The 115,343-nt window shown below is 50.5% G+C and carries 111 protein-coding genes (1 of these 111 running past the window's edge); 47 read left to right on the top strand and 64 right to left on the bottom strand.

Translation table 11 applies throughout. The annotated features are described in order from the left end of the window. The 4 genes from SPK40_RS14510 to SPK40_RS14495 all read left to right on the top strand — a co-directional run. Positions 1-189: the 3' portion of a hypothetical protein gene (locus SPK40_RS14510; RefSeq protein ID WP_330960921.1), read on the top strand. Its footprint begins 171 nt before the window's first position; the window shows 189 of its 360 coding nt (coding positions 172-360); the start codon falls outside the window, past its left edge; it ends in the stop codon at positions 187-189. Positions 190-308: 119 nt separating this feature from the next. Further along, a complete protein-coding gene (locus SPK40_RS14505) occupies positions 309-1,172 on the top strand; it encodes a PhzF family phenazine biosynthesis protein (protein ID WP_330960920.1) in 864 nt (287 codons plus the stop codon). 114 nt (positions 1,173-1,286) lie between these two features. Next, positions 1,287-1,844, top strand: coding sequence for a GNAT family N-acetyltransferase (locus SPK40_RS14500; RefSeq protein ID WP_330960919.1), 558 nt, complete (start codon positions 1,287-1,289; stop codon positions 1,842-1,844). A gap of 206 nt (positions 1,845-2,050) precedes the next feature. Continuing rightward, on the top strand, positions 2,051-2,446 hold the full coding sequence (locus SPK40_RS14495) for a lipocalin-like domain-containing protein (RefSeq protein WP_330960918.1): 396 nt from the start codon (positions 2,051-2,053) through the stop codon (positions 2,444-2,446). A 115-nt stretch (positions 2,447-2,561) separates the two neighbouring features. On the opposite strand, the gene SPK40_RS14490 is transcribed toward SPK40_RS14495, so the two are convergent. From SPK40_RS14490 to SPK40_RS14475, 4 genes are all read right to left on the bottom strand, one after another. After that, a complete protein-coding gene (locus tag SPK40_RS14490; RefSeq protein WP_330960917.1) occupies positions 2,562-2,948 on the bottom strand; it encodes a hypothetical protein in 387 nt (128 codons plus the stop codon). 108 nt (positions 2,949-3,056) lie between these two features. Next, positions 3,057-3,794 (bottom strand): SDR family NAD(P)-dependent oxidoreductase, encoded by a 738-nt coding sequence (locus SPK40_RS14485; RefSeq protein ID WP_330960916.1) that lies wholly within the window; start codon positions 3,792-3,794, stop codon positions 3,057-3,059. Between the two features lie 39 nt (positions 3,795-3,833). Beyond that, positions 3,834-4,556 (bottom strand): SIMPL domain-containing protein, encoded by a 723-nt coding sequence (locus SPK40_RS14480; RefSeq protein WP_248142943.1) that lies wholly within the window; start codon positions 4,554-4,556, stop codon positions 3,834-3,836. A gap of 155 nt (positions 4,557-4,711) precedes the next feature. Continuing rightward, a complete protein-coding gene (locus SPK40_RS14475) occupies positions 4,712-5,353 on the bottom strand; it encodes an NAD(P)-dependent oxidoreductase (protein ID WP_330960915.1) in 642 nt (213 codons plus the stop codon). 131 nt (positions 5,354-5,484) lie between these two features. Between SPK40_RS14475 and SPK40_RS14470 the strand changes: the two genes are divergently transcribed. Then, entirely contained in the window at positions 5,485-6,396 is a 912-nt protein-coding gene (locus tag SPK40_RS14470; RefSeq protein WP_330960914.1) for a LysR family transcriptional regulator, read from the top strand. A 59-nt stretch (positions 6,397-6,455) separates the two neighbouring features. Here the strand turns inward: SPK40_RS14470 and SPK40_RS14465 are convergent, their stop codons facing one another. From SPK40_RS14465 to SPK40_RS14455, 3 genes are read right to left on the bottom strand one after another with little or no spacing between them, the layout of a single operon-like run. Then, positions 6,456-7,031, bottom strand: a complete 576-nt coding sequence (locus SPK40_RS14465) for an NAD(P)H-dependent oxidoreductase (RefSeq protein ID WP_330960913.1) — start codon at positions 7,029-7,031, stop codon at positions 6,456-6,458. Between the two features lie 60 nt (positions 7,032-7,091). Further along, a complete protein-coding gene (locus tag SPK40_RS14460) occupies positions 7,092-7,457 on the bottom strand; it encodes a MerR family transcriptional regulator (RefSeq protein ID WP_330960912.1) in 366 nt (121 codons plus the stop codon). A gap of 49 nt (positions 7,458-7,506) precedes the next feature. After that, positions 7,507-9,369 (bottom strand): sigma-54-dependent Fis family transcriptional regulator, encoded by a 1,863-nt coding sequence (locus SPK40_RS14455; RefSeq protein WP_330960911.1) that lies wholly within the window; start codon positions 9,367-9,369, stop codon positions 7,507-7,509. A gap of 233 nt (positions 9,370-9,602) precedes the next feature. Between SPK40_RS14455 and SPK40_RS14450 the strand changes: the two genes are divergently transcribed. The 6 genes from SPK40_RS14450 to SPK40_RS14425 are packed head-to-tail and all read left to right on the top strand — an operon-like array spanning position 9,603 to position 15,575. Continuing rightward, the gene (locus tag SPK40_RS14450; RefSeq protein ID WP_330960910.1) at positions 9,603-10,694 is read left to right on the top strand and encodes an ABC transporter ATP-binding protein; all 1,092 of its coding nucleotides are present in this window, start codon (positions 9,603-9,605) and stop codon (positions 10,692-10,694) included. Beyond that, the gene (locus tag SPK40_RS14445; RefSeq protein ID WP_330960909.1) at positions 10,694-11,830 is read left to right on the top strand and encodes an ABC transporter ATP-binding protein; all 1,137 of its coding nucleotides are present in this window, start codon (positions 10,694-10,696) and stop codon (positions 11,828-11,830) included. The genes SPK40_RS14450 and SPK40_RS14445 overlap by 1 nt, the downstream gene beginning before the upstream one ends. Beyond that, entirely contained in the window at positions 11,820-12,689 is an 870-nt protein-coding gene (locus tag SPK40_RS14440; RefSeq protein ID WP_330960908.1) for a carbohydrate ABC transporter permease, read from the top strand. The genes SPK40_RS14445 and SPK40_RS14440 overlap by 11 nt, the downstream gene beginning before the upstream one ends. A gap of 39 nt (positions 12,690-12,728) precedes the next feature. After that, complete coding sequence (locus SPK40_RS14435) at positions 12,729-13,529, top strand: carbohydrate ABC transporter permease (RefSeq protein ID WP_248142952.1); 801 nt, start codon at positions 12,729-12,731, stop codon at positions 13,527-13,529. A 23-nt stretch (positions 13,530-13,552) separates the two neighbouring features. Beyond that, a complete protein-coding gene (locus tag SPK40_RS14430) occupies positions 13,553-13,825 on the top strand; it encodes a DUF2160 domain-containing protein (protein ID WP_248142953.1) in 273 nt (90 codons plus the stop codon). 22 nt (positions 13,826-13,847) lie between these two features. Then, positions 13,848-15,575, top strand: a complete 1,728-nt coding sequence (locus SPK40_RS14425; RefSeq protein WP_248142954.1) for an ABC transporter substrate-binding protein — start codon at positions 13,848-13,850, stop codon at positions 15,573-15,575. 77 nt (positions 15,576-15,652) lie between these two features. On the opposite strand, the gene SPK40_RS14420 is transcribed toward SPK40_RS14425, so the two are convergent. The 5 genes from SPK40_RS14420 to rimJ form a co-directional block, all read right to left on the bottom strand. Then, positions 15,653-16,423: a hypothetical protein gene (locus SPK40_RS14420; protein ID WP_330960907.1), complete on the bottom strand. Its 771-nt coding sequence runs from the start codon at positions 16,421-16,423 to the stop codon at positions 15,653-15,655. A gap of 138 nt (positions 16,424-16,561) precedes the next feature. Further along, entirely contained in the window at positions 16,562-17,194 is a 633-nt protein-coding gene (locus tag SPK40_RS14415; RefSeq protein WP_330960906.1) for a hypothetical protein, read from the bottom strand. 368 nt (positions 17,195-17,562) lie between these two features. Continuing rightward, entirely contained in the window at positions 17,563-18,129 is a 567-nt protein-coding gene (locus SPK40_RS14410) for a hypothetical protein (protein WP_330960905.1), read from the bottom strand. A 70-nt stretch (positions 18,130-18,199) separates the two neighbouring features. Beyond that, entirely contained in the window at positions 18,200-18,637 is a 438-nt protein-coding gene (locus SPK40_RS14405) for a GNAT family N-acetyltransferase (RefSeq protein WP_330960904.1), read from the bottom strand. Between the two features lie 56 nt (positions 18,638-18,693). After that, positions 18,694-19,233 carry a ribosomal protein S5-alanine N-acetyltransferase gene (gene rimJ / locus SPK40_RS14400; protein ID WP_330960903.1) on the bottom strand — a complete coding sequence of 180 codons (540 nt, stop codon included), beginning with the start codon at positions 19,231-19,233 and terminating at the stop codon, positions 18,694-18,696. A gap of 193 nt (positions 19,234-19,426) precedes the next feature. On the opposite strand from rimJ, the gene SPK40_RS14395 reads away from it, so the two are divergent. Next, positions 19,427-19,900 carry a peroxiredoxin gene (locus tag SPK40_RS14395; protein ID WP_330960902.1) on the top strand — a complete coding sequence of 158 codons (474 nt, stop codon included), beginning with the start codon at positions 19,427-19,429 and terminating at the stop codon, positions 19,898-19,900. A 77-nt stretch (positions 19,901-19,977) separates the two neighbouring features. Here SPK40_RS14395 and SPK40_RS14390 read toward each other — a convergent pair whose 3' ends face one another. The 8 genes from SPK40_RS14390 to SPK40_RS14355 form a co-directional block, all read right to left on the bottom strand. Then, a complete protein-coding gene (locus tag SPK40_RS14390; protein ID WP_330960901.1) occupies positions 19,978-20,424 on the bottom strand; it encodes a GNAT family N-acetyltransferase in 447 nt (148 codons plus the stop codon). A gap of 10 nt (positions 20,425-20,434) precedes the next feature. Continuing rightward, entirely contained in the window at positions 20,435-20,944 is a 510-nt protein-coding gene (locus tag SPK40_RS14385) for a DUF2867 domain-containing protein (protein WP_248142962.1), read from the bottom strand. Positions 20,945-21,007: 63 nt separating this feature from the next. Continuing rightward, positions 21,008-21,463, bottom strand: a complete 456-nt coding sequence (locus tag SPK40_RS14380) for a GNAT family N-acetyltransferase (RefSeq protein ID WP_330960900.1) — start codon at positions 21,461-21,463, stop codon at positions 21,008-21,010. Positions 21,464-21,484: 21 nt separating this feature from the next. Beyond that, entirely contained in the window at positions 21,485-22,402 is a 918-nt protein-coding gene (locus SPK40_RS14375; RefSeq protein WP_330960899.1) for an alpha/beta hydrolase family protein, read from the bottom strand. Between the two features lie 11 nt (positions 22,403-22,413). Then, on the bottom strand, positions 22,414-22,788 hold the full coding sequence (locus SPK40_RS14370; RefSeq protein WP_248142965.1) for a nuclear transport factor 2 family protein: 375 nt from the start codon (positions 22,786-22,788) through the stop codon (positions 22,414-22,416). A 54-nt stretch (positions 22,789-22,842) separates the two neighbouring features. Beyond that, complete coding sequence (locus tag SPK40_RS14365; RefSeq protein WP_248142966.1) at positions 22,843-23,298, bottom strand: GNAT family N-acetyltransferase; 456 nt, start codon at positions 23,296-23,298, stop codon at positions 22,843-22,845. Positions 23,299-23,307: 9 nt separating this feature from the next. Further along, positions 23,308-24,000 carry an HD domain-containing protein gene (locus SPK40_RS14360; RefSeq protein WP_330960898.1) on the bottom strand — a complete coding sequence of 231 codons (693 nt, stop codon included), beginning with the start codon at positions 23,998-24,000 and terminating at the stop codon, positions 23,308-23,310. Further along, positions 23,990-24,376, bottom strand: coding sequence for a GFA family protein (locus tag SPK40_RS14355; RefSeq protein ID WP_330961054.1), 387 nt, complete (start codon positions 24,374-24,376; stop codon positions 23,990-23,992). The genes SPK40_RS14360 and SPK40_RS14355 overlap by 11 nt, the downstream gene beginning before the upstream one ends. A gap of 462 nt (positions 24,377-24,838) precedes the next feature. On the opposite strand from SPK40_RS14355, the gene SPK40_RS14350 reads away from it, so the two are divergent. Continuing rightward, complete coding sequence (locus tag SPK40_RS14350; RefSeq protein ID WP_248142968.1) at positions 24,839-25,744, top strand: LysR substrate-binding domain-containing protein; 906 nt, start codon at positions 24,839-24,841, stop codon at positions 25,742-25,744. Positions 25,745-25,876: 132 nt separating this feature from the next. Here SPK40_RS14350 and aspA read toward each other — a convergent pair whose 3' ends face one another. The 5 genes from aspA to SPK40_RS14325 form a co-directional block, all read right to left on the bottom strand. Further along, positions 25,877-27,307 carry an aspartate ammonia-lyase gene (gene aspA / locus SPK40_RS14345; protein WP_248142969.1) on the bottom strand — a complete coding sequence of 477 codons (1,431 nt, stop codon included), beginning with the start codon at positions 27,305-27,307 and terminating at the stop codon, positions 25,877-25,879. Between the two features lie 440 nt (positions 27,308-27,747). Then, positions 27,748-29,037 (bottom strand): dicarboxylate/amino acid:cation symporter, encoded by a 1,290-nt coding sequence (locus SPK40_RS14340; protein ID WP_330960897.1) that lies wholly within the window; start codon positions 29,035-29,037, stop codon positions 27,748-27,750. 317 nt (positions 29,038-29,354) lie between these two features. Next, positions 29,355-30,773 (bottom strand): sigma-54-dependent transcriptional regulator, encoded by a 1,419-nt coding sequence (locus SPK40_RS14335; RefSeq protein ID WP_330960896.1) that lies wholly within the window; start codon positions 30,771-30,773, stop codon positions 29,355-29,357. Next, positions 30,770-32,482 carry a transporter substrate-binding domain-containing protein gene (locus SPK40_RS14330; protein WP_330960895.1) on the bottom strand — a complete coding sequence of 571 codons (1,713 nt, stop codon included), beginning with the start codon at positions 32,480-32,482 and terminating at the stop codon, positions 30,770-30,772. Before SPK40_RS14330 ends, SPK40_RS14335 begins: the two co-directional genes overlap by 4 nt. A gap of 206 nt (positions 32,483-32,688) precedes the next feature. After that, positions 32,689-33,126, bottom strand: a complete 438-nt coding sequence (locus tag SPK40_RS14325) for a DUF2000 domain-containing protein (RefSeq protein WP_248142973.1) — start codon at positions 33,124-33,126, stop codon at positions 32,689-32,691. Positions 33,127-33,413: 287 nt separating this feature from the next. Here SPK40_RS14325 and SPK40_RS14320 point away from each other — a divergent pair, with 287 nt between their 5' ends. Next, the gene (locus SPK40_RS14320; protein ID WP_330960894.1) at positions 33,414-34,688 is read left to right on the top strand and encodes a sulfite oxidase; all 1,275 of its coding nucleotides are present in this window, start codon (positions 33,414-33,416) and stop codon (positions 34,686-34,688) included. A 124-nt stretch (positions 34,689-34,812) separates the two neighbouring features. Then, positions 34,813-35,487, top strand: a complete 675-nt coding sequence (locus SPK40_RS14315) for a c-type cytochrome (RefSeq protein ID WP_330960893.1) — start codon at positions 34,813-34,815, stop codon at positions 35,485-35,487. 49 nt (positions 35,488-35,536) lie between these two features. Here the strand turns inward: SPK40_RS14315 and SPK40_RS14310 are convergent, their stop codons facing one another. The 3 genes from SPK40_RS14310 to SPK40_RS14300 form a co-directional block, all read right to left on the bottom strand. Next, complete coding sequence (locus SPK40_RS14310) at positions 35,537-36,001, bottom strand: GNAT family N-acetyltransferase (protein ID WP_330960892.1); 465 nt, start codon at positions 35,999-36,001, stop codon at positions 35,537-35,539. Next, the gene (locus tag SPK40_RS14305) at positions 35,998-36,468 is read right to left on the bottom strand and encodes a GNAT family N-acetyltransferase (RefSeq protein ID WP_330960891.1); all 471 of its coding nucleotides are present in this window, start codon (positions 36,466-36,468) and stop codon (positions 35,998-36,000) included. The genes SPK40_RS14310 and SPK40_RS14305 overlap by 4 nt, the downstream gene beginning before the upstream one ends. Before the next feature lie 127 nt (positions 36,469-36,595). Next, entirely contained in the window at positions 36,596-36,781 is a 186-nt protein-coding gene (locus tag SPK40_RS14300; RefSeq protein ID WP_248142978.1) for a hypothetical protein, read from the bottom strand. A gap of 96 nt (positions 36,782-36,877) precedes the next feature. Between SPK40_RS14300 and SPK40_RS14295 the strand changes: the two genes are divergently transcribed. The 3 genes from SPK40_RS14295 (at position 36,878) to SPK40_RS14285 (ending at position 39,530) form a co-directional block, all read left to right on the top strand. After that, positions 36,878-37,798, top strand: a complete 921-nt coding sequence (locus SPK40_RS14295; RefSeq protein ID WP_330960890.1) for a LysR substrate-binding domain-containing protein — start codon at positions 36,878-36,880, stop codon at positions 37,796-37,798. Between the two features lie 268 nt (positions 37,799-38,066). Next, on the top strand, positions 38,067-38,702 hold the full coding sequence (locus tag SPK40_RS14290) for a recombinase family protein (protein ID WP_330960889.1): 636 nt from the start codon (positions 38,067-38,069) through the stop codon (positions 38,700-38,702). 27 nt (positions 38,703-38,729) lie between these two features. Continuing rightward, complete coding sequence (locus SPK40_RS14285) at positions 38,730-39,530, top strand: siderophore-interacting protein (RefSeq protein WP_330960888.1); 801 nt, start codon at positions 38,730-38,732, stop codon at positions 39,528-39,530. 123 nt (positions 39,531-39,653) lie between these two features. On the opposite strand, the gene SPK40_RS14280 is transcribed toward SPK40_RS14285, so the two are convergent. The 9 genes from SPK40_RS14280 to SPK40_RS14240 all read right to left on the bottom strand — a co-directional run bounded on the left by SPK40_RS14280 (position 39,654) and on the right by SPK40_RS14240 (position 50,024). Then, positions 39,654-40,373, bottom strand: coding sequence for a glutamine amidotransferase-related protein (locus SPK40_RS14280; protein WP_330960887.1), 720 nt, complete (start codon positions 40,371-40,373; stop codon positions 39,654-39,656). Positions 40,374-40,394: 21 nt separating this feature from the next. Continuing rightward, positions 40,395-41,558 (bottom strand): iron-containing alcohol dehydrogenase, encoded by a 1,164-nt coding sequence (locus SPK40_RS14275; protein ID WP_248142983.1) that lies wholly within the window; start codon positions 41,556-41,558, stop codon positions 40,395-40,397. Positions 41,559-41,623: 65 nt separating this feature from the next. Next, complete coding sequence (locus tag SPK40_RS14270) at positions 41,624-43,015, bottom strand: aldehyde dehydrogenase family protein (protein ID WP_330960886.1); 1,392 nt, start codon at positions 43,013-43,015, stop codon at positions 41,624-41,626. Between the two features lie 26 nt (positions 43,016-43,041). Beyond that, complete coding sequence (locus tag SPK40_RS14265) at positions 43,042-44,409, bottom strand: glutamine synthetase family protein (protein WP_248142985.1); 1,368 nt, start codon at positions 44,407-44,409, stop codon at positions 43,042-43,044. A 108-nt stretch (positions 44,410-44,517) separates the two neighbouring features. Next, a complete protein-coding gene (gene eat, locus SPK40_RS14260) occupies positions 44,518-45,951 on the bottom strand; it encodes an ethanolamine permease (RefSeq protein WP_330960885.1) in 1,434 nt (477 codons plus the stop codon). Between the two features lie 282 nt (positions 45,952-46,233). Then, positions 46,234-47,253 carry a LysR family transcriptional regulator gene (locus tag SPK40_RS14255; RefSeq protein WP_330960884.1) on the bottom strand — a complete coding sequence of 340 codons (1,020 nt, stop codon included), beginning with the start codon at positions 47,251-47,253 and terminating at the stop codon, positions 46,234-46,236. Positions 47,254-47,460: 207 nt separating this feature from the next. Beyond that, positions 47,461-48,627 carry a serine hydrolase domain-containing protein gene (locus SPK40_RS14250; protein WP_330960883.1) on the bottom strand — a complete coding sequence of 389 codons (1,167 nt, stop codon included), beginning with the start codon at positions 48,625-48,627 and terminating at the stop codon, positions 47,461-47,463. Positions 48,628-49,091: 464 nt separating this feature from the next. Next, positions 49,092-49,445 carry a RidA family protein gene (locus SPK40_RS14245; protein ID WP_330961053.1) on the bottom strand — a complete coding sequence of 118 codons (354 nt, stop codon included), beginning with the start codon at positions 49,443-49,445 and terminating at the stop codon, positions 49,092-49,094. Positions 49,446-49,478: 33 nt separating this feature from the next. After that, entirely contained in the window at positions 49,479-50,024 is a 546-nt protein-coding gene (locus SPK40_RS14240) for a 3'-5' exonuclease (RefSeq protein ID WP_248142991.1), read from the bottom strand. A gap of 187 nt (positions 50,025-50,211) precedes the next feature. Here SPK40_RS14240 and SPK40_RS14235 point away from each other — a divergent pair, with 187 nt between their 5' ends. Then, positions 50,212-50,997 carry an AraC family transcriptional regulator gene (locus SPK40_RS14235; protein ID WP_248142993.1) on the top strand — a complete coding sequence of 262 codons (786 nt, stop codon included), beginning with the start codon at positions 50,212-50,214 and terminating at the stop codon, positions 50,995-50,997. 5 nt (positions 50,998-51,002) lie between these two features. On the opposite strand, the gene SPK40_RS14230 is transcribed toward SPK40_RS14235, so the two are convergent. The 16 genes from SPK40_RS14230 to SPK40_RS14160 form a co-directional block, all read right to left on the bottom strand. After that, complete coding sequence (locus SPK40_RS14230) at positions 51,003-52,601, bottom strand: putative bifunctional diguanylate cyclase/phosphodiesterase (protein ID WP_248142995.1); 1,599 nt, start codon at positions 52,599-52,601, stop codon at positions 51,003-51,005. A 286-nt stretch (positions 52,602-52,887) separates the two neighbouring features. Then, positions 52,888-53,658 carry a PEP-CTERM sorting domain-containing protein gene (locus SPK40_RS14225; protein WP_330960882.1) on the bottom strand — a complete coding sequence of 257 codons (771 nt, stop codon included), beginning with the start codon at positions 53,656-53,658 and terminating at the stop codon, positions 52,888-52,890. A gap of 242 nt (positions 53,659-53,900) precedes the next feature. After that, positions 53,901-54,422, bottom strand: a complete 522-nt coding sequence (locus tag SPK40_RS14220; protein WP_330960881.1) for a copper resistance protein NlpE — start codon at positions 54,420-54,422, stop codon at positions 53,901-53,903. Between the two features lie 378 nt (positions 54,423-54,800). Then, a complete protein-coding gene (locus tag SPK40_RS14215; RefSeq protein ID WP_330960880.1) occupies positions 54,801-56,600 on the bottom strand; it encodes a pilus assembly protein TadG-related protein in 1,800 nt (599 codons plus the stop codon). 63 nt (positions 56,601-56,663) lie between these two features. Next, positions 56,664-57,023, bottom strand: coding sequence for a DUF3613 domain-containing protein (locus SPK40_RS14210; RefSeq protein ID WP_330960879.1), 360 nt, complete (start codon positions 57,021-57,023; stop codon positions 56,664-56,666). A 29-nt stretch (positions 57,024-57,052) separates the two neighbouring features. Beyond that, entirely contained in the window at positions 57,053-57,763 is a 711-nt protein-coding gene (locus SPK40_RS14205) for a tetratricopeptide repeat protein (RefSeq protein ID WP_330960878.1), read from the bottom strand. A gap of 58 nt (positions 57,764-57,821) precedes the next feature. Continuing rightward, positions 57,822-58,724: a type II secretion system F family protein gene (locus SPK40_RS14200; RefSeq protein WP_330960877.1), complete on the bottom strand. Its 903-nt coding sequence runs from the start codon at positions 58,722-58,724 to the stop codon at positions 57,822-57,824. A gap of 115 nt (positions 58,725-58,839) precedes the next feature. Continuing rightward, positions 58,840-59,706: a type II secretion system F family protein gene (locus SPK40_RS14195; protein WP_330960876.1), complete on the bottom strand. Its 867-nt coding sequence runs from the start codon at positions 59,704-59,706 to the stop codon at positions 58,840-58,842. After that, a complete protein-coding gene (locus tag SPK40_RS14190) occupies positions 59,703-60,962 on the bottom strand; it encodes a CpaF family protein (protein ID WP_330960875.1) in 1,260 nt (419 codons plus the stop codon). The genes SPK40_RS14195 and SPK40_RS14190 overlap by 4 nt, the downstream gene beginning before the upstream one ends. Before the next feature lie 33 nt (positions 60,963-60,995). Then, positions 60,996-62,099 carry an AAA family ATPase gene (locus SPK40_RS14185; protein WP_330960874.1) on the bottom strand — a complete coding sequence of 368 codons (1,104 nt, stop codon included), beginning with the start codon at positions 62,097-62,099 and terminating at the stop codon, positions 60,996-60,998. Between the two features lies 1 nt (position 62,100). After that, entirely contained in the window at positions 62,101-63,258 is a 1,158-nt protein-coding gene (locus tag SPK40_RS14180) for a type II and III secretion system protein family protein (protein WP_330960873.1), read from the bottom strand. Between the two features lie 14 nt (positions 63,259-63,272). Beyond that, positions 63,273-64,295 (bottom strand): Flp pilus assembly protein CpaB, encoded by a 1,023-nt coding sequence (gene cpaB, locus SPK40_RS14175; protein WP_330960872.1) that lies wholly within the window; start codon positions 64,293-64,295, stop codon positions 63,273-63,275. A 101-nt stretch (positions 64,296-64,396) separates the two neighbouring features. Then, positions 64,397-64,906, bottom strand: a complete 510-nt coding sequence (locus SPK40_RS14170) for a TadE/TadG family type IV pilus assembly protein (RefSeq protein WP_330960871.1) — start codon at positions 64,904-64,906, stop codon at positions 64,397-64,399. After that, on the bottom strand, positions 64,894-65,307 hold the full coding sequence (locus tag SPK40_RS23015) for a prepilin peptidase (protein WP_442957580.1): 414 nt from the start codon (positions 65,305-65,307) through the stop codon (positions 64,894-64,896). The genes SPK40_RS14170 and SPK40_RS23015 overlap by 13 nt, the downstream gene beginning before the upstream one ends. Positions 65,308-65,338: 31 nt before the next feature. Beyond that, complete coding sequence (locus tag SPK40_RS14165; RefSeq protein WP_248143016.1) at positions 65,339-65,539, bottom strand: Flp family type IVb pilin; 201 nt, start codon at positions 65,537-65,539, stop codon at positions 65,339-65,341. A gap of 187 nt (positions 65,540-65,726) precedes the next feature. Continuing rightward, positions 65,727-67,001, bottom strand: coding sequence for a sensor domain-containing diguanylate cyclase (locus SPK40_RS14160; protein WP_330960870.1), 1,275 nt, complete (start codon positions 66,999-67,001; stop codon positions 65,727-65,729). 395 nt (positions 67,002-67,396) lie between these two features. Between SPK40_RS14160 and ugpB the strand changes: the two genes are divergently transcribed. The 5 genes from ugpB (at position 67,397) to SPK40_RS14135 (ending at position 72,545) form a co-directional block, all read left to right on the top strand. Continuing rightward, on the top strand, positions 67,397-68,704 hold the full coding sequence (gene ugpB, locus SPK40_RS14155) for a sn-glycerol-3-phosphate ABC transporter substrate-binding protein UgpB (RefSeq protein ID WP_330960869.1): 1,308 nt from the start codon (positions 67,397-67,399) through the stop codon (positions 68,702-68,704). A 69-nt stretch (positions 68,705-68,773) separates the two neighbouring features. After that, complete coding sequence (locus SPK40_RS14150; protein ID WP_330960868.1) at positions 68,774-69,655, top strand: ABC transporter permease subunit; 882 nt, start codon at positions 68,774-68,776, stop codon at positions 69,653-69,655. Continuing rightward, on the top strand, positions 69,655-70,569 hold the full coding sequence (ugpE, locus tag SPK40_RS14145) for a sn-glycerol-3-phosphate ABC transporter permease UgpE (RefSeq protein WP_442957579.1): 915 nt from the start codon (positions 69,655-69,657) through the stop codon (positions 70,567-70,569). Before SPK40_RS14150 ends, ugpE begins: the two co-directional genes overlap by 1 nt. 74 nt (positions 70,570-70,643) lie before the next feature. Continuing rightward, complete coding sequence (gene ugpC / locus SPK40_RS14140) at positions 70,644-71,726, top strand: sn-glycerol-3-phosphate ABC transporter ATP-binding protein UgpC (RefSeq protein ID WP_330960867.1); 1,083 nt, start codon at positions 70,644-70,646, stop codon at positions 71,724-71,726. Between the two features lie 42 nt (positions 71,727-71,768). Beyond that, positions 71,769-72,545 carry a DeoR/GlpR family DNA-binding transcription regulator gene (locus SPK40_RS14135; protein ID WP_248143021.1) on the top strand — a complete coding sequence of 259 codons (777 nt, stop codon included), beginning with the start codon at positions 71,769-71,771 and terminating at the stop codon, positions 72,543-72,545. Positions 72,546-72,581: 36 nt separating this feature from the next. Here the strand turns inward: SPK40_RS14135 and SPK40_RS14130 are convergent, their stop codons facing one another. Then, positions 72,582-73,340: a hypothetical protein gene (locus tag SPK40_RS14130; protein WP_330960866.1), complete on the bottom strand. Its 759-nt coding sequence runs from the start codon at positions 73,338-73,340 to the stop codon at positions 72,582-72,584. Between the two features lie 311 nt (positions 73,341-73,651). Between SPK40_RS14130 and SPK40_RS14125 the strand changes: the two genes are divergently transcribed. Then, the gene (locus SPK40_RS14125; RefSeq protein ID WP_330960865.1) at positions 73,652-74,707 is read left to right on the top strand and encodes a hypothetical protein; all 1,056 of its coding nucleotides are present in this window, start codon (positions 73,652-73,654) and stop codon (positions 74,705-74,707) included. Positions 74,708-74,754: 47 nt separating this feature from the next. Here the strand turns inward: SPK40_RS14125 and SPK40_RS14120 are convergent, their stop codons facing one another. Beyond that, complete coding sequence (locus tag SPK40_RS14120) at positions 74,755-77,883, bottom strand: efflux RND transporter permease subunit (RefSeq protein WP_330960864.1); 3,129 nt, start codon at positions 77,881-77,883, stop codon at positions 74,755-74,757. Then, entirely contained in the window at positions 77,883-78,959 is a 1,077-nt protein-coding gene (locus SPK40_RS14115; RefSeq protein ID WP_330960863.1) for an efflux RND transporter periplasmic adaptor subunit, read from the bottom strand. Before SPK40_RS14115 ends, SPK40_RS14120 begins: the two co-directional genes overlap by 1 nt. Positions 78,960-79,197: 238 nt before the next feature. On the opposite strand from SPK40_RS14115, the gene SPK40_RS14110 reads away from it, so the two are divergent. Continuing rightward, complete coding sequence (locus SPK40_RS14110) at positions 79,198-79,395, top strand: hypothetical protein (RefSeq protein ID WP_330960862.1); 198 nt, start codon at positions 79,198-79,200, stop codon at positions 79,393-79,395. Between the two features lie 142 nt (positions 79,396-79,537). On the opposite strand, the gene SPK40_RS14105 is transcribed toward SPK40_RS14110, so the two are convergent. Further along, positions 79,538-81,541 carry a replication initiator protein RctB domain-containing protein gene (locus tag SPK40_RS14105; protein WP_330960861.1) on the bottom strand — a complete coding sequence of 668 codons (2,004 nt, stop codon included), beginning with the start codon at positions 81,539-81,541 and terminating at the stop codon, positions 79,538-79,540. A 1,302-nt stretch (positions 81,542-82,843) separates the two neighbouring features. Here SPK40_RS14105 and SPK40_RS14100 point away from each other — a divergent pair. From SPK40_RS14100 to SPK40_RS14080, 5 genes are all read left to right on the top strand, one after another. After that, the gene (locus SPK40_RS14100; protein ID WP_248143034.1) at positions 82,844-84,061 is read left to right on the top strand and encodes an AAA family ATPase; all 1,218 of its coding nucleotides are present in this window, start codon (positions 82,844-82,846) and stop codon (positions 84,059-84,061) included. A gap of 3 nt (positions 84,062-84,064) precedes the next feature. Next, a complete protein-coding gene (locus SPK40_RS14095) occupies positions 84,065-85,042 on the top strand; it encodes a ParB/RepB/Spo0J family partition protein (RefSeq protein WP_330960860.1) in 978 nt (325 codons plus the stop codon). Positions 85,043-85,152: 110 nt separating this feature from the next. Beyond that, entirely contained in the window at positions 85,153-87,246 is a 2,094-nt protein-coding gene (locus tag SPK40_RS14090) for a tRNA(Met) cytidine acetyltransferase TmcA (RefSeq protein ID WP_330960859.1), read from the top strand. 308 nt (positions 87,247-87,554) lie between these two features. Beyond that, a complete protein-coding gene (locus SPK40_RS14085; RefSeq protein ID WP_248143038.1) occupies positions 87,555-87,962 on the top strand; it encodes a hypothetical protein in 408 nt (135 codons plus the stop codon). Between the two features lie 233 nt (positions 87,963-88,195). After that, positions 88,196-89,872, top strand: coding sequence for a DUF342 domain-containing protein (locus tag SPK40_RS14080; protein ID WP_330960858.1), 1,677 nt, complete (start codon positions 88,196-88,198; stop codon positions 89,870-89,872). Between the two features lie 93 nt (positions 89,873-89,965). Here SPK40_RS14080 and SPK40_RS14075 read toward each other — a convergent pair whose 3' ends face one another. Together SPK40_RS14075 and SPK40_RS14070 are read right to left on the bottom strand one after the other, a co-directional pair. Continuing rightward, on the bottom strand, positions 89,966-91,261 hold the full coding sequence (locus SPK40_RS14075) for a sigma-54-dependent transcriptional regulator (RefSeq protein ID WP_330960857.1): 1,296 nt from the start codon (positions 91,259-91,261) through the stop codon (positions 89,966-89,968). Further along, the gene (locus SPK40_RS14070; protein ID WP_330960856.1) at positions 91,258-93,075 is read right to left on the bottom strand and encodes a sensor histidine kinase; all 1,818 of its coding nucleotides are present in this window, start codon (positions 93,073-93,075) and stop codon (positions 91,258-91,260) included. Before SPK40_RS14070 ends, SPK40_RS14075 begins: the two co-directional genes overlap by 4 nt. A 243-nt stretch (positions 93,076-93,318) precedes the next feature. Between SPK40_RS14070 and pdxH the strand changes: the two genes are divergently transcribed. Continuing rightward, positions 93,319-93,954 (top strand): pyridoxamine 5'-phosphate oxidase, encoded by a 636-nt coding sequence (pdxH, locus tag SPK40_RS14065; protein ID WP_248143042.1) that lies wholly within the window; start codon positions 93,319-93,321, stop codon positions 93,952-93,954. A gap of 36 nt (positions 93,955-93,990) precedes the next feature. On the opposite strand, the gene SPK40_RS14060 is transcribed toward pdxH, so the two are convergent. From SPK40_RS14060 to SPK40_RS14050, 3 genes are all read right to left on the bottom strand, one after another. After that, on the bottom strand, positions 93,991-94,668 hold the full coding sequence (locus SPK40_RS14060) for a helix-turn-helix transcriptional regulator (protein ID WP_248143362.1): 678 nt from the start codon (positions 94,666-94,668) through the stop codon (positions 93,991-93,993). 558 nt (positions 94,669-95,226) lie between these two features. Continuing rightward, positions 95,227-96,417 carry a putative manganese transporter gene (locus SPK40_RS14055; protein ID WP_330960855.1) on the bottom strand — a complete coding sequence of 397 codons (1,191 nt, stop codon included), beginning with the start codon at positions 96,415-96,417 and terminating at the stop codon, positions 95,227-95,229. 85 nt (positions 96,418-96,502) lie between these two features. Further along, on the bottom strand, positions 96,503-97,459 hold the full coding sequence (locus tag SPK40_RS14050; RefSeq protein WP_330960854.1) for an AEC family transporter: 957 nt from the start codon (positions 97,457-97,459) through the stop codon (positions 96,503-96,505). A gap of 739 nt (positions 97,460-98,198) precedes the next feature. Between SPK40_RS14050 and SPK40_RS14045 the strand changes: the two genes are divergently transcribed. The 4 genes from SPK40_RS14045 to putP all read left to right on the top strand — a co-directional run bounded on the left by SPK40_RS14045 (position 98,199) and on the right by putP (position 104,904). Next, a complete protein-coding gene (locus tag SPK40_RS14045) occupies positions 98,199-98,984 on the top strand; it encodes an AraC family transcriptional regulator (protein WP_330960853.1) in 786 nt (261 codons plus the stop codon). Positions 98,985-99,347: 363 nt separating this feature from the next. Beyond that, positions 99,348-102,458: a bifunctional proline dehydrogenase/L-glutamate gamma-semialdehyde dehydrogenase PutA gene (putA, locus tag SPK40_RS14040; RefSeq protein WP_330960852.1), complete on the top strand. Its 3,111-nt coding sequence runs from the start codon at positions 99,348-99,350 to the stop codon at positions 102,456-102,458. A 29-nt stretch (positions 102,459-102,487) separates the two neighbouring features. After that, complete coding sequence (locus SPK40_RS14035) at positions 102,488-103,189, top strand: aldehyde dehydrogenase family protein (RefSeq protein ID WP_248143048.1); 702 nt, start codon at positions 102,488-102,490, stop codon at positions 103,187-103,189. Between the two features lie 218 nt (positions 103,190-103,407). Beyond that, a complete protein-coding gene (putP, locus tag SPK40_RS14030; RefSeq protein ID WP_248143049.1) occupies positions 103,408-104,904 on the top strand; it encodes a sodium/proline symporter PutP in 1,497 nt (498 codons plus the stop codon). A gap of 95 nt (positions 104,905-104,999) precedes the next feature. On the opposite strand, the gene SPK40_RS14025 is transcribed toward putP, so the two are convergent. Further along, the gene (locus SPK40_RS14025) at positions 105,000-105,452 is read right to left on the bottom strand and encodes a MarR family winged helix-turn-helix transcriptional regulator (RefSeq protein ID WP_248143050.1); all 453 of its coding nucleotides are present in this window, start codon (positions 105,450-105,452) and stop codon (positions 105,000-105,002) included. 128 nt (positions 105,453-105,580) lie between these two features. On the opposite strand from SPK40_RS14025, the gene SPK40_RS14020 reads away from it, so the two are divergent. The 10 genes from SPK40_RS14020 (at position 105,581) to SPK40_RS13975 (ending at position 114,147) form a co-directional block, all read left to right on the top strand. Next, positions 105,581-106,006 carry an organic hydroperoxide resistance protein gene (locus SPK40_RS14020; RefSeq protein ID WP_330960851.1) on the top strand — a complete coding sequence of 142 codons (426 nt, stop codon included), beginning with the start codon at positions 105,581-105,583 and terminating at the stop codon, positions 106,004-106,006. 172 nt (positions 106,007-106,178) lie between these two features. Beyond that, on the top strand, positions 106,179-107,360 hold the full coding sequence (locus SPK40_RS14015) for a tetratricopeptide repeat protein (protein WP_330960850.1): 1,182 nt from the start codon (positions 106,179-106,181) through the stop codon (positions 107,358-107,360). Positions 107,361-107,481: 121 nt separating this feature from the next. After that, complete coding sequence (locus tag SPK40_RS14010) at positions 107,482-108,141, top strand: CatB-related O-acetyltransferase (protein WP_248143054.1); 660 nt, start codon at positions 107,482-107,484, stop codon at positions 108,139-108,141. 295 nt (positions 108,142-108,436) lie between these two features. Beyond that, positions 108,437-109,630, top strand: a complete 1,194-nt coding sequence (locus SPK40_RS14005) for an acetate/propionate family kinase (RefSeq protein ID WP_248143055.1) — start codon at positions 108,437-108,439, stop codon at positions 109,628-109,630. A 220-nt stretch (positions 109,631-109,850) separates the two neighbouring features. Further along, the gene (locus SPK40_RS14000) at positions 109,851-110,483 is read left to right on the top strand and encodes a GAD-like domain-containing protein (protein WP_330960849.1); all 633 of its coding nucleotides are present in this window, start codon (positions 109,851-109,853) and stop codon (positions 110,481-110,483) included. A 252-nt stretch (positions 110,484-110,735) separates the two neighbouring features. Further along, entirely contained in the window at positions 110,736-111,299 is a 564-nt protein-coding gene (locus SPK40_RS13995) for a hypothetical protein (protein ID WP_330960848.1), read from the top strand. A 383-nt stretch (positions 111,300-111,682) separates the two neighbouring features. Continuing rightward, positions 111,683-112,027: a hypothetical protein gene (locus SPK40_RS13990; protein ID WP_330960847.1), complete on the top strand. Its 345-nt coding sequence runs from the start codon at positions 111,683-111,685 to the stop codon at positions 112,025-112,027. Positions 112,028-112,438: 411 nt separating this feature from the next. After that, entirely contained in the window at positions 112,439-112,585 is a 147-nt protein-coding gene (locus tag SPK40_RS13985) for a hypothetical protein (RefSeq protein ID WP_330960846.1), read from the top strand. A gap of 301 nt (positions 112,586-112,886) precedes the next feature. After that, positions 112,887-113,270, top strand: coding sequence for a YwqJ-related putative deaminase (locus tag SPK40_RS13980; RefSeq protein WP_330960845.1), 384 nt, complete (start codon positions 112,887-112,889; stop codon positions 113,268-113,270). Position 113,271: 1 nt separating this feature from the next. Then, entirely contained in the window at positions 113,272-114,147 is an 876-nt protein-coding gene (locus SPK40_RS13975) for a hypothetical protein (RefSeq protein ID WP_248143065.1), read from the top strand. On the opposite strand, the gene nfi is transcribed toward SPK40_RS13975, so the two are convergent. After that, a complete protein-coding gene (gene nfi, locus SPK40_RS13970; protein WP_330960844.1) occupies positions 114,144-114,824 on the bottom strand; it encodes a deoxyribonuclease V in 681 nt (226 codons plus the stop codon). The genes SPK40_RS13975 and nfi overlap by 4 nt on opposite strands. A gap of 313 nt (positions 114,825-115,137) precedes the next feature. On the opposite strand from nfi, the gene SPK40_RS13965 reads away from it, so the two are divergent. Continuing rightward, on the top strand, positions 115,138-115,343 hold a 206-nt coding region (locus SPK40_RS13965), incomplete at its 3' end, for a hypothetical protein (protein ID WP_330960843.1).

Raw genomic sequence — 115,343 nt, 5'->3', positions numbered from 1 at the left:
TTACTCGGACTTCCCATCCATTACATATTGTCACGGTACTCTGAAAGAAGCTATATGCGTTATTTTCTATCTGGATTTCTCATATCTGTTTTATTAGGTTTAGCATTAAACTTACGTATCGGGCTATTCTTTGGCACATTCATTCTAGCTCAAGCTTTATTATTCAGACACTTTGTGTATAAAAAATAGAACATGCCGCTATAGTCAGTCACTACACACCGTCTGGGTCAGAACCATAGGGCAATTTCGCAATTATTGCCCTATGTTTTTGCTCCAAAGCGAAGTATTTTACGGAGAAATTGATATTGATGAACGTTGAAGCTTATTTGGTGAATTCCTTTACTGCCAATGGAACTGGAGGAAACCCTGCAGGTGTTGTGTTACACGCAGATAAACTGTCTTACGGTGAAAAATTAGAAATAGCGCAAGCTGTTGGCTATTCAGAAACTGCGTTTGTGTCTCAAGATGAGGAAGCTGACTTTGAGTTGTCTTTTTTCACCGTAACGGGTGAAGTTGATTTCTGTGGTCACGCAACGTTAGCTGCATTTTCAACAATGTATCAGAAAGGAATTGTAACCGAAGGGCGGTATGTGCAAAGGACGAAAGCAGGTTTACTTCCCGTAACGATAGAGTCTAATGGCCATATAATTATGGAGCAGAAGTTACCTGAATACCTTGGAAGGTTCGATTATGAGGTGATATCAGAGTTAATTGGAATTGAATCAACCGTTCTAGAATCCACGCAATTACCTATCGAGATTATTTCAACGGGCTTGCCTGATCTTCTTGTTCCAGTGCCACATGGATATCTGGATAAAATCCAAGTGAATGAACATTTACTCAGTGACTTTTGTAAAAAACATGATCTCGTGAGTCTTCATGCTTTTGAATTGTACGAGAAAGACAGTGGAATGACCGCGAGTTGTCGGAATTTTGCTCCTTTGTTTGGCATCCCTGAGGAGTCAGCTACGGGGAGTGCGAGTGGCGCATTAGCATGTTATCTAACCAAACACCTTTCTGGTAAATATTCGAATTGTTTTACTTTCGAGCAAGGAAGAGCAATGGACTGTGTTTCAACCATTACAGCGTCAGTTGAGTTGAAGGAGCAGGCCATTGTCAAGGTGATGGTTGGTGGTTTTGCTCATGAAGCTGGGCTGCAGAAAATCGGGTGAACATCATTCACTACGCTTGGCATTTCCGGTTCGAATTTTTATAGCACAATCATTTCAAATAGGCGGCGGGCGCTCCTCCGCCCTGAATACACATGATATTTTGAAGGTGAAAAGTTGAAATTTCCAGAATATGAAACAAAGAGGCTAACACTCAGGAAATTAACTGAAGATGATGCAGAGGGTATTTTTCAACTATTTTCTGACAGTTTAGTAATTACTTACTACGATATGGAAGCACTTTCTGATATATCTCAAGCGAAGCAGATAATTCATCTCATGCAAGAACGATTTGAGTCAAATACAGGTATAAGATGGGGAATTAGAATTGCAGAAACAAACGAATTGGTTGGAACTTGTGGCTTCAATTCGTGGAATAAAGATATGAAATCAGCTGTAATCGGTTACGATTTACGGTCTCATTTTTGGGGGCGAGGTATAATCACTGAAGCTATTCATCAAATCGTAAAGCAAGCATTTGGAGGGGGTCTGCCTTGTGGCGATTTGAATCGTATTCAAGCTGATACTGTCCCGGGTAATATCGGGTCAGAGCTAGTGCTAAAGAAAGTAGGCTTCAAAGAGGAAGGACTACGTCGGCAATGTGGCTACTGGAAGAACCAATTTCATGACCTTAAATGCTTTGGTTTGCTTCGTAGTGAATACAAAGAAGTATAACGAATCGTTCAAGAGGGATTCTTGGCTAGCCATTCTCAGTTCAAAGCTGGATATTGTGGTTACGGAGTAATGGCTTTGGTTTGGCGTTTAAAATTCCACGCACCTCAATTCGGCGTTAACAGCACAAGGAAATTTTCGTGGCACCTTCGATTATCAGAGATAAATTTATTTCTCAAATTACGATCGGATACAATTAGGAAACGTTAATGGAAATATCTAAAGAAGTGCTTGTTGGTGTGTGGTCCCTCGATGAATTTATCGTTCACCGAGAGTCAGGAGAGTTATTTCACTGGCCAGGAAAGCAAAATGGTACGCTAATTTATACTGACAATGGTTTCGTTAGTGTTGCGCAGAACAGAGAACCACTTCCTAACCCGACAGAGGAAGATAAAAAGAGGGAGTCAAACTTCTATACCGCTACTTATGAGTTAGATTTAGCCAATAATCGAGTCTTTCATACAGGACTTCAGTCAAGCGTTCAATCTGTAATCGGGGAACGCATGGAACGCGAGATAAAGCTGTTAGAGGATGGTCGGTTATGGTTATCTGGCAAAGGATTAAAAGAGCGTGTCACCCTGGTTTGGTCGAAAGTAAATAAATAAAAATATTCCCCCCAGCATCGCCTCTTTTCGATTCACTTGCCTCAATCTCAGATCTTGTATCGCCCCCGCTCAGAATTGGACAGAATATCTGTCCAATTCTGAAACACGGAAACAACTAATTTCCTGTGATTTGCAGGTAAATCATCTTGTCGTCATCACCGCCAATCACCACCGACTCATCGTTTTGTAACAGCACAGTCGAATTGATTTCCCGTTGAGAAGTACCTTGTTCATTGCTGCTTTCATAGCGAATATAAACCAGGCTCTGTCCCTCAGACGCTTGCAGCCGACCTGAAATACTTCGTGTCAGGTGGTTTTCGGTTTGCGTCTCAAAAAATTCACCGTTCTGATTGATGGCAGCGGTCATTGAAAAGTCATCCGAACTGACCACAACACCGGTTCGTTCTTCTTTTTGTTCTTGTCCGATCTTCTGTTCAGCAGCGCATCCTTGAATCAGTGCAGATCCGGCAAGCAAAAAACTCAGACATATTGCTTTTTTCATTTTCTTTCTCATTCAAAAATACACAACAACATGATGCTTTCAGAGCTGAAAACATCATGTTTAGAGTTCGGTTCAATGATAATGAATATTACCGCATGAGCACAGTCGTTAATTCAAACTCAACCCGCCATCCACCACCAGTGTATGGCCGACGATATAGCTGGCTTGCTCTGACAACAGAAAAGTAATGGCATCCACAATTTCACTGGATTTTGCATAGCGTTTGGCCGGAACCACCGCCGACACTTCTGCCCGAGTACCGGGAGCTTCGGCTTCACGGGCTTCCCAGCGTGGTGTCCAGGTGACACCGGGCGCGACGGCGTTGATGCGAATGCCCTGCCCAATCACTTCCAGCGCAACGGAATGCGTCAACCCTTCGATGGCATGCTTCGCAGCGCTGTACATTGCAGCATTAGGCGTCGGACGAAATCCGTTGACCGAGCTGAGATTGACAATCGCACCACCTTCACCCATCAACCGAAGTTCGTGCTGCAGACAATATGCCTGCGCCCAGAAATCCTGCTGGAGTGTATCCCGCAGTGCTGACGGCTCCACCTCTGCAAACTGTCCGCCGGATGCCAAAGCTGGGGACGCATTATTCACGGCAACATCGAGATTACCGTATCGCTCTCTGATCACACAAAACAAGCGATTCAGTTGTATTTCATCACTGATATCCACCTGATGATAATCCACGACAGCCAGCTCGGGATAGCGTTCAACCTTCTGCTGCCAGATATTTTCCCGTCTGGAACAGGTAATCACCTGATAATCGTCAGCAACCAAACGCCGGACTGTTTCCAGTCCAATCCCCTGACTGCCGCCGGTAACGAATGCAATTTTCACATAACCTCCATGTTTAACTTCCACTTTTCAAATATTTCATTAGTCAGACAGATAATATTCAACGGTTGAAACCACTCTGACTTTCTTAATATGCGGATTATTTTTGTCCCGGGCGGAAATGGAGAACTGCCCCTGAGACGCTTTGCGGATTTTCCCCAATGTACTGTCAGAATCAGAAGCAAACTTCTGTGCCACTTCTCGGGCATTGCGGGTCGCCTCTTCAATCATGTCCGGTTTGATATCATTCAGCCGGGTAAACAGATATTCCGTCTGGGTCTGGTACGCATCTCCGGTAAAGACAATGCCCTGCTTGCCCAGTTCAGATAATGAGCTCATGACTGCGCGCACAGTCTCAATATCGCTGGAATACACCGTCACCGTCTGAAGTGCGGTATATCGGTAAGCAACCTGAGCGTCATTGCCATACTGCTGGGCTGATTTATCGGTAATCGCCGGAGTAGACACCGAAATTTCGCTGGCACCAATCCCGTTGCTGCGCAGGTAAGCGCGAATTTGCGATGCCTGACCATCCAGCATCTGGTACAGCTCACCCAAATCGTTACTGGCGACATTGAACTGAATCGGCCAGATGACAATATCTGCCGGATATTCCCTCTCCGAAAGCCCTTTGACGGTCACACTGCGCTCAAGCTGCTTGTAATTCATCGCTGCCTGACCGAGCAAAATACCCAGAAAAACCAGTCCCAGTAATATGCCGCCCGCCAGCAAAGCGAACCCGATTCTGTCCTGTTGTTGCGCCATACCCCCTCCATGACTGAATGAATCATTGGTTGAATTCAATGGCTTTTCACCAAACGTAAATGAAATATAGGCAGAAATGATTGATCACGAAGGAGAAATGACAAAAAACGCAGCCGAAGCTGCGTTTTTAAACTCAAAGGCAGTGAGTTTCAGAATCAGGCGTAAGCCAGAGTAAAGCGGCGGTTCAGGTGCGCCGGAGATTCCAGCTCATCAATCATCGCTTTCGCGTAATCTTCAACAGAGATCTGGCTGTTGCCACTGGCATCAGCCAGCAACTGATCGGTACCCAGCTGGTACTGACCGGTCCGCTCGCCCGGGGCAATCATGGCTGCCGGAGATAGCATCGTCCAGTTGACGTTCTGCTGAGCACGCAGCTGGTTCAGTGCATATCGTGCCCCTTCCGCAGTCGCTTTATATTCATCCGGAAACGCAGGCGTATCAATCAGCAGCACGCCCGGTGCGACTTCCAGAGAACCGGCACCGCCGACGACCATCAGACGCTTCACATCCGCTGAAGCCGCTGCTGCCAGAATGCTGTCGAAACCTTTTGCAAAGTAACCACCCACATCGGCCTGCGCATGGCCTGAGAATGCGCTCAGCACGGCATCAAACCCTTTCAGTTGTGCTGTCAGTGCATCAGTATCCTGCACGTCGGCTTTCATGACGGTCAGACCTGGCTGCGTTGCCAGTCGCTCCGGACGACTCACCAGAGCCGTCACCTGATGGCCACGGCTCAGCGCTTCTTCACGCAGTGCTGAACCAATAAAACCGCTGGCACCAATAATCGCAATATTCATCGTGTTGTCCTCATTTATTTCTTATTCATAGATACTGTGTCTAGCTGATGAACACATTGTGCGATCAATTATTGATTTGAAAAATAGTCCATTCGATAATTCACTGTTATTGAATCCATAACAGTGAAGCCATGAACAACGAACTCGATCTGAATACTCTGCCACTCTTCATTGCCACCGTGGAAGCTGGTTCCTTCACAGCAGCAGCCGATAAGCTGGGGTGCACCAAAACCAAAATCAGTCTGAATATCAAAGCGCTGGAAAATCATCTCGGTGCGGTGCTGTTCAACCGCACGACCCGGCAAGTCACCCTGACCGATGCCGGTCATCAGCTTTATCTGGCCTGTCAGCCACTGCTGGCAAAGCTGGGCGAGACACTCAGCGAAGCCGGTACCAGCGCACAGGCCTTATCCGGCACACTGCGGATTACTGCGCCGGTTGATCACATGGCGCTGATGCTCGCCCCTGCGGCTGCTGCATTCGGAAAACGCCATCCGGGACTCACGGTTGAGCTTCGAAGCGGCGATAAGGTATCGGATATGGTGCGGGAAGGCATTGATCTGGCGATCCGGATGGGCTGGCTGAAAGACTCCAGTCTGCGTGCCCAGAAACTGGGGGAGTTCGAACAGCGGGTCATGGCCTCAGCCGGTTATTTAAAGGAAATGGGCGCTCCGAAGCATCCCAGCGAGCTGAAACATCACCAGTGGATTGAGTTCTCTCCGCTGCCGAGCGCACTGACCTGGACCTTTGAAAAAGCCGGTGAACGAGTTCAGGTTCAGATGCAGAGCAGTTTCCGGGTCGACAACACCAGTGCCATGCGAAGCCTGATCAAAAGTAACGCCGGATTATCCGTCATCGCCATGCATTTAGGCGAAGATGAGCCAGATCTGGTGCCGCTGTTTTCCGACTGGCAATTGCCCCGTGGCGGCATCTACGCGGTGTTTCCGCCTGGCGCTTTTATTCCGGCAAAAGTCAGAGCTTTTGTTGATTTTTACCGGCAATGGCTCACTGAACGGACGGCTGAAGCAGACAGCAAGCCATAAACAGGCTGGCAGATGACTGCCAGCCTGACGACTAAAATGAACCGTGAATAGATAAGCCTTTAAATTCCCCCGGCACCCAGAGTTTTCACTGTGCTGACCCAACCTGCGCGCTCGGCTTCAGTGGAGAAAATCACCGAGCCGAACAGCGTGGTTTCGGCAGGAGTCACGCCGCAAAACTGCAGCGTAAAGCGATCGAGCTGTGTAAGGACTGGCTGGGCCTGCTCCCGGAGCATCTCCGGCGGTGCATCCATCGTCAGAATGATCCGTGCCGTTTTCCCCCGTAGCAACTGAACCGGCGCCGGGTGATCGGCTTCAAACCGAAATGCAGATCCCGGCAGAATGGCCCGGTCGATCAGCCCTTTGAATTTTGCGGGCAATCCGCCCCACCAGACCGGTGAGATAATCACGATATGATCAGCCCGTTTCAGTTGCTCCTGGAAGTCTTGCAGGCAGGGTTCAAGCGGCTGAATGGCATCGTAGCCGCTGTCCAGGCTGGGCTGGAAATCCATCTCCGGCAAATCAAAACGCCGGACGTCAAAGTGTTCCCGGGCTTCAATCTGATATTGGTCGGCAAGCAAACGGGACAGACTCTCCGCTTTTGGATTGGCGTTCAGTAACAGGATGTTTTTCGACATGATTACCTCTCATTCTTCAAGATTCAATCATGAGTCTACCGTCTGCCCTATAGGGCAGAGTCAAGCGTTCTGCGGAGACGTTCGAGGACAGGTATCAATCGATTGGATGCATTGCTCCACCTGCTGAATCTTCCGGGCCAGTAACGCCTGTTCCGCAAGTAAGCGCTCCCTGACATCCTGTAAAAAACAGTGAATCCGTCCCCAGTCGATTTCGCCCTGATGATAGTGAATCACGCCTTTCAGGCGATTCAGCGTCACGCCCAGTTGCTTTGCTTCTGAGATCAGCTGCAATACCTCGACATCAGCTTGTGTATACACCCGGTAGCGACCCAGTCTTGACGGGGTACGAATCAATCCCATGTCTTCATAGAGCCGAATCGCTTTGACCGACAACCCGGTCTGTTTTGAAACTTCGCCGATGTACACTGTGCTTCACCCGTTCTGGTTCATCATTGGCCTGATTGTCACACATTCCTCACCCGTCATGCCACAAACCCAGCTGTTTCAGGCGCTTGTACACAGTATTCCTGCTCACACCCATGGCCTCCGCGGTTTTGCTGACGTTCCGGCCCAGTGCCCGGTAAACTTTCGGCAAAGCCGTCTGCCAGTCTTCTTCCAGTAATTCGGGTTCAATGTCGTCCTGTTCCCGGACGATGCCTTTCAGATCCCAGAAGAAGTCATCAGGTAAGTGCGAGGTTTCGATCATTTTGTCACCGGCGAGCGCGATAGCCACACGCAGCACATTATGAAGCTGGCGGATATTGCCCGGCCACAGGTGGGACGCGAACAACTGCATCACCTCATCACTGACAGAAACCTGCGCACCGCCGGAGGTCAGCTCAACCAGCACACTTTGCACGACGGACGCCATATCCTGACGCTCCCGGAGTGCCGGCAGCGTCACCGTCAGGCCATTAATACGGTAATAAAGATCGTCCCTGAATTCCCTCAGTTTGATGGCATCGCGCAGCGACTGATGCGTGGCACAGACCAGCCGGAAATCGACCGGATAACTTTCACTGCTCCCCAGCGGGGTCACGCACTTTTCCTGAAGCACCCGCAACAGCCTTGCCTGAGTCGGCAGCGGCATATCACCAATCTCGTCCAGAAAAAGGGTCCCGCGATCGGCACGGCGGATCAGGCCGGGGTTGCCTTTCTGATTTGCGCCGGTAAATGCGCCCTTCACATAACCAAACAGTTCTGACTCCACCAGCTCGGATGGAATCGCCGCACAGTTCACAGCCACCATGTCGGCAGCCGCTCGCGAAGACGATGCATGCAGGGCGCGGACAAACACCTCTTTCCCCACCCCGGTTTCCCCCAGAATCAGTAAAGGAATATCGCTGTCGGCGACTTTCTGCGCCAGGCTCACGGCTTTCGCCATTTGCTTGTCGCCGGTATCCAGTTCGGTCAGTAAGCGTTCACCTGGCTGCTGTCCCGACTTATCTTTTAAAACTGCATCGGGATCGGCAACAGATTCGGCGCAAGGCTGGGCAGGTGATTTGATCCGGGCAAATAATGGAATCGACACCAGACCGTTCAGGGGCAGCACGCGGGCCGGATCAGCCGTTTTCATCTCAGACAATGGCAGACCCGCCACCATGTCCATGGTGATCCCGGCCAGTGGCTGCCCCAGCAGCAAATCTGCGCGGCGGTTGGCCGCCACAATTTGCCCCTGATGATCAAACACCAGCAGTCCGGCCCACTGGCTGTCGAGGTTATCCGGGCTGGTATTCAGAACGCATTGCCAGAAATGCTGCCCATACGCAGCCCCCATCAGATGATTTTCAATCGCCTGTGACATCACTTTGACCATGCCGTGGATCTGCGTGGTCGGCAGGTAGGCATCGCTGGCGATACTGAGTATGCCCACCAGTTGGCGGTGCGGGTCGAATACGGGCGCAGCTGAACCGCTCATCAGACGATTCTGCACCAGAAAGTGTTCATCACGGCGGATATCCATAATCTCCCGGGTTTGCAGCGCAAGCCCAATGGCTGTGGTGCCGATTGCACGCTCCTGCCAGCAGCTCCCCGGTTCAAGCAGCGCACCCGGCATGTGCTGTATAAAAGACGGATGCCCCCAACGCGCCAGCAGGAAACCGTCCTGATCGGTCAGCAAAACCAGACTGTTCGCGTTCGCCAGCATGCTGTGATAGCCCGGCAGAACTTTATCCCGCGTGACTGACAACATGACATCGGCCTGCGCCAGTTTCTGCTGCCACTGCGATTCATCCGGCAGGACAACCGCAGGCGTATCCTGGCTGGTGAGCCCGTAACCCCGGCAACGTTGCCAGGATTCGGCCACCAGATGTTCATTGCGCTGCTTTTCTATCGTCATGTCGCAACCTGTCACTGGCTTTCATCCCTGTCCCCTGCTGACTGAACGCTCAACATTGTTCACAGACCGTTCACAATCAACACTGCTAAACCGGGTCTGTCTGGCCCGCATCATTCAGGGAAAAATGAAGTTCATGAAAAATCAGGCAGATAACGCCCTGTTCAATTGTTAAATAATTGTGGCACATTTTTCGCCTGATGCTGTGCAGGATGAATTACGGAGCCCGCAGCAAGATGTCGCTGAAACTGGAGAACATTTCCCGGAAAGTCGATGGCGAGTACTGGATCAAAAATGCCAGCCTGGAGCTGGAACCGGGTTCTTTCAATGTGCTGCTGGGCAGAACGCTGGCGGGCAAAACCAGCCTGATGCGTCTGATGGCCGGGCTGGACCGACCCAGTCAGGGGAAGATTTACTTCAACGGTCAGGATGTGACTGGTATTCCCGTGCGGGAACGCAATATCTCGATGGTGTATCAGCAATTCATCAACTACCCAAATATGACGGTCTACGACAACATCGCCTCCCCCCTGAAACTGGAAAAATTACCCAAGGCACAAATCGATGAACGGGTCATGCAGACAGCCCGGATGCTGCACATTGAAGAATATCTGAAACGCTACCCGCTTGAACTTTCCGGCGGACAGCAGCAGCGCACCGCCATGGCCCGGGCACTGGTCAAAAATGCAGATATCATTCTGTTCGACGAACCTTTAGTGAACCTTGATTACAAGCTGCGGGAAGAATTACGGCAGGAAATGCGCGCACTGTTTGCGGCCCGCAACACCATTGCCGTCTACGCCACCACAGAACCGAATGAAGCGCTGGCGCTGGGAGGCAATGTGGTGCTGATGCATGAGGGGGAGATTATCCAGTCCGGTCAGACCCCGGTGGTCTATCACAACCCGGCCACCGTGGCCTGCGCTGAGCTGTTTGGCGAGCCGCCGATTAACCTGATAGCAGGCAAAGTCAGCCAGCACACGGTGTCATTCTCGGATCATATCCATTTTGCGCTGAATGACGATCTGGGCGATCTGCCCCCGGGAGACTATGTATTCGGCATTCGCCCCAACCACCTGACGCTGGTGCCGAACCGCGATGATGATCTGGAACTGGCCGTGGATGTTGAGCTGGCAGAAATCAGTGGCAGCGAAACCTTTCTGCACGTTTCCAACCGTGAACTGACCCTGGTGCTGCACTTACCGGGCGTTCATGAATACGCTGTGGATACCCGGATCAATGTCTATGTCCCCACCCACAAACTCTATGTATTTTCACAGGACAAGCAGCTGATTCAGGCTGCCCGCTCCGGCTGGGAGATCCGCTGATGGCTGAAATCCGTCTTGAGTCGCTGGCACACAGCTATACCCCCCATCCCACCCGCGACAGTGACTACGCGATCCGGCGGATGGATCATGTCTGGGAAGACGGGGGCGCGTATGCGCTGCTCGGCCCGTCCGGTTGCGGCAAAAGTACCATGCTGAACATTATTTCCGGCCTGCTGACCCCTTCTGAAGGCGAGGTGAAATTCAATGGCGAAGTCGTCAACGAACTGGCCCCGCAGGAGCGTAACATCGCCCAGGTATTCCAGTTTCCGGTGATCTACGACACCATGACGGTATTCGACAACCTCGCCTTTCCGCTGCGTAACATGAAAACACCGGAAGCCAAAATCCGCAGCAAAGTGAAAGAAATTGCCGAGATTCTTGAGCTGACACCTGTGCTGAATAAGAAGGCACGCAACCTCAATGCCGATGAGAAACAAAAGGTGTCCATGGGCCGCGGGCTGGTCCGGGATGATGTCTCCGCCATTTTGTTTGATGAACCCCTGACGGTCATCGACCCGCAGCTGAAATGGAAGCTACGCCGAAAGCTCAAACAAATTCATGAGCAGTTCAATCTCACCATGGTTTACGTCACCCATGATCAGCTGGAAGCCGCCACCTTTGCAGACAAAATCGCCGTAATGTACGACGGCAATATTGTCCAGTTCGGCACACCGCGAGAGCTGTTCGAGCGTCCGAACCATACCTTTGTAGGCTATTTCATTGGCAGTCCCGGCATGAACCTGCTGGCGGTTGAGCGGGACCCTTCTCGCGAACATCTCAATTTCAAAGGGCTGAAGATCCCCGTTTCGGCCAGCCAGCAGGCGGCGCTGAATCAGACGCAGTCGACTCAGCTTCAGTTGGGGATTCGTCCTGAGTTTGTGCAACTTTGGGACACACAACGCGAAGACAGTTTTCCCGTGACCGTGACCCATACCGAAGATCTCGGCACCTATAAAATCGTCACTGTACTGCTGGCAGAGACCCCGCTCAAAATCCGTCTGGCAGAAGGAACGCCGGTGCCGGACCGTGAGGCCTGGGTCAGTTTTCCCGGCCAGTGGCTGAAACTCTACGCTGATGAATATCTGGTGGGAGAGAGTCGTGGCAATAACAATGCCGGAGGCGACGATGCAGCATAAAACTGAAAACAACAAAGCGTGGTGGCTGGTTGTCCCGGTCTTTCTGCTGGTGGCCTTTTCCGCCATCGTGCCCCTGATGACGGTGGTGAACTACTCCATTCAGGATATTTTCGATCAGAACACCGCTTATTTCGTCGGCACCGAATGGTACAAAGAAATCCTCAATGATTCCCGGCTGCATGATTCCCTGCTGCGCCAGTTCATCTATTCCACCTGTGTCCTGCTGATTGAAATTCCGCTGGGGATTCTGGTGGCCCTGACCATGCCCAGCCGCGGCATGAGAGCCTCGCTGGTGCTCATCGTGCTCGCCATACCATTGCTGATTCCCTGGAATGTGGTGGGAACAATCTGGCAAATTTTTGGCCGGGCAGATATCGGGCTGCTGGGCTGGTTCCTCAATACGCTGGGCGTGGATTACAACTACGCCTCGAATCCGGTCGATGCCTGGGTCACGGTGCTGGTGATGGATGTCTGGCACTGGACCTCTCTGGTTGCCCTGCTCTGTTATTCCGGCTTACGCGCCATTCCCGACGTTTATTATCAGGCCGCCAAAATTGACCGGGCCTCCAACTGGGCCGTTTTTCGCTATATCCAGTTACCAAAGCTGAAAAACGTCCTGCTGATCGGCGTGCTGCTGCGCTTTATGGACAGCTTCATGATCTATACCGAGCCCTTTGTGCTGACCGGGGGCGGCCCCGGTAACGCAACCACGTTCCTCTCTCAGGCGCTGACCAAAATGGCGGTCGGTCAGTTCGATATTGGTCCGGCCGCAGCGTTCTCCATCATTTATTTCCTGATCATCCTGCTGGTGTGCTGGCTGTTCTATACCTCCATGACCCTGATAGATAAGGATAAATAAGATGGATCAGGAGAACTAAGTTGAATAGGGAGAAATAAGATGCAAACCCGGAAAACTGTCGGATTGCTGCTCTATATCCTTTTTCTGTTGCTGCCGATTTACTGGCTGCTCATGATGTCGTTCAAGACCAATGAGGAAATCCTCGGCGGGCTGTCATTCTGGCCGCAGGATTTTACCTTTGCGAATTATGCCGTGATCTTCACCGATCCGTCCTGGTACAGCGGCTATCTTAACTCGCTGACTTACGTCTCGATGAATACGGTGATTTCCTTGCTGGTCGCGCTGCCAGCCGCTTATGCTTTTTCGCGCTACCGTTTCATTGGCGACAAACACATGTTCTTCTGGCTGCTCACCAACCGGATGTCTCCGCCGGCAGTATTCCTGCTGCCTTTTTTCCAGCTCTATTCTTCTGTCGGCCTGTTTGACACCCATATCGCCGTCGCACTCGCACACTGCCTGTTCAACGTTCCGCTGGCGGTATGGATTCTGGAAGGCTTCATGTCCGGCGTGCCCAAAGAAATTGATGAAACCGCCTACATCGACGGCTACAGCTTTCCACGCTTTTTTGTCCGGATCTTTCTGCCGATGATCCGTTCCGGCATTGGCGTGACTGCCTTTTTCTGTTTCATGTTCAGCTGGGTCGAGCTGTTGCTGGCCCGGACACTGACCTCAGTGAACGCCAAGCCCATTGTCGCCACCATGACCCGGACCGTCAGTGCATCCGGCATAGACTGGGGCGTGCTGGCGGCGGCCGGAGTACTGACCATTCTTCCCGGACTGCTGGTGATCTGGTTTGTGCGAAACCATGTCGCCAAAGGCTTTGCTCTGGGCCGGGTATAACAGACGTCAAGAAGGAGAGAACCATGAAGTGGATGGCCTGGACACTGCCCAGTGCACTGTTTTTTATTTCTATCGCCGGCATTTTGCTGACGATGACCCTCTTCGAGATCCTCCGGCCCTGTACCGAACGGAAAGGCTTTCTGCCGATCAGCACCACCCGGGGCGATCGCCTGTTCATCGGCCTGCTCAGCAGTGCCTATATCCACCTGCTCTTCATTGGCATAACCGACCTGTCTATCTGGATACCGTTTACGCTATCCGTGCTGTGGCTCGCGATTGTGCTTCGTTGGGGTTAAGACAAAACAAAGGAGTTCAATCATGAACCGGAAACACCCTGTACCGAAACCCACCACGCTTGGACTGATCGTGACCCTGCTGCTGTCCCCGGCAGCCTGGGCAGACCAGTACAGCGATGCAGCAAAGAAATGGGTCAACGATGAATTTGCGCAATCGTCGCTCAGTCAGGACGAGCAAATGAAAGAGCTGGCCTGGTTTACCGAAGCGGCCAAACCATTTCGGGGCATGGCAATCAAAGTCGTCTCGGAAACCATCACCACCCACGAATATGAGTCGAAAGTGCTGACCAAAGCCTTCGAGGAAATCACCGGCATCAAAGTCACCCATGACCTGATCCAGGAAGGGGATGTGGTGGAAAAACTGCAAACCGAGATGCAGTCCAACCGCAGTATTTATGATGCCTACATCAACGATTCCGATCTGATCGGGACCCACTTCCGCTACGGTAAGGTCATCCCCATCAGCGATTACATCACCGGTGAAGGGAAAGACGTCACCCTGCCGACCCTGGATCTGAAAGACTTCATCGGCCTGAGTTTCACCACAGGCCCGGACGGCAAAGTTTACCAGCTGCCCGACCAGCAATTTGCAAACCTGTACTGGTTCCGGGCCGACTGGTTTGAACGCAAAGATTTGCAGAAACAGTTTCAAGACCTTTACGGTTATGAGCTGGGTGTACCGGTCAACTGGTCCGCCTACGAAGACATCGCGGAATTCTTTACGGATCATGTGAAAACAATCGACGGCCAGCGCGTATACGGCCATATGGATTACGGTAAGAAAGATCCGTCATTAGGCTGGCGATTTACCGATGCCTGGTTCTCAATGGCTGGTGCCGGTGATAAAGGACTGCCAAACGGCAAACCTGTCGATGAATGGGGCATTCGCGTCGATGGCTGTCGTCCGGTCGGTTCCAGCGTTGAACGGGGCGGAGCCACCAACGGTCCGGCAGCCGTTTACGCGACCACCAAATACGTCGACTGGCTGCGTAAGTACGCGCCACCGGAGGCACAGGGCATGACCTTCTCTGAAGCAGGTCCGGTCCCGGCGCAGGGGAATATCGCTCAGCAAATTTTCTGGTATACCGCTTTCACTGCCGATATGACCAAACCGGGGCTGCCCGTGGTAAACCCGGACGGTACGCCAAAATGGCGGATGGCACCGTCTCCCAAAGGCCCGTACTGGGAAGAAGGCATGAAACTGGGCTATCAGGATGCCGGTTCCTGGACACTGATGAAATCCACCGATCCCATGCGCCGAAAAGCCGCCTGGCTGTATGCGCAGTTCACGGTGTCGAAAACTGTGTCGCTGAAGAAAACCCTGGTCGGCCTGACGCCGATTCGTGAATCGGATATCAACACCGACATCATGACGCAGGCAGCACCGAAGCTGGGGGGGCTGGTCGAATTCTACCGCAGCCCGGCCCGGGTTCAGTGGACCCCCACCGGCACCAACGTCCCGGATTATCCGAAACTGGCGCAACTCTGGTGGCAGTATATTGCAGAAGCCGCCAACGGAGAGAAAACGCCACAGCAGGCGCTGGACGGTCTGGCAAAAGCGCAGGATCGCGTCCTGCAACGGCTGGAGCGGGCCAATGTCCAGGGTGAGTGCGGTCCGAAACTCAACAAGCCGAGAGATGCGGAATACTGGCTCTCACAACCCGGCGCACCCAAAGCTAAACTGGCAAATGAGAAGCCCAAAGGCGTCACCATTCAGTATGCAGAACTGCTGAAATCCTGGCAGCAGTAAAAAAGGGATGTAAAAAACAAGGGAGGCGATTGCCTCCCTTGATGTTGAAGTCATGACTGTGGAATCAATCCCAGCCTTTATTCTGTGTAAATCAGAAACAAGTAATCACGGCTCTCAATGATATCTTGCAGCTCTTGTCTGATATCGGGATCTTCCGTGTATTCAATTGCATCGTCTTCCATGCTTGTGATGGTGAAGAAATGATCAATGAAATGATTTACTTCGGTGTGACTCAACAGCTTAGTTTTTTGATAACAGAGCCACGATGCGCCAATCCCGTAAAACTCGAAGCCATAGGTCTTACGCAAATACTCAGACATTTCATAAATGTCATTCGGCTCCATATCACAGCCAAAATACCCGTTTGGCAAAGCTGTTAAAGCCAAAGGACTGTGATCAACCGGCACAACAATAAAGTAAATATCTTTATCTAAAACCTCAATTGGATTGAGATTCGCTTGCTTGAATAAATCATATTGTTCATATTCCAACCTGTACGATTCAAATTCAACGTGTTCTGGAACAAACGCTTTCTTGAAGTTAAATTCCCGAATTTTAAATTTCAAATCAATGGACAGATTTTCATAATCTTCATCGGACTGGACACCAAACGGCTCCGCCAGCGCTTCATAATCATCTAAATCAGATAAAATTGTCCGATGCAAAGATGTGTAGCGCGCTTGATGGTAGTCATCCAGGGTAATCAAGATGGTGTGATCTTTATATGTTTCCTGAAGTTGCTGTCGATACGTGAGGATATCATCAAACGAGGTGACATTTTCAGCCACATAAGTAAGACAGACTTCCACGGCATCGCGATGATCATTGGGAATCTTTTTTAATGTCATGGTGATTTTCCTCAGTCAACTGACTTAAAGTGATACATTCACTCGAACTTAAATTCACCCTGTCATGCTCACGCATGGCTGGGTGAGTAGAAATAATGTAAAACGCACTTCGCGATTGATACCCAGAAAAATAAGGTCTTAAAGCACACTAAAGTTACTTCCAGTCGCAATTAAGACAAGGAACAAAGAAGTCAGTGAGACGAAATAGACGCCATCTAAAACAATCGCAGCAGGAGTCACAACCATCTTACCGACTTTTTCTAAATTGGTGTCAAATGTCTTGATTTTTATATTCAGCGGATTTTCCAACACTTGAAAAGGCAATTGCCCTTCCACTTCATATCGTTTTGCTGTAAACAAAAAATCTTTACTGTCCTTCAGTAAATTGCCCTTATTCTTCCAAAGCAGGCCCATATCCATGTATTTTTTTTCCAAAACAGGATCTATGGGTCGGGAGAGATCGATATCAGGTGCAAAAATGACCCGACCTTGAACCCTACCTTCCGGATTGAGCGTTAAATCCCAAAATGAGGTCTTCATTTCCAACTGACGGCTCGCTTGCGCATAATCACAAAGTAAGCTTTCGCATTGAATGATATAGCTGTATTTTTCCCCTGAAATCAGCAGAACACCTTCTTTCGGATTCAGATAAAACCCTGAGATAGTTTCATCGTAATAAGGTTCTTTCCAAAGCGCTGTTCTGAGTGGGCCACTGCATCCTGTCAGGGAGACAATTAAAAGCATTACAACACTGCGTCGAAACCAATCCATCCGCTGTTTCTCCTGAAATTAAACGCTGGCATTCCTCTCAAGCATTGAAGGAATGATTCAAAGGAAAATGGGATTTTCCAACGAACAAATAAAGCGACCTTTTGAATTACAACAATAAAAAATATGCATCCCATTCAATATTACGAATAGATACCAGGATGCATGTGAGGTGTGCAGTTGAGGAAAGGATAAAAAATCAGGCTGCAACCAGGCCACCTGATTTTTCTGTAGAACGAAGGCGCTGACTTCGAATCGTGGATTCCGGACACACCTGACTTTGTGATTGAGCCGTAGAATACCACCTTGCGGGTCTTTGCTATCTAAATACGCGGACTGCGCAAACAAATCAGCACAAGATATCACGATGCTTATTGATTTACTCTTACATAACCTTCCGGACATGGATGTTCTGTTTTTCTCGTATCGCAAACAAACACAGAAGCCATAAACTCATGCCATACTTTCAAATCTTCTTCAGTTGGCTCGCCGTACCACGTTTTCTCAGTCATATACGTCGAATCATTCCCTGTCGTCACTTTATGGATGCTATAAGAATAAAAATTTTTTCTTTCGCAAGTGACTGACCAGGTTAATGAATAATATCCATTCTCTTTTTGGTCATCATTAATCACACTTGTGAATTTTTCGCAATGTTGTTTCAAATAGCTATCAGTCACAGATCTCACGGCATGCGGGTAAGTCACTCTGCTAAGGGAAATCGCGACACGGATGGATTCTTTTTGCTCATTTTTCCCTTTTCTCCAGACAGTTTCAGACGGGCCACTCCGGCCACTGGGATGTGTCGGCCAATTCTCCCCGGGAAAAGGCAATTTCAGAATCAGATTTTCATTGGTGAGTACCTCTGGCGGTTGAGAAGCACATGAAGTCATCATCAGCGCCAGCAAACAGACCGAAATAACCTTTTTCAACATCATTTCCTCTCATTGAAATCATCACGCCCAGACATGCTTTGCCTGCGTACTGCTATATCTGAAGCCATGTCCGTTACTCTGCCTGCACCGCCTGATACACATCAGGCTGCCAGATTTCCATAAAACTTTCCGGATGCTGAATTGGCCGGAATCCGTACTGCGCATAAAGACCGTGCGCGTCGCGGGTTGCTAGCACCATCCGTCTGAGCCCCTGTAAATCCGGATGACGAACGATGTCATCCATGAGCTTTTTGCTCAGCCCCTTGCCCCGGTGTGCATCACTAATAAACACATCCGCTAAGTAAGCAAAAGTTGCTTTATCCGTGATCATCCGGGCAAAACCGACCTGTTCCCCAGTGGCCTGATAAATCCCGAAACAGAGGGAATGTTCGATGGCTTTTTTCATCACGGTTTCCGGAATATTTTTTGCCCAATAGCTGTTGGCCAGAAAACCGTGTATAACCCTAAAGTCCAGTCGGGATTGGTCGGTACTGATTTCATAATCCTGCATGTTCTCCTCCTTGAAAGAACCACTCATTCTGTCTGTTTTCAGATGAAAGCAAGTATTTACTGATATGCTCTGACTCTGGCTGTCAGGACATGATCTTCCCATTGCCCGGCAATTTTCAGATATCGTCTGGCGTAACCTTCTTTTTCAAATCCCAGTTTTTCTAAAACATTTGCACTGCGTTCATTGGCAGGCATGTAATTAGCCATAATCCGGTTCAGCCCCACGTCATTGAACATATATCGCATGGCAGCTTCCAGAATTTCCTGCATGAATCCCTGCCCTTCATACTTTTTCGCAATCGAATAACCCAGATAGCACGCCTGAAACGGCCCTCTTGCCACCCCGGTAAAATTGCAAACACCCACGACTTCGGTTCGTGCTGGATTTAGCGCAACAAAACGGTATTCGCTGCCCGCGTCAAAGGCCGCTTGCGCATTCGACAACTGCGTCTGCCAGTTCGGTAAGGTCAGGTAATTTTCGTCCCGAAGCGGTTCCCAGGGCGCTAAATGGACCTGATTGTCCCGGTAATAAGCCAGCAACAATCCTGCATCATCGGCCGGTAAGATTTCTAATCGGGTTCTTGGGGTGGCTAACATATTCTTTCCATGAAATGTCGAAGTGTCCCGCAAAAGGATATGGGAAGGCATCAGTATAATAGAGCGCCAGTGCATATCAAGCGGGTTTCATCAGGTTAAAAATGGATAACCCTATCTTTTTTCTGTGTTTCTTACGGTGAAATCAGACTAGACTGAATTGAATCTCATTGATGATGAAGAAAGGAAATCAAACATGATCCAGCAAGGCCAGAAACTCCCGAATGCCACGCTCAGTGAACTGACCAAAGACGGCATGGTCAATCATGACATCACCGAGCTGTTCGCCGGCAAAAAAGTCATTCTGTTTGCCGTACCGGGCGCATTTACACCGACTTGTTCTGAGTCTCACCTGCCAGGTTATGTGGTCCATGCCGACCAGTTGAAAGCCAAAGGCGTTGATCTGATTGCCTGTGTTTCTGTGAACGATGCTTTTGTGATGCAAGCCTGGGGCGAAGCACAAAATGCATCTGAAATCATGATGCTGGCCGACGGTGACGGCAGTTTCACCAAAGCGCTGGGCCTGGAAATGGACACCGAGAAATTTGGTGGCATTCGTTCACAACGTTACGCCATGCTGCTCGACGATGGTGTGGTGACCCGGCTGAATATTGAAGCACCGAAAGAATTTGAAGTCAGTAAAGCAGAAAAACTGCTCGAACTGCTGTAATTCAATCCGGCTGTGCAAAAAACGGAAGAGTCATCTTCCGTTTTTTTGCAGTGAGCTTTTTCCCCTGACCTGTACTATCATTCACCCTCGAGATCGGTGATCGAGAAATGATGACTGGCGATATTAAAGCCCTGACGCAGATAAAACCGGTGCGCGGCAAATCGCTGAACGCCAGAGTCGAGATGCAATTGTCCGCATCCCTGCATCTGACCATAATCTTTCAGCCATTGAATAAGGCAGTCGCCTCCCCCCTGACTGCGGTGATGCTGATCCGTGACCAAATCATCCACATAAATCGCCTTGCCCCAGGCCAGTTTTTCAGTGACAACAAAGCCCGCCACACCCAGTACCTGAACGCCGGATTTCACGTAAACGATCTGATAGCCCTGTGCCAGCTGTGTTTGAATTTGACCCAGCAGCGATGTCCGGTCGTATTGAGGCCGGAGTTGCAGCAACACATCCAAGACGGCCGGTAAATCAGGGGACTTCTCGAATTCAGGCGTTTCTAATAAATGTACGTTCATGAAGTTCTCTTTACAGCTGATTTTCTGCGCGTTGCAGTTTTTTAAGGGACGTCGGCACAATCACTTGATGGACTGGCGCAACAAAAAACATGTACAGTTTACCAAGCCAGTTTTTCACCTGAACGACAGTACTGGCATGAACAGTTGCTGTTTCACCAGCAGGCTCAACAAAAAAAGAGACTCTGACATCCAGGTGCTTATCCCGGTCTTCTAAAATAATCTCCTGGTCGGAAACCGAATAAATTGAAAAAATGCCTACTTTGTCTCCGGCCCGGTACTCTGCATTCGGTTTAGCGGCATCGATATCTGCCATGTGACCCAGATTTTTCAATCCCAGGAAGCCAACAATATAATTGCGTAACGCCATTAATCGATTCACCCAGGAAGGTGTCTCTTTGACGAGCACAAAATAAACATCAAGCGCAGACTGGTTACGATAAGGGATTGTGGTCGAATGACTATCAAAGAAATAAGCGTCTTTTAGCAGTGTATGCATGCCGGATTGTGCAGGAAGCGTCATGATGAATCTCCTTTTCGTGAAATGAATTTCAAATATCAGTTCAATCGTTCTCCGTGGCCGGACTCAAGCGTGAACCGAAGATAAATCCAGCACCATCGTGACCTGATCCACGCCTTCTCCGAAACCATTGTGAACCACGTTTGTCACTACGAATCCGTATCGGGCATAAAAACCCTGTGTATGCTGTGAAGTTTCAATTTTGACGCTGTCGGATAAGTTTTCAGACCGGATCCAGTCTAACCGGTATTCGGTCAGTAAAGCGCCCAGACCGCAATGATGGTGAGCTCGGTGCACCAGCCCCCAGCATAAATAACTGATGTCCTGATAAACACTGACACCGCCGCAGCCAATCACCTGCCCTTCCTTCATCAACACAAAATAAGGTGAATTCAGTGCCTGGGTATCCAGAAACGCCATAAATTCATCCAGTTCCGATGCGGCAAAAAACTGGTCCAGGTTACTCTTGAATGCCAGAACACAATCATCTTTATGCTCGGCTGAATACTTCACGATTTCCATGTCTAAACCATCAACATTGTTTTATTGACGTAAGGTCGCCAGCCAGAGTCTGATGTCCTGAACCACCTGCCCGGTATGGCTCTGCCCATGCTGATCCTGCAACCGGTGATCCAGACTGGCATAAATCCGCGGCTGAAGGTTTGGACGGACCTCTTTCAAAGCCTTTACCATGACCGTAAAAGAAGCAGGATCAACATTGGTATCCTGCCCGGCCTGAATCAGCAGCAAAGGCACAGTCACTTTCGCCAGAACAGATTGCTGATCGATGGTCAGCATCTGTTTCCACCACGGAAAACCATGGCCGCTCACGGTGATATCCATAGCTTCATTCTGCACCACAGACTGGGCAAACTGCCGAAATCCGGCTTCCGCTTCCTGATAAGCTTCCGGCGGCATCTGAGAGCGCATGTTATAGAGAACATCATCAATGAAATAACGCCCTCCGCCATTGAGTGACACCACCGCATCAACCTGCTCACTGTCAGTCCCCAGCAGATGAGCAACCAGCGCGCCTTCACTGCCGCCAAGCACAATCACTTGCCGGTATGGCTTGCTTTGGGTCAACTGCTTGATCACCTGACGATAATCACTTGCGCGTTGCTGCGGGGAATCATGTTTCAGATAAAGTTCGGGACAATCATCCCGCTCAGCGTCCGTGCGCCAGACCAGCCGCTGATCAATGCCGTACTTTTCTACCGTAAGAATATCTGCATCATCAATGACCTGACTGAACTGACGATTGATCCTGTCGTTGTGATACACGCTGTTGCAGTCTGAGCCCTGAACAAGCACCAGCAGCTTGTCCCCCTCAGTCTGTTTCAGATAATAAGTAATGGGCGAACCGTCAGCTCTCTGCAACGTTTCACCGGCAGCCGGGCCGGAAAAGGCAGAAGACAAAGTGAGCATGCCCAACAAGGTGAAACTCAAGAACTGACGCATTTGAACTCCCGTTAAACAATCAGACTGGAATGGGCTGCTTTGACCTGTAACTTGCCGTTTTTCTTCAGCCAGATCCGAGTGAACCTGAAGCGTCCATTCGCCGCTTCACCATCATAGGTGCCGGTAATATCGGTTCTGACATTCACAATCGTAAAAGTACCGACCTGATAAAACATCTCGTCAGACACTTCAATTGACTGAATATTCAGCTGGCCCGATGCATGCACGGACAGATCATCATCCCGGGTTAAACGCTGTCCCAAATGATTGGTAAAAATCAGATCTTCCGCGAGTAAGTCAGTCAAGACATCGGTGTCTGAGGTAAGCATGGCTTGCTTTAATTTTTCTTCTGCGCTTCTGACTTCATTGAGCAATATGTTATTCATGTGTCTCCCTTTGGCTCCGTTCAGGTATTTTCCTGATTCATCCGGACGGGGAATTTACAGTTTCATCTTCATTCCCTGATGACTGGCCGTAAACCCCAGTTTTTCATAAAACCGGATTGCATCCGGCCGTAATTTATCGCTGGTGAGCTGTATCATGGCGCATCCTTTGCGCTTCGCGCTTTCAATCGCGTATTCAAACAGTTTTTCGCCACATCCCAATCCGCGATAAGCCGAGTGGATGCGCACACCCTCAACCAGACAACGCCAGCTGCCCGTCAAGGTCAGTGAAGGAATATAGGTCAGCTGTAACATGCCCATCACCTGCCCTTCATTTTCGGCAAGAACCAGACTGTTATTCGCATCCGACTCAATCGCCTGAAACGCAGAGAGATACGCCGGGTTCAGTGGTACTGAAGTGTCTTCGCGCTGGCTGCCCAGTATGTCATCCGCCAGCATCCCGATCAGATGTTCTAAATCTTCAGATCTGGCTTCCCTAAACCTTAATTCCATCAACTGTCCTCACTTGTGTTCGCCAGACGGCACAACGAATTCGCCATCAATTTCGCCCTGTAGCTGCTGCAAAAAATCCCGCATATATTGTGTTCGCCGTGTGGCTTCTTCCCGGCCTGAAGGTGTATTCATCTGCTCAGACAACCTGTAAAGCTTGCGGTAGAAATGGTCGATGGTATAAATGTCATCATCAGGTTCCCGCGCACCGCAAAACGGGTCTGCCGCCTCATACAGTGCACGACCTAAGCTGGAACTGACCTGAACACAGCGTGCAATCCCAATTGCACCGAGCGCATCCAAACGATCGGCATCCTGCACAATCTGAGCTTCCAGTGTTTGCGCCTGAACATTGGCGCTGAAACTGTGTGCAACAATGGCGTGGTGAATGGCGTTCAGGTACTGAACCGGATAGCTGATTTCTTCCAGAAAATAAACCGCTTCCCCCGCTGCAATACTGGAACTTTCTCGGCGTTCCGGGTGTTCTTTCCCGTAGGAAAAACAGTCATGCAGATAAGCAGCAGGCACAACAACTTCTGCGATTGCCTGTTCTTTCCGGCACAGGCTTTTTGCGGTACGCACAACTCTGCTGACATGATTCATGTCATGGGCAAGATCCTGCTTCATTTCGCGTTGAATGAAAGCCAGAAACTGACGTTCAAAATCATGAAGTTGTGCTGCTGATAGGACCACGTCAGTTCCCATACTCTTGGTCCGATGGGTGGTGAATCCCGTCGTAAATTTTGACCGGCTCCAGTTCATATGGATTCACGCCTTCCAGGCAAGCCACATTGATCGCGAACTGGTGGGGATTGGAGCGACGCTGATGATGGGTATAAATTCCGCAGGTTTTACAAAAGTAATGTTTCGCCGTCATCGTATTGAACTGATAGAGCGAGAGGTTCTCTTCCCCTTTGACAATTGTCAGATTTTCCAGCAGTACGGAAGCGGCAATCGCGCCTCTTTTTCGGCACATTGAGCAGGAACAACGACGCGGATCTTCCAGACCATTCGGCATCTTCAGTTCAAGTACGACAGCACCACAATGACAACTCGCTTTGTGAGCTGGCTTAATTTCCACAGGCATGCCCCTCTCCCCGAAAAATTGAAACGAAAACCCAGCGGAGCAGAACCTGCAGCCCCGGGGCTCTTTTAGTTTTTATCTGTTTTAGTCAGTCTTTGTCCGACCAACCCACAAACATGTGAGTCAAACGCTTAGCATGTCATGCATCTTACGTTTTTATGCATTTTGTTTCATCTCAAAAAATCATGTGAAATTTGATTCTGTGCGATTACGCAATAAGCTGCGCAACAATCTGAAATCAACAGGACAGAGACCAAAAGCATCCAGCTTCAGACCGACGAGTGAATCTGCCTTCCCATTCCAGGCAAACAAAAATGGTGTGGCTGGCTGATTCAAAGCATTTATTTTACAAAGTGGCATGGGATTAAAAGGGCTGGATTTGGTAATCTTATCCGGAAATCGCTCGCTCTGAGCCAGGTCTGCTGACCTTTACTCTTCGATAAAACAGCCTTTGATTAAATGAAAAATATCGAAACCAAATGGTTGCAAGATTTCCTGACCCTTGCGGAACTCAGGAATTTTTCACATGCAGCTGCCATACGAAACGTCACTCAGCCTGCTTTCAGCCGCCGGATCAAATCACTGGAAGCTGAGCTGGGTCTGAATCTGATTGATCGCGGTAAAACACCGATTGAACTCACCCTGCATGGCAAACAGTTCAAAACGACGGCTCAGTCGATCCTTCAGCAACTGGATGATGAGGTGAACCGGCTGTCCGGCAGCTCATTTCTGGGCCGCCATACCGTACGGATCAGCTCATCCCATTCGATGGCCATCAGTGTGTTACCGAAATTACATACCTGCCTGTTTAATCCGGTGCTGAATACCCAGCTTTCTGTGGTGGCCAATGAAGTCGATGAAGCGGTGAAACTGCTGATTGACGGAAAATGTGACTTCCTGTTTTCGTTTTATGAAGACCGGCTCCAAGTGGCGCCTTACCGGTCGATTCACCTCGGCCGCAGTTATCTGTACTGCGTTTCTGCCGTCGATGAACATGGCAAAGCCCTGTTTGATCCGGCTGAAAATGATGCCGTTCCCTGTCTGGATTACACCCCGGAAAGTTACATGGGACGCGCCTTACAACGCTCGAACCGGGTCCTGACGCAAAATACAGTGTGTACGTCTTCCATGACCGACTTTATCAAAGCGCTGGTAATGCAGGGGAAAGGGATCAGCTGGCTGCCGGACTATGCGATCAAAGACGAGCTGGCTGCAGGGCGTCTGCAAATTCTGTCGGCACGGGAACCGGTGCCGCTCGATTTATATGTCTACCGTTACCACTCCCGCTTGCATGCAACCTGTGAAGCCATCTGGAGTGCAATGAGTAAAATGAGCCCGATTGACGGACTGCTGGGCAGAGATTAAAACCAGATACTGAAGGCATAAAAAAACCCTCCCTGAAACAGGGAGGGTGTAGGGTGAAGGTGAATCCTCTTCCCCGGCACATTCAGGACACGGGGATACCGAGGTACAGACCTTTCGTTATTATTCTTGAACTTAGTTATACATTTTTGCTTTATAAGACGGGCGCATCAGGTTTTGTGCGGAGAAGATATCGTTCAGTTCCTCTTCGCTCAGCAGACCCCGCTCCATTGCAACTTCCTTCACGCTGCGACCCGTCTCGGCACAAATCTTACCGACGATATCCCCTTCATGGTGACCAATATAAGGGTTCAGGTAAGTTACGATACCGATTGAGTTAAAGACGAAGTCTTCGCAGACCTGACGGTTCACCGTAATTCCGGAAACACATTTCTCCGCCAGGTTAATACAGGCATTGCTCAGCAGGCTGATAGATTCAAACAGCGCCTGACCAATCACAGGTTCCATCACGTTCAGCTGCAGCTGGCCGGATTCAGCGGCCATCGTGACGGTTGTATCGTTACCTATCACTTTGAAGCAGACCTGATTCACGACTTCCGGAATGACCGGATTCACCTTGGCAGGCATGATTGAAGAACCCGCCTGCATTTCCGGCAGGTTAATTTCATTCAGACCGGCACGTGGACCCGAAGACAGCAGACGCAGGTCGTTACAGACTTTCGACATTTTTACGGCCAGACGTTTCAGGGCCGCGTGAACCGTCACGTAAGCACCACAGTCAGAAGTTGCTTCAATCAGGTCTTCAGACGGCACGCAGTTCAGGCCCGTCACATCCGCAAGATATTTCACGGCCAGAGCCTGGTAACCCGCCGGAGCATTCAGACCGGTACCGATAGCCGTCGCACCCAGATTCACTTCCAGCAGCAGGGTCGCCGCGTAGTGCAGGTTCTTAATTTCTTCTTTCAGCAGAATACTGAACGCATGGAATTCCTGACCGACTGTCATCGGAACCGCGTCCTGAAGCTGGGTACGGCCCATTTTCAGAACGTCTTTAAATTCTTCACTCTTGGCATCAAATGCAGCCTGCAGCTGTTCAATTGAGCCCATCAGCTTGATGATGCTGTTGTAAACCGCAACCCGGAAGCCGGTTGGATAAGCACAATTAGTCGACTGACTCTTGTTCACATGATCATTCGGGTTGATGATGTGATATTCACCTTTGTCATGGCCTTTCAGTTCCAGTGCAACGTTGGCAATCACTTCGTTCGCATTCATGTTGACCGAAGTACCGGCACCGCCCTGATACACATCAGAAATAAACTGATCCATGCACTTTCCGGTTTCCAGAATCAGATCACAGGCTTCAATAATGTAGTGACCGACATCCGCTGGAATCGCGCCAAGTTCCATGTTGGCTTTTGCCGCTGCTTTTTTGGTGAACACCATGCCACGAACAAATTCAGGGATATCTGAAATGCGCATCGTTGAAATGTTAAAGTTCTCGTAGGCACGCAGGGTATGGATGCCATAGTAAGCAGAAGCAGGAACTTCACGTTTGCCGAGCAGGTCTTCTTCAATACGTACCTTTTGGGCATTGTCTAGCATAGTGGTCACCTTTGACTCATGACAGAAATAAGATTTACCAAAGCCACCTCAGGTGCTTGGGTGTCAGTACAATGTTCTTTTTCCTGTTCGAAAGGAAATGCTGAAAAGTAAGCCACAATGCAATTAATGCATAGCTGAAGAGATTGCATTCACCCGACATTTGTTGTTAAGAATATCGGAATGACAGCATATATTCTTCTTTTGGATATTTAGTCACAACCTGCTGTTTCAACAGCATGAATATATCCGCCTCAGACAGGCGTCCGGACAATCATGCAAAAAAGACACCGCAGGAAAGTATATTTTTTACATCGTAAATTAAATCATTTGTTCCAAAAGGAGATTTATCTCACTTTTCTCAAAACCGCGAGACCAGAGATAAAAACAAGAAGGCCAGCACAAATGGCTGGCCTTCTGTTCACATTCAGATCTGAGTAGATTTATGCGGCTTCTTCGCCCGCCATCAGATTCGTTTTATCAGTGCTGTGATAGATGTTGCTGTCCAGCTCACCTTCACTGCGGCCGACCAGGACAGCCACCATCAGGTCACCACAAACGTTCACTGTAGTACGGGCCATATCCAGAATCCGGTCAATCCCGGCAATGATAGCCAGACCTTCCATTGGCAGACCAACTGTGGTCAGAACCAGAGACAGCATAATCAGGCCGGCACCCGGAACACCAGCTGTGCCGATCGAAGCCAGCGTTGCCGTCATCACAATGGTCAGGTAATCCGCAAATTCCAGATCCACACCAAAGGCCTGTGCAACGAAAATCGCCGCAACGCCCTGATACAGCGCCGTACCATCCATGTTGATGGTCGCCCCCAACGGCAGCACAAAGCTGGAAACGCCTTTCGACACACCCAGCTCTTCGCGGGCACATTTAATGCTCGCCGGCAGCGTGCCTGAACTGCTGGTGGTGGTAAATGCCACCGCTGCCGGGGTCAGAATCCCTTTGATATACGGCACCGGATTCAGACGACCAACCACTTTGATCACGGCAGGATAGAACAGCAGAACGTGCAGCAGACTGCCCAGATAAGCCACGCCAATCACTTTGAACAGCGGCAGCAGAATCTCCAGACCGTACTTACCCGCAACCCAGGCCATCAGACCAAAGATGCCGTAAGGAGCCAGTTTCATCACCAGTTCAGTCAGCTTGTACATCGCCTCGGCCAGGCTTTCGAAGACCTGCACGGCTGGTTTACTCTTTTCACCACACAGATTCAGTGCAACACCCAGACCCAGAGCGAAAACGATAATTTGCAGAATGTTACCCGCGGCCAGTGCACTGATAGGGTTGTTCGGAATTAAACTGAGCAGAGTCTGCACCAGGGTCGGTGCTTCTTTGGCTTCCGCAGCTGTCGCAGCCGCCGTCATTTCCAACCCGGCTCCCGGTGCCAGCAGGCTTGCCAGTCCCAGACCGATACTAATCGCAACGGCAGTGGTGGAAAGGTAAATCACAATCGCTTTCGCACCGATGCGGCCCATCTTGCGGGTATCCTGCATTGAGGTCACACCCACGACCAGCGAACAGAAAACCAGCGGGACAATCAGCATTTTGATTGCATTAATAAATAAGGTGCCGATTGGCTTCAGAATTTCAGCATCCGGGCCCAGAATACTGCCGGCGACCACCCCCAGAATCATCCCGATCAGTATCTTTTTCCATAAGGCGAGTCTGCCCCAGACGCCTTTTGGCGACGACTTCATGCTTGCTTGCTCCATGTTTTTTCCTCTTCCATTGACAGAAATCAGGATCTCCCTGTTTCTGTTTCGCTGTTGTTTTCAGGGTTTGTGGACCCTAAGACCAGAACGGGCCATCCCATTCCTTAAGAGGATGAAACACTGCAAGCATGATGCCACTCTGCACGTGTATCTATCTGTATGATTTATTTGATAAAAAATGAAATCTTCTGAGCTTTGGGCATCAAAAGGGGTATAACCAGAAGAATAACCCAACAACAAAGACCAAGCTTTCCCATAATAAACAAACAGTTACCATTTATTCATAAAGTTATAACTGTTCCCCTGGTTATAGGGGTTTATTCCGGCTCCGACTGTGCTTTCTTCAGCCGTTTACTCAGTGCGGGCTGTGAAATCCCCAAAAGCTTCGCAGCCAGAGACTGGTTGCCTTCCGCCCGCCGCATCGCCTCCTGAGTCAGTAAGTCGCCAATCTCCTGCAGAGAAGGCAAAGGGAAGTCCGGATCAAATAACGACACAGCAGGCTGCGAGGGCAAATCCGCAGACACCGCATGCTTGTCCAGCACCCGGCGGAAGACATCCATCGACAGCATCCGGGAACGATGCTGGCTCATCGCATCATAGGCCAGCGCACGTAATTCCCGGACATTGCCGGGAAACGCATAATTTGCGAGTAAAACCGGCAGTTCTTTGGGAATCGTCGGTTTGGTTTTCCCCAGTTCATCCGCCGCTTCCTGCATAAAATGCGATAGCAGCAACGGAATATCCTGACGCCGTTTGCGCAGCGGAGGAATATCGACCTGATGGGTTTTCAAGCGATAGTACAAGTCTTTACGGAACTCGCCGCTCAACTGCTTTTGCACCAGATCCTGATGCGTCGCGACCACAATTCTGGCCTTCAGCCGTTTGGGCCGGTCACTCCCAAGCGGGTAATACTCGCCTTCCTGGATCAGCCTCAGCAATTTGACCTGAGATGCCTGACTCAGATCGCCAATCTCATCCAGAAACAGCGTGCCTCCGGCCGCCTGCTCAATCAACCCGGCCCGGGCTGCATCTGCCCCGGTAAACGCGCCCCGGTGATGCCCGAACAGGGTGTCGGCAAACACATGATCATCCAGCCCGGCCACATTCACACTGATCAACGGGCCGTTTCGCTGACTCAGCGTATGCAGTGCGCGTGCAATCAGCTCTTTGCCGACGCCGCTTTCACCGCAGATCATCACCGGCTGGCTGCTGGGCGCCACCGATTCCAGATACTGAAAGACTGACCGCATCGCTTTATCCCGGGTGATAATCCGGGCAAAAACCTCCGGCCGCTCCAGAGTATCCGTCAGAAACCGCCGCCGCAGGGCATGATTTTCAGCCTGCATTTCCTGCATCAGAATGACCCGTTTGACTCCTTCCACCAGCCGGTTCTCTTCCGTGGTTTTCACGAAATAGTCATGGGCGCCGAGCCGGATGCAGTTCACCGCAGTTTCCGCCTGATTCAGGCCACTGATAATGATGACCGCGACTTCCGGATATTCCGCTTTGATCTGGGCCAGCAAAGTTTCACCGGGCACATGTGGCATGGTCAGATCCAGCAACACTAAGCCGATATTTTCCTGCTTGATGATTGCCATGGCCTCCCGGCTGTCCTGGCACTGAAAGAGATGATTAATGCCACCCCGCCGCTCCAGCACAATGCTCAGGCTGCGCAGAAAAGCCGGTTCATCATCGACCAGCAGGACACCGAAAGCCGGATATGGATTGGTATTCATGAAGCAGTTGTCCCTTTCAAGGCGGGCAGCGAGAGCGTCACGCAGGTCCCTTGTTGCAAATTAGAGTCGTAAGTTAAATTGCCACCATGTTCATTCACGATGCTGAACGAGATGGACAATCCCAGTCCGGTGCCGCCCTGCTCGCGTTTGGTGGTAAAGAAAGGATCGCTCAGCCGGGGCAGATGTTCTGGTGCGATGCCCTGCCCCTGATCGCAAATCTCCAGCCGGAGCTGCTGTTCCGCGCTGTGGAAATACGTCCGGACCCGAATCGCCTGATCGGACGATGACAGTGCCTGGCAGGCATTAATCATCAGATTGATAATCACCTGCTCAATCCGCTGGCCATTGCCCTCAAATGCGGGCAGTGACTCGCCATAATTCACGGAAAAATACTGGGTCGATTGCTGAATGGTCCGGTCAACCAGCCGGATTGCTGCCGCAGTGACAACATTCAAATCAACGACATCGCTCAAGTCTGTCGGCTCCTGACGGGCAAAATCCCGTAAGTCTTCCACGATCCGGCGAATGCGCTGCGTCCCGGCCAGCATATCATCCAGCATCGGAGGGATTTCATCCCGCATCCTGCTGTAAGACAAACCGCCCATCATAAAATCACCATGCTGCTGATAATAAGCGTCGAGGATCTCCTCTGCATCCTGATAGGATTCTTTGAGGATCGGCAGGTTCAACAACAGTAAACTGCTGGGGTTATTGATTTCATGTGCCATCCCCGACACCAGAATCCCCAGCGAGGTCATTTTGTCCGCCTGAATCAGCTGCTGTTGCTGCAGCTGCTGCGCTTCCGTGCGTTTTGCCACTTCACGGCTCAGGGCGCGGTTCCAGATCATAATCCCGCCCAGCACCAGCAAGAGAATCCCGGATACCATTGCCGCAGCCATACCGAGCTGCTTCCAGCTGAAGCCCTGATTTTCCAGCGGACCCAGCCATTTGTCATAAATGGCCTGCTGCCGGCCGGTATTTTTGAGAATCGCCAGCCCTTCGCTGAACTGCGCCAGCAGATCTTCATTGCCTTTCAGCACCGCGTAACCGTAATGCTGAGCACCCAGTGGCTTTCCGACCGGAATGAGATTCGACAGCTCCAGCGCTTTACCGGTGTACAGCCCCGGCAGATTCGCCACCAGCGCATAGTCGTATTGACCGGATGCCAGCAACCGCAGGGCATCTGCGTGCGAGTCTACCAGCACTAAATCCGCCCCCGGCTGCTGGTGACGCAGGTAATCATGCATCGCGCCGCTGCTCTGAACGATCACCGACTTGCCGTTCAGCTCGTCCAGCCCGGAGACCACCGGTTCGCCTTTTCGGGCAAAGACAGACTGATGCACAATGGCATGGGGCGGAGAAAACGCATAATACTGCTGCCGGGCTTTCGACTGCACAATCCCCTGAACAATATCGATGTGCCCCTGATCGAACTGATGGCGAATGTCATCCCAGGCCCCCAGACGGATCTCAACATCAATCCCCATGACCTCGGCAATTGCCAGCGTCAGCTCCGTGTTGTAACCGTCAGGTTCACCGTCTGCATTGATGAATTCATAAGGCGGGTAGTGATGGTCACCGCCGACGATAATGACCCGTTCTGCATCAGCAGCAAACACCTTTAGCGAAGAGAGGAAAACGATGCCGATCCCGAACCTGCGGATCCATGCACCGCATGCAGCACGACAGTTATCAGCATTCAGGATCATGCAGTCTTCCTTCATCAGCCCGGTGTTCACGGCATCAAAGACCGGGAACTGCGTCTCGTGAGTGACGGGAGAAAAGTGATTTTCCTCCCAATGAATGAAGGGGTTATTTTATAGATTTATCACCAATATCCAAGGGAAGAAAAAGCAAAGGAAAGGCAGGCGCATTCCATGAAACTGCGCAACTGCGCATAGACTTCTTACAAGAATTAACGATATAAACTGAACTTTCTGGTCATCTCTTTCAGCATCTCTGCATCACCAAACAGTCCGATGCCCATGTACTCTAAATCAGCCTCCGCAGTTTCTGCGGTGACCGCTTGCTGATGCAGCGAGCCGCCGTCAGTCATCGTATGGGTGAAATCAGTAAACGTGACGCCCTTCGCCAGCGCCGCTTCTCTGACATTCCGGATTTTATTGCTGTTATCGGCCTTCAGCACGATAAAAGGATAGTGAGATAAAGAAGGGTGAACCTGACCATCTTTATCCGTGTAATCCACATAATGCGCCATGCCTTGTTCTAATTGTGCAGACAGGCCCACACTGATGTGTCCCAGCACATTTAACGTCCTGCCCAGTTCCAGTTTCTTATTCAGGACAACGACAAAACGCTTTTGATTTTCATCCGGTAAACTGCTGCTCATCATGTCTCCCTCGCCAGCATCGTGTGTGACAGTTTCGTTTCAAAACCAGTAAATTAACAGTGTTCCTCTCTGAAATAAACCAAGCTGCGATGGCATCAGAGCCCTCTGTCATCAGCCCCCCTCTGCCACAAGATCCGAAAACACCAGCACTGCGACATCACTGCCTGTTCAACGGGGTGCTCACCAACGCCATCGGCTCAGATAAAGTTGTCTATACTCCATTAGCCGGACACGCAACTAAAAACTGCTTCGCACACCTGCGAAAACAATACAAAAATTGGGAGGTTCCCATGCCCAAAGATCTGAGTCATATTTCCATCACACGTCGCCGGTTTAGCGCCCTCACCGGTTTGCTCGGGCTGGTATTCGGTTTTGCGCCGGGCATGCTCAGCCGCGCGATCGCTCAGGTCAAAGAGACAGCCGACAAGATCATCCACGGAAAATCCTCTGAGATGATCATCCACAATGCCAAGCTCGGTGTAACTGAAACACCGCTTGAGCTGCTGCGGAAATACAAACACACACCAAAGGAAATTCTGTTCTCCCGCTATCACTTCCCGCACGAAGGTGAAGCCGCATGGTACGGAACCACTGAGGCGCCACCGGCCAAGCTGGTCGAGAACTGGACAATCCGCATCGACGGTCTGGTCAAGCGCCCGCGCACGGTAACCATCGCTGAACTGCAGGCGATGCCACAGGAGCAACGCATTTCGGTCCTGCAATGTGCCGGGAACGGCCGCTCATTCTACGCAGCCAAGCAGAAAGTCAGCGGCGGTCAGTGGCAGAACGGCGGAATGGGCAACGTAGTCTGGGAAGGTGTGCCGCTGAAACCATTCCTTGAGAGCCTGGAGATGGAACCGTCTCTGAGCGCCCGCTGGCTGACGGCAGAAGGCTGGGACCAACCCGCAACCCGCGCCGGCACTGATTTCGCCAAAAGCTACCTCATTGACGACGAAGCGCTCGACCATGCAATTCTGGCGCTGAAGATGAACGGTGAACCGATCCCTGCCATTCACGGTGGTCCGGTGCGCCTGATCATTCCGGGCTTCTACGGCAATATGAACGTCAAGCTGCTGACGGTACTGCTGTTCGCTGCCGAACAATCGCCAAGCACCTACCAGTCGGTCGGCTACCGGATGCCGCTGGCCCCGGTCGAACCGGACACTTTCGGTGCCAACGACTATACGCTCGAAAACAGCCGGCCGACCTACGGCCACGCGATCAAGAGTGTGATTTTCTCACCGCTGCCCAGCGACAGTCCGAAGTCCGGAATGACCGAAATTACCGGCGTTGCCTTTAATGACGGCATGGCGCCGATCACTTCTGTCGAAGTTTCAGCTGACGGCGGCAAGTCATGGCATACGGCGACGCTTGAGAAGCCGGAAAGTCCCTGGGCATGGCATTACTGGTCAGTGAAACTTCAGGTCGGAGCCGGTGAGCAAACCCTGATGTCACGGGCCACCGATGCGCTTGGCCGCACCCAGCCCATTGACGGTCTGGCGCGCTGGAACCCTCGCGGCTACGAATGGAACGGTGTCGAGCGGAGCGCTGTGAAGTTTTCCTGAACCGATAGTTCGGGGATCTGCACCATCCGCAAGATCCCCGTGCTCTCGCAATGCTGCCGATGGAAATCTGATAATGCATCACCGCAGAACCCCTTCCCGGAGATGTTGGCATGCAGCCGGAGCAATGTTGATTGCCTCGCTGGCAGGTGCTGCATCGGCTGAAATCGAACTGCCGCCCGGCCCCGACCGGGACCTCGTTTATGGTACCTGCCGGACCTGCCATGATCTGCAATACCTGCAAGACTCCGCCGGAATTCCAGAGAGTGCCTGGAGCGAACTGCTGGATAGCATGAAGCAATACGGCCTGCGCATTCCCCCGGACCGGCGCGCCAGAATTCTCCGTTATCTCGGCGCATACCTCGGTCCCAATCCGCCACCGGCATCGTCCGTTGCCGCCGTAGCCTCTGCAGCAGCACCGGCTGACGGTAAAACGCTGTTCAACGAACAATGTTCCAGCTGTCATCAGGTCAATGGTGCCGGGCAGCCCGGAACGTTTCCACCGCTGGCTGGCAACCCGGATCTGATGCTCGCCCCGCACTTTCCGGTCTTCGTCGTGCTCAACGGTCTGCAAGGTAAAATCACGGTTGAAGGCAAAACTTACAACGCTCAGATGCCTTCGTTCGCACACCTTTCGGATGCGGAGGTCGCTGCGGTAATCAATTACATCCGTGAAGCCTGGGGTAACGATGCATTGCGCCCGGCAGACATGTCACCGCTCGACGATGCCGCCGTCGCCACAGTCCGGGCAAATGAAAAAACGCCCGATGAAGTCCACGCCTACCGGGCCAGTCTGAAGTAATAACGAATGAGTGGAGATCACTTGTGCATCCGACCGTCCGGTCAGGCTTTTAACCCTGATTTTCGGTCAAATCCAGACGAAGTCTGAGCATATCCCGGTGCTGCAGCCCCTGCTCGAAGATGGGCTCATCGTAATGATCAAGAAAGAAATCTTTCATCACAGCGTCGACCCGGAATCCCAGTTTCTGATAGAAGGTTAACTGATAACCAAACGTGCCGGTGCCCAGTACCAGTGCTGTCGCACCCTGCTTTCGCAGTCTCGGAAACAAAGCCGTCAGCAGTTGTGTGCCAATTCCCTGTTGCTGGTATGCTGGATAGACCGCCAGATTAAAAAGTTCATAAGTCGCTTCCGCGATAGATTGCGCCACACAAACACCAATGATCTCATCATTCTGAACCGCAGCCAGACAGAATGCACCGCTCAGGTACCGCTGAATACAGGCTTCAGACGGATCAGCTTCCAGCAGCAGCGCCATCGGGATCAGTTCAGGATCAACATGATGAATCCGGATCATGAGAGCACCAGCGTCATGATCAGCTCATCTTCGGTCTGATCAGTCACCTGAAAACCGGCTTTTTCGTAACTGTGCTTTGCCGCCAGATTTTGCGGATAGACATCCAGCTGAAGCACACGAGCCTGATGGGTTGCGGCTGCCGTTTGTTTCGCAGCTTCGATTAACGCCTGACCCACACCCAGCCCCTGATACACCCCCTGAACATACATCTGGGTGATCAAAGCGGTCTGGTTTCCGATGTCAGAAAGGCCGCACAGTCCTATCAGCACTTCTCCGTCATATGCGCCCAACATGGTGTGCTGCGGGCTTTGCACCTCAATATTACGTTCAAAAAACATTTGTGACATGCGCCGCTGCGCTTCATAATCGGCGCCAAAGCAGTCCGGATGCAGACGCAGGCTTTCCAGACGAATCTCTCGATAAGCCGGGATATCAGCCGGGATTAAGGCACGAACAAAAACTTCCATCTCTCAGACTCTTTTTATTCCATTTTTCAGCATCTTAACCTTGCATCAGATCGGATGTACAGACAGAACTCAGTGAAAAATTATCCTGACTCTGTCTGAAAACAAATGACCCCGGCCCCTTCATTCCCTATAAGTACTGATGATAGTCTGCAGAAGTGACGCACGGTTCATCGAGCCCGAGATCATGTTTCAGATGCGGCGTCAGTCCGTCTTGCTGTACAGCTGCCTTTCTGGCCGAGTTCATCGCCAGAATGCGCTTCTTCGCGCTCAGACGCTGACTTTTCATTTCCCAGTGCAACATCAATTTGATCATTTTTCTTCTCTCCGGTCACTGTGTCTGCGGAGATTATGCGTATAATCTTTCCTATCAACGAACGATGATTTATGACATCACCTATAAGCTGAGATTATGGACAATCGCTTACGTCATTTATCCGGGCTGCGTTATTTTGAAGCCGCAGCCCGGCAACAGAGCTACAGCAAAGCCGCTGAAGAGCTTTATGTCAGTCAGGCCGCCGTCAGCCAGAAGATCCGCCAGCTGGAAGAATCACTCGGCTGCAAACTTTTTACCCGGCAGGGACGCAATATGATGCTGACCAGCCAGGGCACCAGCCTGTTTTCAGCCGTCTCCAGAGGATTCGAACATATTCTGTCTGGTCTGAATACCATTCAGGCCGAGCCGCTGGAAGGCATGCTGACCGTCAATACCACGCCGTCGTTTGCGGCACGCTGGCTGATGCCCAGACTCTGGAAGTTCACCATGAGTCATCCGAATATTCCGATCCGTGTGTACGCCACCGCCGAATCACCGGAGATGAAATACGGCAATATCGATATTGCCATTCGTCAGGGTTATGACACCGATTTAGGCAATAACCTGACCAAAACCCTGCTGTATGAAGAGGCCGTCTACCCGATCTGCTCGCCTGAACTGGCAGAATCCGTTCAACTGACCCGACCGGAACAGTTATTAGATTGCTGGCTCATCCATGGTGTGGACACCCATAGCTTCACCTGGGAAAAATGGTTCCAGATCGCCGGGGTCACAATGCCCAAAAACAACGTCCAGTGGATGGAAGTCAGCACATTCGATATGGGGCTGAATGCGGTGATCGCCGGCCATGGAGCCTGTTTGGGCACGCTCAGTCTGGCGGGAGATTTTATTGAACGCGGCCTGCTGGTGAAGCCTTTCGACATTGGCATGCCCCCCGGCGTCCGCTTCACCCTGTTTTACAGCCAGACTTCGCCCCGGATCGCCCGGGCCCAGGCTTTCATCGACTGGCTGCACAATGAAGTCAGACACTTTCAGGCGCAATCTGCGCTCGTCTGAAATTCCCGTATTTCCTGTATCCCCGCCTGCTCTGCCAATTTAAACCGATCATTCCCGCGCAAGCGGGATTCCGGTTCGCACCGTACACCTTCTGACTTTTTCGGATATCGCTCTCTAGTTTTCAGAATGGCTCATTTAGTGTTGATTAATTTAATTTGAGCCACTATGATAGCCATCAAATGAGCTACACCAAATGAACCATTTATTCATTTGAACCATTCTTTCGTGGTCCTGCAAAAACCACACCGACACAACACAGGAACAACGTATGCCGACGACTTACGGCTACATTCGGCTGTCACCGAAAATGACGGATCCGGATGCTTTCATCCGACAGATGACCGATGCCAGTCCGGACCTCCATCTGTTTCAGGAAACAGGAATGCGCGGGAATGTCCCCGCTGAAGATCGTCCGCAGTACCGTGCCTTGTTTGACCGTCTCAAACCGGGCGATGAACTGGTCGTCCGCTGGGTAACTGATCTGGGTTTTCATTTCGATGCCTGTCATCTGACTATCAGCAATTTGCTGGCCAAAGGCGTGATCATCCATACCCTGAATCAGCCCCTGACATTTCAGCCGGATTGCCCGATCACCGACGCCTTGCTGCGGATGCTGAAAGGCTATGCCAGCTCGCAAACCCAGCAACGATTGTGGGCCGCTGAAGCGAGTCGCGGCATCCTCCGGCAAGACCCGTCGGCCTGGAAAGAAAAATTTCGGGGCCGTCGGGCCAATCAGGCACAACACCAGCAGATCTCTAAACTGCTGCAAGCCGGGAAAACGCTGCAAAGTGTGGCGGATGAAGTGGGCGTGAGCATTTCCACGGTCAAACGCGTCAAAGCCAAAATGCAGCAACCGGACCAAGCGGGCCTTGATCGCCACGACCCGTCCTCCTGTAAACCATAAATAAAGAACAATAAAAGGGCACAACACATGCAAAAACGTCTTCAACCCAAAACATTCACCATCTCAGAAACATTCGATATCAGCCCGAACATGCGCCGTATCGTGCTGACCGGTGAGGATATCCGGCAACTTCCGGCAGACAGTGCCGGGCAATACGTCAAATTGCTGTTCACGCCGGAAGGCAGCACGGACCTGAATACCCTGACCGAAGGTCAGCGTCCGGTGATGCGAACCTACACCATCAGCGAATTTGATACCGTGCAGGGCCGGTTTTCAATCGACTTTGTCAAACATCATCATGGGGACACGGTCGATCAGATGCAGGGCGGATACGCCAGCCACTGGGCCATCCAAGCACAGGCAGGCGATCAGATTTCCATTGGCGGACCGAACACGATTCAGGGTCTGACAGAAGACTATGACTGGGTGTTCATCATCGGCGATATGACCGCCCTGCCATCGGTTCAGCTCAAAGCCGCCAGTCTGCCCGCAGACACCAGAGGCTATGTGGTGCTGGATCTGCACAGTGATGCCGATCTGCCTGCCCTGAACCTGCCCGCAGGTGTTGAACTGATCCTCAGAACCGGAGATCTCCAGACTGCCCCTTCGCTGGCAGAACGCGTGGCTTCACTGCCGTGGCTGACAGGAAAACCGGCCATCTGGTGTGCCTGTGAATTCAGCAATATGAGAGCCATCCGCCAGCATCTCAGCCAGCAGCCGGAATTCGATCGCAAAGCCTGCTATATCAGCAGTTACTGGAAGGCGGGCGTCACCGAGGATGGTCATAAGGTTATCAAACGTGATGATCAGGAGAATTATGGCGGCTAATTCACAAGGAATAAGTCACAAGAAAAAAGTTACAACAAATCAGCGACGACGGCAGTGATACCGGCAAAAACAGCCTGCCCGGCAGAATGCAGGACAGGCTGTGACGTCAGGCTTGGATTACTTTCAGGATGCCTGAAGAAAATCCAGCATCCAGCGGGTGACCCGTTCACTGTCGACCGTTTTCTCCAGCGACGTCAGCCCGTCATCCAGGACTTCAGCAGGCAGGATGTCTTTTCTTGCCAGCATCAGATCCCGGGAATAAGGCTTACTGAACTCCGGGTGTCCCTGAATCCCGAGGAAATGATCGCCGACCTGCATCATGGCATACGGACAAAAATCGCTTCCGGCCAGCACCACACTGTTTTGCGGCAGTGTGACCACCTGATCCTGATGGCTGACCACCAGCGACAGGCTTTCAGGCACCGTCGCAGCACCGTTCACGCCCCGAGGTAACGCCAGCAGCGAATGCGTGGCTACGCCAACCCCCCAGCCCTGCGGTGCCTGAATCACATCGCCCCCCAGCGCTTTGGCAATCAGCTGATGTCCGAAACATATCCCCACCAGCTTTTTGTGGCGTGTATACAGGGACCGGATAAAATCCAGCAACGGCGGGATCCACGGCAAATCATCATTCACGCTGAAGCGACTGCCCGTAGTCATGTAGGCATCACATTCATCCGTATCCGAAGGCAATTCACCGTCCAGTGCCCGGTAAAACACCAGTTCCAGTTTGCTGTCGGCATGATGCAGTAACTGCTCAAACATCGCCGGATAATTCCCGTGTGCCGGCTGTAAATCCTGCCGGACGTCATCACACTGCAAAATGCCTATTTTCATCTGCATGGTGTCTCCTTGATGTCAGACTTACGGAAGCCGGCCCGTGACGGCATCGACAAAAATCTGGCTGTATTCTTCCGCCGAGAAGGCAACGGGATTACCCCCGGCCGATGGATCCTGCACGGCCATTTCCCCGACCCGCTGGGCTTCTTCAATGGTGATGTCGATTTCTGCCAGCGTCTGCGGAATCTTCAGCTCGGCACGGAAGTCCAGCACCCAGTGCAGGAAAGCATCAAAACCGGGCTCAGGCAGATCCAGATAACGGGCCAGATCCGTGATCCGGTCTTCAATCGCATGGCGGTTGGCCGCCAGCACATAAGGCATCAGGATCGCATTCAGCAGACCGTGGTGCTTGTCATACAAGGCGCCCAGTGTATGCGCGATGGCGTGCATGCCGCCCAGCCCGCGCTGAAAAGCCGTTGCTCCCATGCTAGACGCCACCAGCATCTGGGTCCGGGCTTCAATATCTTCACCATTCGCCACGGCCTGCGGCAGATAGGTTTTGATCAGCCGGATCCCTTCCAGTGCAATTCCTTCTGCCATCGGGTGATAGCCAGGGGCACAGAAGGCTTCCAGATTATGGGACAGTGCATCCATCCCGGTTGCGGCCGTAATATGCGGCGGCAGACCAACGGTCACTTTCGGGTCAAGCAACACACGAACCGGCAGCATCTTCGGATGGAAAATGATCTTTTTGACATGATTGGCCGTATCGGTGATCACCGAGGCGCGTCCTACTTCAGAACCGGTTCCGGCGGTGGTCGGAATTGCGATCACTGGTGCAATGGCAGCGGCATTGGCCTGAAGCCAGTTATCACCCACATCCTCAAACGCCCACAGCGGCAGGGACTGTCCCGCCATCAGCGCAATGGCCTTGGCCGCATCCAGACTGGAACCACCGCCAAATGCAATCACCCCGTCAAAACCACCCTGACGATACACCGACAGACCATCTTCGACGTTTTCTCCGGTCGGATTGCCCTGAATCCTGCTGAACACCTCACAGGCAATCCCGGCTTCCCGGCACAGCGCAACCGTTTCAGACACCATGGGCAACTCCGCCAGACCGGGGTCCGTCACCAGCAGGGCTTTGCGGATCCCTGCGCCATGACACGCCTGTGCAATCTGATAGAGACAGCCTTCGCCGACCGTCATCGGTGTCGGGTAATTCCAGTTTCCTTGTAATGCCATCTTGCTCTCCTTGTGGCCGCTCCGTCACCAAGCACAGAGCGGCACATTTTCTGAAATACGATGAATTAGCCCAGCGTCTTGATATGGAACGACTTCGGACGGGTCAGCGCCTCAAAGCCGAGCACGGACAACGTGCAGCCGCGGCCGGATTGTTTCACCCCGGTCCAGGCCAGTGCGGGATCCAGATAGTCACACCGGTTGATAAAGAACGTCCCGGTCTCCAGCTGTTCGCCCAGCGTGATCCCAGTGTCGATGTCCTGTGTGAAAATACTGGCAGTCAGGCCGAAATCGCTGTCGTTCATCAGGGTGATGGCTTCTTCGTCGCTGCTGACCTTCATGATGCCAACCACAGGGCCAAAGGATTCTTCGTGCATCACCCGCATCGAATGATCCACCTGCGTCAGAATCTGCGGTGCCAGATAAGGCGTCCCGGCCTGACTGAGCGGGAAGTTTTTCTCGTCGATATGGGCCACGGCCCCCTGAGCAACCGCGTCTTCAATCTGTCCCCGGACAAAATCGGCGGCACTGGCACGGACCAGCGGCCCGAGCGTCGTGTCCGGATCATCAGATCGGCCCAGCGTGTACTGGTTGACGATCGCGACCGCTTTCTCAACAAAGGCATCATAAACCGATGCATGCACATAAATCCGCTCAATACCGCAGCAGGACTGGCCGCTGTTAAAGAAGGCGCCGTCAATGGCCGTTTCGGCGGCATAATCCAGATCGGCATCGGCGCGGACATATGCCGGGTCCTTGCCGCCCAGCTCCAGCCCTAGCCCGATAAAGCGTCCGGCAACCGCCTGTTCGACATGCGCACCGGCAGGCACCGACCCGGTGAACGCGACATGACTGATCTGCGCTGATTGAATCAGCGCTGTGGTGTCGTCATGACTGAGATGCAGATACTGGAACACCCCTTCCGGCAGTCCGGCGGCATCAAATGCGGCCTTCAGACGCTCCGCACACAGCGGCGTCTGGGCCGAGTGCTTCAGGATGACACTGTTACCCGCCAGCAGGGCCGGTACGATGCTGTTCACTGCCGTCAGATACGGATAGTTCCAGGGTGCAATCACCGCAACCACACCCACAGGTTCACGTCGGATATACCGGGTAAATCCGGGCTTTTCCGGCAGGGTAACCGGGGCCAGCGCTGTCTCACAGGCTTCAATCATATATCGGGCACGCTCGGCCAGACCGGCGACTTCCCCTTTGGCATAACGGACCGGACGTCCCATCTGCCAGCTGATTTCCAGACCGATATCCGCCTGATGGGCTTCAAACCATTCGACGGCTTTCGCGCAGATGGCCTGACGCTCTGCCAGGTCTGTACCGGCCCAGTTTTTCTGTGCGCGTTGTGCCAGCTTCAGCGCCTGCTGAATCTCCGTCGGTGAAGCGAGCGGCCGGGTCACATACACACTGCCGTCAACCGGCGAAATTGTTTGCTGCATGGTTGTCATTGCAAGTCTTCCTCAGGTTTGTTGACCTAGATAATTTCGAAGTAGCGGTCCATTTCCCAGTCCGTCACATGTTTTCTGAATTCACGCTCTTCCCACTCACGGGTGGCCGCAAAATGATCGACAAACTCATCTCCAAACATAGTACGGGCCGCTTCCGACTGCCTGAATCGCTGCGCGGCTTCCCACAAAGTACGGGGCAGCTGCAGCTCCGGCGCATGAGGCTGTTCATAGGCATTGCCTTTTACCTGTTCAAAGGGTTCCCATTCCTGAAGGATGCCGTACAGACCGGAAGCAACCGCAGCCGCCAGTGCCAGATAAGGGTTGGCATCTGCCGCGCCGAGGCGGTGCTCAATGCGTTGCGACTTCTCACTGCCGGGGATCACCCGCAGCGCCGTGGTGCGGTTTTCCACGCCCCAGGTCGCATCGGTCGGGGCCCAGAAGCCCGGGATCATGCGGGTATAACTATTAATGGTCGGCGCAATCAGACACAGAAACTCCGGCATCAGGCGTTGCTGTCCCGCCAGAAAATGACGTTGGACCTTGCTCATGTTGTGGGTTTGCGATGGGTCGAAGAAAGCCGAAGAACCGTCTTTGTTTTTCAGCGAAATGTGGATATGCCCGCTTTGTCCGGGATAGTCGCCTGACCATTTCGCCATGAATGTCGCCATCAGCTCACGTTTCTGTGCCAGCACCTTCATGAAGGTTTTGAACAACGCGGCTTTATCTGCGGCCGCTTCAGCACCGTCGACGCCAATGGCGGCTTCCAGCACGCCCGGCCCGGTTTCGGAGTGAATGCCCTCGATCGGGAAGTCCATCTGCTCCCCCATTTCCAGAATTGCGTGATACAAATCTGAATGGACTGAATTGCGGATCATTGAATAGCCAAACCAGTCCGGCGTAATGGGTTCGAGATTGCGAAAGCCTTTTTCGCGGGCCGAATGCGGTGTTTCGTTGAACACAAAGAACTCGTACTCCAACGCAGAAAACACATCGAAACCCATAGCATCGGCTTTTTGCAGCACCCGGCGCAGGGTACCGCGCGGGCAGACTTTTTCGGCCTCTTCCGTAAACTCTGCAATAAACAACAGCATGCCGTCTTCCCCGTACACGTCACGGCAGGTATGGGGCAGAATCCGCACCGGCGCATCCGGGTAGCCGGTATGCCAGCCGGTGTAACTCGCGTTATCGTACAGCTGGTCTTTGGAATCCCAGCCCAGAACCACATCACAGAAAGCAAACCCTTTTTCCAGTGAGGAAAAGAATTTCGATTTCGCCATATATTTACCGCGCATGATGCCGTCATTATCGAACAGCCCGACTTTGACATGTGTCAGACCCCGTTCCTCAACAATGGCCATTGCGTCCGCAATCGTCTTCACTTCTCTGGCTTCCATGTGTACCTCTCTTGATCTCTCTTGATAAAGATGGCTCGTACCTGAGCCGTGTGCTCAATGATTCAGTCCGGACACGTTCGCTCGTCACGCGTCCGGATATCCGGTGAATTAGCTGAGTTCAGACTCAGCACTGGAAATCAGCTCAAACTCTTCTTCCGGCGCATTCGCCACAATCCGGTGGCGGCTGTACAGGGCGAAGTAAGTCAGCATCACGGCATAGAAGAGTGCCGACCACAACGCCGCCTGCAGGCTCACCACAAAGGTGGATGCCAGTGCCACTAACGACAGCACCAGTGCAATACCGGACGTCAGCGTGCCCCCCGGTGTTTTGTAAGGACGCGCCAGTTCCGGCTCTTTACGGCGCAGCAAGATATGGGACAGACTCATCAGGGCGTAAGACACAGTCGCACCGAACACCGCCATGGTGATCATCAGATCGCCCTCGCCGGACAGGGACAGCAGAAAACCAATCACGCCGGGGACAATCAGCGCCCAGACCGGCACTTTTCGCTCACCGGACAGAGACAGGAAACGGGGCAGATAACCGGCCCGGGACAGGGCAAACACCTGACGGGAATACGCATAAATAATCGAGAAAAAGCTGGCAATAAGACCGAACAGGCCGACAACGTTCACAAATTTGGCAGCGAGAGAATCTGTGCCGTAAACTGCCTGCAAAGCCCCAACAAGTGGCGCGCTGTGAGATTTCATCGCCTCAGCACCGGCTCCGCCCGGGACCAGAATCAGCACCACGGCAGCAAAGACAATCAGCAGCAGCATGGAAGCGATAATCCCGCGCGGCATGTCTTTTGCCGGGTTGGTCGCTTCTTCTGCGGCCAGCGGGACGCCTTCAACCGCCAGAAACAGCCACATCGCAAACGGCAGTGCCGCCCAGATCCCGAGATAACCTTCCGGTAAAAATACGCTGGCACCCGCGACATCAGCTTGAACAGGGATATCAAAAAGGTTGTTGATGTCGAAGTGCGGCAGCATGCCCAGCGCAAACACGATAATCGCAATCACGGCCAGAATCGTGATACCCATCATGATGCGCAGTGCTTCACCGGCGCCCCAGAGATGAATTCCAACGAAGACGCAGTAGAAGACGGCATACACCACCGGGCCATCGATGCCAATCAGCTCGTTGACGTAACCGCCAATGAAGATTGCAATCGCCGCCGGTGCAATGGCATATTCCAGCAAAATCGCGGTTCCGGTCAGAAAACCGCCCCAGGGCCCCATCGCCCGCCGGGCAAAACTGTAGCCGCCGCCGGCAGTCGGAATGGAAGATGACATTTCAGCCAGACTGAGAATCAGGCACAGATACATCAGCCCCATCACAATAGTTGCCAGCAACATGCCACCGAAACCGGCACGCTCCAGGCCAAAGTTCCAGCCGGCAAAATCGCCGGAAATCACATAAGACACCCCAAGACTGGCCAGAAGCACCCACCCGGCAACGCCTTTTTTGAGCTGTCGTTTACTTAGGTAATCGTCAGAGACGGTGTTATTTTCGACTGCTTGATAATTGCTGTCAGACATCACTGTTCCTCTTCAACGGTAATAAAGTCAAATCGCATCTCTTGTTACAACTTTGTTAACTTAAATGCGATTGAACAACCCCGACAACAAGAATCAGTTCTGCTAACAGTGCGGCATAAATTTTTTTAATAGTGATGCTCGGCCAACTCAAAAAACCAATAAATTCATTGAGTAACAGACAAAAACATAACAAGCATCAAAGACATCGTGCTCTGTATCTGATTCCCGCCTGCGCAAAATGGCAGACGCTTTGCGCCTCAGTCGTTCCAGTCGGAAACCATATCACCCGGCATAAAACTCGTGTTCCAGCCAGGGCAGTTCATCCCGGATCCTGGGTAAAAAGTTTTCATTGATAATCTTACGGCTGTCGTTTGCCAGAATCTGCGGCAGATTTCCTAACTCGTGATGACGGCTGACCAGCGTCAGATTCCGAAAGAAAGGTTCATCGCCGGGCAACGGCAGACAGGTGAGTTTGTCGCGGATCGGCCCGCACTGAAACAGACAAAGTGGTGTGGTGATGGTCCAGCCCAGACCGGCAGCAACACTGGTGAGCACCGCAAAAGTATTATCCAGCTGCATCCTGACCGGCACATTTAAGTTCTGCCGCCGCAGATAGCGTTCAATCGTGACCCCAATCAGCGAATCGCTGGTGTAGCGGACGAAATCCAGTCGATTCACCACCTGATGCAACTGCTGAAACTGAGCCGCATACAAGCTCGGGATCACCAGGACAAAGGGTTCACGCAGAATCCGGTGGCGACTGAGGTGTTCATGATTGTCCAGTGCATCATCAGAAATGATAATATCGACGCTGCGGGACAAGAGCGACTGGGCATGCATATGCGATCGGCCCGTACTGATGCGCCAGTTCTCGGTATGACGTTTGATCACTTCAACCAGGGGTTGCCCGAGCGAGGTTGCCAGTGAATCAACCATGGCAATTCGCAGCAGATGCAACTTCTGAAAATTGCCCTGAGTCATCACCCCGTGGGTTTTCTCCGCTTCGGCCAGCAAATGGCAGGACTGATCGTAAAAATATCGCCCGGCAACCGTCAGCTCGACAGGCCGAACACTGCGATCCAGCAGAGCCACATTGAGATTCTGCTCTAAGGCTGAGAGTGTTTGCGACACTGAAGACTGGGTCAGCCCGAGCTGAGTCGCAGCCATGGTCATATTGCCGGTCTGGGCCGTGGCGACAAAGACTTCGAGTGAACGAAGATCAAATCCGAATCCTTTCAAATCAGCCATCCTTCTGAACTGCCGGAATGCGTCTAAGGTTCTGGTGGCATGACTTCCTGTCATACGCCATTCCGTTTGTGGCATCTGTCTTGTGACATGCGCTCTTGTGACATACATGACTTCCTGCAAGGGGAACAGCATCAGCAGAAACATCATGCAAAGGTATAATTTACAAATAAAAATACCTAAATATCAAACTCATCAGTGATATTTGCGTGTTCAATGGCGTGACTGGTTGTTCAGTCAATTACAAAGCGACCTGAACAGGCTTCAGCGATTCGGCATGTACGCCACTTTTTCCAGCCCAATCGCCGGTAAGATGTAATCAGCCAGCAGCTGCAATGGGAAATCTTCATCCTGATTGAAATAAGCACCTGACGTCATGGCAAAAACCAGATTCAGCTCGGGCACTACAAACATCTCTTGCCCGCCGCTGCCGCGCATGGCTGCAACCGGAACCCGCTTTCCGTTTGACTGAATCAATGGCAGCCACCAGTTGTAGCCATATTCGATGGATTTCCACGACCAGAACTTCCCGCGCGGCATGAAGCTTTGTTTCACCCATTGCGGGGACAAAAGCTGCTGCCCGTGCCACTCCCCAAGATTTAAATAAAGCTGTCCGAGCTTGGCTAAATCACGGGTTCTGAGATATAAGCCGGATGAGCCTAAATACTGACCTGTCTCTTCATGTGCAAACCAGTCGTAATTTGTAATATCAAGCGGCCCGAACAAGGCTTTGTCGGCGTATTCGCGCAGATTCATGCCGGAAACGCGCTCAATAACACCACCCAGTAATACACTGACACCGCCCTGATAAATAAACTTCTCCCCGGGCCGGTATGCCATTTTTTTCTTCAGAATGTATACGTAAGGATCCGGTGACTGCCACATGTACATGGCATCACTGTGCTGCTCACCCCACTCGGCCCAGTCCAGCCCGACATTGAACATCAGAGCATTTTCCAGCGTGACATCGGCTTTATGCGGCAAATCCGCAATCGCTTCGTTCTGGTAAAAACTGAACAACGGCTGATTCAGGCTGGTGATTTCCCCCGATTGCAGCAGCGTTCCCAACAGAGTCGCGGTCACCGTTTTGGTCACGGAACGCATTTGATGGGCTGTATCCGGCCCGGGCGGGTAATGCGTGGGCATGGGCGTTCCCGTCGGTGTATTCGCCGCCGGATAATACTGTTCAAACACCAGTTGCCCGTCTTTGGCAATCAAAAGCGAATGAACATTTTTACGCTTACTTCTGCTCACGAACTGGTGCAGCTTGACCAGCTTCTCTTCATCAAACCCTGATGCATGCGGTTCATTCGTCGGCCAGTCGCTTTGCTGTGACGACTGAACCCAGCTGAAGTTACTCATATCAACATGGTTCAGCTGATAGAACGAAAACGCAATCAACCCCAGTCCAATCAATATCAATTTCTTCACGATCCCTCCCGATACGGATGATCACCGAGCCATCGCAACAGCCTGATACAAGCCAGCCTCAATATTGATCAGAAAAACGACGCCATCCCTGAAAGCTCATCTACTCTGAAAAGATGAGAAAACATCGCCTTATACAACCCTCTGCCATTCACCACCAGGATCTCAATGATTGAATTCACTATCTCATTCTGTTTTCTGTCATTAATTTAATTGGCGTCACGTATTGGCGTTGAAACTGAAACAGACACGAAGACAACCAAATAAGCATTGAAATATCGGGTAACTCATCAAGATACTGATACTGAAAATCAATGAGGTAAATGGCGATTCAGCGAATGGTGAGGCTGAAAATGAATGCTCTGAAAATATGTATTTCGAACATCAGTGAAGTTAAGTGAAGTGAGCAGAAAAGAAAAACACAGAAAAACCCGCCACTGTCTGTCAGGCAATGGCAGGCAAAGAAATTACTGTCCGGCGGCCGCGACGAAGGCAATTTCGACCAGATAATCCGGGTCAGCCAGTTCGACTTTCACACAAGCGCGGCTTGGTGCGGCGCCTTCCGGTAACCAGGCATCCCAGGCAGCGTTGAAAGCGTCGAGATTTGCCCAGTCGGTGATGTAAATGGTCACAGACAGAATGCGGGATTTATCGCTGCCGACCGTCGCCAGCATTGCCTCAGCCTGTGCAAAGACCTGCTGCGCCTGGCCGGTGATATCAGCGCTGGTGTCTGACTCCGGCACTTCCACAAAGTGGGCAACCCCGTTAAAAACGGTGACATCAGACCAACGCTGGGTCGGGTTAATACGCTGAATATTCATCATGTTTCCTTTTATCAATCCAAAACCACGCCGTTATTTTTCCGCCGGGCAAAGCATAACACGCGCCAGACGGGCCAGGTTATAAGCATCGACATAACCGGAGTGCTGGCGCCCTTCCCACTCCAGCCCGCTCATGTTCATAGCAGCGCGCAGCCCGATTCGCTTATTCTGCACATGCGGCTGCAGTTTGAATAAGGTTGCCAGGTTGAGGTATTCCCGGAAAGGCACATCCAACCCTTTTGCTTTGCACTCCGCACGCAGGATGGCGTCATCACGGCCCCACGCCGCATAGATTTTATGACGGCCGCCAAACTTCTGCTCCACCGCTTTCAGAATACTCGCCAGCGGTTTACCGTTCTGAGCCACCACTTCAGGCTTGATACCGGTCAGTTCAGTGCAGAAAGGCGAGATTTCATCAGATTCAGGCTGAACATAATATTGCGCCCGGCGGGAAATCGTGCCCTTTTCCAGATTCAGCTCAGCAACGCCGATCTCAATGATTTCGCCCGTACGGCCCATGCCGTCTTCATTCCAGCAACACATTTCAAGATCAAAACAAACGATGCGGTTGTAATTCATGTGGTTCCCAAATCCGTCATACCAAACTCAATCATTCGCACCTCAAGGGTGACTTACCAATACTGACGATGATTCAGTCTCAAACAAGGCGGCGAAGCATAGCATGTCTGGCGACGGTCTTCAGCCCCTTGCCAACAACAGCAGGTCGGATTTACTCTTGCGGATTACGATGACTCCGGAAGCCTGTATGAAAAACGTCTACCGCCCTCTGTTTGATGATCACAACCCGCCCGGCGAGGTGTTTTTCGGCCATCAGGCGTTTTTACCACATACCACAACACCCAGACACAAACATCCCTGGGGACAGTTACAGCTGATCAGTGGCGGGATATTAGAACTGAACGCGGAAGGAAAACGGTTTTTATCGCCCTCACAGTACGCCATCTGGATACCGCCCGGCATCGAACATGAAAGTTATATGCGCCGCAGTATGAATTACTGCTCGATGAATATCATCATGCCGCTGGCAGAACAGTTGCCGGATTTCCCCTGCCTGCTGGAAGTCACGCCAATCATTGAGGCCATCATCAATGAATTGCGTCACAGGCAGCTGCAGGTCGCGGAAACAGACGAAGATGAACGCCTCATTGCCGTGTTACTGGATCAACTGAAACAGACACGGATTCATGAACAATTTCTGCCCAGCAGTGAAGACAAGCTGCTTCAGCCGATTTTACGGTCACTGGAGAAAAACCCGACGGACAACACCACGCTGGCAGAATGGGCGAAGAAACTGCATACCACGGAGCGAACCCTGGCCCGACACTGCCAGGATAAGCTCGGCATGAGTTTCATTGAATGGCGGCAGCGAAGAAAGTTTATCTACTCGCTGCACTTACTGAGGAAAGGTTTATCCGTGAAGGAGATTGCGCTGACACTGGGTTATCACCAGGCATCTCCTTTTATCAGCCTGTTTAAAAAGCACGCGCAATGTACCCCGGAGCAATACCGGCAAAAACAAAGCCGTCAGTGAGGGCTTCAGTGGCCCATCGCATCCGGCAGATTCACAAGCAGACGACCTGCCGCATGGCGGCTGAGCGGGTGGCCCAGCAGGAATCCCTGTCCCTGCTGACATCCCAGTGAAGACACCATCGCCAGTTGGATTTCATCTTCAATCCCCACAACTGAAACCTGCATCCCCAGACTTTCACTCATTCCCACCACGGACTGAATCAGGGCTTTGTTGGTCTCGGAGCCCGGCAACGTGCCCACACAGGCGCGGGCAATCTTCACTTTATCGAACGGGAAGTCCCGCATGATCGTCAGACAGGCATTGCCGTTGCCAAAATCATCCAGTACCAGCCCGACACCAATGTGTTTCAGATCCTGCATGATCGCCAGAACCTGATGCGGGTCCTGCTGTACAGTCTGAGCCGTGAGCTCGATTTCCAGCCGGGAAGGTTCCAGTCCGGATTCTTTGAGCGCCTGAGAAACTGAATAGCAAAAGGTGTCGTGTTTAAGCTGCTGAACAGAGACATTCACCGAGACCGTGGTTTCTTCCGGCCAGTCCATGGCTGCAACACAGGCTTGTTTCAGTACCCAGTCACCCAGTACCTGAATCAGACCAGCATCTTCTGCCACAGGTATAAATTCTTTGGATGAAACCATGCCTTCTCGCTGATGGCGCCAGCGTAGCAGCGCTTCAAATCCCTGCAACTGACGGCTCTTCAGAGCAAACACCGGCTGGTAATAAGGTTCGAGCAAATCCTGAGCGATCGCTTTTCGCAAGTCGCGTTCCAGTAACTGGCGCTGTTTGAGTTGATCATCCATCCGGGTATCAAAGAAACAGAAGGTCGAGCCGCCGTCCATTTTGGCCCGGTACATCGCCGTATCCGCTGCACGTAATAAATCGACCGGTTCGATATCATGGTTCGACATCGCAATCCCGATGCTGACGCCCGCCATGATCTGCTGTCCCCGAATGTGGTACGGCTCAGACATGGCTTTGATGATCCGCGATGCCAGTGCAGAAGCTTCATCCGGTTCCTGTCCGCCCACATGGATGAGCGCGAATTCATCCCCGCCCAGCCGGGCAATGGTATCGTGCATCCGCAGCAGATGTTTCAGGCGGCCTGCGGTCGCCACCAGCAGTTCATCGCCGACAATATGGCCGTAGGCATCATTGATCTGTTTGAATTTGTTCAGGTCCATCATCAGGACCGCGACACAGGCGTCGTTGTCACCTGCGTGTTGTAATGCTTTTTGGAGCTGTTCTGAAAAATACAGCCGGTTTGGCAGCTCAGTCAGCGGATCATGCATCGCCAGTTTATACATGGCGGCTTTGTCGCGCTCACCCGCTTTCAGTTGGTGGCGCATTGAACGCAGGCGCTTCCAGCTCAGTGCGACCAGTGCCACAGGAAGTACGAAAAGAAGCGAAATAATCGCGCCCAGCCCAAAGTTCTGATACTGCATTACCCATTGCGTGAATCGCTCGAAAAACTCGAACTGGGTAGCCAGTAGCACCCAAACAACGGCAAAAACAGACAGCTTGGCTAATGTTCTTTTCAGAAACAGTGAATGAAATAACGATAAGATACCAGCCTCACGACCAGCCCTACCCTGCGCAGATTGACTCATAAACGGATTACCTCGTCCCAAATATCACTGTCACGTGATCACTCATCGGAAATCTGTGATTGCTGTTCTCTTTTTGTTTTCCATGAAGAGATTTTTAGTTAACACGATCACATTAACGTGAAAATGACACTTTCATTTTAGGCAAATTTCCTCCTGATGTGGCACTTCTTTGTGAACAATTTCGTGATATCGCTGCAACTCCTTACAGCCATTCAATAAAAAAACCGGCGTACATCTTGCTACGCCGGAATATATGAATCACTGAGGTTCATACGGATAGTTGTGTTCAGGCCATCATTGGCTCATTTTTTATGATGTGTTTACGGCGCTGGCGCCATCCCAGCATCCCAAGACCTGTGGTCAGTAACAGCAGACTGGCAGGTTCAGGAACTGGATTCGGATAGCAGGGACCGTCATGGCCATACGTATCGTTATAATCGATACCGGCGATATAAAAATCAGACAGCAGTGTCGCAGAAATCACAAGATGGCTGACATTGTCTTCGTCATCTAAGTCCCAGTATGAGCCATCCCAGTTGAATGCGTTTGGCGTCAGCACATTCAGCAGGGAAGGCAAACCCAGCAGATTCACATTCATGCCAAGTTCTAACTCAGGAAAACCGTCATCAAACATAAGGGCTGTGCCGGATTCCAGCAGATTATAGTGATTCAGGTAAAGGCCGTTCAACGTCACAGGCTCAGCAAAACTCAGCACCACAAATTCCCAGGCGTCAATTTTGTCATCATCATCGAGCAGGGCTTCAGCAATCACTTCAATCGGGGTCGGGAGAGTATCCACACCAATCCCCTGTGTTGGCGTATGCGACAACTGGACCCGGCTTGGATTCCCAGTGACGGGAGAACCTTCAGAAAACAACCCATCAGTATCCAGAAAATATCGCCAGGCAGAAAAGGTAATGTCACCAACGGTTGCAGACTGATTTCCATCCAGCACTGAGTATGGGTTCCCGGTAAAATCAATCTGTGTCGCCGAGACACTCATTGAGCCCCCCAGCAAACCCAGGGCAAGCAGCCCGGTTTGAATTATCGTTTTCATGGTGTTGCTCCCTACCGTGTTGAAAAGTGAAGTTGTGTTCGCAACAGGAAGGTGCATCTTGTATGCCAAGTCATACTTGACTGAAATGCAATGAGTTTTACAGACTGAGTTCACTCATTGTAAAAAAGGCCGACACAAATCGGGATACTTCAGGCGGGCATGTAAAATTTACTGACGTCAAATCAGACAAACAGGCCGGAATTTTTGATTCACGGCCCGTTGATTCGATAAAACAGGGAGAATTATTGAGTACGCTGCTTACTCAGGACATACATATCGGCCAGTTCCCCGGTAATACGATGCCCCTCACGATCTAACCGGAACAACTGATTTTCACCCACGAAGAACTGAATATCATCACCACTGTCGTTGGTTAACGTGATGGTATTTCCGGCATCGTTCCAGGTGAAACTTCCCTGATGACTGAACTGGCCCTGATCATCGGCTCCCAGATAAGTCTCTGTCAGAGAGAAAGTACCATCCAGATTCAGCACCAGCACGGTTTCAATACCGGCACAGTCTGCACAAGGAATGGTGCCGGCATAAGTCCCGTTCCAGTCCAGCGAATTCCGGGCATTATGCTCTGTGTCTACATAAGCAAACTCGGGCTGCGTTTCATTCTGAGCCGAATCAGAAGTCACTGATTCCGGTTCCGATTTCATTTTCTGAGCCTGTTCACTTTCAGATGAGGTTTGTTCACACCCGACAAGAACCGCTGCCAGCCCCATACCCACAGCAAGAGTTAACAGTCGCTTCGTATTCATACTTTCTCCTGATCCTGACTCAAACGGCCTGAGAGCGATCCTGAGACACCCGGCCCTTTAAACCCGTCAAACATACTGAAAAACCAGACCGCTTAACCGGCCTGACTCGTGATGTGTGATTGGACTCGGAATGATTGAAAAAGTGCCCAAGAATTCATACCACAGTTCAACGGCATCATCATGCAACCAAAAGCGGTGAGCAAAAACAGGATTGTGGGTGTGCAATCGGTTTAATTGTTAAAAGGAAATCTTTCAATTCTTTATCAAAGGCAGTGTCTTTGGATCTGATCCACTCCAGCACTATCGCCGCGTTGGTTATTCCAGTCGACCGCTTCCAGTGTCGCCACAGAGAAGTCATTGCACCATGCATGTACGGGGTTACTGAATTAAACCGCCACCATCAACATCAATTGATGAAACGAAGACATCTGCCGTGCCGACCTGAATCCCGAGGACATTTGACAACAATGGATCAAGCACGGCCATAAACAGGCTATTCAGTAAAGTGCCGACCAGTGGCAGCACAGAGTCCGTTAATAAACTCAACACTGAGTCAATTACGTCACTGAGCAAGCCGAGATCGACAGCGTCCACCTCAGCAGTCAGCTCAATATTACTCAGTGTGTCATTCAGCGTTGCCCCAACAGGCAGGGTCAATGTCTCAACAATCTGAGGCAAATCAGCATCCCGATCAATTGTGTCACTGTGCTCAATAAAACTGGCCGTGGAAGCCGGTACATCCGCAGCTATATTCACAGTAACCGGTATATCAGTTAGCAATAATCGAACCTCAGCACCCAAACTGATCGGATCCTCGACATTACCAAAATTGGCAGAATCATTAGGCGGGCCACCATCACCAACTTTGATGTTTGCGACGGAAGGCTTCGTCGCAAAATCCAGCGTCACTCCGGCTCCCGCTCCGGTGAGCAGACAGCCATGCGCATCCAGTAAAAAGGTTTCGGCTTTCGCAACTTCTGCGCTGAGACCAATCGTACCGACATTCAGTGCAATCAACCCTAAATCCAGACCACCATCCAGTAGTGTCGCCTTAAGTTTCAGTTCCACCTGAGCCGAAGTGACCGAGGTGACGAAGCCGTCATTCAATTCTGCCGGTAACACCCCCATCTGAAACTGAGGCGGCTCAATTACTTTTAAAGCCACTACCAGTCCGGCAACACCAAGATCAACATCCAGATTGGGAATCAGCAAAAAGTTATCTTTATTCGCCGCATAAATCGCCGCTGAAACCAAATCAAACAAAGTAATTTTACTGGCCAGCGCAGCACGGTGGATCTCATCATTCATGGCATCGTTTGAGCCTGCCGCCAGCTGAATAATGTCTGACAGGGTCAGCGACAGAGCGGAAACCTTCGCCAGACTATCCAACTGGGTGAGTGCAGGCAATACATCCGCATCCAGCACCGCATATTCACTCACCGCCTGAATATTGGCTTCAATGAACTGTGCAACCGTCAGATGTGTGTCTAAAATGCCCTCTACTGTACCGGCAGATACATCCACTGCCAGCAAGCCCATATCATTCATTGCGCTGAGCAGCCCGGCCAAACGTACCTGAGTGTCTGCCAGCCCCTGATAAGATCCCACTGACAGCTCGCCTCCGAGCGCAGCTCCCAGCACTGAATTGGTCAGGCCCACATCGATGGTTCGCGACCCCACACCGAACCCGACGGACATTCGCTTCATGACCGTTGCTGATGCCGAGAGTGTGACGCGCTCATCGGAAGTCATTTGAGTCAGGAGACTTGCCGGTACCGTCTTTGTCAGGGTAACTTTCCCAGCAGATTTCACAGAATTATCCGGATCAAACTCCCATCGGGAATCGGCCTGATTGATACTAGCGGCTCCAAACAACACCTCATACTCGTTAGCATCCGGGTCAAATCCATTATTCTTCAGATTCCCTTTCATCTGTGTAATCAGCGCCTGCGCTTTATCTTCTGTACTGCCGTCAAGATAGCAGCCGCTTCTGCTGAGCGAGAGCGCCGCCAGATCGGCCTGTTTCTGTAACTGACGTTTTTCCATGTACAACCGGCCGGTATCAACTGCCAGTGACAGAAACAGCACCATGCTGATCATCAGTAAGATCAGCCCCGGCCCGACGGCACCGCGCTGTCGAGCCATGGATGACCATTGATCACCGGATGCACACAACATGATTTTGCTCCTTTCCCTGCGGGGGAATGACAGCCCTGAATAAGTGTTTCTCCTGAACGTCAGTTAACTGCCGGTAAAGTCATCTTTAATGAATTTATCCGGAATCGGATGACTGAAGCTCTGTTGCATCCGCAATTGCGTCGCCTTGGCTGCTTCCGGGGTCAGACTATCGGTCTCAGATGTCGCCATCTGACCGCGCGTCTGGATATTCAGCCAAAGCTGAGTCATGTTTTTACCTTGATGCCGGACAACAGGTTTCAACTGAGCCGTTGCTTTTTCCGGATATTCACTGATCTGACTTTGTGTCTTTTCTGTAAGGTCTTCATTCACCTTTTTCGGCGGGAAAGTTGCTGCATGCCCTGCGGCACTGCTCAGCAAGATGACACTCAGAAAAGCAATCGCAGCTGTGTTTGTCCCTTTCATCCCAGTACTCCTGTCTGTTGACTGTCCGGTTAAGATGGATCCAACTGTAACGGGTGGAAAACAGCGATGGCATCCATCATTTCTTTTTGCTCTGCTTCCCCCCATGCGAAACGGGAAGCCAGTGAGGCGGCAGCCTGTTTCTGGTTATTTTTCAGTAAAATAAACCATAAGTTTTTAGCCGCATTCGGATGATTCGGATTCAGCTCAAGGGCTGTCATCAGCTCATCTCTGGCTTTCTGATCCTGGCCGGTGACCAGCAGCAGAAATCCCAGATCATTGCGCACATCCGCCTCCACAGGGGCGGCCTTCGCTGCTTTTTCCATCCAGTCCATTGCTGCATTCATCTGCCCCTGATAGGAAGCAATCAAGCCCAGACCGTGATAAGCCTCTCCGGCAAGACAAGTGTCCGCCAAATTCCGGTATAGCCGGGCAGCTTCATCCCATTTGCCGAGTTTCCGGTAACTGTTGGCCCGCATGATCCGGACACTCAAGCCATCTTCCTTCAGCTCATCAAGCGCAGCCAGCGCCAGGTAATACTGCCCCTGCGCCATCTGCTGCTTCACCATCGCCAGCTTCATACCGTCTTTCGCAACCAGAGTTTCGCCACAGGCACCGGACTGCACATCTTTGTTGGCCGTTTCATGTGCACTCTCATCCTGCGGCGATACACTGCAACCAGTAAGCACCACCGCCAGCAAACCACTCACCCAAAAAGATCGTCCCTGTTTTCCGTTTTTCATGCATCCATCCCTGTTCATTTCCTGCTATCCACTTCCAGATCTGTTGTCCTGGCTGCTGTTAACTGCTGAATGAGTTGAGCAGCGCCATAAACCCTGGACCGGCCAGCACAACAAACAAGGCCGGAAACAGAAATATCATCATCACCACAGACATCTTGCCCGACAGTTTGGTGACTTTTTCCTGTAACTGAGTTCGCCGTCTGTCTTGCAACAGCACCGACAACTGATTGAGTGATGCAGACATATTGCCACCGGTTTCAGAGACCTGAGCCAGCATCGTGAGTAAATCCTGCATCCCGGCAGACTCGTTCACTCTGGCGATCTGACTGAAAACGGAAGCCCGCTCCTGACCCGCTTCAATTTTGCTCAACGCCAGCCTGAGCTCTTTGTTCAGTTCCGGAGTCAGATCGGACAGTTCACGGGTTAACGTGCGTAACAGACTTTCCAGCGACAGACCCACATCCCACAGAATTTTCATTACCTGCAGGCCAATGATGAGTTCTTCATCAATGATACGGGTCCGTCTGGCTGCCTTTTTCTTCAGCCACTGAATCGCGAAATAAGCAGTCCCCATCGCGCTGACCAGCATCAGACTGATTTTATGATTCAGCGTTGCTTCCGCCTGAATCAGCTGACTGGCAAAGACCAGCTGGATGGCACACCACACCGCCGCCAGACGGAACACACAGAGCGTTTGCTCACGGTTCGTGATGTAACCGGCTTTACGCATCATCTCCAGAATTTCATTGAAGTAAGAAGAGGCATTGCTGCGTTTTGTTTTTCCCCACAACCACTGCCCGCGCCGGATGACCCGCTCCCCGGCTCGCGGCCTGCCCAGCGATTTCGCCAGATTCTCTTCCACATAACGCGCTTTTTGCAGTTTCAGAGACCAGTAAATCAGCCCTGCCCCGCTCACAGTGCACAACAGGCTCGCAATAATCAGATAAGCTGTGATTGTCATGGTGTTTCTCCTGCATATTCCTTCAACACCCATTCCTCATCCCGCGCAGGAATTACGCCAGAAGAAGATCATCTCCAAACAGACGGCGGCCACCGGACAAAAGATGCCCCCATATCTACAGTGACCGGATCATCCGCCAAAGCACCAGGCCGCCGAATAACTGCGCCCCAAGCCCTGCAATCAACGCCTGACGGCCCGTTTCATCGGCCCACATCGACAACAGCTGCTGCGGATTCGTCACCAGCATATAAATCGCCATCACCGTGGGTGCCAGACCCATAATCCAGGCCGTAATCCGGGTTTCCCCTGTCATTGATTTCAGCTCCCGCTGACTGCGTTCCTGCTGATGCAGTAACTCAACAAGATTTGTGAGTGCTGCGGTCACACTGCCGCCGAACTGATGATTGACCTTGAACACAGCAGCGAGCAGCGCGAACTCTTTCACGCCGGTAATCCTTGCCTCTTTGTGAAAAGAATCGTACAGCTCCGTTCCCAGAGACATCCGCTGAACCGCGCGCTCCGCCACAGCATGTAATGGGTCATTCATGGCCTGCAGTACGTGTTCAACCGCTTTATTGAGCGACATCCCGACATGAACCCGCCGGTTGATATGGTCGATAAAGCCTGGCAGCTGCTGGAGAATCTTCCGGCGTGTATTACTTTTTTTGATTTGTCCCAGCAGCAGAATCAGACCCACCGAGCTGGCCAGTCCCATGCCCAGCCCGCTCACGCCTGTCATCCGCGCCAGCAAAAAAGGGCCGAATAAAATACAGGCGGCATAAAACATCAGACTGACCGGAGACGTACTCAGACCCAGTCGCTGCCAGCCTTCCAGCATGCGATCCCGGCTCCGTGCCTTTGGCTCACGCGGATCAACCAGATTCACTGGCTTCTCGCCAGAGTTACTCTGGCGGGTAGCGATGATCATGAGCCCACAGCTGATCAGCAACAGCAGCATCGCAATCACGATCAGGCTGTTCATCTGTCTTCTCCCAGCTTCTTGCGCAGATGCACCGACATGGCATCAACTGTCATGAAATCATCCGTCTGCGGGTGATATTGATACAGCTCCTGAATCCGGATTTTTTCATCGGCAACATCCTGGACTTCAACAATGTGAGTGATGACCCGCTTCCCGTTTGGCAACCGGGAAACCTGAACAATCATGTCGATTGCCGTTGCAATAATCTGTTTGATTAAAGACTCCGTCGACGTAAAACCAGCCAGTGTCACCATCATTTCCAGCCGCACCAGAGCGTCGCGGGGGGAGTTGGCATGCAGAGTACTCATTGACCCCTGATGGCCGGTGTTCATGGCCTGAAGCACATCCAGCACTTCAGCCCCGCGGCTTTCCCCCAGAATGATCCGGTCCGGCCGCATCCTCAGCGCATTTTTGAGCAAGTCCCGCGCCGTCACCTCGCCTTTCCCCTCAGAATTTGGCGGGCGGGTTTCCAGCCGGACCACGTGTCCGTTGCGCAGCTGCAGTTCTGCCGCATCTTCAATCGTGACCACACGCTCGCCGCTGTTGATGTAATGGCTGAGAATATTCAGCAAGGTGGTTTTTCCCGAACCGGTTGAACCACTGATCAGGATATTAAAACGGGACTGGGCACATTTTTTCAGCAGCTGATGCATGGCAAGGCTCATCGCGCCGTTCTGGATCAAAGCGTCTGCGGTGAGGCCTTCTTTCTTGAATTTCCGGACCGACAGGCATGGCCCGTCAATGGATAAAGGCGGGATCACCGCGTTGATCCGGCTGCCGTCCGGCAAGCGGGCGTCGACCATGGGATTCGACTCATCGATCCGGCGGCCAATAGGGGCGATCATGCGGCGAATCACCCGTAACACATGTTGATCATTCATAAACCGCAGAGGCACGCGGCTTAACTGACCACTGCGTTCAACATAAATCTGCTTCGGACCGTTGATGAGGATATCGTCGATTTGCGGGTCATCCAGCAAATTCTGCAACGGGCCAAATCCGACAATTTCATCCAGAAGTTCTGCCACCAGCGCCTGCATATTCTGACGCTGATTGAGTTCTTTATGCAGCTGAAAGTACTGGCGTACATAGTCATGAACATGGGGCTGCATTTCCTGCCGCTCCATTTCAAACATCAGCCCGTCTTCTTCCAGCTGCTCAATGATGTAGCGGTGTAATTCCGCTTTCAGCGCCAGTGATGATTCCTCATGCTGAATCATCACTTCCCGGCTTGGCCACAACATGTCATTTCCCATACTCACTCCTTCATTCGAGGGGATACAAACGGGCTACCAGCCAAATGAAAACTGCCAGCGGGATTTCTCCGTCGACAGCCAGAGCAACTTTTCCACGGCCTTGACGTACAACTTGAACTCCCCGCTGGGAGGAAGCAGGGTGTTGGCATTAATATCCGTGATGATCGTCCGGGAACAAGGCAGTTCCCCCCGAACCGGGAACGGCAACTGCTTCTCGATCATCTCCCGATCCGGCATCACTTCCGTGGAAAACGGCGACAACACCAGATTCACACTCCCCGGCCGGATCCCCTGTTGGTAAAGCGCTTCTGCCAGTTCGCAGCTGCTTTTCAGGCTGACATTTTTCTGATCGGCAAGCAGCCAGTGCTGGTTGCAGCGACTGAGCATGAAAAACAGCAAAGGACTGGGCGGCATACCGGTCAGATTGATCACGATGTTGCAGTAGCGGTCTTCAAGCATCTCCATGACTTCAACCAAAGCTTCCATGGTCACGGCGCCGTAGTGATCGGAAGAAGGCATACCGATGACATGAATGCCGGGGGCAATATCCAGCGCCTGTTCTGCCAGCCATTCCGGGTTGAGATAGTCTCTCTTTTCCAGCAGCGCCAAAAAATCCAGCTCACAACTGCTTCCCAGATACTCGGGCACATCGCTGTAAGGCCGTCCCAAATCCAGTAGCAGAACATCCTGTTTATTCCGGTGCTGTAACTGCCAGGCGGCGGCTATCGACAATAATGCGCCATCGCAATCATTTCGCGGCGACAGCAGCGCCAGACGAGATTCCGCATTCACGGATTCCATCTGTATCAGACGGTTAATCGCGTCGGTCAGCCCTTCGAGTTCACACCAATGCAAATGCTCACGAATGGTCTGACTTTGCTGAATACCGTGCCAGTGCGCTTCCGGTGTCAGATCCACCAGAATGACATGCCGGGGTGCAAAATGGTCCATCAAACTGTCAATGTCCGGCATCGGCCAGTCAGAAGCCACCAGAATCAGAATACGGGTCTGCTGCCACGCCAGATTGGAATTCAGATACTCAGGGGTTTCGATCCAGGTGAGTGTACTTCCCTCCGGGATTGCTTCAGTCACATCCAGCTTCGCCTGATGATCTGCTGTATAAGCCATTAACTGCATCTTAACCCTCCCCGGCAAAGCCCATCTTCACAGGAAGATCTTTGGGTTCTGCATCCAGAAAAATCAGTTCAAAAAAGTTAGGGCGGAACTGGCGGTACATCTCGCCAGGCAGCGGCGGCAGGGGTGCGTTACTGGCGAAAGGCTTCACCAGATGCGGCGTGACCACCATCATGAGTTCTTTATCATTTTCATCGAGCCGGGTTGAACGGAAGAATGCACCCAGAATCGGAATATCCCCCAATCCCGGAAACCGATTGGCATTCTTGACCGTATTTCTGCTGACTAATCCACTGATGACAAAACTTTCACCGTTCCCCAGCTGCACCGTGGTATCCGTCCGTCTCACCGTCAGGCCCGGCACCACCACACCGGCGGCCTGCACACCTTGTGAGTAATTCAGTTCACTGACTTCAGGCGCCACTTTCAGCATAATGCGGTCACCCGACATGACCGTTGGCGTCAGATTCAGCCTGACCCCGAATTCCTTAAACTCAATGGTGACATCATCATCTTTGGTGCTTTTCGGATAAGGAAACTCACCTCCTGCCAGAAAAGTTGCGGTGTGCCCGGACATGGTCACCAGACTGGGTTCAGCCAGCGTATAAGCGAATCCGTTGCTGTCCAGCGCACTCACGGTTCCCAGAAAATGATCCGCAACATTACCGATTACCAGATTGAACGAATCTCCGCTGGACAGAAAACTGCCGCGAAACCCGTTGAAATTGGCGCTGGAGATTGCACTGGCATTTCCGATCCCCCAAAACGTACCGCCGGATCCCTGCTTACCGAAGAAGAAACCCGCTTCTTTGAGCGCACTTTTACTGACTTCGACCACTTTAATGTCAGTCTGAACCTGAACATTCGAGGTCGCGACTCCGCCCGGATTCACCGCAATCCGATGGCGGACCGGCTGATCCGACCCGCGTTCCCAGATCAGCAGTGACGTGGTGCCCGTTTTTTTTCCGGTGACCAGCAGCTCGGTCGTACTGAGCACCTTCACACCCGCAACAGCAGGCTCACCAACGGCCGCCCGCTGAATACGCTTACCCGCCTGCACGGTGACCTGCTGACCGACATCCATCTGAAAATCCCGGGCCTGGCCCGCTGAAACCACACACAAAGCAGCCAAAAAACAAATTCCTTTTGTAAAGCGCAGCATTCACTTTCTCCCTGTCAGTGACTGGTGCGAACCAGCGTTCGGTTTTCTCCCTGATAGATTTCTACCCGGGGAGCTGCATAACGGTATTTCACAGGCGCCGGTTTCTTGACTTCCACTTCAGCTTCCCGGTATCCGCCCAGAGTTTTCAGCGAAATAACATAGCTGTCATCCGGTTTCCCTGTTTCAACTTCCCGGACTGTCGAATGGCTGGGCGCGGTGAACATCGCAGTGGGAATCACGGGTGTGATACTGGCTGTTTTCTGAGAAGAGACACTGACTTTGGGTCCCAGCACAGGAACCGGGGAGTGTGCAATCTGGCTTTCAGAGATTTCTGATGCCACGACAGGGATGGCATGCTCCTGGGTACCGACCACAGCAAGACGCAGCTGACCTGTATTTTCAGCCAGCAGTAACTGCGGTGTATCGCTGGCAGGGACGGCTAGAACGACAGTTCTGGCCTTATCATTCACGGAAGTTTTTTTGTCGGGCTTTTTCCCGTCAAAACTCAGCTCATCTCCGACTGCCAGCACTTCAACGTTGCTGAGGATCCGGCGGGCGGTACTGTTGATTCCGGACTCTTTATTCGCGCGCAGCAAAAAAATCACATCCACCCGGTAACCCGGATGAAGATGGCCGCCAACAGCAGTCAGCTCACTTGCCTGAATGGCAATCGCGCGATACCCCTGCGGCAGAGACTGGGCAACCGGCAGGTGCCCCTGCAATAAAGCTGACTGGAGACGGGCGCCTTGAACAACAGGCAGTTTCAGCTGCCGGCCGAGAAACGGGGTGATCTCACGAATGTCCAGTGCCGTTGCATCCGTCACCGCCGTTGCAACCAGCATGTCCTCGTGCAGGACTGCGTTCTGCGGAACATCCCGGGCAAAAGTCCACACCGTGACCGCAGGTTTGTCGACCTTCGTTACCGAAGCAGCGGTCTGGGTCGAAGAACGACCGCTCAGACTGACGCCATACCATCCAATGAGTAATGCCAGCACTAACAACACGGCGGCAGCAATTTTTAATGTGCGTCCTTGCATGTTTCCCTCACTGTAACTGACTGACATAACTGAATCCGAACTGAAACAACTGAATCCAAACTGAAACAACATTGGCGCCGAAATACAGCTTCCTTTCAGAATTACAGGCTCAGTGTTGCCGTTGATTTCAGCTCATCCGGAACTGGCAGGCCAAAAGACGGTAAGAAAGGATATTTTTTATAGTTATAGGTGATGGTGACTTTACAGCAAACATTTCCCGGCTCGGTTACATCCACATTGAATAATGAAACAGTCGTATCATTTTCAGCCCAGGTCGTATCCAGACTTTGACCAAATAATTGACCTAATCCAGAATCCGCATCGGTATAGCGTTGAACCACTTCTTTCGCAGACTGTTCTATTTGTGACTTCAGGGTTGCAGTATCACAGGACCCGCCGTAGTAGCAGTTTGAGTCGACATAAGAAATACTGCTTCTCAGTGATTCTTCCGCTGCGTAATTAAACATCTGAACCGAAACAAATATCAGGCTGTATTGTGCAATGGCATAAAGAATCATGAGGATTAAAGGTGTCAGCAGAATCGCTTCTAATGCTGCGGCACCTTGTTGATGTTGCTTTGTTTTTCCGGCTCTGTTCTTTACACAATCCATAGCGACACCACCACTCCAACCAATAAACTTGGTACAAAGGGGGCTTCTTTCTGGTCCCGTACAAACAGCCACCAGAATACAGCGAAGCAGAGAAAACTATAAAGCAGGATGTTCAGGATGACATCAAACGAGCTGATCACAGATAAAGCCAGTAATATTTTCACATCTGCGGCTCCGAACAAACCTTTATAAAAAAAAGGTAAGGTCAGGAAGCACACGAAAAAAAATGAAAATAAGTTAGTAATTCTCCAACCTTCGAGTTGAATATCAACCTTGTTCAGTAAAAAAAACAAAACGCCAAAAATAAATAAAACAACTAAAAAATTATGAATACGATGCTCCTTTAAGTCTTGCGCTGAACACAATATAAGTAAAACAATTAATATACTTTGTAATATCAAACCACATACTCTAACGATAAATTAACCAGAACTACTGACTAGCACTACTCACAGTTGTAGATAATTTAGTACCGGCTTGAGATATTACCCCTGGTAAATCTAGTGCTATTATGGCCCCAGCAACCACCGCAGCAATTAATACATATTCGATTGCAGATGCCCCTTTTTCTTCATGAATCAGCCGATGAATAAAGTTACTGACATGAATCCAACCCAAAGTCATATATTTCATGTGAATTCCCTCTCTTCAATTCACCATTGCGTGGCCGCAATTTTTACGTCTCTCTGTCTCAAATTTTAGAATCTAAAAAAAAATGTGTGAAAAAAATATCTGTTTTGGTAGGACTTTTTTTTCATAAGTCGTGCTTTTTTATCATCCGGGGCACTTAAAACCATCAGATCGTCATCTTTTTGACGATTCATTTGAGTCCAACGGCCCGTTTCGCCTGCAGATCGACCACCAGGTTCATTCTGTCTGCACTCTGACTGATCTCGTCCAACTGGGGATCATAATGGGCAAACTGGCGCTTTCCTTTACGTTTCGCCTGATACATCGCCGAATCGGCCAGCTTCAGTAAAGTCTGTGCATCTTTCGCGTTAAACGGATAACGGGCAATCCCGATACTGGCCGACACCCGACACTGGTTTTCTCCGAAGTTGAAGGGTTCTGTCAGCGTATGCAGCAGTTTCTCTGCAATGGCCTCCATCCGGTAAGTCAGCTCTTCATCGTGATCTCCCCAGGGGAGAATCAGGGGCGCCCGTCTGTCCGGCTCATCCTCAAAAATCTTCTCTTTGCTGATCTGATTGATTTTGACTGCGTACTCACCCAGCGGCACCCAAACCACAAACTCATCACCGCCCAGCCGGAAGACTTCGTCTTCAACCCGCAAACAACCCCGCATTCGTTTTGACGCATGAAGCAGCAAGGCATCGCCCACATCGTGCCCCAGCGTATCGTTGACCTGTTTGAAGCCATCAAGATCGATAAACATCAGGCCAAAAACCTTGTTGCTCATGTCCGGGGCAGAAAAAGCCGCTTTCAGCACCCGGTTCAGAGCACGAGTATTCGGTAAACCCGTCAGTTTATCCTGCAGCGCGGCCTGTTCCATTTTGCGCTGTCGTTCGATCACATCAGAAATATCGCGCTGCGTTCCGATTAAGCGGGATGCATCATTGATGAGTCCCTGTACCACCAGCTCCAATACTCGGGGCTGACCGTCTATCGGATCGATCATATCAATGAGTAAAGTCTGCTGTTTATTTTTGCCGGCCAGCTGCTTGAGCCGGAAGACTTTCTCATCGTCGCCGTCTTTCAGCCGGATAATCCAGTCTTTCAGCGACAACCGGCTGCCGACACGAATGCCGTAAAGATCATAAAGATAGGGACTCCACTGAAGCGTGTCATTGCTGACATCCCACTCCCAGACGCCAATCCCGGCCACAGACGTCGCCAGACTCATTCTCTGGTTGGCACGCGCAAGCTCACGATGAATACGGGAACGACGGTATCTTTGTTTCCAGACGAGACTGATCACAGACAAGCCCAAAGACGCCAGAACCAGCACGGCCAGGACCAGCCAGATGACAGGGAATGATACGTGAAGTGAGAACACCTCCAGCCATGAATCCTTGAGGCCAGCAAGGCTGCCAACCTGATCAAAGAAGGATTCCAGATTCAACTTCAACAACTTCATGATCGTCGTACACTTCCATTTGTATCTGATGCTATTTCGCAGGGATCCAGACACATCACGCTTAATCGGCTCTTTCCGGCCGCTTTCACTCGATGGGCAATCAGATTTTCCTGCTGGCGGTAAATCTAACCTAGTTCAAGCTGTTGATGATTTCCAAAATAGCGTGATTAGAATTTCATTTATGCCAGATAGGTATCACTTTTCCGGAGGACAGGCAGACCGAGAAAACTTCGTCAATTCAAAAGCTTTTCACGCGTCATCAAACTGACATCTGCCATCAACATCTCTGCAATAAAGCTCACTCACTATACAGCCAACGAAAGCAACTGACTTTCGAACGAAACCCAGAGATACCCGAGTAAGCTTCCATTCACACTGATTAACAGGGAAACAGCATGAATAAGTTAAAGACTGTGCGCGCACTGGTCATGGCCGTTGCAGGTGCCAGTTTTGCCGGCTCAGCATGGGCAACGACCGAAATTACCTGGTGGCATGCCATGGGCGGAGAACTTGGCGAGACCGTGAACCATCTGGCGAAGGAGTACAATGCCTCACAGGATGAATACAAAATCGTACCGGTTTACAAAGGTACTTATGTTGAAACCCTGACTGCAGGGATCGCCGCCTTCCGCGCCGGAGAAGCGCCGAATATCCTGCAGGTCGCAGATGTGGGTGCCGCCACCATCATGAACGCACCGGGCGTCGCCAAACCCGTCCAGGATATTCTTGTCAGTGCCGGATACGACTTTAACAGCAAGGATTACATCGCCGGGGTACGCAACTTTTACGCCGATAATCAGGGCAAGATGATTGGCATGCCTTTCAACAGCTCGACCCCGGTGCTGTACTACAACAAAGACATTCTGAATAAAGTCGGCGTTCAGCCGCCCAAGACCTATGAAGATCTAGAAAAGGTTGCTGCCAGGCTGAAAGACAAAGGCTATGCCGGTTTCTCTCAGTCGCTGACCCCCTGGATTATGTTTGAAAACTTCAAGTCCCGTCATAACCTGCCGCTGGCCGACAGAAACAACGGCTATGAAGGTCCGGCGACCAAGCTGATGTTCAACACGCCGGACATGCGCATGCATTTCCACAAACTCAAAGAGTGGGAAGACAAAGGCTATTACAAATATTACGGTTCAGACTGGGATGCTAACCAGACCCCGTTTGAGCGCCAGGAAGTGGCCATGTGGATGGGTTCTTCCGGTTCTTTCGGCGGCCTGCGTAACCGCGTGAAGTTTAACCTGGGAACCACCTATCTGCCCTACTGGGATTCCATCAATCACAATGCCGGCCGTACTTTCATTGGCGGTGCCGCCCTGTTCGCTCTGAACGGACACAGCAAAGCGGAAGAAAAAGGCGTCGCCAGCTTCTTCCATTACCTGACCAAAGCCGACACTCAGGTGTTCTGGCACAAAGCGACAGGCTATGTACCGGTCACTGAAGCCGCTTACGAGCAGGCCAAAGCATCGGGCTATTACAAGAAGCAGCCGGATGCCGAAATCGGCGTGAAACAGCTCAGCCTGCCTGGTGGCGGCTGGACCAGAGGCTACCGTTTAGGTTTCTACCCGCAGATTCAGCAAATCATGCACCGCGAGTTCGACAACATTTTCGCGGGCACCAGCACCGTCGAAGACAGTTTCGACAAAGTTGAAAAAGAAAGCCAGGTGCTGCTGAAACGTTTTGCCCGCACCGTGAAATAACGTGCCCTCCCCGCAGCGCGGTGACTGACCGCGCTGTGTACTGATTTCTTCACCTTCAGTGAGACGACCGTGGAACGCCGACAACAATTCCATCACTCGGGTGTGCCGTATCTGATGCTGGCTCCCCAGATCCTGATCATTACCATCTTCTTTTTCTATCCGGCTGCGCAGGCGGTATATCTGTCGTTCATGCTGGAAGATCCCTGGGGACTGTCCAGTACCTTCATCGGGTTCGAAAACTACCAGATGCTGTTCAACTCATCGGAATACCTGAAATCCATCGGATTTACGCTGCTGTTTTCATTCACCGTTGCCCTGCTGTCACTGGCCCTGGCACTCTTGCTGGCCGTGAAAGCCAACAACATCCGACGCGGGCAGAGCGGTTACAAAGTGACACTGACCTGGGTTTACGCAGTCGCTCCCGCAGTCGCCGGTATCATGGGTAGTTTTCTGTTTAACCCGCACTTCGGCACCTTTACCGACATGTTCGCAATTTTTGGCTGGGATTTCAGTTACCAGACCAGTGCATTTGATGCCACCTTCGCCTTGATCATTGTTTCGGTCTGGAAGCAGGTGTCCGTGAATTTCGTCTACTTTCTGGCGGGCCTGCAGTCAATCTCGCATTCCGTCCGCGAGGCTGCGGAGCTGGACTGCCCGTCCGACAGGCGCAGGTTCTGGACCATTACTTTCCCATTGCTGGCACCTACCGGTTTCTTCCTGCTGGTGATCAATCTGACTTATGCCTTCTTCGACACCTTCGGCATCATCGACACCATGACCTCAGGCGGCCCAGGTGGCAGTACAACCACCATGGTCTACAAAGTCTTTCAGGATGGTTTCATCGGCGCCGACTTAGGCGGCAGCTCAGCCCAGTCCGTCGTCCTGTTGCTGCTGGTGTTAGCACTGACTTACTTCCAGTTCCGTGTCATAGAACGAAAGGTACATTACTGATGCACACGACTCAGACAAGCCGGATTCCGGCAATTCCGACAAAGAAACAACACGAGAATCGTTCGGTTTCCCTGCACCGCAGTCAATGGCTGGATCACCTGATCCTACTGGCAGGCATGGCGTTCATGCTGGTGCCGGTCTGGCTAATCTTCGCCAGTTCAACCCACGATCCGAACACCATCATCAGTGATGGTCTGCAATGGCTGCCGGGAGACCGCTTTCTCTCTGTCTATCAGGAAGCCTGGCAAAGCAGTATCGGATTCAGCCAGGACGTCAATGCCAGCACCATGATTATGAACTCCATGATCATGGGACTGGGGTTTGCCATCGGTAAAATTATCATCTCCATTCTGGCAGCCTACGCACTGGTTTTTTTCCGGCTGCCTTATGCCAGCCTCTGGTTTGGGCTGATCTTCATCACCCTGTTACTGCCGCTGGAAGTCCGGATTATTCCGTCTTATGAAGTGGTGGCGAACCTTGGCATGCTGAACTCCTATACCGGACTGATTCTGCCGCTGATTGCTTCTGCAACCGCAACATTTTTCTTCCGTCAGTTTTTCAAAACAATCCCGGATGAACTGCTGGAAGCCGCCCAGCTCGACAATGCCGGCCCCTGGCGTTTTCTGGTAGACATTCTGCTGCCCCTGTCTAAAACCATGATGGCAGCCATTTTCATCATCATGTTTGTGGTGGGCTGGAACCAGTATCTGTGGCCGATCATGATCACCACGGATGAGGCCTACAACACCATCGTCATGGGGATCAAACAGATCCTGAGCAACATTACCGAGTCCCGCCAGCCGCGTTACGACTACGCCTTCGCCATGGCCATTCTTGCCATGCTGCCCCCGGTACTGGTGGTTGTCATTTTTCAGCGCTGGTTCGTCAAAGGGCTGGTGGAATCCGAGAAATAACCGGCGGGAGACAGTGTCTCCTGCCCTGCCAAATCACGAAAAACATGATCACAAGATATGAGCACGAGAAAAGCATGCTGAAACTGAATCAATTAATCAAAACTTACGAGAACGGCCATCAGGCAGTCAAAGGGATCAACCTGGATGTGAAGGCCGGTGAGTTTATCGTGCTGGTCGGGCCGTCCGGCTGCGGAAAATCCTCCATTCTGCGTTCCATTGCCGGGCTGGAAGCCATCACCAGCGGCAGTATTGAACTCGACGGTCGCCGGGTCGATCCGATCAAACCGGCCGCACGGGATATCGCGATGGTATTCCAGAACTATGCGCTCTATCCGCACATGACAGTTTACGACAATCTGGCCTACGGCCTGAAAAACCGGGGGGTCGAGAAAAGCCTGATTGACAGCAAAATCCGCCGCGTGGCAAACACACTGAAAATTGAAGATTACCTCGACCGGAAACCCGCCAAACTGTCCGGCGGCCAGCGCCAGCGGGTGGCGATGGGACGTGCGATAGTTCGTGATCCCAAGCTGTTTCTGTTTGACGAACCGCTGTCGAATCTGGATGCCGCCCTGCGCGCCCATATGCGGCTGGAAATCAAGAAACTGCAGCGCGAACTCGGGGTCACCAGTGTATATGTCACCCATGATCAAGTCGAAGCCATGACCCTGGCGGATCGCATTGTGGTCTTAAATCAGGGCAACATCGAACAGGTGGGTACCCCTTCCGAAATCTACCACCAGCCACAAAGCGAATTTGTCGCCGGTTTTATCGGCAGCCCGGCCATCAACCTGTTACCGGCAACCCTTTCTGGCGGTCAGCTGGTTCTGACCAACGGTCAGATTTACAGCCTGCCGGCGTATGCCCACCTGCCGGACCAAAGCATCAAAGTCGGGATCCGTCCGGAGCAGCTCAGTCTGGCAACCGATACACACCCGCTTCGGTTAGAACTGGACGTTCAGGTTGTCGAACCACTGGGTCCGAATCAGCTGGTCCACGGTCAGTTACTTGGCCAGATGTTCACGGCAGTGACACCGGAACAGCCGCTGGCCTTACATCAGTCGCTGGCAATTTATGTCGATCCGGACAAACTGCATCTGTTCGACAGTCAGGGGCAACGCCTGTTACCTGCAACACCACAAGCAATCGCCAGTTAAGTCAGCGTGTTGGCCAGCCATCAGGCTGGCCCTGGAGTTCAAGTGAAACTATCTTCCCGCCAGCAGGCAATTCTCGACCATCTGCAACAGCATCCGGGGGTGCTTTCCAGCAACACCCTGGTGGATCAATTTCAGGTCTCAGTTCAGACCCTGCGTAAAGATTTCAATGAACTTGATGCGTTAGGGCTGGTTCGTCGGGTCCACGGTGGCATTCTGCTGCCCGGCAGCCAGGATAATCTGTCATTTGCCAATCGTGACACCTTGCATTCCGGTGCCAAACAAGCCATTGCACGGCTGGTGGCCAGCTGCTTACCCGAAGGATGCAGCCTGTTTCTCGGCATTGGTACCACCCCCAAATATGTCGCGCAGGCCCTGCTCGACCATCCGGGCCTCACGCTGGTCACCAACAATATTCAGGCAGCCCTGACACTCAGCCTCAACCCTAACGCCACCATTCACCTGGCCGGAGGCATGCTCAGAGCGAAAGACAAAGATACGGTTGGTGAAGTGACCACTGACTTTTACCGCAGCTTTCAGATTCAGTACGGAATCTTTGGCGTTGGCGGGCTAGGACAACAAGGGGAACTGCTGGACTTCAGTCCGGAGGAAGCCGCGCTCTCCCGCGCCATCATCAGCCAGAGCGAGCAATGCTGGCTGGTTGCCGATACCAGCAAACTGGGTCGCTATGCGCCGGTGATCAGCGGCCAGCTTCATGAAATGGACGCCATGTTCATTGATCAGCCCGATGCGGCCATTGAAGCGCTCTGCAAACAGTATGAGGTTCATCTGTGGACGGCGGCAAACGGATTTACAGTGTAAAAGCAGCCCCTTTTACCGAAAGATACCAGATTCGTTTTATTGGACAGATCCCCCTGAAGGGCGCTTGAACTGCGCATATTCCCGTACGATTCGAGTTTGGATCGGTGCATCCGCCTGAATGTCTTGTAAGCTCATTTTGTATTCCATGCCATCACCACAAAATGCCGTAATGTTCCACCCTTCATATCTGGCCGCAGAGCGGACACTCGGACATATTTTTCGGGCGACCAGACGCTCTGCGAATGTCTCAATCAGTTGCTGTTCAGCATCATCCATGGCCCTGATATTCTGATACCTGATTCTTGCTTTCATATCCGGGAAGTCAGAGACAAGCTTCACATCAGATGCGGGGAGCGTATACACCTTGCTGTGGCCAGTACTTTTATCCACATAGATGTAGTCTCCGGCAAACGCGCTGTCTTCTCCGGCCAGATAAACTGCCGAATAAAAAGAAGGGGTGGTTGGCCAGGATACCGTCATCACATGATTGCCTACCTGTTTTGAACTTTGCTTCACTGATTTCTCTTCCCCAATGTACAAATAGGGGCGCTCACGAATCAAATCATAGTTTTTGAATACACGATCGATTTTTTCCAACCGGGCAGAATACTCTGCATCACTTTCCGGTTGGTGCACAATCTGAAAATCATTCTGATCAAGTGGCGTTGCGCTGATCAAGGGCGATTGATTCATCATAAAACGAGATAATTCCAGCTTGTCCCCCAAAAGGCTATCTATCCCATATAAGACGCAAAGACTCCCAATCAAGACCAACAAATTTTGATTGATTTTCACACATACTCTCCCAGACACAGTAAAACTGACATGCGCTCTATTACCCAATGGCATGGCGGCTTTCATGCGAAAAGATTAAATCTGATTCATATCCCCGCAACCATGCATCACTGCCTGCGGAATAAATGTGTCCGACATTACATCTCGCCCGTCCTCAGAAGCATTCATTCGACAAATTTATCTCGGAATAATCAGAAGCTGTGTTGAATGAAGCAAAAAAGCATACCCAATCATGCTGACAAAGCATATGAATACAGATCCATATTTCTGTTTTTGAATACGAGCCACCCACATCTTTGAAAGGAATCCCGATGACTCATTTTAACCAACCGAAGCATCCGCGTATTCTCCGCTCAATCGTGAGTACCGCCTTCATCATTCTGATATCAACTGCTCAGGCGAACCCTGTTTTTGAGGATACCGTCTTCAGCTCTGAACAGAACCTGACCCAAACCGGAAAAGCCCTGAAGGAAAAAAAAGCCAAGAAACTGACCCTTGATTGCTCCAAAAGGCCCGAAGCCTTGAAACACATCATCGAAAACAAATTCTGGCCGATCGATCAGCTCAATCTCACCATCTCCGGCCAATGTCGTGGGCCATTGAAGATTGCTCAAACTCATCTCAGCATCTCCGGCGATGCCGTTCACGGAGCGTCGATTGTGGTGGATCAGCTGCAAGACACCAGTGCCATCGTGATTCAGTCGGCTGTTGTCACACTACGAAATGTCCATATCAACGTCCCGATTGACGTCCCGGCCGTACAGGTAAAAGCCAATAGTAATGTCGCTTTGGATCAGATCACCACCAATGCCATCAGCTCGACAGACACACCTTTGGAGCAGTTTACCGTCAGTGAAAACAGCACTCTCTATCTGACCAGAATGTCAGGCAGTCATATCCGGGTGTCGAAAAATTCATTTGCTGATTTTCAGCAAGAGAATCAGGATTTAACTTTGAATGTGATGGACACTTCTTCCGCCCAGTCCAGCACGCCAAACCAATTTACAGCGGTACAAGTCTCGGGCAACGGCTATTTTCTGGCGGATCAGGGCACACACATCCAAACCCTGATGATCTGGAGTAAGGCAGCCGTGGATATCAATCAACAAAGTTCAGTCGGACATTTAATGATGGGGGGACAGACGTATTTTGCAGCATTCAAAAATTCCTCAATCACAGGCCCGTATGATCTCTGGGGGAATGTGGTATTTGAATTAGAACACGCCACGGCAGAGAACTGGAAAGCAGTGAATCAACCTCACTCAATTATTTCAGGCAACAATGCCACCGTGAATGGCATCCTTTATCCGGGGTGGTCCTGGACCGGGCAGGATGGCAACGAATCAGGTTCCCAGCCGGCTCAATAAGAAGACGTCAACCTGCAACAGTTCCTACTGTTGCAGGTTCACACCACTCACCCCCGCCGCTTTTTCTTGAGCAGCACCGTATTGTCTTTTGCCAGTTCTTTCTCCAGCTGGCGGGTCACAAATTCCGGACTGTTGGTGTGACGCGCCAACAGGTGGTACACCACAGGGATGACCAGCAGGGTAAAACAGGTGGCCACCAGAATCCCGCACAAGACCACAATCCCGATCACCAGCCGGGTTTCTGCACCGGCACCGGTTGCGAGAATCAGCGGCACCGAACCGGCCGCTGTCGTGATCGCCGTCATCAGAATCGGGCGAAAACGGATACAGGCGGCGTCTATCACAGCCGCTTCATAAGCGATGCCCTGATCGCGCAGCTGATTGGCAAATTCCACAATCAAAATCCCGTTTTTTGCCGCCAGCCCGACCAGCATGATGATGCCGATTTCGGAGTAAATATTGAGGGTCTGCCCGGTAAAATACAGCCCCAGCAAGGCCCCAAAAGTCGCCAGAGGCACCGTCAGCATAATCACGAAGGGATGGATATAACTTTCAAACTGCGCGGCCAGCACCAGAAAGACCACAGCCAGCGCCAGCGCAAACACAAACAGAATCGAATGGCTGGCAGTCTGAAAATCCTGCGACGGACCTTTGTAGTTCACAACGGCATCCACGGGCAGATACTGTTTCACCAGCCCGTTCAGATAGTTCAACGCTTCGCCCAGTGTGTAATTGTCGGCAAGATTCGCCTCAATCGTGACCGCCCTGATCCGGTTAAACCGGTTCAGGGTCGGGGCATCGGCATATTCAGTCACCGTGACCAGATTGGACAGCGGGATCAATTCGCCATGGTGACGGGAGCGTACATAAAGGTTGCTCAGATCCTGTGGCGTATTCTGCCGCTCAGGCTGACCTTCAATCAGGACATCATATTCCTCACCCCGCCATTCGTACCGGGTCACCACACGGGAGCCGAGCATAGATTCCAGCGTCTGGCCGATTTCTGTCACTGAAACCCCCAGATCCCCGGCCCGCTCGATATTGATGTTTACTCCCAGCAACGGCTTGGTTTCCTTGTAATCATGATCCAGTCCTTCCAGGCCCGGATTCTGCGCCGCTTTTTCCATGATGATGTCCCGCCATTCGGCCAGCTGCGCATACGTACCGCCGCCAATCACAAATTGGACCGGCTTATTGACCCCGCGGCCGAACGGCTGTCGCATCACCGCAAAAGCAGTAACGCCAGCCAGATCATGAAGCCGCTGCTGAATATCCCGAATAATTACAAATGCATTGCGACGTTCCGCCCAGTCTTCCAGCACCACAATCGCGAATCCGTTGGAAAAATCTTCCAAAAGTCCCCAGCCCCGGGGGGCCCTGACCAGCAGCCGCATAATTTCACCGCTGTCCACCAGAGGCATCAGCCGGTGCTCAATTTCATTCATGTAGGGCTGCATGTATTCATAGCTGGCACCCTGCGGTCCGTTGATCAGAATAAACATTGCTCCCCGATCCTCTCGCGGCGCAAATTCACTCGAAATCCGGGTTGCCAGCCACACGCTGCCGGCCAGCATCAGTCCCAGCATGATGAGAGTCAGCGCAGGTCGTTTCAGGCCATGAATCAGGGTGGTGCGGTAAAATACGGTCACGGCCGCCAGCACGGCACTGACCTTTCGGACCAGCCAGGGTTCCCGGTCAACCGGCTGCATGATTTTCGACCCCATCATGGGCGTCAGGGTCAGTGCAACCAGCGAAGACAGCAAAACCGCGGTACTCATGGCTACTGAGAACTCCCGGAACAATTTGCCCAGATCGCCTTCGAGAAAACCGATCGGCAGAAAGACGGAAATCAGTACAACCGTCGTCGCAACGATAGCAAACCCGACCTGTCGGGCCCCGAGAAAGGCGGCCTTCAGCGGTGATTCTCCCAGCTCGATCCGGCGGTGAATGTTCTCCAGCATGACGATGGCATCATCGACCACAATCCCGATTGCCAGAATCAGTGCCAGCAGCGTCAGCAGGTTGATGGTGTAGCCCAGCGCATAGAGGATAATAAAGGTCCCGATCAGCGACACCGGCACGGTCAGCGCCGGAATCAGCATCGCCCGGACACTGCCCAGAAACAGATAAATCGTGATGATCACCAGCAGCAGCGCAATAAAAAGGGTTTTGTAGACTTCATCAATTGAGGCCTGAATAAACACCGAGGAATCATAAGACTCCTTGATTTCCATCCCTTCCGGTAAGGTCGGATTCAGCTGAGCCACCAGCGCATTCACCGATCGCGCCACAGCCAGGGTATTGGCCGTCGACTGCCGGTTAATGCCCAGTCCGATCATGTCCTGCGTGTTACCGCGGAACATGATTTTCTCTTCCTCTGCAGCCAGTTCAACCCGGGCAACATCCCCCAGCCGGATCAGATAGCCGTCATCCCCGACGCCAATGACCAGCCGGGAAAAATCGTCCGGCGCCAGAAAACTGCGCTGCGTCCGAATCGAAAACTGTCGCTGCGCCGATTCAATCGAACCGGCCGGGAGCTCAACGTTATCGGCTCGGAGCGCATTCTCAACATCCGTCACGGTGAGCTGACGTGATGCCAGTTTCTGCCGGTCGATCCAGATCCGCATGGCATACTCTTTCCCGCCACCGATCCGGACAGCCGCCACGCCATCCAGCACCGAAAAGCGATCGACCAGATACCGGTTCGCGTAATCGGTCAGTTCAAGTGTATCCATCCGGTCGGAAACCAGATTGAGCCACATGATCACTTCCGAATTGCCTTCCGCTTTCTGGACTTCCGGCGGGTCGGCCTCATCAGGCAGGTTATTCAGAATCCCGGAAATCCGGTCGCGGACATCATTGGCCGCAGCATCAATGTCCCGGCCAATACTGAATTCCAGCGTGACATCAGAACGGCCGTCACTGCTGGTGGAACTGATGTTGCGGATCCCTTCAATGCCGGAAACCCGATCTTCCACAATCCGGGTGATCCGGCTTTCGACAATCGCTGCCGAAGCGCCCCGGTAATTGGTCGAGATCGTCACTATCGGCGGATCAATATCCGGATATTCACGCAGCGGCAACCGGTCGTACGCGACCAGACCAAAGGTGATCAGCAGTAAACTGATCACCGAACCAAAAACAGGACGCCGGACAGCCAGATCAGTCAGGAACATCAGCCCGCTCCCCGGTAAGTAAAATGCTCCTCAGATTGAGGGGTCACCTTCTGTCCCGGGCGCACTTTCTCCATCCCCCGGGTAATCACCCGTTCACCTTCAGAGACTCCACTGAGGATCTCCACCGCACCACGACTGCGGATGCCCAGCTGAACCAGCCGCTGCTCCACCACGTTTTCGCCGTTCACAACCATCAGGAAATGATCGGCCTGACGCGGCACAATCGCTTCTTCCGGGACGACCAGTCCGTCACGGGCTTCCACGGTCAGTGCCAGCGTCATCAGCATCCCGGGACGCAGCAATAATTGCGGATTATCCACTCTCGCCCGGATTTCGACAGCGCGGGTCTGCGGATCGACCCGGCTGTTAATCCCCGTCACCTTGCCGGAAAAGAGCTGATCAGGAAACGCAGCAACCTGACCGTTAACCAGTGCACCGGGGCGGATCTGCCCCAAAAAACGTTCCGGGACCGAAAAGTCGAGTTTGACCGTATCCAGGGCATCCAGCGTCGTCACCACCATACCAGGTGTCACCAGCGCTCCCTGGCTGATCTGACGAAATCCCAATACGCCGGTAAAAGGCGCCACAATCGTGCGGGCATCCAGCTCGGCCTGATTCTGTGCCAGAATGGCTCTTGCGACCTCAATGCCGGTTCTGAGCTTATCCAGCTCCGAGCGGGCCATGGTATTTTGCCTTACCAGTCCCTCGATCCGGTGATACTCCCGTTGCTGCTCATTCAGATTGGCCTGCGCAGCCCGGACTTTGGCCTGCTGCTCACCGGAAGTCAGCGTTACCAGCAGAGCCCCGGCTTTCACCTGCTCACCATCTTCAAAATGGACCTGCTCAACTTTTTCAGTGACTTTCGCCGTGATTTGAACAGACTCCCGGGATTTCACAGTTCCCAGCGCTTCGACCTGGCGGGCGACATTTTGTCGCACAACCGGCTTTACCACGACATTGGGCGCGGGCCGCGACGACCTGATCTGGGTCTGTGCATTGCGTTGGTATTCGGTGTACCCGATTCCCAACACCAGCGCCAGCAAGAAAAGCATGCCAACGGCCAGGGTGACTTTCATCCATGTGCTCCTGTAAACCGAGCCAGAAGTGAAGAAAATAGGAACTTACGCCAATCTCAGTAAGTATAGCCAGCCGCTATTTATTGACGTCACGTCAATTGAGAACGGCCCACGGCTGTGCGATGGACAAGAAAATGAAAAACGCCAATCCGACGAGTTTACAGTGTAAACCGCACCGGCATCTTGAATTCGTCGGGCGACAGAGCGAAGAAAAACGGTGTTTCAGAAACAGGCTTCAATGAACAGCAACGGAAAGATGATCAAGGGGAAAAAGAGTGAATGGCTGATACAGGCTGGCGAAGAACTGGCAGTATCCAAAAGAGCGCAGGATGACGCCTTCAGGGCACAGCAAAAAACAGGCAAAAAAAAAGCGAGCCGGGACGGGCTCGCAACAAACTCACATATTGCATTTTCGAGAGACTCACAAGATAACTGACCCGCCATCCTTGCCAGGTGTTACCTTTCTCATCGAAAGGGACAAAGGTTATATCGAGGTTTATTTTGGCTTTTTTTCTGTTCCGAATGTCATCGCAATGTCAAAACTCTTTGATTTGACGGAAAATCTTTGATGTTTCTTCCTATCTGCCGTTCGCAATATCATCCAGTGCCGTCAGGACCTGATCATTGATGTGCCCCTCATGCACCAACTTGCACACTTTGCGCCGCACAGCCAGCCCTGAAATCAGTCGTTCAATGGACAGATGGCGCTCATCATGCTGATTGTTAAACAACTCGACCATTTTACTCAGCGTCTCATAAGCCACGACTTCGCCGCCCACACGCAACCAGTCCAACTTATCCAGATAGCCCTGACATTCTTCCGTGATCACGCTGGCCGCATGTCCAGACATAGCAGAAAGCGCTGTGATACTGCGTTGCAGGGCCTCCTGAGAGGTATATTTTGACAGGACAATGGTCAGCTCATCGGCATTAATCTCAACCAGGTGCTTTCTGAGCTTCACACGACGCCCCAAACGGCCCTTCGGGCGCCCTTCCTTGCGTTGTATCGGCTCGAACTCACCGTCAATGATAGAAGACAGCTGTTCGAGCTCCTGACGCGGCAGAATTTCGTTTCGCAGCGGGTTGGGCATCGTGGGTGCCAGCGAGCGTTTGCCTTCGTTGTGCATCTTCGCACGAGAGAAACGAATGACCTCTTCGGCATCACACTTGATCTCAATCTGATAGTCCTGATAACGGGATGCTTTCCCTTCTGCCGGACTGATGGTCAGGTGATAGCCCCACAGGTTCACCGCAAACAACGACTCAGTCACCTTCCCTTCCGCGAGCTTTTTCAGTTCACGGATCAAATCAGTCGAAAAACGACGCCATTCGATGTTACGGGCCAGCTTCTGGTTCAGTTCGCTCAGCAGCATGCTGTCGTGCCCGCGCCGGGTCATCCGGCTCCGGAAGAAGGTATACAGCTGGAAGATCAACGTATGCTGACGGAGGATCTCCGGCGGGAACAGGAAGAAATAATCGCGTGTCAGCAGTTCTTCAAAAAATGAGGGTTCCCACACCAGAATATACAGATTCGGCTTGATCCGGATTTCACCGTCTTCGCCTTCCTGCGGTGCTTCTTCAGACGCGGTGATAGTACGGGCCAGAAAACGGAAGCGATCACTTTTGAAACCTTCCGGCATATTTTCACTCAGCCAGCGCCCTGTCAGCTCATGCAGCTGAAAGTCCGTAAACTCGATCCGGTCGATACTTTCACGGATTGAATCCCGGGCCGGACCGCTGTCCTTCTTCCCGCGCAGCGCGAGAATATCGGTGATATAGATGGGCGTTTTATTGCTCATGTGCCGCGATTGCAGCTCATATTCCGGCAAATGATGATCATGGTACTGCACGGTCAGAGTGAACAGGGCAAACAGGGTCATCATGTCGTCTACCGTCATGATCGCCTTCGAGGATCGTGTCTCAATGATCGCTCGGGTGCCGGAAATCGCAACCATCGATTTCTGATAGCTTTTCTTGGTTCGCGGCGGCGCCAGTGCCTGATCAATGATCCCGGCCCAGCTGGTCGGAGATACAACAATTTGATCGGCTTCATCCGGCATCATGGGTGGGGTTCCCAGTCCATGCTCATTGAGCAGTCGTTTATTCACGACATTCTGTGCCAGGGCCTTTGAGCGCTTCTGCTTTTCTTTTTCCTTGCTCTGATCTGACTGTAAACCGGCAGTGCCCAGCTGAGAGATCAGCAACGCCGGATTGATGAAGTGGTGCAGCATGGTTTTTCCGGCCAGCCCTTCCTCAAACCGCACAGGCTGCTGAATAAACAGTCCAATACTGACGGCAGCCCGCAGACGTTGCTGTATCGCGGCACGTGTTAACTGACCTTCTGTCGCTTCAACCAGTTCTGTTGTCGACACCATGCCGTCCTGGCTTGAAAGGCCTCGCAGGGAAATCAGATTCAGCAATTCAATGATGCTTTTCGTCACACCTTTAAAATGCTGATATTGAGGCAGCCAGTCGATCAAAGCCTGAGGAATTGAAAATAAATGCCCGTCCTTGTGGGATCGAGGTGCGGAGATCAGGATCTTTTCGTCGTATTTCTCATCACGTGTCGCGGAGGACTTCATCTGTCAAAGGCCGTAAATTGATCATCTTTCCGGAAAGAATAATAAAAAAATACTAAGAATGAAAGCTTTTTTTACTGTGGCTTTTTAATCATGATCTTTTTGATTTGAATGATCTATCTGATGAACTGATCTTATGATCCGGGCAAAAAATTCAAGCTAAGCTCATGATAATTAAAAGCTAAATTTATCAGCGCACTGGAAGTATGATCAATGATGTTTCGGATCGGTGATCAACATCGTTCGGCAAGCATGATCATACTGTTTCCGGATTCATGATCAACAAGGATTTGAAAGCATGATCATTATTGTGACAGAAACATGATCAATGCATTTCTACAGGTTATCCACAGGGTTGTTCAGGGCGTTTTGATTTTCCCTGCACGGTTCAGGCTGAAAAAGCATCAGGATGGGGAAATGGATGTGTTTTTACAGTCAGAACGATGATCAAGTGAGTGCTATTTTGACTCTCTGACGACCGTTTCATTGTATCCGCCGCTCCCGCTGATGTTTTTTTCGTCATTTTCAAAATGACACTGCCCGTAATTGCAGCGAGGTTTTATATGTGTCCGGTAAAGGAAAGATGATCAAGACAGGAACCGTGTCATTTCAATTGCCAGCTATAGAGCCAAGGAGCCTGGATTTCTTCTCTTTCAGTCTGTTTTCTTTACTCGGGATTCAAGTACATCAAGCACTGACCGTAATTTAGTGGCTGATAAGGATGCTTCCGGTGGGATCCGAAACCAGACGAATGACAGGATCAAACCTTGATCATTGATCCGATCTTGTCTTTATAATTTCAGCTGTTTTTTCGCTGAAGTCCTGTACAAATATTCCCTTGATCATCGTTTCGTTTTCCCTCGAGCTGTTCCGAAGCATGATCAAGGTAAATACCGAATGGATGTTGGAGGGGACCGGATTGGGGTCTGCAGACGATTGCTAGGGCAGCTTCCGTACGGACGTTGCTGTCTTTCAGGTTGAAATCGGCAGCGAATTTAAGTTGAAACGACAATGCTCGTACTTTAGCCGTGGTTGATCAGGCTTCCAGAGAATCAGACTTAAAATTGCTTTACATTGTAAATTTGTGACGCTGTGACATTTTAAATCTCAGGCTGTTGAGTCACTCTGGTTCACATAAAGTTTAGGCTTATTTTGTATCGTTTTTGTCGGAGAATACGCCTTTTATCAAGTTTGACATAAATTTGACTTGAGGTGTTTGTCACAGTTATACGTTCAGCTTTTTGTTGTTTTTGTATATTTATGTTGTACAATTTTGCCAAACACACTGTAGGGTGAAAGAACAACATGAATCGGTTAGAAACAATTGAAAACTTGCTCAATATTGCAGAGCAGACCAAACAGGTCCAGGCGGACCGAATTGAGATTGTGTTGGAAGAACGCAGGGATGATCATTTCCCATCCATGTCGAAAGCTTTGATGGAAACCCGTTCCGGTCTGACCCGTCGTAAACTGGATGAAGCGATTGCCCGGATGGAAGAAGCCGGTCATCAGTTCACGAAAAATAATGCCAATCATTACTCGATCACCCTGAGTGAAGCGCACATGCTGATGGATGCCGCTGAGCGTCCGGCTTTTCATGAACGGCAGAATGGCAAACGTAAGCCCTGGGTTGTGAACGTGCAAAACCAGAAAGGCGGAACCGGTAAATCGATGACCGCAGTTCACCTGGCGGCCTGTTTGGCGCTAGATCTGGAAAAGCGTTACCGTATCTGCCTGATTGACCTGGATCCCCAAGGCTCTCTCCGTTTATTTCTGAACCCGCAAATCAGCATCGGTGATCAGGAAAATATTTACTCTGCAGTGGATGTGATGCTGGGGAATATTCCGGAAGAGCTGGCAACGGATAAAACCTTTCTGATGAATAACGTGGTGATGCCGACTCAGTATCCGAATCTGAAAACGATTGCCGCTTTTCCTGAAGATGCAATGTTCAATGCTGATGCGTGGCAGGATCTGGCGGTCAATCAGAATCTGGATATTGTCCGCCTGCTGAAAGAGCGTGTGATTGATCAGATCGAGGATGAATTTGACATCATTATGATTGATACCGGCCCGCACATCGATCCTTTGGTCTGGAACGCGATGTATGCATCCAATGCTTTGCTGATCCCTTGTGCGGCGAAGCGTCTGGACTGGGCATCTACGGTGAATTTCTTCCAGCATCTGCCTACGGTGTACGAAATGTTCCCGGAAGACTGGCACGGACTGGAGTTTATTCGCCTGGTCCCGACCATGTTTGAAGATGACAATAAAAAACAGGTTTCTGTTCTGACTGAAATGAACTATCTGCTTCAGGAGCAGGTGATGATGGCCACTGTGCCTCGCAGCCGTGCTTTTGAGACTTGCGCGGATACTTACAGTACCGTCTTCGATCTGACAACGTCAGATTTTGAAGGGGGTAAGAAAACCTTATCAACTGCCCAGGACGCGGTTCAGCGGGTTGGCCTTGAGCTGGAACGTGTCATGCACAGTCACTGGGCGAATTTGAACCAGGAGAAATAACAGGTGGCAATAAAAACGAATGATCTGAATGCCCGTCTGTTCGGTAAAGCCGATAAACGGCGCGCGACGACTGTTGCCGAAGTACAAAGTGCGGTCAAAGATAAAGCGGCTGTGATTGAGCTTGCCGTTGCGGGTGAAACGACGGTTGCTTTTGAGCTGGTCAAAGTCGTTGCGGATGAAATTGGCACAAAAACTCAGGTATTTGCTCAGAATGCCCGTGAGCAGGCATTTCTCAATGAACATGCGTTGGCCGATATTCTGACGACCCTGAAAGATCGTGGCCAGCAGTATCCGGCGGTCGGACGCTGGATGGATGACGGCCGGATCGAAGTTCTGGATGGCAGCCGTCGCCGCATGGCGTGTTTGCTGGCGAAACAGGATTTTCTGATTTACGTTGCCAAGGGAATCAATAGCCACCACGCGAAATTCCTGTCTGATGTTGCAAACGCGCACAAGCCTTTGTCTCTGTATGAGCGGGGAAAAGAAATGCAGGCGCTGCTGGCTGGCGGTAAAGTGGCTGATCAGAAAGCCCTGGCCCGGTACTGTCAGTGCAGTGAAGCGCTGGTGAGTGGTGCGCTGAAAGCAGCCAGTCTGCCGATGGAACTCTTGATGGCTTATCCTAGTGTCGGGGAGCTTGGCCGCCCGACGATTGTCAAGCTGCACAAGCTCTATTCCTCGATGGATGATGAACAGCAGAAATCCTTTGTTGCCGCACTGTCTCAGCAGGAGCAGCCGGTATGGCAAAGCGTCGATGCCCAGGGAATTACCCGGATCACTCGCGAAGTGACCAGCCATATCGAGCAGTTGAGTGAGCAGGTACGTCCGAAAGCGCCGGTCGACAGTAAGCCTCAGGCAGTTGAGCTGGTTCGGGGCCAGGCGACTTATGTCCGTGATGGCGACAAACTTCAGCTGAAATTGAGTCAGCTTTCCGACCAGCAGGCAGATGAGATTCTTGCCTATCTGGCCGATTATCTGAAATAACATTTCAGGTGAATCATCTCAGCCACGTCAGACGACGTGGCTTTTTTTATTCCTCTTGATAGTATACAGGCCTGTTTCCCCATCTGTTTTCTGTGACTTCAGAGGCCTGTATGTCTGAACTGTCCCATTTTTTTTCTGCGCTTGCCCATCGTGCGCAAGCGAGCCGGCACCGAGATTTCGTATGTATTGAGAGTGATCAATCATGGGGAATTGAGGCCGCTCAATCGGCATTGCCTCTGTATTCCTCTTGCTTATGGCTCGGCGAACATGCGCCCGATGGCGTCGATGCACTTTTGCCCGGTCAGGCAAAATCCTGGCTGGGTCAGGATTGTGACTGCCTGGTCGTCGATTTGCATTGCGGATTCGATGTTGAAGCCCTCGCGGCGCTTGCGGGAACCATTCGCGGAGGCGGTCTGATGATTCTGCTGTTGCCGCGAGTACGCGCTGAGATCTGGCAAACGCCTTTTATGCAGCGCTTCCTGACCCGGTTACAAGCCCCTGAGGTGATGTTCCTGACCCGGCAAAGTGACGGACAAATCATGATTCCTGCATTGCCAAATGATGCGATTGTCCCGGTGACGCAACCTGTGCGTCCTTACGGATGTCTCAGTGAGGAGCAGGTTACGGCTGTTGAGGCTGTGCGTCGAGTGGTGACCGGTCATCGCAGACGCCCTTTGGTGATCACTGCAGACCGGGGACGGGGAAAGTCTTCTGCCCTTGGTATTGCCGCTGCCACACTGATGCAGGAGAAAGCAAGGCAGATTGTGGTGACCGCGCCGCGCCAGCGACATTGCCAGACCTTGTTTCATCATGCCGCACGAGTTTTAGGAGCTTCCGGTTTTCCCGGCTATCAGCTGGCCAGCGAACACAGCACACTCAGTTTCTGGGCGCCAGATCGTTTACTGGAAGCGCTGCCGGAGATGGATTTGCTGATTGTTGATGAAGCGGCAGCAATACCGGCGCCTTTGCTTCAGAAGATGTTGGCGTCTTACTCCCGAGTGGTGTTTGCCTCCACCGTCCATGGCTATGAAGGCACCGGACGTGGTTTCGCCATTAAGTTCAAAGCCGCTTTGGATGTGATGACACCGAACTGGCGTGCACTGTCGATGAATCACCCCATTCGCTGGGCTGAGAATGATCCCTTAGAACAATGGCTTTTTCAGACCCTGTTGCTGGATGCCGAACCATCCGCCGTTGCTCTGCCTTTGCAAAGCGAGACACTTGAATATCGTCAGGTCTCACCGCAGTGGTTACTGGCACGGCCGGACAGGTTATCCAGTTTATTCGGGCTGTTGATTCACGCGCATTATCAGACGTCTCCGGCGGATCTCAGACAACTGTTAGATGATGAAGCGGTGTTTGTTTTTGTGGCCTTACAGCAGGACACGATTTGTGGTTGTGCCCTGGTTTCCCGGGAAGGCGGTTTTTCAGCGGAGCTGGCTGAAGCCGTTTGTCAGGGAAAGCGGCGTCCCAAAGGACATTTACTCGCTCAGTCAGTTGCGGCCCATCTTGGGCTGGCCGAGGCTGCCAGTCAGCATTGCGGGCGAGTCTTAAGAATTGCGGTTCATGACGATGCCCGTCAACTTGGTGTCGGTTCGGCTTTACTGGCATGTATTTACGATTGGGCGCGGCAACAAAAGCTGGACTATTTAGGGACCAGCTTTGCGGCCAGTGGAGAGCTGTTGCCATTTTGGCAAAAAGCCGGTTATCTGCCTGTTCGTTTGGGCGTTGCGAAAGATGCAGCGAGCGGTTGTCATTCGTTGTTGAGTGTTCGCCCGCTTTCTGTGCAAACGACACATTGGTTTGAAACGGCACAAGTTTCGTTTTCCCTGAATTTTATGGCGCAGGCTTGTGAACAGTTTCAGTCTCTTGAAAGTGACGTGTTTATCCCTTTGTATCTGCATGTATTACGATTGTCGTCAATCCCTGAACTTCTTGAAACAACAGAGCAGCAGTTACGAAATTTTTCGCAGGGTGGGCTCGGTTACGATTTGATCATTGGCCAACTTTCTCTATGGCTGCAACATCAGATGAAATTGGGTCGGTTGGAGAATCAGCACGGCCTCGAAGTGATGGTGGCGAAAATCATTCAGCGTCAATCCTGGTCATCGGTTCAGCAACAATTTAGCCTCAGTGGTCGTAAACAGGCTGAGCAGTTTCTGCGTGATTTTGTCGCCAAGACCCTCACATTACCCGCCGCTTAAGTGTTATTTACACTGTAAATTGCTCATCGGTCAGATTTACAGTGTAAATTTTCATATTTGATTCTTACCTTCATTCAACGCGTTGAGATTGGACGATTCGTCCCCTTTCTTTTCAGATGCTGCAAGGTAAGCGAATACTTACCCAAGTCAGTGGTCATGCTAAAAAAAGTACAAGGTACTACCACAAGAACAGCAAAACTAGGCTAGAGTTATTTTACCTGATCGTAAGATTTGTACTGAAACTGAGCGGAACAGGCAAAACGTCTGGAAGCACAAAATAATAATCAGGAAGCGTTAAGGGGTGGGATATGAGTTTTGTAAAGGTAGAGAGCAAGGCAATGCGAACCTTGATTGAGCCGGGAGTGCGCTCAATTAAACCCAATATGACGTTCAGCCTTGTGTCCGGCGGCTTTGCCGCGCGCTTACTGAAGAAAGCTAACAGCAGTGTGGGCTCATTGTCTTCAAATGAATGTAATAATTTGGGATTGAAAGTCCGGCTGAACAAATTAAGCAAGAATTGCATCTATTTTATCGCGATGGTGCCACTGGATTTATCGGCCTCTTACCAGCTTCAGGTTCAGGGACTAAGACTCTTGGAAGGGTACCTGACTGCAGAATCCTCTGGGGATAATGACGTTCATTTGCCTTGCATTTACCAGTTCCATCCGGATGAATGGCTGACGGATGATGATTTGAACTGGCTGATTGCTGACTAATTGACTCACTGAGACACAAACAGGCGAGCGAGCATGGATTTTCCTGCTCGCTTCTTTGTTATTCTTTTGAACCTGCTCCACGAAGTGTGACTGTCTTCTATGTCTACTCTGTTGAAACTTCTGTAAGATTTTAAAGCGTATTGAGATTAAGCACAGGTTTGTTTTCTTTGAAACTCATGGAGAGCCTATCACCCGATCTTATATCTCAATTGGGAAGGGTACAGGAGGAATCGATGAGGGAAGAGGAGACCGCCATGCTGGAATCTCTGCTTACGTTAGAACCGCAAGGCGTCCATCTGAGCTTAATCATGAGTAAACCAGAAGACGGTGATTCGCAGGAAATTGATGTCGATGCGATCGATGCATTTTTGGCTGCGTCACCATTTCATGATTATTTGCGTCTGGATTCAGCAATTCAAGATGCCATTCAATACTGGAATAGCAAGGTCACCTCCGGCGAATCTGTCTTTGTTGTGGCAGAGCGTAAGGATGTTCAGATTGATATATCTCTTTCTGACGATCACATGTGTGCCTTTGTCGCACTGACCGGTGCATTTGGCGGCGATAAATTAACGGCTCAGATTCTGATCGAGGCATTGAAAGCTCAGGCCATTGTCCGTGGCGTGAGTAAAAAGCGGCTACAATATTTGCTGCAAAAAAGCTGGGAATTAGCGCCTGGCGAAACTTTCTCTTTGAAGGTTGCAGCTGGACGCCCTGCCGTACAGGGTCAGGATACGCAGTTCGAAGCCTTGGTTCCGGATGCGTCTGAACGCATTCTCGCGCCTCAGGACAGTGACCACGGGAAAGTAGATATGCGTGACCTGGGGCAACTGATCACGGTCCAGGCCGGTCAGGCGCTGATGCGCCGCTTGCAGCCCACGAATGGTGAATCCGGATATGATGTGCATGGCCGGGTCGTTCATCCGACGCCAGGAAAAGAGATACCTTTCCAGATTGGCGTTGGTACCCGTCTTTCCGATGATGACAGCAACGTGCTTGTAGCCGATAAAGACGGTATGCCACGTCACGGGAAGACCGGGATGGCCGTTGATGACATTCTCACCGTCGATAAAGTTGATGTGACAACCGGTCATGTTGATTTCAACGGGGCTGTGCTGGTTTACGGCGATGTCAGTTCTGGTATGAAAATTAAGGCTGCGGGTAATATTACCGTCACAGGTGTTGTGGAACTGGCTGAGCTGGAAGCCGGCGGCGATATTATTGTCGCAGGGGGTGTAATCGGAAGAATGCATGAAGGCAAGCTGGTTTACTGCGGTTTGAAATCCCAGGGAAAAGTGGCGGCCAAATTTGCGCAGTATGCTCAGATTGAATCCGGGGCTGATACAGAATTATACCTTCATCTGGCGCACAGCCTGGTTCATGCGAAGGGAGCTGTCCGGGTCTCGGATGCAGCGCAGCGTCATGGCAGCGTGACTGGTGGTGTGACCATTGCTGATGGCGGTGTTTATGCCCGGGTACTGGGCGCTGAAGCGGGTGTCGAGACTCAAATTCAGTTGATGGGACAATTCCGGGAACTAAAAGCTGAAATGGACTCCCTGAAATTGGAAATGAAAGAGGCGGAGGAGCGGATACACCAGTTGGTGGTGCTTCAGATAAAACTTTCAAAACAACCCAGAGACAAACGTTCGCCTGAACTGGTTGAGAAAGTGAATACTGGGAAAGCACATTTTATGTCTAGTCTTGCAGACATGAAAACCCGCCACCAGCAGCTTCGCGAACAGTATGACCTTCAGCTGGCGTCTGCGAGAGTTGAAGTGAGTCATATGATTCATGCCGGCGTCCATGTTCGAATCGAAGAGAAAGAATTCATTGTCGAAGAAGACATGACGGCTTGTTTCATCTGTTGGAAAGATCAGATGATTGTTTGTCAGCCACTGAAGTCTCACTGAGTTGGTTTCTGGGGGATTATTTACAGTGTAAATCTGGTGACCGTCAATGGGGGCTGAAGTATTTACACTGTAAATTTTGTCAGAGGATTGCTCTCAGAGAGAGTCTTTAAAATCTTCCTTATCTAATCCGTGCTTTTTCATTTTGTCATACAGCGTTTTTCTTGCTAATCCCAACTCGGCCTGCACATCCTTCAAGCGGCCGTGATGGCGGCGAAGCGCATCACTCAATAATGTGAATTCAAACTGATGTACTTTCTCAGCCAGAGTGGGCTGAGGACTGTCCATATTCAGAGGCTGTTGTTGATTAAATTGATCCCCTAGCAGCACTAAACGTTCGGCCAGATTTCTTAACTCACGGACGTTGCCGGGCCAGTGATGAGCGAGTAGCTTTTCCTTTTGTGCTGTACTCAGAACCGGGGCTTCAATGTTGTAGCGTGAAGCAACCGTGCGAATAAAGTTTTGAAAGAGCAATTCGATATCTTCTTGACGTGCCCGAAGGGGCGGCAAAACAAGCATGCAGTCCCGAATGATTTGATACAGTTCTTCGGTAAATTGGTTTTGCCCGGTCAGTTGCTTCAGGTCTGACTCACTGCTGGCAATCAGTCTGATCCGGTGAGCTGGTTCGGTTTGCATCGATTGTGTCTGCAAAGCCGTGACCAACAGTTGCTGCGCCGGAAGCGGCAGCTGGTCAATGTTTTCCAGATACAAACTACTGCCTGAAGCGGATTGCCATTTCCCACCCTGACGCGTGAGTTCGTCTTCAAATTGTTGCGCTGTGAGGTCCTGACACTTCAAGGTGATCATAGGTCGATGCTGACGCGGGCTGTGATCATGCAGAAACTGAGCCATCATCCGTTTTCCTGTCCCGGATTCTCCCTGCAGTAATACACTTTGAGTGTGATCTTTCAGCTGGAATAACCGTCGTCTGAGTTGCTTCATCGCGAGGTTGTTGCCCAAGATACGAGGGCCTGGACTGCTCTGAGATTCCAGCTCCCGCTTCAATTCCCTGTTCTCAAGGATCAGTTCCCGCTTGTCGCATGCACGTTTCACGACATCAAGCAGATGCTCGGTGGAAAAGGGTTTTTCCAGAAAATCGTACGCGCCTATTTTCATGGCATCCACAGCCGTAGAGATATCACCATGGCCGGTCAGCATAATTACGGGAAGCTCGTCATCAATACTGAGTGCCTGTTTGAGAAAAGTCATGCCATCCATACCCGGCATATTGATATCGGAGATGATGACGCCCGGGAACTGGTTGTCAAAGGCGCTGAGCGCTTGTCGGGCACTGGCAAACAACTGAACCTGATAATCTTCAAGTTCCAGGGTTTGTCCCAGTGAATCACGGACTGACTTTTCATCATCAATGAAGATGACTGGTGGTTTCATTCTTGTTCCTCTTTGCCCAATGGCAAACTGATTCGGAATTCAGCGCCCCCGCCTTCATGATCATGCACCGTCAGGCTCCCTGAAAATAAATCAAGAATACGCCGGCAGATGGTCAGGCCAAGTCCCAGACCGTCCTGCTTGGTGCTGAAAAACGGGGTAAAAATTCTTTGCTTTTGGGTGTTATCTAATCCGGGGCCATTATCCCAGATTGAAATGATCACACGCTGACGACCGGCCTGAATACTGATACCAATTATCCTGTCATGGACGGCATCTTGCGCCTGAATGGCATTCTGGATCAGGTTAATGATGATCTGTTCAAACTGGACCGCATCAATCTTTACCCGAACCTCTTCGTGAAGACTGAGCATCAGTTTGACCTGATGATTGGTCAGGGAAGCTTGCATCAGCTGAATGGCATTTCGGATTGAACCTGTGACATCCACAAAGCTTTCCTGCGGTGTCCCTTTGCGGGCAAAAACTTTGAATCGGGCAATGATATCTGCGATTCGCTGATTCAGATCATTCAGTTGTTCCAGGTTACTGGCGACGGCTTCATAGCGTTCTTTGTGCAGCAACTTGAGGCTGTTTTCGCAATAGGCGCGCATCGCAGCCAAAGGCTGATTGATTTCGTGATTAATACTGGCAGACAGTTCGCCCAGCATAGCCAGTTTCGCGGTCTGGATCAGCTCTGTCCGGGTTTCTTTTAATTCAGCCTGGGTCAGTTCATATTGCTCAATGGCATGCCAGAGTTGTTTGTTCGCCTGATGCAGGTGTTCCGTGCGGTCGGCAACCTGCTCTTCAAGGGTGTCATTTAATTTAGCCAGTGCTTCTTTGGCACTGAACGTCTGCCACCAGTAGATCAGCACCAGAACCAGCAGGATATAAAAAGCGACAAAGAGCAAAACACTTTCAAACACCTCACTGAGGATCTGATAGGTTGGCATGAAGCCGTAGATGACCCATCCTGCTGTATTCATCTCATGATGGGCGTACAGAAACGACTGACGTTTTTTCTGTTGCGACAACAGAATCATGGCCTGACGACTGGCGTTGAGCTCGTTCAGGCTTGAAACTGCCGTCAGAGCAGTCAGCGGGGGATCGCCATATTGACGGCTCTCCAGCACACTTTGCTGCTGGGCATCAGTCAAGGGAACCAGGCTGTGATAAATCCAGCTGTCGATGGAGCTGTAAAACACCACACCGAAGGGATCGCTGATCACATACTCCAGCTCCTGGTACTGCCAGATTTCATCAACCAGATCCAAATCGATTTTTATCACGATCACACCTTGAACATGCTGGTCGAGACCGTAAACCGGAGCGGAGAAGAAGTAGCCGCGTTTCCCGGAACTGATACCTAAAGCAAAGAACTGCCCCGGGTGGCCTTTCATGGCGTCTTTGAAATAAGGGCGATAGGCATAGTTGGAGCCGACAAAACTGTCGCCGGCCTGCCAGTTACTTGCAGCCAGTGTATCTCCGGTTGCATTCAACAGGTAAATCGTGTCGGCAAGCAGGGTCTTGCTCCAGTAGGTCAGCAGCAGGTTGGTCTGCAACAATTTAGCCTGACGCTCTGTCTTCGGGGCTGCCTCGGCCATCAAAGAGTCCAGGAGCCTTGGATCATGGGCGAGCAGTTGTGGCAGCTGCTGGTAACGTTTCAGACGTTGATCGAGCTTTTCCCCCAGAGAGGAGATGTCATATTTGATCTGCCTGGATTTTTCATCAATAAAGTGCTGCTGCGTGATCAGGCCAATCATGATGGACAGGATTATTCCCAGCCCGGTCAGCAGTACGAGTGTTGTTTTTTTTGGCAAAGCGGCAGACCTGTCTCAGTGCATAGTGAAGAGGACAAATTATCACTTTTTTTCAGATGCCTCTAAAGCTTGTGTCCTTCAGATTGATCCCGATCTTTGTCTGTGTAGTTTATGGCAGGAAAAGACAGCGACTTTGCAGGAGATGCTTGTTTTTCAAGAGGCGACATTGGACAATTCAGGACAAGACTTATCCCTGCTCAGTGGCGCATTTCAGCACCCGGCAGAAAGAAAACGGAGAATACAATGGAGCTGTCTGATATTCGTCGCGAGTACACCAAAGGTGGTTTGCGCCGCCGAGATTTACCTGAGCAGCCGCTGGATTTGTTTAAGCACTGGTTGCAGCAGGCGATTGATGCCGGATTGACGGATCCGACTGCTATGACTGTCGCAACTGTTGATGCCACAGGTCAGCCATATCAGCGGATTGTCTTGCTGAAGCATTTTGATTCGCAGGGCTTTGTGTTCTACACCAATCTGGGCAGCCGCAAAGCCGCTCAACTTGCGGATAACAGTAAAATCAGTCTGCATTTTCCATGGCACCCGATTGAACGTCAGGTACATATCACAGGTGAAGCGGAAAAGCTGTCAACGATGGAAGTGATGAGATATTTTGCTTCCCGTCCGAAAGAAAGTCAGATCGCAGCCTGGGCCAGTAAACAAAGTGCCAGACTGACGGCTCGTCAGGCTCTGGAAGGGAAGTTCATGGAACTGAAAAAGAAATTTTCCGCAGGCGAAGTTCCGTTTCCGACGTTCTGGGGTGGGTACCGGGTGAAAGTTAAATCAATGGAATTCTGGCAAGGCGGTGAACATCGCTTACATGACCGCTTTCTGTATGAAAGAGAAGGTGAAGCGTGGCACATTGACCGCCTGGCACCCTGAACATCAAAAAGGCCACCTGAGCGGTGGCCTTTTATTTTACTCTTTCAGGATAATCGAGAGCTGACTGGTCAGCATGCTTTCGGGGATATGAGAACCAAATCCAAGATCGAGCGCTACATCCAGCAATTCGTTTTTAGAGTTGGCATTAAACTTTTCGCGAAGTTTGATCACATAGTTTTCAACTGTTTTCACTGAAACGTTGAGCACTTTAGCGATGTATTGTGGTTTTTTACCATATAACAACAGGAACAGTACTTCAGATTCGCGTGTATTCAGTTGCACCTTTTGACGATGAAGATCCAGGTTGAAGGAGGTTTGCTGATTGTTGTTCAGTCCGGCGGCCCGGCAGATCCAATGCCCGACTTCCAGAATGGCCGTATCTTTCAGTTCAATACCGGAAAAAATAGTGCCAACCACTTCGTTTTCTTCATTTCGCCACGGCATTTTCGTGAACATATGCGCACGCCAGTTTCCATCTGAATAGGGATGGATATCCAGTACGCGCATACGTTGTTCACTCACAATAACCTGATGGTCTTGGTCCCTGAATGTTTCGGCGCATTCGATTGTCGGACTGGGCATGTCAAAGTCAGTCCGACCGACACAGTCCAGGTGATGGTTGACACCAATGATTTTTCCATATTCCTCATTGGCATAAACAAAAACCGAATCTTTATCTTTACAACCCCAACATCCAGGAAGCTGATTAAACATATGCAATAAATTGGGATCGAGTGTGTCTTTCACGCTTTAGCCAGATTTTATTATTTTGATGGGCGGGTTAGCTCTGAGTTTAATAGATGTGCGGAATGTTACAATACACGCTTGCTGAAAACTTAGACATTATTGAAATAAATTAGAAAAAAAAGCCGGCCAAACTGGCCGGCAAAGACAAGAGTTTGACTCCTAAGAGTACAATCCTGTACGACGTGTAGAAGAGGTATCCAATCAAGTTCATGACTTTGATATGAGGGTAAATATCAAAGCAACCTCATTGGCATGTATCCAGATTCGGATACTGCAGTCAGTGAAAGAGAGGGTTTCTATCACTGCCTACAGATGCAACTATAGTGAATGACGCTCATTAGGTTAAGGGGGGAAATCACCTATTGACAATACTCTGAAAGTATGATTTGCAATTGATAGTAATTCTCAATATGCGATTAAGTGCTATTAAACTCTGAGAGTGGGTGTCTAAGATATTAAAAAATCGACCTCAGGTCGATTTTTTTTGCATATTTATTTTGACGATAATCCAGAACGACGAGTGCATCATTCAAAAAGCCAGTAAAAACCATAAGAAATCAGAAGTGCGGGGATACCGGAGTAGACTGTCGCCAGCAAGGCCGCTTTTGGCGCCAGCGCAATAGCCGGAAAGAGTGCGTCACCATCGTTGCTGATCGCGTTACCCAGCTGTGCAGACAGGGGGATCGCGCCCTGAATATACAGTGAGGTCACCAGAATTTGCGGTCCACAACCTGGAATGAGACCGATCATGACACCCAGCAGGGGCATGACGGGCGACCAAGTCGTGAAAATGGTGGCTAAATCCCATCCCGTTATTCGCATCACGATTTCAAAACACAAAAATGCCCCGATGACCCAAGTTGTGACGAAATTGGTATCTTGCGCAACCCGCTGGAAGAGTTTGGCTGTGGCCGGTTTTGGATCTTCGGAGACGGCGTCCTGATAATTTTTGATGTCCCTGCTCAGTGACCAGAGCACCATAGCGGTCAAGGCAAAAATGGCCCCTAGCGTTGACGTGGATCCCTGAGGAAAATGGAAAACCGTATCAAGATCGATCTGGAATGAGCCGGAGACGGCAACGAAAGCGCTTGGAAGCAGCAGCCATTGCCAGAAATAGCCTTGCCAGCGAAGGGAAGTACTTTGAGTATCTGACTGGGGATGGTGATGCTCTGGAGCCGACATTTCACTTTGAACCGGTTGCATAAATGTACCGCCGTGCAGGGTATCGACCAGCCAGCCTGAAATCATTCCGACGCTCAGTCCGACGCCAACGGTGAATAATCCGGTGAGCGGTTTGGCTGCCAGTAACAGAAAAGCAGCATCACCCATGGTCGCGGTCAGTACCGCCACGACAGAACCAAAGCTGAGCCGGCCCCGGACAAACTGGGTCATAACGATAATTGCTCCGCCGCAGCCGGGTAAGGCGCCCATGAAGGCCGCAAAGATGACCTGAAATCGCTGGCTTCTCTGAAGATACGCGCTGAACTTGGTGTTGTGGCTCATTCTGGCTGAGACGGCATGATAAACGGTCAATGTTGCGGCGACATATGCAGCTACTTGCCAGAAAGCATCCGCAAGGACGGTGACGGTCATCTCTCTGGTTGCTGGGCTGACCAGCATCGCAAACAGAAAAACCGGAAAAAGAAACCGCTTGTTGGTCAATCGCCAGCGTTGTCTTGTTTCCCGGAGCTGCAAAGATTTTATCTGGGATACCATGGGCACTCTCTACTTATAAATAAGAACTATCCTCATTTAATATTAATTGAGAGTGATTATCAATTGTATTTGTGGCGCTGGATGCTCAGATGATATTCAGCGTCTTCAATAGGGTCAGTCCCAGACTGCAGGTGAACATCGACCCCACAGTCGTCATGGCAATGATATTTGCGGCTAGATTGGCATTTGCGCCCATTGCTCTTGCCATGACATAGCTTGCAGCCGCTGTTGGCGCGGCACTCATCAGAAAAATGATCCCTAATTCGTTGCCGCGAAAACCGTATATATAGCCGGCAAGCGTGATCAATCCCGGAGCGATGATCAAGCGTGCGATCGATGAAAGATTGGCATGGGATGATTCCTGTTTCAGCTGACGCAGATCCAGGCTGGCTCCGGTACAGAGCAATGCCAGCGGTAAGGTCATGTCGGCAAAGTATCGGCCCGATTGCATCAGAACTTCAGGGAGCCGGATTTCAAGGACAGTAAATGGCAGGGCACTGCAAATGCCAATGATCAAGGGGTTCTTCAGAATCGCTTTGAAGACGTAACGATGATCAAGGGAAGCGGAGGCTGCGCTGGAGCGACTGAGCGTGATCACGGCCATAATGTTGTACAGTACAGTGATCACAGCAACATAGAGTGCTCCCACAGCGATACCGGAATCACCGTAAGCATTGGCAACATAAGCCAGCCCAATAATGCCGGTGTTCGCCCGAAATGCACCCTGGACAACACCACCACGTTCATTCGGCTCCTTGATCATTTTTCCGGCCAGCGTTTCAAACAACAGAAAAATAATAACATTTGCGAGTGCGGCAAACAGATAAAGGGATCCACTGCCCAGCCGGTGAATGTCGGTATTGATCAGATTCAGAAAGAGAAGCGTGGGTAAAGTGACCGTGAATACCAGTTTTGATCCGCTTTGTATAAAGGCTTCATTGATAATTTCCCAGTGTTTCAGGGCGATACCAAGCGCCAGCATCAAAAAAATCGGGCCGGTGACCGTAAAAGAGAAAGAAAACTGTGTCAGAAACTCACCCATTGCATTTCCTTTTCTCAATAGGTCTGGGAGGCGGCTGAAGTTCAGCGAATATTATCGATCTTGTTTTACCACAACGCCTGCAAAGTGGCAGTAACCAACCGATTTATTTGTCAATTTCGATGTTTTACCCGTGGCGGGCAGTCTTTGGTCTCTCTCAACCGGAAGATATCCGGCCAAATGTCATGCAACACATGATTTTTACTCTGGAAAAATGATCAAGCTGGGATAATTAACGGGCTGTGTCATTTGGACTGGAAAGATGATCAAGCAGGATCATTATTGCAGGATCTGGTGTGAGCCAGGCGGCGTCTCAGTAAGTGACAGAACAATGATCAAGGGAAGATCAAACGGCTTTTGGATCTTCCGGGAGCGTTGACAGGGATAACGCTCAACATGAACGGAACAATGATCAAGACAAATTGATTTAAATTATTGATTTATCATTTGTTGCATCCGGGGTGATTCCCGGATGGATCTTTTCAGTCGGTTGCCAATGCGGCTGACTGAAAATTCATCGGGATAAAATTGAAATGACACTGCCCGTAAAAAGTTGAGTCTTGATCACGCTTCCGAAGCCTCGTGATCGCTTTTTCCGGGGGATACAGGAAAGATGATCAAGGTTGAACTGATGCGAGCGAATAATTGAGACGTCTCTTTTCTTTGCTGATGCTTATCTATTATCATTCTGCATCCATTTCGCCTGATACAGGGCGACGTTTGAATAACGCAGGAAGAACAGATGAAGGATATGTCCCCTCTGTCAGGGTTCAAACCTGCGGAGATCATGAAACTGCCGGAGCATATGGATCACCACAATCATGGTTACAACCAGGTGGTGATTGCACTGGCAGGACAGACTGAATTTGATATTGAAGGATGCGGCAGTCTGGTGTGTCCCGGCCAGGGATGTCTGGTGACGGCGGATTCAGAGCACGGTTTTTCCGGCATTGGTCATAATGAGATTTTGGTACTGAACGTGCCGGTTACGGAAACTGCACCTGACTATCCGGTCGAGCGTATGCACAGGCTGTTTGATCAGTCTTCGTATTTTCATCTGGATAATCAGGCGCAAACCCTGATTCGTGCACTGACGGCCGAAATGCAGGCCAATCCGGATGACTGGCTGCTCAGTAAAGCCTGCACAGATACATTAATGTGCGTCTTACAGCGACACTTTAAACCCCTGGCGTCTGAGCGGTATCTGCCAAGGTTAAATATGGATGCCATCGATCACTACATTCAGCAGCATCTGTCCCGTAAGATCACGGTGGCGCAGCTGGCCGGACTGGTGTTTCTTGGAGAGAGCCAGTTCCACGTGGTGTTTAAAGAGCAAACCGGGATGACGCCGCACCAGTATGTGCTGCTGAAGCGTCTGGAGTTTGCACGCCAGCTGATGGAAGAGCCGAGGCTGAGTCTGGCGCAAATCGCACAGTCATCCGGTTTTGCCAGCCAGAGTAACTTTACACAGGCGTTCTCCCGTCACTTTGGGGTCTCACCAGCCAAATTTCGCCGTCAATGGATCTGACGGCCGCCAGCCCTGACTTTCTTTATTCTCCCAAAGCATAAACCGATTCGCTTTTATATTTCTCTGCCGCTATTTCTGCTGCTTTTCTCACAGGTCACTTTTCACTGAATAATCTTTTCAGGCACCCGGGTTGCTGTTTCTTACAGCAATTAAAAGTGAAAACAGCATTTTTTGCTAATTACTTGGGTCTAATTTTGTTATAAAGCGGACTTTTTCGACAAATGATCGGAGTTTTTGGTAAGACTCTGCGACAGGTACAAAATAAAATCCCCCGTTAAAGTAACACTGGTGTAACATTTATCCTGAATCACATGTCAAACTGTGTTGATGGTTATTCAGGTCCACTATATTGAGGGAATGACTATGTTCAATGCGGCAGATGCCCTTCAGCCATCTTTTATTGAGCAACCTTTAGATGCACTATGGCAGCAGATCTCACCGCTTTATTCGGTTGATGAATCTGCCTGGCTGGAACAACTGTTGCCTCTGGCTGAGCCTTCTGAACAAGAGCGTCAGTACACCACGGATAAGGCCACCAGCCTGATCGAACAGGTGCGTGCTGATCGCAGTGCAATCCAGATGATTGATGCCCTGTTGCTGGAATACAGCCTGGACACAAAAGAAGGCATTTTGCTGATGTGTCTGGCCGAAGCCCTGTTGCGGATTCCTGACGCAGCGACAGCAGATGCGCTGATCCGCGATAAGCTGAGCGTTGCGGACTGGAAGACTCACCTGAAAAACTCCGATTCCCTGTTTGTGAATGCATCCACCTGGGGTCTGATGCTGACCGGTAAAGTGATCAGCATGGACGCCAAGCAAGATGGCAGCCCTGCACGTGTGATCAACCGCCTGACGAATAAAATGTCTGAGCCGGTGATCCGTAAAGCAATGCATCAGGCCATGAAAATCATGGGCCACCAGTTCGTGCTGGGCCGTACCATTGGCGAAGCCATGAAAAATGGTCAGTCGAAGCGCGATAAAGGGTTCACCTATTCGTTCGATATGCTGGGTGAAGCGGCACTGACGCAGGACGATGCCAAGAAATACTTCAACGATTATATTGAAGCGATTGAAGCCGTTGGCCTGAACAACAAAAAGCATTCCAATTCACCTTGCCCGACCGTTTCGATCAAACTGTCTGCATTGCACCCGCGTTACGATGTTTCTAACGAAGACCGTGTCCTGACAGAAATGTTTGACACCGTGCTGGAACTGCTCAAACGCGCCCGCGAACTGAACGTTGGCATCACGATCGATGCGGAAGAAGCCGATCGTCTGGAACTGTCTCTGAAACTGTTTGAAAAACTGTACCGTTCAGAAGAAGTGAAAGGCTGGGGCCGTTTTGGTCTGGTCGTTCAGGCATACTCCAAGCGTGCACTGCCTGTTCTGGCCTGGCTGGCAGCACTGAGTAAAGAACAGGGGGATGTGATCCCGCTGCGTCTGGTAAAAGGTGCGTACTGGGACAGCGAACTGAAACTGTGTCAGCAAAGCGGTTACCAGGGTTATCCGGTATATACCCGCAAGGAAGCGACAGATACGTCTTATCTGGCTTGTGCGCGCTTCCTGTTGTCGCCACACATTCGTGGCCTGATCTTCCCGCAGTTTGCGAGCCATAACGCTCACACGGTGACTGCAATTCTGGCAATGGCCAAGCACCGTGACTTTGAATTCCAGCGCCTGCACGGCATGGGTGATGCGCTGTATAACCATGTGATGGCGCTCTATGGCGTGAACGTCCGTATTTATGCGCCGGTCGGCAGCCACAAAGATCTGCTGCCGTATTTGGTTCGCCGTCTGCTGGAAAATGGTGCGAACAGCTCTTTCGTCCACCGTCTGGTTGATGCCCGTTGTCCGATTTCGGATCTGGTTCAGCATCCGGTCGATATGCTGCGTTCGCGTCCGACGCTGCATAACCATCTGATCCCGCTGCCAAACGATATCTTCGGTGCTGATCGCAAGAACTCTGCCGGTATCAATATTGATATCGCTTCTGAGTGGCAGCCATTCCGTGAATCCGTTGAAGCTTATGCGGAGCACCACTGGACTGCTGGCGCGATTGTGAACGGCGAAGTGCAGAGCGGTGACATTTACAAAGTGACTGCACCTTATGACCGTCGTGAATCGGTCGGTGAGGTTGCCTTTGCCAGCAGCGAGCTGGTGGCGAAAGCAATTGATGTTGCCGCTGAAGCTTTCCCTGCATGGTCGGCGACTCCGGCTGCGGAGCGCGGTGCCTGCCTTCAGCGTCTGGCAGATCTGCTGGAAGCCAATACCGGTGAGCTGGTTGCGCTGTGTCATCGTGAAGCCGGTAAAACAATTCAGGACAGTATTGACGAGATCCGTGAAGCGGTGGACTTCCTGCGCTTCTATTCGCATCAGGCTGCCACTGAATTTGCGGCAGGGAAACCTGTGGTGGGCTTTGACGGACAGGAACGCACACTGACCTATCAGGGACGTGGCGTCTTCGCCTGTATCAGCCCATGGAACTTCCCGTTGGCCATTTTCCTCGGTCAGGTGTCAGCGGCACTGGCGGCAGGGAACACTGTGGTCTGTAAACCGGCAGAGCAAACATCCCTGATTGCATTCCGTGCTATTCAGATGATGCTGGAAGCCGGTGTGCCGGCGGGTGCGATTCAGTTTGTTCCGGGTCGCGGTGCAGAAGTGGGTTCAGTGCTGACTTCAGATGCCCGAATCGCCGGTGTTGCCTTTACCGGTTCAACTGAGACTGCACAGCGCATCAACCGCACACTGGCGGCGCGTGATTGCGATCCGGTGCCGTTTATCGCAGAAACCGGCGGCCAGAATGCCATGATCGTCGACAGTACCGCGCTGCCAGAGCAGGTCGTCCGTGATGTTGTTCGCTCTGCCTTTGCATCTGCCGGACAGCGTTGTTCAGCGCTGCGCGTTCTGTTTGTGCAGGAAGATGTTGCAGACCGCGTGGTCGGCCTGATCAAAGGGGCGATGGCGGAACTGAAGGTTGGACGTCCTGAGCTGCACAGCACAGATGTTGGTCCAGTCATTGACGCAACTGCGAAACAGAAGCTGCTGACGCACATTGGCGCCCTGAAGAACCAGGCCAAAATGGTTGCGCAGGCATCGGCCAGCGTGGATTGCGCCCATGGTGACTTCGTACTGCCGACAGCGTTTGAAATTCGCGGTATCAATGTGCTGCAAAACGAGAACTTTGGTCCGATTCTGCATATCGTGCGCTTCAAGGCCAGTGAGCTGGATCAGGTGATTGATCAGATCAACCAGACCGGCTTTGGCCTGACGATGGGGGTTCACAGCCGTAACGAACGTACTTACAGCCATATTGAGCGTCGTGCCCGTGTCGGTAACTGCTATATCAACCGTGATCAGGTTGGTGCTGTGGTCGGTGTTCAGCCGTTCGGTGGACAGGGACTGTCTGGTACTGGCCCGAAAGCAGGTGGTCCGCACTACCTGTATCGTTTCACGAAAGATGTGTTCACTGCGTAATGGCTGCCGGAATTGGGAAGGAATTAAAGATGACAACAAGTATTCAAGCACTCGTCGATCAGAGCAATGCAGCCTGGGAAAACTGGAATAACCTGGGTTTTGAAAAACGGATCACTCAGCTGACTCAGTGGAGCAGCAAGCTGGAATCTGACGTGGCGGCGATGGTGGCATTTCAGTGCCGGAACGCCAATGCACATGTTGCTGAAACGGAATTGATGCCAGGACCCACGGGTGAAACCAATGAACTGTACTGTGCAGGCCGCGGTATTTTTGTGGTCACTGCTGATGCAGACACACCGCTGGTTGCGGTTGCCGGTCAGCTGACGGCAGCGTTGGTGACCGGGAATACCGTGTTGCTGTGTCTACCGGAAGGCTTTGCGAAATCAGCGCAGCAAATGGTGTCTGAACTGGAGCAGGCTGAACTGCCGAAGGGCGTTGTGCTGCCGGTCAGTGCCGACAAACTTGATGACATTGTACGCCATACCGCTGTTGCCGGTGTGGTTTATGCAGGAAAACGCGAGACAGCGCTGTCGCTGTCCCGTGATTTGGCAGCCCGAGACGGGCTGCTGGGTCAGCTGATTGCTGAGTCTGACTTCGAGTCTTACCCGGTGATTGGCAGCCCGACTTATTCGCTGCGTTTTGTGACAGAAAGAACGCGAACCATCAATATCACGGCAGTTGGCGGTAACGCGACACTGCTGGAGTTGGGGAGCGGCGAAGAAGTACATTAAGTCGCTGAATACTGTTACCTGTAACTCGTGACCTAGACCGCGGGTCGGTTGACCGGCGGTTTTTTTAAACAGGATAAGGGTTTGCTGGCACACGGCAAATCTGAAGGTACGTTGTACGTGGTGGAGCAGTGGGCAGACGACCAAAAGGCTGAAAAGGATCAGCACCATTCAATAAGCTCCTGCTGTGACGGGAGCAACCAAAATGAGGGAACTCAATCATGATAGAAAATAGCTTTGCTATCACAGGTACGTTTATTGTGTATCTGATTGTAATGCTGGCAATCGGGTATTACGCCTATAAACGCACAGCAGATTCATCAGACTACTTCCTGGGCGGTCGTTCACTGGGCCCGTGGCCTGCGGCATTGTCTGCCGGTGCATCTGATATGAGTGGCTGGCTGCTGCTGGGTCTGCCCGGCTATGCTTTTGCTGCCGGTATGGAGTCGCTGTGGCTGGCTGGTGGCCTGCTGCTGGGTACATGGCTGAACTGGCTGATTTGTGCCAAGCGTCTGCGTACCTACACAATTACTGCCGATAATTCGATCACGATTCCTGAATATCTGTCGAATCGATTCAAGGATAATTCTAAGTTAATCCAGACAATTTCAGCCTTCTTCATTTTGATGTTCTTCCTTTTCTATACCAGTTCCGGCTTGGTCGCAGGCGGTAAACTGTTCGAAACCGTATTTGGTCTGGACTACAAAATTGCTGTGGTTGTCGGTACGCTTTGCGTCGTTTCCTATACGCTGTTTGGTGGCTTCCTGGCGGTATCCTGGACTGACCTTGTTCAGGGCCTGCTGATGAGTGCTGCACTGTTGATTGTACCTATCGCTGCAATGCAGGGCGGTTTCGGGGATCTGGCTGCTTCTCTGGAAGCGAAGAACCCGGATCTGATGACTATATTTAACGACGTGAAAGGTCAGCCGCTGACGGCAATCAGTATTATTTCTCTGGCGGCCTGGGGCCTGGGTTATTTTGGTCAGCCACACATCCTGGCGCGTTTCAATGCGACCCGTTCCAACAAAGACATTGGTACGGCTCGCCGTATCGCCGTAACCTGGACTGCACTGTCCATGGCGGGTGCGATTCTGGTTGGTCTGGTCGGCATTTTGTATGTGGATAACCAGCTGGCCGGCGATCTGGCCGATGGTGAAAAAATCTTCATGCTGCTGGTGAACTCCATTTTCCACCCGGTGATGGCTGGTATTCTGCTGGCGGCTATTCTGGCAGCAATTATGAGTACGGCGGATTCTCAGCTGCTGGTTTCTTCGTCTGCACTGGCAGAAGATTTTTATAAGCAAGTGATCCGCAAAGATGCTTCAACTGAAGAGATCGTGATGGTCGGCCGTGTGGCTGTGATTGTACTGTCAGTGATTGCCCTGATTCTGGCGATGAATCCGGACAGCACGGTTCTGGGTCTGGTTTCTTATGCCTGGGCCGGATTCGGTGCGGCATTCGGTCCTGCGCTGCTGCTGAGCCTGTTCTGGAAAGATATGAACCGGAATGGTGCACTGGCAGGTATCATTGTGGGTGCACTGACTGTGGTGATCTGGAAACAGCTGACCGGCGGTATCTTTGATATGTACGAAATCGTTCCCGGATTTGTTTTCGCTCTGATTGCTATTGTGGCTGTCAGCAAGGCCACCGGCGGTGCGTCTTCAGACCTGCACGAACAGCATGCTACGTTCGAGAAAAACCTGAAAGCGTTCGATTAATTACTGCTTTCATTTGTCTGAATGAAATGCGCAGCCCAGGCTGCGCATTTTTTATTGTCATCCCTCAACCAGCGCCTGTGGTAGTGATTATTGGGTTACTCCAGCCCGGACAGCGCCGCATACAGTGCATCGCAGGTGTCTTTCAGCGTTTTGAGTGATGTCAGCGGCATGTCGACTTTACACAGCAGCGACGCCGGGACTTGTGCGGCTTGCTGCTGCATTGCCTTTCCTTCGTCCGTCAGGCTGATTTCACGAACCCTTTCGTCCGTTTCGCTTCTCCGGCGAATGACCAGTCCTTTACTCTCTAGTCGTTTCAGTAAAGGCGTTAATGTGCCTGAATCCAGGTGGAGTTTTTCTCCCAGCGCTTTCACGCTGAGACATTTTCTTTCCCACATGACCAGCATGACCAGGTATTGCGGATAGGTCAGGTTCAGTGCATCCAGCATCGGCCGGTAGGCTCGGATCATGGCGTTTGAAGCACTGTAAAGGGAGAAACAGATCATGTCATCCAGCGTGATATTGGCTGGAATTTGCGGGGCATCAGACATGGCGGGTCACCTTGAATCGATCGCTTTCAATTAAATTGTGCACAATATACTTGCATTCAACATTTGGATCGATTTAATATTGCTCGCAACTTAATTGTGTGCAATTTAATTAATCCGGGAGAAATACGATGAAAACAGTTTATACCACTTCAGCAAAAGCACTGGCGGGTCGCAATGGTCAGGTAGCAACCGATGACGGATTACTGAGTGTATCGCTGAGTTACCCGAAAGCACTGGGCGGAACCGGTGAAGCGACCAATCCTGAGCAACTGTTCGCTGCAGGTTATTCGGCCTGTTTTTCGAATGCTGTGCTCCACATTGCCCGTCTGCAAAAGCTGGCTCTGAAAGAAGCACCCACGACGGCGCAGGTGCAGTTGCTGGCCAAAGAGGACGGTGGATTTGCTCTGGCCGTCGATCTTGAGGTGGAACTGGCGATGGAAAACGAGGCCGCGATTGCGCTGGTAAAAGCCGCGCATCTGGTTTGTCCGTATTCCAATGCTGTCAGCGGCAACGTTGCCGTGGGCCTGAAAGTGAATGGTATTTCACTGAACTAAATACGGCTGGTGACCTTGCCATCTGTTCATATCCCGGTACGTTGAAACCGGGATATTCCCTCCTGTTTTCAATCGCTGATCTGACCAGATTCAAAATCAGAGAAAATTTAACTTTAGATTTCTCTCAAGATGCCGTTATTAAGAAGAAGAAAGAATTGTCTCAAGAGGGGTTATGTCACAACTCGGTTTAGGCGTCTGCCTTGGTATTGTATTGCTGATTGTGGCGGTTTCCCGGTATTTTGCTCTGATGAAAGAAGTCCGCGAGGCAGCCAGAGAGCAGGCTCGCAGGGACGAAAAATACCGCCAGGTATTAGAACAGGCAAAGGCTGTTGAACACGAAGAAAAAGTCAGAAAGGCTCAGTCAGGTCATATTCCAAGCATTCTGTCATTAGCGAAGGAAAATGAAATTGGCAATCTCCGTGAAGCAGTCAGTTGGTACCAGAAAGCCGCTGAGCTTGGTAACGAAATTGGACAGAATGCGCTGGCAAGATTATGCCGCCAGGATGTTGATGATCCGCATGGTGAGGCCAGGTCTCGCTATTGGACTTGTATTGTCAAAGCAAATCATAATGACCCGGAAGCCTTGTTTGAGCTGGGCCGTTATGAAATTCGGGGATACGGCACTGCCATTAATACCGCTTCGGGTGTCGGACATCTGATTCAGGCGGCAGAAATGGATTATGTGCCGGCGCAGCTGTTTCTCGGCGACTGGTATGTGGTGGAATCGAATCCGTCCCCATCACCCCGCAGTGCCTTCTTCTGGCGGCTGAAATCGGCCGTGAACAGAGATCCGAAGGGCTGTATTAAGGTGGCCTATTGTTATCAGACGGGAATTGGCGTAGCCAAAGATCGTCGCCGTGCAATTTACTGGCTGGAAAAAGCCACAGAGCTGGGCAGTGTGGAAGCACAATACCTGGCGGGTAAAATGCATCTGAACTATGACCAGCCTGTCACCAATGTGACGGATGCGGCTGTTGCTTATATTTGGTTCTCCGTTGCTTTTGCATCTGGCTATCAGGATGCCAAGAAAGAACGGGACATGGCGGTACAGCATGTCGGGATCGAATCCATTCTGAATGTACAGAAAGTGGCGAAGCAGATTTATAAGCTGGTGCATAATCCGCCAGTTCCTGAACATGCCATTATGGACTTGCTGGATAAAGTGTATGACCGCTCTAAATACCGTCCGACCGACGCAGAGCTGGACGGCGCACTGGGCCGCATCAATGAAGATATAGATCAAGGGGATTATCAGACCGCGGCACCCGCTGCGCCTGCGCAGTCTGGGGGAACCGGTTCTGCTCCGACAAACTGGAGCGGAGACATGGTGACGACAGAATCCTTCACATCCTGACCCCGTTTTTTCCAGCCGCGCCAGAGGTCTGTCTTAGTTGATGGACAGTAAAGCGCGGCTGGCTCATTCCGCTACGTTATACTTATGCAGTACTTTGGCGCAAGATAGTCTAGAGGTAGCCATGGCAACTATCTTTCCCTCCTGGCTCGGCGGATACGAGCTCAATAAGAAAATTACAAACCCGAACATCATTGTCGGCGACTTTACTTATTATTCCGGTTATTACCACGATAAACATTTCGAGGATTATTGTGTCCGTTATCTGATGGGGGATCACTGCACCAAGGCCGTGTGGGATTCAGGTATCTTTGGGGATGTGGATAAGCTGATTATCGGCAAATTCTGCTCCATTGCCTCTGGCGCTGTGTTTATGCTGGCGGGGAATCAGGGACACAGACATGACTGGATATCTTCTTACCCGTTTGATGTCAGCGAATTTGGCGATAAGGTGAAAACGGGCTTTGCCCGGGTCGGAGATACGGTCATTGGCAATGATGTCTGGATCGGCTCTGAGTGTGTGATCATGCCCGGCGTTCACATTGCCGATGGTGCCGTCATCGGGGCCAGAGCCGTCGTAACGAAAGATGTGCCGCCATACAGTGTTGTGGTCGGTAACCCGGGGCGCGTCGTCAAAACCCGCTTTAATGCGGAAGATGTAGCCAAGCTGCTTGAAATGAAATGGTGGGACTGGCCGTTATCGACGCTGAAAGCCAATATGGATGTTATGTGCAGCCATGACGTGGATACCTTGTATCAGCGATTCCTTTCTTTTTCGGAGTAGCCGGAAAGCGGCTCTCCCGATTCCTGTTTGCTATTTCAGGTACTGTTTCTCATCTCAACATTTTGTTGATGCTTTGCTCAATATTTTTTGATGCATTGCAAATAAGTTTGAATTTTTTACACTTTAATTGAATGTTGAGTTGAATGTATCAAAAAAAATTGAGTAATATGGGGGCAGCACAAGATGCTCTGAACCTGTTGCTCCACATCAATTTCTGAGCATCTGTGCTCGACAACCTTTGTTGTCAGGCGGCACTCTGTGCCAAATCAGCCGATAATCTTCTGGTGGGAACCCCATGAGCCATTCTTTAGTACTAGTGATTAATTCCGGAAGCTCCTCGCTTAAATTTGCCCTGATCGATGCCGTGAGCGGCGATGCCCGTCTGACCGGACTGGGAGAGTGTTTTGGTCTCAGCAACGCTTCTGTCAGCTGGAAATATGACGGTGAGAAAGCAAGCTGTGCGCTGGAAGCCACAGGAAACCATCACCAGCAGGCCATTGAACGCTTGGTGACCCTCCTGGAGGAACTGGGTCTGAAACAAGACATCATTGCGATTGGCCATCGGGTGGTACACGGCGGTGAGCGATTCAGTGAAACAGTGAAAATTGATGAGAACGTACTCAGTCAGATTGATGCACTGAGTGAACTGGCCCCGCTGCATAATCCGGCACATGTGATCGGCATTCGTGCAGCGATGAGCGCCTTCCCGTTCCTGCCTCAATATGCAGTGTTTGATACCGCCTTCCACCAGAGCATGCCAGCCAAAGCTTATCATTATGCTTTGCCGCAAAAACTGTATCAGGACTATGGGATCCGCCGTTACGGTTTCCACGGCACCAGCCATTATTTCGTCAGTCAGGAAGCGGCAAAACAGCTGAGTAAACCGGCTGAAAAAACTAATGTGATCACAGTTCACCTGGGCAACGGCGCGTCGATTTGTGCTGTGCGCAATGGCAAAAGTGTCGACACCAGCATGGGGTTCACGCCGACAGCAGGTCTGATGATGGGCACACGGTGTGGCGATTTGGATCCGGGTATCATTGATTTTCTGATGAGCAAAGGCTGGAGCCAGGGGGATTTGCAGCAGGCACTGAACAAAGAAGCGGGCTTTTTGGGAGTCTCGGGCCTGACCAGCGACTGCCGAGGTATTGTTGAAGCCATGGAACAGGGCCATGAAGGCGCAACGCTGGCCTTTGAAATCTTCACCTACCGCGTTGCGAAATATATTGCTTCTTACATGGTGGCACTGGATGAGCTGGATGCGATCGTCTTTACCGGCGGTATTGGTGAGAACTCATTGCCGGTGCGCAGTGCAGTGCTGAAACACCTGAAGATTTTTGGTTACCGTGAAGATACCGCGGGGAATGAACAAGCCCGCTTTGGCGAGAAAGGCATCATTACCAAGCCGAATACCCCGGTTGCCATGGTGATCCCAACTAACGAAGAGTGGGTGATTGCCAAAGAGTCAATGGCGCTGCTGCACGCCTGAGCCCATCAAATCAAAAAGATTTTCTGAATTGACCAACGGCCCTGAGTTTGACTCGGGGCCGTTTTTTTACAAGCATTTTTTAACTTTAAATTTCATACCCAAGTGATGCTGGTCGCAAGAATTTTAGAAATAGATGAGTTTTCTTGGGTGTAATGGTGAATGGTAAAGGTGGTGCAAAATTGAACATCCGTCTGGAATTATGACCAGGACCAAATAAATTATGAGAAATGAAGATTTTGAAATCTTTATTGAAGAGATGGGGGAGGCTACTGATTATGAAGTTGCTGATCCATTCGTCATAGAGAAATATAGAAGAATTTTGCCTCTGTCTTTGATAAAAATATGGCAGGAAGAAGGCTGGAACGGATATGCAAACGGTCTATTTTGGATAGTAAATCCAGATGAATACGCTCATTTAGTGGGAATGTGGTTAGAAGGAACTTCTGTCAATAAGATAGATACTTACCACGTAATCGCACGTACTGCTTTTGGGGATCTCTTTGCCTGGGGAGAAAAGTATAACAGGAAAATTACAATTTCTTGCCTTACTGGATCTGTAATTGCAGTAGCAAGTGAATTGGATGTGCCATCTGAGAACCCTGATTTAACTATCGGTTCTTTTCTAGCTATGTCAGACCTTGAGCGGTATGACGTTGAAGATATTGAAGAAGAACCATTTTTTGAGCGATCTGTTGAAAAACTAGGGGCGTTGAAAAAAGATGAGTTATATGGATTTGAACCAGCATTAGTGCTTGGAGGTTCATTGTCATTCGAGAACCTAACCAAGTTAAAATTAGATGTTCATTTAACAATTCTGCGCCAACTAGGTGGGGTGCCTCGAATACCATATTAAAATATTCAAAGTACTGTTCGATTACTAGGAACGATCTAAACTGTTATTGTTCACTGAAAGACCTAAAGAATCTCAATTAAATTCATCATGGCACTATACTACGCTGAAAAATTTTACAGGTTGACTTATTCTATTAGCCTTTCATATATCGATCTCCCTTATATATAGGGCCTGCTAGATTTGAAATAAGAGATGAACATCAATATTATCATGTGACTATATAGGATAATATTAATGAAAGGACTATTTTAAATGATCTTTAGTGATAATGTAAAAGAAGAGTTATGGAATGGAGAAAGTGCAATTTGTTTTTTTGTTCACAACCGTAGATACTATTGGTTGATAGATAAGAAATATAATATTTGTTTGGATGGAGAAAAAGAATATAAGGCATATTTAAATAAAGGATATATAACAAAAGAAGAGTTTAACAAAGCATGCAAAGAGTTTAGACAGGGCATTTTAAGGTTGACCTCTGAAAATTTCATAAATTATGTTGATTTAGATTCTGTTGAGAATTTTTCAGTGGATATATTTAAATGTGAAGTAGTGCTAGACCGCACTCTAAGTACAAAGGTTGAAAATTATCTCACATATAGGGATGAACTATCTGAAGAGGACTTTTATCTTACTCAAAAAATAGTCTGTTTCCTTCCACTTTTTTATATTAATTTTGATAAGAAGCTATTTATGCACATGGATTGGGGAAGATGTCATGAGGATACGATATATGAAAGTTGGTCAGGGAGTTGTGGTGATTTCTTATCATTAATCCCGGATGAACAAAAGTATTGGATTCATCAAACGAGTGATTGATTGAATTTGAAAAACAAGTAATTTTTCATATCTGATTAATTTTCAATGTGGAAATTGACACAGATTATAGAAGTGATAAGTAGTTTTATAAATAAAATAAGTTTCATGCTAATTTACATTAATATGCTTTCGGATAGTCGTCAAATATTTTTTATAAAGCTAGGCTTAGATACATAAGTCAGTGGGCATATCCAGTGTGTTGATACTGGGAATCGACTGAAATGTGGAACGATTTATCAAAAAATAGTGAAATATCGGATATAAAAAAGTGAAATCGAATTGTGGATAACCTGATAATCCAAGGTCAGATAGCCCTGACATTGAATATCAAATTAATGGTCGAACTATACTAAGTAATCTAAAAGTCAGGCTGGAGGATAAATATGGATAATCCGATTGAAGAACAACATAAATTGATTGAACAGCTGTTTCTAGTTGTGAAGGGGAGCTGTCCTGTTGATGCCACGTCAGCTAAGTGTCGTTTTGAATATGACCATGGCTATGAAGATGGTAGTTTGAGTGTAGGATCCGCTTTTAGTTATATAACCAGAAATGAAGAGTTTTTCCCAGCGCTTGAAAGAGAACTTCGGCGTTCAGTTAAGGATTTAGTGCTCCAGCTTCATGCCAAGATGAAGGTGCATACAGGGGGGGGGGATTGGAATGCATTCATACTGTTTATCAATGCAGATGGAACTGTAACGACCAAATTTGAGTATCCTGACCAATAACCATCTATAAATTAAACGTTGAAAGGCATGGTGGGTCTGTCACAGATGAGTAGTTGTATGTTCGAGCACGGACAGGTGTTGCTCCAGATAGCTCTAAAACAAGACGAGCTTACACTCCTAGATTGACGGCATTTAATAGTGATGAACTATTGGTGCGAGCTGATGACTTCCTTAGAAATAATTACCTGGATAATGCAATTAAAAATGCAGAGCAGGTACATTAAGGATCAAAGTTTCAGCTGATAGGGGGCTGAATTAGACCGAGGCTATGTTCCAGTTGGCAAAAAACGGGAATATCAGGGTCATTAAAAAAGTCGATGGTCTGATAAATGTTGAGGCATGGTATGTGTACGATCCAGCTAAAAATGTCTGGCAGACGAATACAATATACCCAATTCCAGGTAAGTAATTATGGAATCATATAAGTTAATGAAAAGCGTTTTGGCTGGGATTTATGGAGCCCAGGCAGGCTTGGATGATGAAGAAGCCATTGCTGCATTTCGAAAAGATTTGCAGCATGAACCTTTTCGAAAAGGTATTGAGGTTGAACTCAAATAGGCCTTTCGTGATGAATCTCTGTCTTGGGCAAAACTAATGGATGATTGCGAAGTTTCCTTTTTAAAAACTGAAGAAGAAGCAAAATCAGTTGCCAAAGAGTTTTTGTGGGACGTTGTTTTTCCTGCTGAATAGTTATTGATATGTTGTTCCAAACAGATTAACTATTGGTTTAACTGATGATGCTGCATCGATCATTTCAAGTTCTACCAAAAAGCAGCTGCGAAAACAGGCTGCTTTATCTCGAGCTGGTGTTGATGAATTAGGTATCGTTAGTAAAAACTATACAAACCTACCTGGTTCAGTGAAAAACTTTCCGGGAGTTCGGAGATTAGATGATCAAGTCTTTGTTATTGACGATCAGGCTGCGTACATAAAACAGGTTGAAAAATTGTATTTAGATTCTGGAAATACTTTAAATTCTGTTACTCGAGCCAGAATATTAGAGCATGTTGGAGATGGTACTAGACAGTTTCCAACGCAAGCAGGTATCCCTGGTTTACACGCAGAAGTTCAATCAGTAAACAGTGTAATAAATCAAGTGCCAGTAGACTTTGATTTATCGAAAATAAATGTATCGACGATCAAATTAGCTCCTGGCCCTGGGCAAGGTTTGCCATTTCCAGCATGTAGTAATTGTGGAGGCATTTTGTCGAATTCTGTAAATATTTTGACTGGGGTTCAGTAACATGCTGAGGTTAAAAAAAAATGCATTAACAGAAGAGGAAGGAAAATTTTTTTATAAAGGTGATCTTTTCTCTGGAGTTGCATTTACTATGAGTGATGGTGAAATGGTAAATGCGATTAACATTTCGGAAGGGGTGGAAATAGGGAAGTATTTTCCTAGCTATTTACCTGTATCTGAAAGTAAAATTATCGATATTGAGCTTTTAGAACCCGAAAATGAAGACGATTATGAACCATTTCTATGTTTAAATGGGGAGCGTTTTAGTGGAATTGCGCTAGAGTTTGATGGTGCATTTTGTACAGGAGAGGTATTGTATGTAAGAGGATGGTCTGACTCACAAGTTGCCTACTATGAGACGGGATGCTTAGAGTCAATAGAGCTTGTTGAGGATGGTTTCTCTCAAATTTATCAGTGGTATGAAAATGATCAGTTAAAGAAATATGAAGTTACATCAAGAAACTCATTTTCTTTTGATTTAGCGTTTAATGAAAATGGATACTTGTCTGTTCTTGGAATGGAAGGTGATTACTTTAATCAAGTAAAAATGATATCAGATAAGTTAGTAATTCCAGCTTTTAAAGATGATTCTTTTTTAAGAAATTTAAAATCAGCTGAGTTTTTATCTCTTTCTGGACATTCAGTTACAGATAAGTTGTTTAGACGATTAATTTATTCGGGAGTGCTAGAGCTGATGGAGAGTATTAGCCTATTCCAAACAGCAGTAACAAAAGAAAGCTTATTTTTACTGCAAGAGGATAGTAATCTTAAAAATTTGCTTATAAACTCTAATATTATAAACTTAGATGACTTAAAGTTATTTAAGTTAAATAATCCGGATTGTTATGTCGAGTTCAATCGAGTGGAAGTATTAGTTTAATTTTTTAATTTCTTAATTGTAGCGTTTACTAATTGATCTGCTTTCCTTGTTGTTTCTGGTAAGCGGTATTTAGGTGAGAGTTTTAAAATCCATTCACAAGCTGTTGCTAACGAAACACGATGACCAATGGAAACATAAATTGGGTTTATGAAATCTTGTGTTCGTAATACACTACCGATTGTTTCACCATTATCAATGAGAGGGGCTGTTGCTCCTCTATTTTTATCTGGCTCTGTATGCTCTCCTAATAAACGAGTTTTACCGCAGCCAATCGTCGGTACATCAAAAATCACCCCTAAATGGCAAGCTAATCCAAAGCGGCGAGGATGTGCATAACCTTGGCCATCGCATACGATTAAATCGGGTAGGTGCTTTACCTTCTCAAATGCCTTTATCAGTGGTGGCAATTCCCGAAAAGAAAATAGGCCAGGAATATAAGGAAATTGCTCTTTATCAATAGCGGTAGCTGTTTCAATAACTTCTAGAGTCTCAGCATCAAGAACAACAACTGAGGCAACCAATCTATCGCTGTCCTTCTGGTAGGCGACATCAACTCCAGCAACAAGCTTTACTTTATTGACTTGATCTGTCTTTACAACTTTAGCAGCCAGCTCTTGTTGTAGGTTTAAAGCTTCTTCCTGGGATAAAGCCCAAGGGTGATTGAAAATAGGTTCCACTGATAGTTTTTTGAGTTTTCTGAAAGTCGGATATTCTTATGCTCCAAGAGAATGCCATCAATAGTTGTGACTTACAAGAAAGATAGTATAAAAATAAAAAACTCTAAATTTCAATGCCTTATGTTGTTGCCTTCTCTAGTTTATACTGATTGGTCCAAGTGACTTGTTGGAGTTGCAAGGACTGACACGTTTGTGTATGACTTTCTGAGCTTTCCCTAACATCCCTAAAAGCACCTAAAGTCAGCCCATAACCTTAACCTCAGGCGGCACAGTAGATATCAAAGTCGCCGGGAATACCGACGCCACCGGCGCGGTGATCGCCACCGTCGATGAAGACGGCAATGACCTCGGTAATCTGGCTCTGACCACTGGCAGTCTGACATTCCGCGATCTGAACAATACCGACTACCGGCAGGACATGTCCGGGGGGCTGACGTCCAGCGTGGGTCTGTCAGGTAGTATCGATTGGACTAAAAACACCACCACTCTGCAGTACAAAAACACCTCGTCTTACAGCAA

The organism is Photobacterium sp. 53610 (genome assembly GCF_036409375.1).
Classification (GTDB): domain Bacteria; phylum Pseudomonadota; class Gammaproteobacteria; order Enterobacterales; family Vibrionaceae; genus Photobacterium.
Note: the sequence above shows the minus strand (reverse complement) of the source record. Positions and strands in the feature narration are given on the sequence as shown.

What these genes read in the sequence shown, in the direction of transcription:
- SPK40_RS14505 (WP_330960920.1), top strand. Translation starts at nt 309, where the DNA reads ATGAACGTTGAAGCTTATTTGGTGAATTCCTTTACTGCCAATGGAACT.
- SPK40_RS14495 (WP_330960918.1), top strand. Translation starts at nt 2,051, where the DNA reads ATGGAAATATCTAAAGAAGTGCTTGTTGGTGTGTGGTCCCTCGATGAA.
- SPK40_RS14490 (WP_330960917.1), bottom strand. Translation starts at nt 2,948, where the DNA reads ATGAAAAAAGCAATATGTCTGAGTTTTTTGCTTGCCGGATCTGCACTG.
- SPK40_RS14480 (WP_248142943.1), bottom strand. Translation starts at nt 4,556, where the DNA reads ATGGCGCAACAACAGGACAGAATCGGGTTCGCTTTGCTGGCGGGCGGC.
- SPK40_RS14475 (WP_330960915.1), bottom strand. Translation starts at nt 5,353, where the DNA reads ATGAATATTGCGATTATTGGTGCCAGCGGTTTTATTGGTTCAGCACTG.
- SPK40_RS14470 (WP_330960914.1), top strand. Translation starts at nt 5,485, where the DNA reads ATGAACAACGAACTCGATCTGAATACTCTGCCACTCTTCATTGCCACC.
- SPK40_RS14465 (WP_330960913.1), bottom strand. Translation starts at nt 7,031, where the DNA reads ATGTCGAAAAACATCCTGTTACTGAACGCCAATCCAAAAGCGGAGAGT.
- SPK40_RS14455 (WP_330960911.1), bottom strand. Translation starts at nt 9,369, where the DNA reads ATGACGATAGAAAAGCAGCGCAATGAACATCTGGTGGCCGAATCCTGG.
- SPK40_RS14450 (WP_330960910.1), top strand. Translation starts at nt 9,603, where the DNA reads ATGTCGCTGAAACTGGAGAACATTTCCCGGAAAGTCGATGGCGAGTAC.
- SPK40_RS14445 (WP_330960909.1), top strand. Translation starts at nt 10,694, where the DNA reads ATGGCTGAAATCCGTCTTGAGTCGCTGGCACACAGCTATACCCCCCAT.
- SPK40_RS14440 (WP_330960908.1), top strand. Translation starts at nt 11,820, where the DNA reads ATGCAGCATAAAACTGAAAACAACAAAGCGTGGTGGCTGGTTGTCCCG.
- SPK40_RS14435 (WP_248142952.1), top strand. Translation starts at nt 12,729, where the DNA reads ATGCAAACCCGGAAAACTGTCGGATTGCTGCTCTATATCCTTTTTCTG.
- SPK40_RS14430 (WP_248142953.1), top strand. Translation starts at nt 13,553, where the DNA reads ATGAAGTGGATGGCCTGGACACTGCCCAGTGCACTGTTTTTTATTTCT.
- SPK40_RS14425 (WP_248142954.1), top strand. Translation starts at nt 13,848, where the DNA reads ATGAACCGGAAACACCCTGTACCGAAACCCACCACGCTTGGACTGATC.
- SPK40_RS14420 (WP_330960907.1), bottom strand. Translation starts at nt 16,423, where the DNA reads ATGACATTAAAAAAGATTCCCAATGATCATCGCGATGCCGTGGAAGTC.
- SPK40_RS14415 (WP_330960906.1), bottom strand. Translation starts at nt 17,194, where the DNA reads ATGGATTGGTTTCGACGCAGTGTTGTAATGCTTTTAATTGTCTCCCTG.
- SPK40_RS14410 (WP_330960905.1), bottom strand. Translation starts at nt 18,129, where the DNA reads ATGATGTTGAAAAAGGTTATTTCGGTCTGTTTGCTGGCGCTGATGATG.
- SPK40_RS14405 (WP_330960904.1), bottom strand. Translation starts at nt 18,637, where the DNA reads ATGCAGGATTATGAAATCAGTACCGACCAATCCCGACTGGACTTTAGG.
- rimJ (WP_330960903.1), bottom strand. Translation starts at nt 19,233, where the DNA reads ATGTTAGCCACCCCAAGAACCCGATTAGAAATCTTACCGGCCGATGAT.
- SPK40_RS14395 (WP_330960902.1), top strand. Translation starts at nt 19,427, where the DNA reads ATGATCCAGCAAGGCCAGAAACTCCCGAATGCCACGCTCAGTGAACTG.
- SPK40_RS14390 (WP_330960901.1), bottom strand. Translation starts at nt 20,424, where the DNA reads ATGAACGTACATTTATTAGAAACGCCTGAATTCGAGAAGTCCCCTGAT.
- SPK40_RS14385 (WP_248142962.1), bottom strand. Translation starts at nt 20,944, where the DNA reads ATGACGCTTCCTGCACAATCCGGCATGCATACACTGCTAAAAGACGCT.
- SPK40_RS14380 (WP_330960900.1), bottom strand. Translation starts at nt 21,463, where the DNA reads ATGGAAATCGTGAAGTATTCAGCCGAGCATAAAGATGATTGTGTTCTG.
- SPK40_RS14375 (WP_330960899.1), bottom strand. Translation starts at nt 22,402, where the DNA reads ATGCGTCAGTTCTTGAGTTTCACCTTGTTGGGCATGCTCACTTTGTCT.
- SPK40_RS14370 (WP_248142965.1), bottom strand. Translation starts at nt 22,788, where the DNA reads ATGAATAACATATTGCTCAATGAAGTCAGAAGCGCAGAAGAAAAATTA.
- SPK40_RS14365 (WP_248142966.1), bottom strand. Translation starts at nt 23,298, where the DNA reads ATGGAATTAAGGTTTAGGGAAGCCAGATCTGAAGATTTAGAACATCTG.
- SPK40_RS14360 (WP_330960898.1), bottom strand. Translation starts at nt 24,000, where the DNA reads ATGGGAACTGACGTGGTCCTATCAGCAGCACAACTTCATGATTTTGAA.
- SPK40_RS14350 (WP_248142968.1), top strand. Translation starts at nt 24,839, where the DNA reads ATGAAAAATATCGAAACCAAATGGTTGCAAGATTTCCTGACCCTTGCG.
- aspA (WP_248142969.1), bottom strand. Translation starts at nt 27,307, where the DNA reads ATGCTAGACAATGCCCAAAAGGTACGTATTGAAGAAGACCTGCTCGGC.
- SPK40_RS14340 (WP_330960897.1), bottom strand. Translation starts at nt 29,037, where the DNA reads ATGGAGCAAGCAAGCATGAAGTCGTCGCCAAAAGGCGTCTGGGGCAGA.
- SPK40_RS14335 (WP_330960896.1), bottom strand. Translation starts at nt 30,773, where the DNA reads ATGAATACCAATCCATATCCGGCTTTCGGTGTCCTGCTGGTCGATGAT.
- SPK40_RS14330 (WP_330960895.1), bottom strand. Translation starts at nt 32,482, where the DNA reads ATGATCCTGAATGCTGATAACTGTCGTGCTGCATGCGGTGCATGGATC.
- SPK40_RS14325 (WP_248142973.1), bottom strand. Translation starts at nt 33,126, where the DNA reads ATGATGAGCAGCAGTTTACCGGATGAAAATCAAAAGCGTTTTGTCGTT.
- SPK40_RS14320 (WP_330960894.1), top strand. Translation starts at nt 33,414, where the DNA reads ATGCCCAAAGATCTGAGTCATATTTCCATCACACGTCGCCGGTTTAGC.
- SPK40_RS14315 (WP_330960893.1), top strand. Translation starts at nt 34,813, where the DNA reads ATGTTGATTGCCTCGCTGGCAGGTGCTGCATCGGCTGAAATCGAACTG.
- SPK40_RS14310 (WP_330960892.1), bottom strand. Translation starts at nt 36,001, where the DNA reads ATGATCCGGATTCATCATGTTGATCCTGAACTGATCCCGATGGCGCTG.
- SPK40_RS14305 (WP_330960891.1), bottom strand. Translation starts at nt 36,468, where the DNA reads ATGGAAGTTTTTGTTCGTGCCTTAATCCCGGCTGATATCCCGGCTTAT.
- SPK40_RS14300 (WP_248142978.1), bottom strand. Translation starts at nt 36,781, where the DNA reads ATGATCAAATTGATGTTGCACTGGGAAATGAAAAGTCAGCGTCTGAGC.
- SPK40_RS14295 (WP_330960890.1), top strand. Translation starts at nt 36,878, where the DNA reads ATGGACAATCGCTTACGTCATTTATCCGGGCTGCGTTATTTTGAAGCC.
- SPK40_RS14290 (WP_330960889.1), top strand. Translation starts at nt 38,067, where the DNA reads ATGCCGACGACTTACGGCTACATTCGGCTGTCACCGAAAATGACGGAT.
- SPK40_RS14285 (WP_330960888.1), top strand. Translation starts at nt 38,730, where the DNA reads ATGCAAAAACGTCTTCAACCCAAAACATTCACCATCTCAGAAACATTC.
- SPK40_RS14280 (WP_330960887.1), bottom strand. Translation starts at nt 40,373, where the DNA reads ATGCAGATGAAAATAGGCATTTTGCAGTGTGATGACGTCCGGCAGGAT.
- SPK40_RS14275 (WP_248142983.1), bottom strand. Translation starts at nt 41,558, where the DNA reads ATGGCATTACAAGGAAACTGGAATTACCCGACACCGATGACGGTCGGC.
- SPK40_RS14270 (WP_330960886.1), bottom strand. Translation starts at nt 43,015, where the DNA reads ATGACAACCATGCAGCAAACAATTTCGCCGGTTGACGGCAGTGTGTAT.
- SPK40_RS14265 (WP_248142985.1), bottom strand. Translation starts at nt 44,409, where the DNA reads ATGGAAGCCAGAGAAGTGAAGACGATTGCGGACGCAATGGCCATTGTT.
- eat (WP_330960885.1), bottom strand. Translation starts at nt 45,951, where the DNA reads ATGTCTGACAGCAATTATCAAGCAGTCGAAAATAACACCGTCTCTGAC.
- SPK40_RS14255 (WP_330960884.1), bottom strand. Translation starts at nt 47,253, where the DNA reads ATGACAGGAAGTCATGCCACCAGAACCTTAGACGCATTCCGGCAGTTC.
- SPK40_RS14245 (WP_330961053.1), bottom strand. Translation starts at nt 49,445, where the DNA reads ATGAATATTCAGCGTATTAACCCGACCCAGCGTTGGTCTGATGTCACC.
- SPK40_RS14240 (WP_248142991.1), bottom strand. Translation starts at nt 50,024, where the DNA reads ATGAATTACAACCGCATCGTTTGTTTTGATCTTGAAATGTGTTGCTGG.
- SPK40_RS14235 (WP_248142993.1), top strand. Translation starts at nt 50,212, where the DNA reads ATGAAAAACGTCTACCGCCCTCTGTTTGATGATCACAACCCGCCCGGC.
- SPK40_RS14230 (WP_248142995.1), bottom strand. Translation starts at nt 52,601, where the DNA reads ATGAGTCAATCTGCGCAGGGTAGGGCTGGTCGTGAGGCTGGTATCTTA.
- SPK40_RS14225 (WP_330960882.1), bottom strand. Translation starts at nt 53,658, where the DNA reads ATGAAAACGATAATTCAAACCGGGCTGCTTGCCCTGGGTTTGCTGGGG.
- SPK40_RS14220 (WP_330960881.1), bottom strand. Translation starts at nt 54,422, where the DNA reads ATGAATACGAAGCGACTGTTAACTCTTGCTGTGGGTATGGGGCTGGCA.
- SPK40_RS14215 (WP_330960880.1), bottom strand. Translation starts at nt 56,600, where the DNA reads ATGTTGTGTGCATCCGGTGATCAATGGTCATCCATGGCTCGACAGCGC.
- SPK40_RS14210 (WP_330960879.1), bottom strand. Translation starts at nt 57,023, where the DNA reads ATGAAAGGGACAAACACAGCTGCGATTGCTTTTCTGAGTGTCATCTTG.
- SPK40_RS14205 (WP_330960878.1), bottom strand. Translation starts at nt 57,763, where the DNA reads ATGAAAAACGGAAAACAGGGACGATCTTTTTGGGTGAGTGGTTTGCTG.
- SPK40_RS14200 (WP_330960877.1), bottom strand. Translation starts at nt 58,724, where the DNA reads ATGACAATCACAGCTTATCTGATTATTGCGAGCCTGTTGTGCACTGTG.
- SPK40_RS14195 (WP_330960876.1), bottom strand. Translation starts at nt 59,706, where the DNA reads ATGAACAGCCTGATCGTGATTGCGATGCTGCTGTTGCTGATCAGCTGT.
- SPK40_RS14190 (WP_330960875.1), bottom strand. Translation starts at nt 60,962, where the DNA reads ATGGGAAATGACATGTTGTGGCCAAGCCGGGAAGTGATGATTCAGCAT.
- SPK40_RS14185 (WP_330960874.1), bottom strand. Translation starts at nt 62,099, where the DNA reads ATGCAGTTAATGGCTTATACAGCAGATCATCAGGCGAAGCTGGATGTG.
- SPK40_RS14180 (WP_330960873.1), bottom strand. Translation starts at nt 63,258, where the DNA reads ATGCTGCGCTTTACAAAAGGAATTTGTTTTTTGGCTGCTTTGTGTGTG.
- cpaB (WP_330960872.1), bottom strand. Translation starts at nt 64,295, where the DNA reads ATGCAAGGACGCACATTAAAAATTGCTGCCGCCGTGTTGTTAGTGCTG.
- SPK40_RS14170 (WP_330960871.1), bottom strand. Translation starts at nt 64,906, where the DNA reads ATGGATTGTGTAAAGAACAGAGCCGGAAAAACAAAGCAACATCAACAA.
- SPK40_RS14165 (WP_248143016.1), bottom strand. Translation starts at nt 65,539, where the DNA reads ATGAAATATATGACTTTGGGTTGGATTCATGTCAGTAACTTTATTCAT.
- SPK40_RS14160 (WP_330960870.1), bottom strand. Translation starts at nt 67,001, where the DNA reads ATGAAGTTGTTGAAGTTGAATCTGGAATCCTTCTTTGATCAGGTTGGC.
- ugpB (WP_330960869.1), top strand. Translation starts at nt 67,397, where the DNA reads ATGAATAAGTTAAAGACTGTGCGCGCACTGGTCATGGCCGTTGCAGGT.
- ugpE (WP_442957579.1), top strand. Translation starts at nt 69,655, where the DNA reads ATGCACACGACTCAGACAAGCCGGATTCCGGCAATTCCGACAAAGAAA.
- ugpC (WP_330960867.1), top strand. Translation starts at nt 70,644, where the DNA reads ATGCTGAAACTGAATCAATTAATCAAAACTTACGAGAACGGCCATCAG.
- SPK40_RS14125 (WP_330960865.1), top strand. Translation starts at nt 73,652, where the DNA reads ATGACTCATTTTAACCAACCGAAGCATCCGCGTATTCTCCGCTCAATC.
- SPK40_RS14120 (WP_330960864.1), bottom strand. Translation starts at nt 77,883, where the DNA reads ATGTTCCTGACTGATCTGGCTGTCCGGCGTCCTGTTTTTGGTTCGGTG.
- SPK40_RS14115 (WP_330960863.1), bottom strand. Translation starts at nt 78,959, where the DNA reads ATGAAAGTCACCCTGGCCGTTGGCATGCTTTTCTTGCTGGCGCTGGTG.
- SPK40_RS14110 (WP_330960862.1), top strand. Translation starts at nt 79,198, where the DNA reads ATGAACAGCAACGGAAAGATGATCAAGGGGAAAAAGAGTGAATGGCTG.
- SPK40_RS14105 (WP_330960861.1), bottom strand. Translation starts at nt 81,541, where the DNA reads ATGAAGTCCTCCGCGACACGTGATGAGAAATACGACGAAAAGATCCTG.
- SPK40_RS14100 (WP_248143034.1), top strand. Translation starts at nt 82,844, where the DNA reads ATGAATCGGTTAGAAACAATTGAAAACTTGCTCAATATTGCAGAGCAG.
- SPK40_RS14090 (WP_330960859.1), top strand. Translation starts at nt 85,153, where the DNA reads ATGTCTGAACTGTCCCATTTTTTTTCTGCGCTTGCCCATCGTGCGCAA.
- SPK40_RS14085 (WP_248143038.1), top strand. Translation starts at nt 87,555, where the DNA reads ATGAGTTTTGTAAAGGTAGAGAGCAAGGCAATGCGAACCTTGATTGAG.
- SPK40_RS14080 (WP_330960858.1), top strand. Translation starts at nt 88,196, where the DNA reads ATGAGGGAAGAGGAGACCGCCATGCTGGAATCTCTGCTTACGTTAGAA.
- SPK40_RS14075 (WP_330960857.1), bottom strand. Translation starts at nt 91,261, where the DNA reads ATGAAACCACCAGTCATCTTCATTGATGATGAAAAGTCAGTCCGTGAT.
- pdxH (WP_248143042.1), top strand. Translation starts at nt 93,319, where the DNA reads ATGGAGCTGTCTGATATTCGTCGCGAGTACACCAAAGGTGGTTTGCGC.
- SPK40_RS14060 (WP_248143362.1), bottom strand. Translation starts at nt 94,668, where the DNA reads ATGTTTAATCAGCTTCCTGGATGTTGGGGTTGTAAAGATAAAGATTCG.
- SPK40_RS14055 (WP_330960855.1), bottom strand. Translation starts at nt 96,417, where the DNA reads ATGGTATCCCAGATAAAATCTTTGCAGCTCCGGGAAACAAGACAACGC.
- SPK40_RS14050 (WP_330960854.1), bottom strand. Translation starts at nt 97,459, where the DNA reads ATGGGTGAGTTTCTGACACAGTTTTCTTTCTCTTTTACGGTCACCGGC.
- SPK40_RS14045 (WP_330960853.1), top strand. Translation starts at nt 98,199, where the DNA reads ATGAAGGATATGTCCCCTCTGTCAGGGTTCAAACCTGCGGAGATCATG.
- putA (WP_330960852.1), top strand. Translation starts at nt 99,348, where the DNA reads ATGTTCAATGCGGCAGATGCCCTTCAGCCATCTTTTATTGAGCAACCT.
- SPK40_RS14035 (WP_248143048.1), top strand. Translation starts at nt 102,488, where the DNA reads ATGACAACAAGTATTCAAGCACTCGTCGATCAGAGCAATGCAGCCTGG.
- putP (WP_248143049.1), top strand. Translation starts at nt 103,408, where the DNA reads ATGATAGAAAATAGCTTTGCTATCACAGGTACGTTTATTGTGTATCTG.
- SPK40_RS14025 (WP_248143050.1), bottom strand. Translation starts at nt 105,452, where the DNA reads ATGTCTGATGCCCCGCAAATTCCAGCCAATATCACGCTGGATGACATG.
- SPK40_RS14020 (WP_330960851.1), top strand. Translation starts at nt 105,581, where the DNA reads ATGAAAACAGTTTATACCACTTCAGCAAAAGCACTGGCGGGTCGCAAT.
- SPK40_RS14015 (WP_330960850.1), top strand. Translation starts at nt 106,179, where the DNA reads ATGTCACAACTCGGTTTAGGCGTCTGCCTTGGTATTGTATTGCTGATT.
- SPK40_RS14010 (WP_248143054.1), top strand. Translation starts at nt 107,482, where the DNA reads ATGGCAACTATCTTTCCCTCCTGGCTCGGCGGATACGAGCTCAATAAG.
- SPK40_RS14005 (WP_248143055.1), top strand. Translation starts at nt 108,437, where the DNA reads ATGAGCCATTCTTTAGTACTAGTGATTAATTCCGGAAGCTCCTCGCTT.
- SPK40_RS14000 (WP_330960849.1), top strand. Translation starts at nt 109,851, where the DNA reads ATGAGAAATGAAGATTTTGAAATCTTTATTGAAGAGATGGGGGAGGCT.
- SPK40_RS13995 (WP_330960848.1), top strand. Translation starts at nt 110,736, where the DNA reads ATGATCTTTAGTGATAATGTAAAAGAAGAGTTATGGAATGGAGAAAGT.
- SPK40_RS13990 (WP_330960847.1), top strand. Translation starts at nt 111,683, where the DNA reads ATGGATAATCCGATTGAAGAACAACATAAATTGATTGAACAGCTGTTT.
- SPK40_RS13985 (WP_330960846.1), top strand. Translation starts at nt 112,439, where the DNA reads ATGGAATCATATAAGTTAATGAAAAGCGTTTTGGCTGGGATTTATGGA.
- SPK40_RS13975 (WP_248143065.1), top strand. Translation starts at nt 113,272, where the DNA reads ATGCTGAGGTTAAAAAAAAATGCATTAACAGAAGAGGAAGGAAAATTT.